Raw genomic sequence first — 115,343 nt, forward strand, 5'->3', positions numbered from 1 at the left:
GCGGCCCGCAGGGCCACCGCGTCCAGCGGGCCGTGGAGTTCCAGGGCGGACTGGATGGTGTAGACGTCGGGCGCGGACTCGTCGTAGACGGAGTGGAACAGCAGCCCCTGCTGGAGCGGGGAGAGCGGCAGGACGTCGGCGAGTCCGCCGTGCGCCGCCGCCAGCCGGTCGATCTCGTCCTGCCCGAGGGTCACCAGCGGCAGATCGGAGGGGGTGAGCCCGCCCGCGTCCGGCCGGTCGGCGCACGCGGCCAGGGCGCGCAGCGCGTCGAACCAGAGCCGGGCGACCTCGCCGACCTCCTCCTCGGTGAGCAGAGCGGCGGAGAAGGTCCAGGAGGCCACCAGCCGCTGGCCGTCGGGGTAGGCCAGGGCCGCGGCGTTGACCTCCAGGGTGTAGCCGAGCGGCATGGCGGGGTCGCCCGCGCCGGTGAGGTCGCGCACCGCCACGGTGTCGGCGGCGGCCGCGTCCTCGGCGTCGGCCTCGCCCATCCGGCCCAGGTAGTTGAAGCCGATCTGGGGTTCGGCGAAGGCGGCCAGCTCCGGGGCGGTCCCGGGGTTGAGGTGGCGCAGCAGTCCGTAGCCGATGCCCTTGTCGGGGATGGCGCGCAGCTGCTCCTTGACGGTCTTCAGCGCGGTGTCCAGCGCCCGGCCGTCGGACCACGGCTCCCCCTCCGGCGGTACGCCGGGGTCGAGCGCCACCGGGAAGAGGCTGGTGAACCAGCCGACGGTACGGGACAGATCGATACCCTCGGCGATCTCCTCGCGGCCGTGGCCCTCGAGACCGACCAGCACCGCCGGGCCCTCGCCCCGGCCGCGGGCGCGCCGCCAGCGGGCGACGGCCAGCGCGAGACCGGTGAGCAGCACCTCGTTGACGCCGGTGTGGTACGCGGCGGGCACCCGGCCCAGCAGCGGTTCGGCCACCTCGGCGGGGAGCGTCAGCGTCAACTGCCGTGCCGCGCCGACCACATCACGGGCCGGGTCCAGCGGGCGGTCGGTGAGTGCCGGGTCGTCGGTGGCGGCGATCGTGCGCCACAGCTCCAGTTCGGCGACCCGCTCCGGCGCGGTGGCGTTCTCGGCCAGCGTCTGTGTCCAGCGGCGGAACGAGGTGCCCACCGGCTCCAGTTCGGGGGCCTTGCCGTTGGTGAGGGCGTCGAACGCGGCCTCCAGATCGGGCAGCAGCACCCGCCAGGACACCCCGTCGACCACCAGATGGTGGGCGATCACGGTGAGCCGCCCGGGGGCGGCCCCGGCGTCGTACCAGACGGCCTGGAGCATCCGGCCGTCCTCGGGCGCCAGCCGCCCCATCGCGGCGCGCGGTTCCTCCTGGTCGTCCGGGTCCCCGGCGCGGCGGACACAGTCCTCGGCCCGTACGGAGCCCACCGGGGCCACGGTGAGCGCCCAGTCGGCGCCGGGGGCGCGGGTCAGCCGCAGCCGCAGCGCGTCATGCCGGTCCAGCAGTGCCTGGACGGCGGTGCGGACCTGCACCAGGTCCAGCCCGGCCGGCACCGGCAGCGTCATGGTCTGGTTGAACGCGTCGACCGGCCCGCCCTGCGCCTGCTGCCAGCGCATGATCGGGGTGGGCACGATGGCGCCCACGCCGTCGTCGGCGGTCACGGCGGGCTGCCGGGGGCCGTGGTCGAGGGCGGCCAGCCGGGCCACCGTACGGTGCTCGAAGATCTCCCGGAGGGTGATCTCGACACCCTCCTTGCGGGCGCGGTGGGCGAGCTGGATGGAGGAGATGCTGTCCCCGCCCAGCTCGAAGAAGCTGTCGTGGACCCCGACCGAGGCCACCCCCAGCACCTCGGTGAAGAGCGCGCACAGCGCCGTCTCCCGCTCGGTGCGCGGCGCGCCGCCGTCCGCCGCCGTCTCCCCGGACTCCGCGGTTTCCCCGGACTCCACGGCGGCGGGCCGGGCGGTCACCAGCCGGGCCCGGTCGTCGGCGGTGAAGGCGGGCAGCGATCCGGCGGTCCGGCCCGGGTCGGCGGCGAACGCGGCCAGCACCGCGAGAAAGCGGTCCAGGATCTCCCGTCCGGCGCCGTCCGCGAACAGATCCGGCCGGTGGTCCAGCCGGACGGTCATCCGCTCACCGCGGACCGTGCCCTCCAGGTTGAGGGTGTAGTGGGTGGCGTCCACCGTGGTGGCGGCCACCGCCCCGATGCCCTCGGCCGAGTTCTTCAGGGTGTCGGTGTCGATCGGGTAGTTGGCGAAGATGGTGATGGCGTCGAACAGCTCACCGCCGCCCACCAGTTGCTGGATCTCCGCAAGACCCAGGTGCTTGTACGCGATCAGCTCGCTCTGCCGGTCCTGGAGCCCGCGCGCCAGCTCGGCGAGCGGCCGCCCGGGGTCGATCCGCAGCCGCACCGGCAGGGTGTTGATGAACAGCCCGACCATGGACTCCACACCCGGCAGCTCCGGCGGCCGCCCGGAGACGGTCTCGCCGAACACCACGTCGTCCCGGCCGGTCAGCCCGGCCAGCACCAGCCCCCACGCGGTCTGCACCACGCTGTTGAGCGTCAGCCCGTGGGCGCGGGCACGGCGGGCCAGCGCGGCGGACAGCTCCGCGTCCACCTCCTCGATCAGCGTCGCGGGCAGCGCGGGGCCGCGTGCCGGGTCGGGCGGCGCCACCAGCGTCGGCCCGTCCAGACCGGCCAGCGCGCTCCGCCACGCCTCCTCCGCCTCGCCCCGGTCCTGCCGGGCCAGCCAGGCCAGATAGTCGCGGTACGGGGCGACCGGCGGCAGCGCCGCCACATCGCCGCCACTGGTGTACAGCGCCATCAACTCGCCCAGCACCAGCGGCATGGACCAGCCGTCCAGCAGGATGTGGTGGGCGGTGAAGACGAACCGGTACTCGGTGTCGGCCAGCCGCACCAGCGAGAACCGCAGCGGCGGCCGGGCCAGGTCGAACCGTCGGGCGCGGTCGTCCGCCAGCAGCCGGGCGAGCTCCGCCGCCCGCTCCGCCTCGCCGACGGTGCGCAGATCGTGCTCGGCCCAGTCGGGTTCGGCCTCGCGCAGGATGACCTGCACCGGCTCCCCGCTGGTGCGGTTGCGGAAGCTGGCCCGCAGATTGTCATGGCGCGCCAGCACCGTCCGCACGGCGTCGCGCAGCCGTCCGCCGTCCACGTCCCGGCGCAGGTCGAGAGCCATCTGAATGACGTAGACATCCGCGCTGCGCTCCTCGTAGAGGGCGTGGAACAGCATGCCCTTCTGGAGCGGGGACAGCGGCCACACATCCACGAAGCCCGGCTTCGTCACTTCGCTGTGTCCTCTCATCAGCTAAAGCCCACTCTCGAACGCGTCGATCTCGTCCTGCGAAAGCGACAGCAGGGAGAGGTCGGACGGGGTGAAGCCGCCCGCCTCGGGGCGTTCGGCGTGTGTGACCAGGGCGCGCAGACCCTCGAACCAGTAGTCCGCCACCCGGCGGACCTCGTCCTCCGCCAGCAGTTCGCCCGGCCAGGACCAGATGGCCACCAGCCGCACCCCGTCGGGGCGGTCCTGGGCGACGGCGCTCACGCCGAGGGCGTGGGCCAGGGGCAGGGCCGGGTCGCCTCCGGAGCCGAGGGTCTCGGTGGCCTCCGGCGGCGCCGCCCAGTCCTCCGCGCGCACCGCGCCGGGGTCCACCGCCGTGAACCGGCCCAGGTAGTTGAAGCCGATCTGCGGTGCGGCGAGCGCGGCCAGCTCCGGGCCGTGCTCCGGGTGGAGATGGCGCAGCAGCCCGTAGCCGAGCCCCTTGTCGGGCAGGGTGCGCAGCTGCTCCTTGACCGCCTTCAGCGCGGCGCCGAGCGCCGGTCCCCCGGTGCGCAGCTCCTCCTCGGGCACCGGTCCGGGGTCGACGGCGACCGGGTAGAGGCTGGTGAACCAGCCGACCGTGCGGGACAGATCGGTCCCGTCCACGATCTCCTCGCGGCCGTGCCCCTCAAGACCGACCAGCAGCGCCGAGCCGTCACCCCTGCCGCGGTCGCGCCGCCAGCGGGCGACGGCCAGGGCCAGACCGGTCAGCAGGACGTCGTCCACCCCGGCGTTGAAGGCCGCGGGCACCCGGCCGAGCAGTGGTCCGGCCACCTCGGCCGGCAGGGTCACGGTGAAGCTGCGGGCGCTGCCCACCACATCGCGGGCCGGGTCCAGCGGGCGGTCCGCGAGCGCCGGGTCGTCGGTGGCCAGCACCGAACGCCACAGCTCCAGCTCGGCGGTGCGCTCGCTGCCGGTGGCCTGCTCGGCCAGCAGCCGCGCCCAGCGGCGGAACGAGGTGCCCACCGGGGCGAGTCGCACGTCGGCACCGGTGGTGACCGCCTGCCAGGCGATCTTCAGATCCTCCTGGAGGACCCGCCAGGACACCCCGTCCACGGCCAGGTGGTGCACCACGAGCATCAGCCGGCCGGGGCGGTCACGTCCGGCGTCGAACCACACGGCCCGCACCAGCTCGCCGTCGTCCGGGGACAGTTCGCCCTGGACCCGGGTCTGTTCCGCGGCGACCCTTTCGATCAGCGCGGAGGGCGCCACCTCGGCGATGTCCACCCGGCTGATCAGCCGGGCCGCCTCCACCGCGCCCTTGGGCGCGATCTCCAGCCGTGGCCCGGCCCCGCCGCCCGCGGGCAGCAGCCTGGCCCGCAGTGTGTCGTGGTGGTCCAGGACGGCCTGGAGCGCGGCGGCGAGCAGACTCTCGGAGCAGTCCGCGGGCACCTGGACCAGATTGGCCTGGTGCACGGTGGCGGTGGGCCCGCCCCGTTCGTAGAGGTCCAGCATCACGGGGGTGAGCGGCAGTTCGCCGAGGGCGTCCTCGGGGGATTCGCCGGGGGCGGCGGCCGTCTCCTCGCGGGCTACCCGCGCCAGCGCCCGTACCGTCTTGTGCCGGAACACCTCCCGCAGACTGACCAGCAGCCCGGCCTGGCGGGCCTTGCTGGCGAGCTGGATGGAGACGATGCTGTCGCCGCCGAGTTCGAAGAAGTCGTCTTCGGGGCCGACCTCCGGCACGCCCAGCACCTCGCGGAAGAGCGCGGTCAGCAGCTCCTCGCGGGAACCACCGCCCGGATCCTCGGCCCCGGCGTCCGGCTCACCGGCCCCGGCGTCCGGCTCGCCGCCGCGGCGGGCGCGTGTCTCCAGCGCCGGGCGCACCGACGCCCACCACCGGGCCGGTGTGTCGTCGCCGAGCTGTCCGACGGGGGTTCCGGGGGCGGCGGCCATGGCTTCCAGGACCCCGCGCAGGGCGGCCATCAGCCCGGCGATCTCGGTGGCGGTGAACAGGTCGGGGCGGTAGCCGAGCCGGCAGTGCAGCCCGGTGCCGTCGAGACCGGCGTCCAGGGTGAGCGGGTAGTGGGTGGCGTCGTTCATCTCCAGGTCCACCGCGCGCACCCGGCCGTCGTCCTCGCCACCGAACCCGGCGCCGTCGGTGGGCACGTTCTGGAACACCAGCAGGGTGTCGAAGAGTTCACCGTGGCCGGTCTCGCGGCGCAGCTCCACCAGCCGGATGTGGTCATGCGCCATCAGCTCGGTCTGCCGCTCCCACAGTCCGCGCAGCAGCGCGTCCAGCGGTTCGGCCGGGTCGATCCGGACCCGTACCGGCACGGTGTTGATGAACAGCCCCACCATCCGCTCGATCCCCGGCACCTGGGGCGGCCGTCCGGCCACCGTGGTGCCGAAGACCACGTCGGCGGAGCCGGTGATCCGGCCGAGCAGCAGCCCCCACGCGGCCTGGACGACGGTGTTCATCGTCACCCCGTGCCGCTGGGCGGTGGCGGTGAGCGCGGCCACCAGGGCGCGCGGCATATGGGCGGAGACCTTCTCCGTCATCACCGGCGGCCGGTCCGGGTCGGCGGGCGCCAGCAGGGTGGGCCCGGCCAGACCGGCCAGCTCCCGTCGCCAGGCGGCCCGGGTGGCCTCCCGGTCCTGGCCGGTGAGCCAGCGCAGGTAGTCGCGGTACGGACGGGCCGGGGGCAGCCCCGAGCCGTCGCCCTCCGCCGCGTACAGCCGCATCAGCTCGTCCAGCAGTACCGGGGTGGACCAGCCGTCGAGCAGCAGATGGTGCCAGGTGAGCACCAGCCGGTGGCGGCCGGTGGCCAGCCGCACCAGGGTGCAGCGCAGCAGTGGCGGCCGGGCCGGGTCGAAGCGGTGGGCGCGGTCCTCGGCCATCACCCGGGCCAGTTCGGCGGCCCGCCGGTCCTCGGGGAGCTCGCTCAGGTCCCGTTCGGACCAGGGGAGTTCGCCCTCGGCGAGCACGATCTGCACCGGCTGGGCCAGTCCCTCGTGGGCGAATCCGGCACGCAGGTTCTCATGGCGGCGCAGCAGGCCCTTTACCGCCGCCCGCAGCGCCCCCGGAACGGGCTCGCCCTCCAGGTCCAGGCCGAACTGGACGGTGTAGACGTCGAGTTCGGTATCGCTGTAGAGCGAGTGGAAGAGCAGTCCTTCCTGGAGCGGGGCGAGTGGAGTGACGTCCACCAGGTCCGGGTGGGCGCGCTCCAGGGTGTCCACCTCGGCCTGGGTCAGCCGGACCAGCGGGAAGTCGGACGGGGTGCGGCCACCGGCGGTGGTGCCCGAGGCCAGCGCGGCGAGCGAGGTCCGCCAGCCGTCGGCCAACTCCCGGACGTCGTCCTCGGCCAGCAGCTCGCCCGCCCAGGTCCAGCGGGCGGTCAGCTCCCCGCCGGTGGCCGTCCACTCGATGTCGAGCGCGTACGGCAGCGGGGTGTCCGGGGCGCCGGGCGGGGTGGGCACGGCCGCGCCGGGGGTGACCCGGATCTGCGGTGCGGCGAACCCGGCGAAGACGGCGGCGGTCTGCGGGTTGAGGTGACGCAGCAGCCCGTAGCCGACGCCGTGGTCGGGCACCGCCGCCAGCCGCTCCTTGATCCGCTTCAGCGCGGCACCCGGCTCCCGGCCGCCGCCGGTGTCGAGGCGGACCGGGCGGGTGGCGGTGAACGGGCCCACGGTGCCGGACAGTTCCTCCGGCGCGCGGCCACGGCCGTCCGCCGCGAGGTCGAGCAGCAGCCCGGCCGGGGCGGGGCGGCCGTGGCGGTCGCGCCATCCGTCCACCGCCAGGGCCAGCGCGGTCAGCAGCACCGTGTCGATGTCGGTGGCGAACCGCGCGGGCACCTGGTTGAGCACCCGTGCCGCGTCCGCGGCGGGCAGGGTCACCTCCAGGGTGCGGGCGGTGGCGGTGAGGTCGCGGGAGCTGTCCAGGGCGCGGGTGCCCAGCGGGGTGTCCCCCGCGCCGAGCACATCGGTCCACACCGCCACTTCCTCGATCCGGGCCGGGTCGACGGCCTCGGCGGCCAGCCGCTCGGCCCAGGCGCGGAAGCTGGTGGCAACGGGGGTGAGCGCCGGGGCGCCGCCCTCGTCGGCGGCCCGCCATGCCTCGGCCAGGTCGGCCAGCAGCACCGGCCAGGAGCCGGGGTCGGCCGCGAGCTGGTGGACGACGAGCAGCAGCCGGTGGACGGCGCCGGGTCCGGCGTCGAACCACACCGCCTGGACCACCGTGCCGCTCTCCGGGGCGAGCCGGGCGCGTGCGGCCGCGGCCTGCTCCCGTACGGCGGCGTCCAGCGGTTCTCCGGTCAGCGCGCGGGCGTCGACGCGGGTGAGCAGCTCACCGGCGGATACGGCGCCGCGCGGCAGCGTCTCCAGGCTCCAGACGTGGTCGCCGACCCGGCGGGTGAGCCGCAGCCGCAGGGTGTCGTGATGGTCCAGCAGCGCCTGGAGCGCCGCCGCCGGTCCGTCCCCGCCCTCAGCCGTCGGCCCGTTCACCGTCCGCGTCACCAGACCGTCGCGGCCGAGGTGGTCGGCCGGACCGCCGGTGCGCAGACCGTGCAGGGCCGGGGTCAGCGGGAGCTCACCGACACCGGTGTCCGGTGCGGTGCGGTCCGCCTCCCCGACGGCCACCGCCGCCGCTGCCAGCTCCTCGACCGTGCGGTGGCGCAGCACATCGGCGGCGGTGAACTCCAGGCCCGCTTCCAGCGCCCGGCTGACGAGCTGGATGGAGACGATGCTGTCGCCGCCCAGCTCGAAGAACCCGTCGTCGATACCGACCCGCTCCACTCCCAGGAGTTCGCCGATCAGCGTGCACAGCAGCCGTTCCCTGGCGTCGCGCGGCTCCCGGCCGCCGCCCCCGCCGAGCTCCGGCTCGGGCAGCGCGGCACGGTCCACCTTGCCGTTGGCGGTCAGCGGCAGCCCGTCCAGCGTCATCAGCACGGCGGGCACCATGTACGCGGGCAGCCGCGCGGCCAGATGGGTGCGCAGCGCCTCCGGGCCCGGTGGCCTGCCGCCCTTGGCGACGGCGTAGCCGATGAGCCGGTCGCGGCCGTGCTCGTCGGGGCGTACGGCCACGGCGGCGCGGTCCACCTTGGGATGCGCGGCCAACGCGGCCTCGATCTCGCCCAGTTCGATCCGGAAGCCACGGACCTTGACCTGGTCATCGGCGCGGCCGAGGAACTCCAGCTGTCCGTCCGCGCGCCAGCGGACCACGTCCCCGGTGCGGTACAGCCGTTCGCCGGGCCCGCCGAACGGGTCGGCGACGAACCGCTCGGCGGTGAGCACCGGCCGGTTCAGATAGCCGCGGGCCAGTCCGGCCCCGGCGATGTACAGCTCACCGGCGACCCCGGCCGGGACCGGGGCCAGCCGGTCGTCCAGGACATAGACCCGGGTGTTCCACACCGGGCCGCCGATGGGCGCGCGTACCGCACCGGTCAGCGGACGGCTCAGGGTGGCCGCCACGGTGGTCTCGCTGGGCCCGTAGGCGTTGACCATCCGGCGTCCGGCGGACCAGCGCGCCACCTGGTCCGGGGCGCATGGCTCACCGCCGACGCCCACGGTGCGCAGCGAGGGGAGCTCGGTGTCGGGCACGGTGGCCAGGGCACCGGCGGTCAACTGGAAGTGGGTGACGGCCTGGTCGCGCAGGAGCGCGGCCAGCTCCGCCCCCACGGGCGCGCCATGGCCCTCGGGCAGTACCAGCGCGGCCCCGCTGAGCAGGGTCATCACCAGATCGGCCATGGAGACGTCGAAACTGGGCGACACCGCTTGCAGCACCCGGCTGTCGGCGTCGAGCGCGAAGCTCTCCCGGTGCGCACCGGCCATGGAGGCGATCCCGGTGTGGGTGACCACCACGCCCTTGGGGCGGCCGGTGGATCCGGAGGTGTAGATGACATACGCGGGGTGGGCCACGTCCAGCGGCCGCACCCGGTCCGCGTCGGTGGGGTCGGCCGTGGCCGCGGCGGCCAGTTCGGCGCGCACCTGCGCACCGTCGACCACCAGCGGCGGCACTCCGGTGGCCGCGCCGATCCGTCCGGCCTCGGCCGCGGTGGTGAGGACCAGCGCGGGCCGGGCGTCCCGGACGAGGAACGCGATCCGCTCGTCCGGATAGCCGGGGTCCACCGGCAGATACGCCGCCCCCGCCTTGAGCACACCGAGCGTGGCCGCGAGCCAGTCGAGCGACCGGGGCACGGCCACCGCGACCGGGTCCTCCGGGCCCGCGCCCCGGGCGATCAGCAGCCGCGCCCACCGGTTGGCGCGCACGTCGAGCTCGGCGTAGGTCAGCCTCTCGGCGCCCGCGACCACCGCGGTGCGGTCCGGGGTACGGGCGGTCTGCGCCGCGAACAGCTCCGGGAACGAGGCGGGTCCGGCCTCCCGGGCGGTGTCGTTCCACTCGACGAGCACCCGCCGCCGCTCCTCGCCGCGCAGCAGTTCCACCCCGCCCACGGGCTGCCGCGGATCCTCGGCGACGGCGGCCAGCACGGCGCCGAACCGCGCCGCCAGCGACTCCACGGTGGTGTGGTCGAACAGCTCGGTGCGGTAGGTGATCTGGCCGCGCAGCCCGGCGGGCGCGCCGTCCGCGTCGAACGTCTCGCCCAGCTCCACCCCGAGGTCCACCTTGGCCGAGGTCAGCTCGAAGGCGGCCGGGGAGGCGGTGAGTCCGGGCAGCTCGAGCCGGGGTGCCGCGTTGTTCTGGAACGCCAGGAACACCTGGAACAGCGGGCTGTGCGCGCCCGTCCGGTCCGTGCCGAGCGCGTCGACCAGCCGCTCGAACGGCACGTCCTGGTGGGCGTAGGCGGCCAGGTCCGCCGCCCGCACCCGGTCCAGCAGCTCCCCGAAGCCCGGGTCGCCGCCGAGGTCGGTGCGGAGCACCAGGGTGTTGACGAAGAACCCGACGAGGTCCTCCAGCGCCTCGTCCGCGCGTCCGGCCACGGCGGTGCCGATGGGGATGTCGTCGCCCGCGCCCAGCCGGTGCAGCAGGGTGGCGAGTCCGGCCTGCACCACCATGAACAGGCTGACCTGGTGTTCCCGGGCCAGCTCGGCCAGCCGGGCGTGCAGTGCGGCGTCGTAGGTGAACTCCACCACCCCGCCCTCGTGGCCGGGTTCGGCCGGCCGCGGCCGGTCGGTGGGCAGCGCCAGTTCGGCGGGGGCGCCGTCGAGCGCGTCCGCCCAGAACTCCAGCTGCCGGGAGAGCGGGCTCTCCGGGTCGTCCGGGTCGCCCAGCACGGCGGCCTGCCACAGGGTGTAGTCGGCGTACTGGACGGGCAGCGGGGCGAACTCCGGGGCGTGGCCGCGGACCCGGGCCGCGTAGGCGGTGGACAGATCGCGGGCGAGCGGTGCGTTGGACCAGCCGTCGCTCGCGATGTGGTGGACGGTCAGCAGCAGGACCCACTCGTCGTCGGAGACCGTGAACAGCCGGGCCCGCAGCGGGATGTCGGTGGCCAGGTCGAAACCGCGCGCCGCGGCCTCGCGCAGCGCCTCCGCCACACCGGTGGCGGGCACGTCGGCCGTCTCCAGCGGGACGGTGACCTCCTCCGGGGCCAGGATCCGCTGGCGCGGCCGCCCCCGGTGCTCGGGGAAGACGGTCCGCAGGGACTCATGGCGGGCGAGCACATCGCCGAGCGCGGCGCGCAGCGCGTCCGGGTCCAGGGTGCCGCGCAGCCGGATCGCGATCGGCACGTTGTAGGTACCGGTCGGGCCGTGCAGCCTGCCCAGGAACCACAGCCGCCGCTGGGCGGAGGAGAGCGGGATCTCCTCGGGCCGCTCCGCCGGGACCAGCGCCGGGCGGGCGCCGCCCGCGTCGGCCAGCCGCCGGGCGAGCAGCCGCGCGGTGGGCGCCTCGAAGACCGCCCGTACGTCCACCTCGGCGCCGAAGGCCGAGCGGACCCGGCTCAGCAGCCGTACCGCGCTGAGCGAGTTGCCACCGAGCGCGAAGAAGTCGTCGTCCACACCGGCTTCGGGGAGCTCCAGCACCCGCGCGAACAGCGCGCACAGGATCTCCTCCTGCGGGGTGCGCGGGGTCCGCGCGGCCACCGCCCCGGAGCGGAACTCCGGCTCCGGCAGCGCCGCCCGGTCCAGCTTGCCGTGCGCGGTCAGCGGCAGCGCGTCCAGCACCACCACCGCGTCCGGGACCATATACGCGGGCAGCGCGTCGGCCGTCCGGGCGCGCACCGCGGCGCCGTCCAGGGTCCGCCCCGGGCGGGCGGTGGCGTAGGCGACCAGCCGCCGGGTGCCGGGCCGGTCCTCGCGGACCACCACGGCCTGGGCGGCCACCTCCGGGTGGGCGGCGACGGCCGCGGCCACCTCGCCCAGTTCGATCCGGTGGCCGTACAGCTTCACCTGGTCATCGGCGCGCCCGGCGAACACCAGATTCCCGTCCGCCAGCCGTCGGGCCAGATCGCCGGTGCGGTACATCCGGGCCCCGGCAGGGCCGTACGGATCGGCGGTGAACCGCTCGGCGGTCAGCGCCGGGCGGCCCAGATAGCCACGGGCCAGCGCGGTCCCGGCGATATACAGCTCGCCCACCACGCCCGCGGGCACCGGCCGCAGCGCCGCGTCGAGGACGTACGCCCGCACATTGCCCTGCGGACGGCCCATCGGCACCGGCCCGCCGGGCAGTTCGTCCCCCGGCGCGATCCGGTACTCGGTGCAGTTCACGGTGGCCTCGGTGGGCCCGTAGACATTCCACACGGTGACCGCCGGATGGCGCGCCCGCCACTCCGCGAGCGCCTCCCCCATCAGCGCCTCACCGCCGAGCAGCAGCTCCCGCGCGGGCGAGAAGCCGTCGGGCAGCGCGCCCAGCAGCGGCAGATGGCTGGGGGTGGCCTTCAGGAACGTCACCGGGGTGTCCGCCAGCCGGGCCGCGACCGGGTCCTGCTCCGCCAGCGCCCCGACGAGCACCGTGCCGCCGGTCACCAGCGGGGTGAACAGGGCCGTGACGGTGAGGTCGAAGGAGACCGGCGAATGCAGCAGCGCCGCCCCGGCCGCGCCGGGGTAGGTCCGCGCGGTCCAGGCCAGGTAGTCGGCGACCGAACGGTGCGCCACCACCACGCCCTTGGGACGTCCGGTGGAGCCCGAGGTGTAGATGACATACGCGGCGTGGTCCGGGGTGAGCGGCGCGCGCCGGTCGCCGTCGCCCAGGCCGCCGGACGGCAGCGCGGCGAGCGCGGCACGCGTGGCGGGGTCGTCGACCACCACCCGCTCCACCTCGTCCCCGGGCAGCCCGGCGGCCAGCTCCGCGGTGGTCACCAGCAGCACCGGGGCGCTGTCGGCCAGCATGTAGCCGATCCGCTCCGCCGGGTACGCCGGGTCCACCGGGACATACGCGGCACCGGACTTCACCACCGCGAGCAGCGCGACGACCAGTTCGGCGGAGCGCTCCATCGCCACCGCCACCAGCCGCTCGGGCCCCGCGCCGCGCTCGGCCAGCAGCCGGGCGAGCCGGTTGGCGCGCGCGTCGACCTCGGCGTACGACAGCTCGGTGCCGCCGTGGACGAGGGCGGGCGCGTCCGGGGTGCGGGCCGCCTGCGCCGCGAACAGCTCCGGCAGTGTCCGCTCCGCCGGGGGGAGTTCGGGCCCGGCCCACTGGGACTCCAGCAGCGCCCGCTCCCGCGCGTCGAGCAGATCGAGGCGGCCGACGGGCAGTTCGGGGGTGGCGGCGATCGTCTCCAGCAGCCGCCGCATCCGCGCGGTGACGGCCGTGGCGGTGTCCGCGTCGATCAGATCGGGGCGGTGGTACCAGTGCAGCGCCATCCGCCGCTCGTCCGCCATCACCACCATGCCCAGCGGATAGTGGTTGTCGCCCTTGGTGTCGACCTCGGACAGGGTCAGCCCGTGCACCGGCCCCTCGGCGCCGTCGGAGGGGAAGTTCTCGAAGACCACGGCGGTGTCGAAGAGCGTGCCGAGGCCGGTCAGCCGCTGGAGGTCGGCCAGACCCAGGTAATGGTGGGCCAGCAGCCCGACCCGGCCCTCCTGGACCCGCAGAAGGGTGTCCAGCAGCGAGGCGGCGGGGTCGATCCGCACCCGCACCGGCACGGTGTTGCTGAACAGCCCCACCATGGACTCCACGCCCGGCAGCTCCGGCGGACGGCCCGAGACGGTCTCGCCGAACAGCACATCGTCCCGGCCGGTCAGCCCGCCGAGCAGCAGCCCCCACGCGCCCTGCACCACCGCGTTCATGGTCAGCCCATGGCGGCGGGCGAGCCCGCCCAGCGCGGCGGTCAGCTCCGCGGGCAGCTCATCGGTGATCCGCCCGGGCAGGACGGCCGCGCGGCCCGCGGCGTCCGGCGCCACCAGGGTCGGGGCGTCCACCCCGGCCAGCGCGGTACGCCAGGCGTCCTCGGCGGCGGCCCGGTCCTGCCGGGACAGCCAGACCAGATAGTCGCGGTACGGGACGACCGGCGGCAGCGCCGTATCGTCGCCCCCGCTGCCGTACAGCGCGAACAGCTCCCCCGCCAGCACCGGCGCGGACCAGCCGTCCAGCAGCAGATGGTGGGCGGCGAACAGCAGCCGGTGGGTGTCCTCGCCGAGCCGGATCAGGGTGAAGCGCAGCAGCGGCGGTGTCCGCGGGTCGAAGCGGTGGGCCCGCTCGGCGTGCAGCAGCCGGTCCAGTTCGGCGGTGCGCTCGGCCTCGCCGAGCCCACTGAGGTCGATCTCGTACCAGGGGAGGGCGGCCTCGTGCGGAATCAGCTGGAACGGCCGTCCGTCGGCGGTGCGGTGGAATCCGGCGCGCAGGGTGTCATGACGGCGCAGCAGCCCGCTCACGGCGGCGCGCAGCGCGGCGGTGTCCAGCCTGCCGGACACATCGACGGCGAGCCGGGTGATGTAGACGTCCTCGGCGTCCCGGTCGTACGCGGTGTGGAAGAGCAGCCCCTCCTGGAGCGGGGAGAGCGGCAGCACATCGGTGACCCCGGGCTGGGCGGCGGCGAGCCGGTCGATCTCCTCCTGCTCCAGCGCCACCAACGGCAGGTCGGACGGGCTGAGTCCGCCGCCACCCGGCCGTTCGGCGTGTGCCACCAGCGCCTCCAGCGCGGTGAACCACGCCCGCGCCACCTCCGCCACCTCGTCCTCGGTGAGCAGCTCGCCCGGCCAGGTCCAGGTGACCGAGAGACGGGGGCCCTCGGGGTGGGTCTCGGTGACGGCGTTGACGGTGAGCGTGTACGGCAGCGGGGTGGCCGCGTCGGCGCCACCGCCGAGACCGCCCCCGGACCCGTCCTCGCCGTCCGCGGTGCCGATCCGGCCCAGGTAGTTGAAGCCGATCTGCGGTTCGGGGTACTTGGCCAGGGTGACCGCGGTGCGCGGGTTGAGATGGCGCAGCAGTCCGTACCCGATCCCGTGGTCGGGGACGGCGCGCAGCTGTTCCTTGACCCGCTTCAGCGCCGCGGCCAGCTCGGGCCCGGCCTCGGCCACCTGCTCACGGGAGAGCGTGCCCGGGTCCACCCGTACCGGGTACAGACTGGTGAACCAGCCGACCGTACGGGACAGATCGGCGCCCGGCACGATCTCCTCGCGGCCGTGGCCCTCCAGTCCGATCAGCACCGAGGAGGTGTCACCGCGGCCGTGGCGGCGCCGCCAGTCGGCCACCGCCAGCGCCAGCGCGGTCAGCAGCACATCGTTGACCTCGGCGCGGAACGCGGCGGGCACCCGGCCCAGCAGCGGTTCGGTCACCTCGGCGGGCAGCCGCAGGGTCAGCTGACCGGCGGTGGCGAGGGTGTCCCGGGCCTGGTCCAGCGGACGCGCGGTCAGCGCCGGGTCACCGCCGCTCAACACCTCGCGCCACAACGGCAGTTCACGCATCCGCTCGGGTTCCGACGCGGCGGCCGTCAGCGCCCGCGCCCAGGCGCGGAACGAGGTGCCCACCGGCTCGGGGACAAAGCGGCGGCCTGCGGCGGCGGCCTCCAGGGCGGCGGTCAGCTCGGGCAGCAGAATGCGCCAGGAGACCCCGTCCACGGCCAGGTGGTGGATCACCAGCAGCAGCCGCCCAGGCCGGTCCGGGCCCGCGTCGCACCACACGGCCCGCACCATCCGGCCCTCGCCGGGCGCCAGCAGGGCCTGCGCCGCGCCGAACTCCTCGGCGGTCAGCGCCGCCAGGGCGGCGCCGTCCAGACCGGTGGTGTCCACCCGGCGCAGACAGTCCTCGGCGCGCACCGCGCCACGCGCCGCGACCTCGAGGGTCCACTCGCCGATGTCCTCGATCCGGTGCAGCCGCAGCCGCAGCGTGTCGTGGTGGTCCAGCAGCGTCTGGAGCACCTGGGTGACCCGCTCGGTGTCCAGACCGGCGGGCACCGGGACGGGCATGGCCTGGTTGAACTGGTCGACGGGGCCACCGTGTTCGCTGAACCAGTGGATGATCGGGGTCAGCGGCACCCCGCCGATCCCGTCCGAGGGCGCGGTGCGCCGCGCGGGCGCCTTGCCCTCGGTGGCGACCCGGGCCAGCGCCTCGACCGTCTTATGGGTGAAGACATCACGGGGGCTGAACCGCAGCCCGGCCTTGCGCGCCCGGCTGATCAGCTGGATCGAGCCGATGCTGTCGCCGCCCAGCTCGAAGAAGGACTGGTCGGCGCCGACCTTCTGCACCCCCAGCACCTCGGCGAAGAGCCCGCACAGCAGCTTCTCGCGGTCGGTGGCCGGTTCCCGGCCGGTGTCCTCGGAGCCGAAGTCGGGGGCGGGCAGCGCCTTGCGGTCCAGTTTGCCGTTGACCATGAGCGGCAGCGCGGCCAGCGGGATGAACAGCGCCGGGACCATATACGCGGGCAGCAGCCCGGCGACGTGGTCACGCAGCGCCTCGGCGCCCGGGGTACGGCCCGGGGCCGGTACGACGTACGCCACGAGCTGCCGTACGCCCGGCTGGGACTCATGGACGACCACGGCGGCGCCGTCAAGCTCGTCATGGCGGGCGAGTACCGCCTCGATCTCGCCGAGTTCGATCCGGAAGCCACGGATCTTGACCTGGTCATCGGCCCGGCCCACGAACTCCAGCTGACCGTCCGCACGCCAGCGCGCCACATCCCCGGTGCGATACATCCGCGAACCGGCCGGACCGAACGGATCGGCCGTGAACCGCTCCGCCGTCAACGCCGCCCGCCGCAGATAACCACGCGCCAACCCCGGACCCGCCACATACAACTCACCCGCCACCCCGGGCGGAGCCAACCGCAACGAACCATCCAGCACATACCCACGGGTACCGGGAACCGGACTGCCGATCGGGGGCGCACCGGCCCCGACGGTCAACGGCTCACTCATCGACACGGCCACGGTGGACTCGGTCGGCCCGTACGCGTTCACCATCCGACGACCGGGCGCCCAGCGCTCCACCAGCTCCGCCGGGCAGGCGTCACCGCCGACGATCAGACAGTGGAAGTCCGGCAGTTCGGCGGCGGGAACGCTCGCCAGCGCGGCGGGCGGGATCAGGGCATGGGTCACCCGACGACCGGAGATCACCTCGGCGAGCGGTTCACCCGCGAGCGGTCCGGGTGCCGGAACCACCAGCGTGGCACCGGACGTCAGCGTCATACACAGCTCCAGCACCGAAGCGTCGAAGCTCGGCGAGGAGAACTGCAACACCCGGCTCCCCGCCGACACCGCGAACCGCTCCCGCTCAGCCGCCGCGAAAGCCGCGATCCCACGGTGCGACACCACCACACCCTTGGGCATACCCGTCGAACCCGAGGTGTAGATGACATACGCGGGGCTGTCGAGCGGAACAGCGACGCCGGGCGCGTCCGACGAGGTGTCGTCGTCTCCCTCCAGGAGCAGCACCCTCCGGCCCCCGGGCACCACCTCCGCGTACGCCTCCGTGGTCAGCACCACCACCGGACGGGCGTCATCCAGCATGAACGCCACCCGCTCCACCGGATACTCCGGATCCACCGGCAGATACGCCGCCCCCACCCGCATCACCGCAAGCGAAGCCACCACCGACTCCACCGAACGCCCCAACACCAGGGCCACCACATCCTCCGACCCCACACCGGCAGCGACCAACCGCCGGGAAAGCACCTCAGCCCGCGCCGCCAACTCCCCATACGTCAACGCCACATCCGCCGACTCCACCGCCACCGCACCCGGCGTCCGCGCCACCTGCGCCGCGAACAACTCCGGGAACGTCGCCGGTTCGACGACGGGGCCGGTGGCGCGTCCGCCGCCCAGCTCCCGCCGCTCGTCGTCGGAGAGCAGCGCGATCCGACCGGCCGGACGGTCCGGCTCGTCGATCAGCGTGGTCAGGATGCGGACGAGACGCTCGCCCGCGATGGCCACCTCGGCCCGTGTGAAGAGGTCGGGCCGGTAGTTGAGTACCAGCCGCAGCCGTCCCTCGAAGACATGCGCCACCAGGCACAGCGGATAGTGGTTGGCGTCCAGGACGTCGAAGCCGTCGATCCGCAGCTCGCCCGCGAGCCCCCGCAGCGACTCCAGGTCGAACGGGAAGTTCTCGAACGCCACATAGGTGTCGAAGAGTTCGCTGTGCCCGGCCAGCCGGTGGATCTCGCTCATCCCCAGGTGCTGGAACGGCATCAGCTCCATGTGTTCGCGCTGGAGCCCGGCGAGGGCGTCGGCCAGTGGGGTGCCCGGGTCGATCCGCATCCGCACCGGCAGCGTGTTGATCATCATGCCGACCATGCGCTCGACCCCCGCGACCTCCGGCGGGCGGCCGGAGACGACGGTGCCGAAGGTGATGTCGTCCCGGCCGGTCAGCGCGGCGAGCAGCAGGGCCCAGGCGCCGTGTACGGCGGTGGAGAAGGTGAGGTCACGGCCGCGCAGCCGGGCCGAAAGCGCCTCGGTCCGCGCCTCCGTCAGCTCCAGCGCGAGCTGTTCGGGGTGGACGACCGCGCGCCCGGGGTCGGCCGGGGCGAGCCGGGTGGGCGCGTCGATGCCCTCCAGGGCCTGCTTCCACACCTTCTCGGCGCGGCTGTCGTCCTGTCCGGCCAGCCACGCCAGATGTTCGCGGAACGGGGTGACGGTGGGCAGCGCGGCGGTGTCGCCCCCGCCGCCGTACAGCTCGAACAGCTCGCCCAGCAGCACCGAGGTGGACCAGCCGTCCAGCAGGATGTGGTGGAAGGTGCACAGGAAACGGTGGGCGCCGTCGCCGAGCCGCACCAGCAGGAACCGCATCAGCGGCGGCCGGGACAGATCGAAGCGGTGGGCCTTCTCGGCGCTCTGCAACCGCTCCAGTTCCGCGGCGCGTGCGTCCGCCTCGAGCCCGCCGAGGTCGGCCTCCGCCCACGGCAGTTCCACCTCACGGGAGACCACCTGCACCGGGCGGCTCTGCTTGGGGTGCAGAAAGCCGACGCGCAGATTGGCGTGGCGGCGCAACAGGGCCGCGGCGCTCGCCCGCAGCGCCGCCACGTCCAGCGCCCCGCCCAGGTCCAGGACGACCTGCACGGTGTAGACGTCGTGGCCCTTCTCGTCGTACAGCGCGTGGAAGAGCAGCCCCTCCTGGAGGGGCGACAGGGGAAGGATGTCCTCGGGGCCCGACTTCGTCATTGCAGCGTCCTCCACTCGGCTTCCAGGCCGTCGATCTCGTCTTGGGATAGCTCCACCAGCGACAGGTCCGACGGCGCGTGGCCGCCGGCCTCCGGCCGCTCGGCGTGGTCGGCCAGTGCGCGCAGCGCGCGGAACCAGCCGTCGGCCAGCTCGCGCACATCGGCGTCGGACAGCAGTCGGCCGGGCCAGGTCCAGGAGGCCAGCAGCCGGTGGCCGTCGGGGTGCCGGTGGGCGACCGCGTTCAGCTCCACCACATGGGACAGGGGCTGGTGCGGATCGCCGTCGCCGAGCACGGCGTCGGACTCGGCGGCGGGGCTCCAGTCGCCCGCCGTACCGGATCCGGGCGCGTCGGCGCGGCCCAGGTAGTTGAAGAGCAGCTGAGGGGTGGCGAGCCCGGCGAGCCGGGTGCCGGTGGTGGGGTCGAGATGGCGCAGCGGCCCGTAGCCGGTGCCCTCGCCGGGCAGGGCGCGCAGCTGCTCCTTGACGGTGCGCAGCGCGGTCCCGGCCGCCGGGCCACCGGACCACAGTCCGGCCCAGTCGCCGTCGGCCACCTCCGGGTCGAGCCGGGCGGGGTGGATGCTGGTGAACCAGCCGACGGTACGGGACATATCGAGGCCGTCCCCGGTGTCCTGGCGGCCATGGCCCTCCAGGTCCACGAGCGCGCCGGGGCCGCCGGGTCGTCCGCGCCGGGTCCGCCAGTCGCTGACGGCCAGGGCGAAGGCGGTGACCAGCACCTCGTGCACGGTGGCGCGCAGGGCGGCCGGCGCGCTCGTCAGCAGCGGCTCGGTGCGGTCGGCGGGCAGGGTCATGGTGATCCGCCGGGCGGCTCCGGCGGTGTCGGTGGCCGGGTCCAGCGGGGTGTCCACCAGTCCGGGCGCGGGCCGCCGCAGGGTCCCGGCCCAGAAGGCGGCCTCGGTGGCATCGGTGGCCCGTGTGCGCAGGGCGGTGGCCCACTGGCGCAACGAGGTGGTGGCGGGCGGCAGTTCGGGGGCGCGGTCCTCGCCCGCCGCCTCCCAGGCGGTGCGCAGATCCTCGAGCAGGATCTGCCAGGACACCCCGTCCACCGCGAGGTGGTGGACGGCGAACAGCAGCCGTCCGGGGGCGTCCGGCCCGGCGTCGCACCAGACGAGCTGGGCCATCACCCCGGTCTCCGGGTCGAGCCGCCGCCAGGCCGCGTGCGCCTGTTCGGCCACGGTGGCGCGCAGCGCGTCCGCGTCCTGACCGGCCACCGCGACCCGCCGGACCAGGTCCCGCGCGGCCACGGCACCGCGTTCGGCGATCCGGTACGTCCAGCCGTCCCCGTCGCGCCGGGCACGCATCCGCAGGGCGTCATGGTGGTCCAGGACCGCCGCGAGGGCGGTGGTGAACCGGTCGCCGTCGCCCGCGCCGGGCGGCACCCGGGTCAGGGTGGTCTGGTGGAAGGAGGCGAACGGGCCGCCGGGGCCGCCCCGTTCCTCCAGCCAGCGCATCACCGGCGTGGCCGGGAGGTCGCCGACGGCGCTCATGACCGGCTGCGGCGCGGTGGCCGCGGCGGGTCCGTCGTCCGGCAGCGCGGCGGTGATCCGGGCCACCGTCTTGTGCTCGAAGACGTCCTTGGGGGCGAGGTCGAGCCCCATCCGGCGGGCGCGGGCGACCAGCTGGATGGAGACGATGCTGTCGCCGCCCAGCTCGAAGAACGAGTCGTCCAGGCCGACCCTCGCCACGCCCAGCACCTCGGCGAAGAGTCCGGCGAGCGCCGCCTCCCGAGGATCGCGCGGCGCCTCGGGCCCGGTGTGCGCACCGTCCGCGCCGGTGTCCGCGCCGGTGGTGTCCGCGCCGGTGTCCGGGGCGGGCAGCGCCCGGGTGTCCAGTTTGCCGTTGGGGGTGAGCGGCAGCTCCTCCAGCGCGAGGAGAGCGGTGGGGACCATGTAGTCGGGCAGCAGCCCGGCGGTGTGGGCGCGCAACTCCGCCCCGTCCACCGCCGCGCCCGGTTCGGCCACCGTGTAGCCGACGAGCCTGCGCAGCCCCGGCTGGTCCTCGCGGACCACCACCGCGGCCCGCGCCACCGCCGGATGGCGGCACAACACGGCCTCGATCTCGCCCGGTTCGATCCGGAAGCCACGCAGTTTCACCTGGTCGTCGACGCGGCCCAGATAGTCGAGCACCCCGTCCCGCCGCCAGCGGGCCAGATCGCCGGAGCGGTACATCCGGGCCCCGGGCGCGCCGTACGGGTCGGCGACGAACCGTTCCGCGGTCAGCCCCGGGCGGCGCAGATAGCCGCGGGCGAGCTGACCGCCCGCGATGTACAGCTCCCCGGGGACACCGGGCGGCACCGGCCGCAGCGAGCCGTCCAGCACATGGACGGCCGAGTTCGCCATCGGGCGGCCGATCGGCACCGGACCGGCCGGTATCTCCTCGTCCGGCCCGATGCGGTGGGCCACACAGCCGACGGTGGCCTCGGTGGGACCGTACTCGTTGACGACGGTGGCGCCGGGGTGCCGCTCCCGCCACCGCGCCACCACCTCGCCGAGCAGCGCCTCACCGCCGACGACCAGTTCACCGGTGGGCGAGAACTCCTCGGGGAGCAGCCCGAGCAGACCCAGATGGGACGGGGTGGCCTTGAGGAAACCGGGCCGGGGCGCGCCGTCGCCGGGCTCCTCCAGCGCGGTGATCCGTACCTGACCGCCGCTGATCAGGGGCGCGTAGAGCGCGGTGACGGTCAGGTCGAAGGAGACCGGTGAGTGCAGCAGCGCGCTCCGCGCGACCGACGGATAGCGCTGCCGGGCGTCGTCCAGGTACACCGCCACCGAGCGGTGGGCGACCACCACGCCCTTGGGGCGGCCGGTGGAGCCGGAGGTGTAGATGACATACGCCGGGTGGTCGGCGGCCAGCGGGGCGCGGCGGTCGGCGTCGGACGGATCCCGCTCCACGGTGCTCCCGGCGCGGGACACATCGAGCACCGGCAGCCCGTCGGGTACGGCGACGGCGGCGGACGGTGCGGTGAGCACCAGCGCCGGATCGGCGTCGGCGAGCATGAAGGCGATGCGCTCGGCGGGGTGGTCGGGGTCCACCGGCAGATACGCGGCGCCCGACTTGACCACCGCGAGCAGCGCCACCACCAGATCGGCGGAGCGCGGCAGCACCACGGCGACCACCCGCTCGGGCCCGGCGCCACGCGCGATCAGCTCATGGGCCAGCCGGTTGGCGCGTGTGTTCAGCTCGGCGTAGCGGTACGTCAGCGCGCCCTCGGCCAGCGCGGGCGCGTCCGGGGTGCGGGCGGCCTGGGTCTGGAACAGCTCGGGCAGCAGCGCACCGGGCGACGCCACGGTGGGCGCCTGGTTGAAGCCGTACAGCACTCGTTCGCGTTCGGCGGCGGTGAGCAGTCCGATACCGCTGAGCGGGCGGTCGGGTTCGGCGGTCACCGCGTCCAGCAGCCGGACGAACCGGTCGGCCAGCCGCTCGACGGTGTCCCGGTCGAACAGGTCGGTGGCGTACTCCAGCCGTCCGTCGATCCCGGTGACGGCGCCCCGCTCGGCGGCCCGCTCATCCAGGCCGAACAGCAGGTCGATCTTGGTGACTCCGGGGTCCACCTGCTGCGGGGTCGCGGTCAGCCCCGGGAGCTCCAGCGTGGACTCGGACGGAGTCTGCACATCCATCATCACCTGGAACAGGGGATTGCGGGACAGCGAGCGCTCCGGGTTGAGCGCCTCCACCAGCCGCTCGAACGGCACGTCCTGGTGGGCGTGGGCGGCGAGCGCCATCTCCCGGGCCCGGCCGAGGAGTTCGGCGAAGCTCGGGTCACCGGAGAGGTCGTTGCGGAACACCACGGTGTTCACGAAGCAGCCGATGAGTTCGTCCAGCGCCGGATCGGTGCGCCCGGCGACCGCGCTGCCCAGCGGGATATCGGTGCCCGCGCCCAGCTTGCCGAGCAGCACGGCCACCGCGCTCTGGAAGACCATGAACAGACTGGCGCCATGGGCGCGGGCCAGCCCTGTCAGCCGCTCATGCAGTCCGGCGCCGATGGCGAACCGCACGATGTCGCCGCGCTGGCTCAGGACCGGCGGCCGGGGCCGGTCGGTCGGCAGCGCCAGCTCCTCCGGCAGCCCCGCCAGGGCGCGCTTCCAGTAGGCGAGCTGGCGGCCGAGCGGGCTGTCCGCGTCCTCGTCACCACCGAGCACGGAGTGCTGCCACAGGGTGTAGTCGGCGTACTGGACGGCCAGCGGCGGGAGTTGGGGCGCGTCGCCCGCCGTCCGCGCGGTGTACGCCCGGCCCAGGTCGCGGGCGAGCGGGGCGAGCGAGAGCCCGTCGGCGACGATGTGGTGCAACACCACCAGCAGAACGTGTTCCCCGGGGCCGAGCGCCAGCAGCCGGGGCCGCACGGCCGGTCCGGCCGCCAGGTCGAACCCCTCGGCCACCACGGCGGCCACGGTGGCGTCGAGCGCGTCCTCGGTCACTTCGGTGACCGTCAGCACCACTCGGGCGTCCGCCTCGGCGGGGGTGAGGATGTGCTGCCGGGGGCGGCCGTCGGTGTCGGGGAAACAGGTGCGCAGGCTCTCGTGGCGGGCCAGCACATCGGACAGCGCCAGGCCGAGCGCCGCCCGGTCCAGATGTCCGGACAGCCGCAGCGCCAGCCCCATGTTGTAGGCACCGGTGGGGCCTTGGAGCCGGTTCATGAACCACAGCCGCTGCTGGGTGAGCGACAGCGGCAGCTCGGCGGGGCGCGCCATCGGCGCCAGGGTGGTACGGGCCCCGTCGGCACCCTCGATCCGGGTCGTCAGCAGGGCCACGGTCGGGGCCTCGAAGACGGTGCGCACCGACAGCTCGGCGCCCAGGGTCTCGCGGATCCGGCCGAGCAGCCGGATGGCGGAGAGCGAATGGCCGCCGCGCTCGAAGAAGTTGTCGTCCAGGCCGACGCGGTCGCTCTTCAGCACCTCGGCGACCAGGGCGCACAGGGCCTCCTCGCGCGGGGTGCGCGGGGCGCGGTAAGGAACCTGTTCCGTGGTCACGGCCGCGGGGACGGTCACCGGTGGCACCCAGCCCTCGGGCAGCGGCAGTTCGAGCGCGCCGACGGTGTCCCCGGGCGTGGCGTCGGCCAGGGTGGCCAGGAAGTCCACCAGCCGCTGCCGGTGGTCCGCGACCGTGTCCGTGTCGTACAGGTCGGCGTTGGCGTGGAAGTCGACGAGGAAGCCGTCGCCCGGCTCCCGGTTGTCCACCACCAGCGACAGGTCCTCCTCCGGGCCGATGGAGAAGCCGCGGACGGTGGAGGGGCGGCCCGCGAAGGTCAGCGGGGTGCCGTACATGATGAGGTTGATCTCCGGACCCCACAGCCGCTTGCGCTCCCCCACCCGGCGCAGATCGCGGTGCAGATCCTCGTAGCGGTAGCGCTGGTGGCGCAGCACCTCGTGGAGTTCACCGCTGACGGCGGCCAGCAGCGCGGCCACGGTGGTGTCCGGGCCGACCTCGATCCGCAGCGGCAGCGCGTTGGACACCATGCCGGGGGTCTTCCGGGCGGCCCGGTCGGGGCGGGCGGCCACGGCGAGACCCAGCACCACATCGGTGGCGCCGGTGAGCCGGTGCAGATAGGCGGCGATGGCGGCGACCGTCACGGCCGGCCAGCTCACCCCGGTCTCCCGGCCGAGCGCGCGCAGGCCGTCCGCGGTCTTGGCGGGCACCTCCCCGGCCAGTCGCACATGGTCGGTGGGCACCCGGTCCGGCCGCGGCGCCAGGCTGACCGGTTCGCCGAGACCGGCCAGCCGGGCGGTCCAGAACTCCCGGTCCCCGGCGAACCGTTCGGACTCCCGGTACTCCAGGTCCCGTGCCACCAGGTCGCGCACCGAGCCGAACGGGCCCGGCGACGGCTCCTCCCCGGCCACCAGCGCCGTGTACACCTCGGCGACCCGGGAGACGATCAGCGACCAGCTGAAGCCGTCCACGATGGTGTGGTGCACCCGGCTGAACCAGGTGTAGCGGTCCTCGGCCAGGGTGATCAGCCCGAACGTGAACAGCGGCCCCGTGGACAGGTCCACCGGGGCCGCCACCCGCGCGAGCATCCACTCCTCCGCCTCCGCGGAAGGGTCGGCCGCGCCACTGACGTCGAGCGTGTGCAACGGCCAGTCCACGGCCTCCTGGACGATCTGGCGCGGCCCCTCGGCACCGGGCACGAACCGCAGCCGCAGGGTGTCGGCCTCGTCCACGGTGCGCCGCAGCGCGGCCTCGAACAGCGCGGTGTCCACCGGACCGGAAATCTCGACGCATTCGGCGATGCTGTACATCGGGTTGTCCGGATTCACCTGCTGGGCGAGCCACATTCCGGACTGGGCGGCCGTCAGCGGCACATGGGGACCATTCTGATCGGCCATTGCCATTCACCTCGATTGGGTAGCCTCATCGATCGGGCCCAACCCTACGGAGCTTCGGGAACGGCCCCAGGGGCTCATGAAAAACTTGAAATCGCCGAGAAACGCATATCGAAGAATGCGTATCGCGCTGTACCGGCGGCCCGCCGGACGGCTACCGTCGACGGCTCCCTTGGCATATACGACCGCCCCGGCCACAAGCGCGGCCGGGGCGGTCGTACGGGATCTCGGGCGCGGGCTCAGCCGGTGGCCGGGGTCAGCGCCACCGGCAGACCGCTGTAGCCGTGCAGGAAGTTGGAGTGGATCGGCCGACCCGGTCCTGTCAGCTCCGCCTCGGCCACAAAAGAACGCAGCGCGGTGAGCATCGCATGGATTTCCGCCCGCCCCAGATAAGCGCCGAGACAGAAGTGCGGCCCATATCCGAACGACACATGCTTGTTGGGCGTGCGACCCAGATCGAATACCTCCGGATCGGCGAACACCTCCTCGTCGTAATTGGCCGAGGTGTTCCACAGGGTGACGATGTCGCCCGCCCCGATCCGCACTCCGCCGACCTCGGTGTCCACCACGGCCCGCCGTCCGAAGTGCATGGCCGGGGTGACCCAGCGCAGCACCTCCTCCACGGCGGTGTCCACGGTGACGTCCCCGTCGCGCAGCCGCTTCCACTGCACCGGGTGCTCGATCAGCTCCCGCATCCCGCAGATCATCGACAGCCGACTGGTCTCGTCGCCGCCGAGGATCAGGCTGTAGCAGTTGAAGACGATCTCTTCCTCGGTCAGCGGCTCACCGTCGATCGTCGCCGTGGCCAGGACGCTGATCACATCCCCGGTGGGCTCCTCGCGCCGGTCCTCGGCCAGTTCGGCGAAGTACAGCAGCAGTTCATTGCGGGCCACCAGCGAGTCCTGGACGCTCTGCCCGGCCTCCTCCGCGCTGAGCGCCTGTTTGGTGAGGCTGAGCAGATAGGACCGGTCGGACTCCGGGACACCGAGCAGATCGGCGATGGTGGCCATCGGGATGTGCTCGGCCACGTCCTGCGCGAAGTCGCAGCCGCCGCGCTCGACGGCGGTGCGCACCAGCCGTTCGGTGCGCCGCCGCACCCCGGCCACCACCCGCTCCAGCACCCGTGGCGCGAACGCCTTGAGCAGCAGATTGCGGATCTCGCGGTGGCGCACCCCGTCGGTGACGGCGAGCATCTTGCCGCTCGCCGAGTCGCCGCCCCGGAGCAGCGTGGTGAGGACGTTGCCCTTCTCCGAGGTGAAGGCGCGGTTGTCGCGGTAGACCGACATCACGTCCCGGTAGCGGGAGAGCACCCAGAAACCGGGCATCAGCCCCTCGGTGGGATGCCAGTGCACCGGGCTGTGCTCCCGGAACCGCCGCCACATGGGCGCCAGTTCACGGTCCAGGAAGGTCCGCGGATCGGTGAGGTCGACGGCGCCGGGATCCAGCTCGTCGAGGGTGGAGACCGCGTTATGCGGCTGACCTGACATCCCGCGCCTACCCCGCGCGCTGCGTCATCGACACCAGCACCTTGCGGTCCCCGGTGTACGGACGGCGCCCATGCGTGGTGAGGATGTTGTCGATCATGATCAGATCGCCGTCCTCCCACCCCTCGGCCAGCGTGGTGGTGGCGTACACACCCAGGATGGTGGCCAGTTCCCCCGGGGTGACCGGAGTGCCGTCACCGACGTACGCGTTCCGCGGCAGCCCGTCCTCACCGCAGATCTCCAGCAGCCCTTCGCGGACCGGCTCCGGCAGCGCGTGCACATGGAACAGATGGGCCTGGTTGAACCACACCCTGCGCCCGGTGACCGGGTGTTCCACCACCGCCGGACGGCGCTGCCGGGTGCGCAGCACCTCGCCGTCCCACTCCGCCTCGATGTCGTGCTCGGCGCAGTAGCGGTCCACCTCCGCCTTGTCGTCCGTCTGGAACCCCTCCTGCCAGGACAGCCCCATCCCGGTGCGGTACGTACGGGTGTAGAGCACCCCGTGCTCCTCGAACCGCGCCACCAGCTCCTCGGGCAGCCGGTCCAGCACCGCGCCGCTGTCGGCCACCGGGGTCTCCCCGCCGGTGGCCGCCGCCTTGGCGCAGTACAGGAAGAGGTTGTGCGGCCAGTTGTGGGAGTACGCGCTCTCGTTGTGCTGCGGAATGGACTGGTCGGCCGGGTACTCGGTGGAGGTGTAGACATTGCCCTTGACCCGGCTGCGCGGGGTGGAGCGCTCGTTGTACTCCAGCGTCCGGCCGCCGATCAGCTCGGCCAGGCCCGCCAGTTCGTCCTGTTCGCCCAGGCCCAGGTTCTTCACCATCACCGCGGCGTGGTCCAGCATCGCCGCCCGCAGCCCGTCCACATTGGCGGTGAGCCACCCCGGTCCGTCACCCCCGTGCCGCGGGGTGACCCGGACCAGTCGGGTGCCGTGGTGTTCCAGCAGGTCGACCGAAGCGTCCGCGAAATACTTCTCCGTCATTCCTTCTCCACCTCCAGGCTGAAGCCGTCGATGCTCACGTGGTTGACCGGGTCACCGGCCGCGTACTCGTAGCCGTTCAGGAACGGCCCACCGGACACCGGCTGGGTGAAGCGGCCGAGGGTGTTGTTGAGCAGCCGGGTGTCCAGCACCGTGGCGTACTGCGCCCCCGCGTGCTCGGTCCCGCGCTGGTACTGGCCGAGCCAGCCGTAGTCGTAGTCACCGGGCAGGTTGTCCGGGATGTGGTCGGGGTCGACCGCGCCGTCCGCGGTGAGCGGTTCGCCGTACGGGCCGTAGCGGTACACCCCGCCCCGCTGGTGTCCGTCGTCATCGGCCACGGCGAACACATCGCCGCGCACCGTCGGATAGCTCCAGCTGGTACGGGCCCCGGCCACGGCGCCCTCGCGCACCCGCACCACCCCGCCGGGCAGCGCCACCACCCTCGCCAGCACCCGCTTGTCGGCGCGGAGCACGAAGTCGATATCCGGGTCGGTCAGCGAGGTGTGGCCGTAGAGCCGGCCGGAGTCACCGGCGCCGGTGGAGGTGCGCTCGACCAGGTGGTCGGCGGTGTCGGAGGTGTAGCGCACATCGGCCGGGTCCTTCCCGGTGATCTTCGAGCCGAGATAGCGCTCGGCCGCGTCATGGCGCTGCACCACCGTGGCACCGCCCAGCCGGTAGCCGGTCATATGGCCGTTCCCGGCGTAGGTCACCCCGCTGACCGGAGTGTCACCGGTGGTGGCGAGCAGCCGGTCGGCGGCGTCGTAGCAGTAGCCGGTCGTGGTGGTGCCGTCCGCCGTACGGTCGGTCAGCCGCAGCCGGTTCCCGTTGTCCCCGGCGCCCGCCTCGGTGCCCTCGGGGCAGTCCGCGGGCGCGCCGGTGAAGCCGTAGCCGTAGTGGTGTCCGGTCACCCACGCGTCGACCAGCCGCCCCGCCGCGTCATAGCGGTAGTTGGGCCCGTCCTCGCGCGGATCCTCACCCGCGGTGGACTCGTCCGTCACCACCCCGGAGCGGGCCCGGGTGACCCGGCTCGGCAGCTCGCGGCCGTCGGCCAGGGTCCAGTCCTTGGCGGTGATCCGGCCCGCGGCGTCCCGCCGTACGGCCAGCTTCGCACCACCCGCGTACGCGACCTTCTCGAGCTGGCCGCCCTCGTCCAGCGCGACGGTGGCAAGTGTCCTGCCGTCCAGCGCGACACCGGTCTCCCGGCCCGCGTCGTCATATGTCACCGTCTTCACCTGCGCCCGGTCCCCGGGCGGGGTGGACGTCTCGCGCACCGCCCGCCCGGCCCGGTCGTAGCGGGTGTCGGTGCGGATGCCCTGGACATCGGTGAGCCGTACGGTCCGCCCGAGCAGATCGACCGTGTACACCAGGTCGCCACCGGGTTCGGACGCCTTGGTGGTCAGCGGATCCCCGCCGTACGCGGTGTCGTAGGTGATGGTGCGCGCCGGGGCGTCGGCATTGCCGGGCACGTGCATGGCCAGGATCTGGCCGCGCTCCCCGTAGTCCACACAGGCCCACTTCGGCCCGCCGAAGGTCACCGCGACCGGCAGCCCGCGGGTGTTGTAGACGAACCGCTCGGCCCGTGCGGAGCCCTTGGCCGGGGCCGCCGAGGTGACCGCCTTCGGCAGCCCCGCCTGCGGCAGCGGATCGTCCTTGTCGGTACAGGGGTTGTCGGCCTTCTCGTCGGCGCCGTAGTACGTGTACGTCTGGCGGGCGCCGCTGGGCATCACCTTGGCGGTGGGCCGGAACATCTCGTCATAGGTGTAACCGGTCGTGAGCTTGAGCCCCTTCGGGTCGGTGACCGTGGCCACCGGTACGCCCATCTCGTTGAGCCGGGTCTCCACCGTGCGGTCCGGGACCCCGTCGGAGCCCGCGGTCACCGTGGTCATGCCGGTGGCGCCGTATGCCGTGGTCTCCGACGGCACCTTGGCGCAGCCCTCGGGGGCCGGGGTCACCAGCCCGCCGTCGTCGGCGAAGCACTTCCGGGGGCCGGGTCCGAAGGTGCCGACGGGGCGGCCCGCCTCGTCGTGCACCGTGGTGGTCAGCCGTCCCGCGGCGTCGAGGACGGTCGCGGGCTGTCCGTCCGCGGTCCAGGTGGTGCGCACGGTCCGGCCGGTGGCGTCGGTGTCCGCACCGACCCGGCCCGCGGTGTCGTACGCCACGGTGCGGACCCCGCGCACCCCGGCCACCTCGACCCGGGTGGAGCCGGAGCCATAGCGGTAGGTGTGCTGGGGGCGGGCGGGCCCGCCGTCGGCGAAACCGGTGGGCTCGGGACCGGCCAGCAGGGTGGCCCGGCCTCCCCCGGGCGCCGTGTCCGCGTAGTCCACGCGGTAGTTGGCGGTGGAGTGGTCACGGCGGTCCGGGTCGACCGCGATCCAGTCCATCACCAGTGGGGTGCGGACATCGGTGAGCCGGTGGTCGGCGGTGTAGCCGAAGTCGGTGGTCTCCTCACCGGGGTTGACGATGCGGGCCAGCTTCCCGGCCGCGTAGTGCAGCTGGGTGGTGCCCACGCCCGGCACGGTGACGGCGCAGACGAAGCCCTGGGGGGCATGGTCGTCGGCGCAGACCGAGTCGCCCGCGTAGGCGAACGTCAGACCCGCGTCCTCGGCCCGCTCGGCCGCCTTACGTTGGGCGGAGTCGGCGGCGTGGTCGCCCTTGGTCTCGGGCCCGGGGGCGGCGAGCGGCGCGGGCCGCCCGGAGGCGGTGGCGCCGGACGTGGCATCCGTGGCGCCGGGGCTCAGCGGATGCGCCGCGCCGCCGTTGCCGGTTGTCCCGGTGGTCGCCGTCGGGCCGGTCGCCGTGGTCCCCGCGCCCGGCGCACCCTGGCCCGCGCTCTCCTGGAACGCACCGTCGCCCGTGCCCTCCTTGAGCGCACTGGCGCCCTTCGCGCCGGTGGCGGCCGGGGTCACGCTCCATCCGGGGGGCAGTACGGCGCCGTCGGGCGACAGCCATGACGCGGGCACCGGCAGCGCGCCCTTGCCGGACCGCTGGGCCCAGAGCGCCACCTGGCCGCCCTTCGCGGGCCGCTGGTACTCCATTCGGATCCGGTAGCTGTGCCCGGCCTTCAACTGGCGGACGGCCCCGAACCGGGGGGCCGGACCGCCCTTGCCGCCCTTCCAGTCGTCCACCACCGGTTTGCCGTCCAGCCAGATCCGCACCCCGCCGTCGTAGACACCGCCGAGGCGGTAGCCGCCCGCGTCCGGCACCCGCAACCGGCCGGTCCAGCGCGCCCGGAAGCGGTCGCCGGGCTTGGCGTCCGGCCACGGCGCGCGGTCGCCGCCCCAGCCGAACGAGGGCTGGGTGTCGGTCCGTACGGCCGCCGGGTCCTCCGTATCGCCGATACCGGTGCCGGAAGTCCCCGTGTAGTACGCGCCGGTGAGGCCGGCCTCGGCCGTGGCCAGCGAGTCGTAGGTGAAGGTGGCGCCCTGCGGACCGGCCGGGGTGGCGGCCTGCGGGGTGGCGACGGAGGCCGTGGTGTTGCCGTTCGCCAGGTTCACCGACACCGGGCCGAGGGTGTCGGCGGGCACCGGCCCCCCGGGGGCCTGCGCGCCGAGCCGCAAGTCCACCGCGAGGGAGCGGGCCGGGGCGTCGGCGGTCACCGCGGCGCCCGCGCGGTCCCTGGCCCGTACGGTCCAGCGGTACCGCTCCCCGTCCCTGAGCACCCCGTCCGGCACCGACCAGCGCGGGGTCCGCAGCCAGCCGGAGGAGACGGTCTGCCCGGTGCGCGGGGTGTCACCGGTGCCGATCACGAACTCGTACTCGGCACCGCCGTCGGTGCGCGCGGCGCTCAGCACCGGGCGGCGGACGGCCGTGGTCACCCCGTCGGCGGGGGCGGCGGGTTTCGGTGCCGCGGCGGCGCCCTTCCCGGCGCTCCCGGGCTTCCCCGCCTTCCCCGCCGGTGCGTCGGTGGTGTCGAAGTCCCCGGCGGGCCATGCGGGACGTACCGGTTCCCCGGCCTTCGCCGACAGCATGGCCACGTCCGAGGGGGCGCCGTGCGCGGCGCGGGCCAGCCAGTCCGGGGCCGCCGAGGCCAGGGTGCCACTCGCGATCATCGCCACGGAGGCGGTCACGGAGGCCGCACCCGCCACCGCCACTCTGAGTGTTCTGGTGCGAGCCATGCTCAGTCACCACTCCAACCTGAAGAGTCCGACCTGGAAAGCACCGCGCGCAGCCGCACGGCGTCGAGAGAGGGGGTCCAGGCCCGAATGCTCCCAACCGCCCCCACGCCCCCAAAGCCCTTAACGAAACTTTCGATACGGGCCCCGCGGCGGTCCCGCTGCGAAGCTGTGCTCTTCCGGCTACGGTGAGTGTCGTGACCACCCGTATCCTGCTGGCCGACGACCAGGACACCGTCCGGATCGGCTTCCGGCTGATCCTCGACTCACAACCGGACATGGAGGTCGTGGGCGAAGCCGGGGACGGCCTGGAGGCCGTCGAACTCGCCCGCACGTTACGGCCCGACGTGGTGCTCGCCGACATCCGGATGCCGCGGATGAACGGGCTCGAGGTCACCCGGCTGCTCACCGGCCCCGATATCGAGGACCCGGTGAAGGTGATCGTGGTGACCACCTTCGACCTCGACGAATATGTGCACACCGCGCTGCGCAACGGCGCCTGCGGCTTCCTCCTCAAGCGCTCCGGGCCCACCCTGCTGGTGGAGGCGATCCGCGCGGCGATGGCCGGGGACGCCATGATCAGCCCGTCGGTGACGGTCCGTCTGCTGCGGCAGTTCCAGGAGCCGGAGAAGCCGCGGGCCAAACAGCCGGTCGAGGCGCTCACCGAACGCGAGGTGGAGATCGCGGGGCTGGTCGCCCAGGGGATGACCAACGCCGAGATCGCGGGCGAGCTGTTCATCTCGGCGGGCACGGTCAAGACCCATATCGCCAACGTCCAGCGGAAGTTGGACGTCCGGAACCGGGTCGGCATCGCCGCCTGGGTCTGGGACAGCGACCGCGTCGGCTGAACGCCACCGACTTAACCGGTGGTTGGGTTCGCTGCACCTTCCTGCCATCCACACCCTGTGGACAACCGCGCCCGACCGGGCGTACAGGCGCCGGGCCCGGCCGCGGCCGCTCAACCCATGGACAAGAACCCGGCCGCAGGCGCCCGGCCTTGGACAAGGGCCCACCCATGGACAAGGGCCCGGCCCCCGTTGTGCGGGGGACACGGGCCCAAGGGCGTGCTGGAGAGCGTCAGGCGGCGGCGCAGACCCCTTTCATACTGTCGATGAGGGCCAGTACCGCACGGGCCGACGGGAGGATCATGCGCCCTTCACGGGTGAGCTGGGCGCCGGTGGAATCCCGAGTGAAGAGCTTTGTACCCAGCATTTGTTCCAGACACTTGATCTGATAGCTGATGGCCGGCTGTGAATAACCGAGGACCTTCGCCGCCTGATCCATACGCCCTATCTCCGCTATAGAGACGAAGGCGCGGAACTCCCGCTCGTGCATTTTGCCCCCTGTCCGATTCGGCTGCCTTCTGGGCTGCCGAGAACCGGTTCCACAGCACCGGTCATCCGATCCGTCGGACCCATATCAACGTAGCTGATCTCGAATGGCAACAGCCTGTGCAGGAAGCTGCAATGCGGTGCGCCGCACCCTGGGTAGGACCGCCCCGCGGTGCCTCGTCGGGGGATTTTTCGAGGCACCGCGGGAGTCTTTTCGGGTTTCCGCGACACGTTCCCGGCACGTTCCGGAAGAGCGGAAGTCACGGATGGCCGGCGAGCGGCTGGCGGGCGGGCATCACTCCTGGGTGACAGCCCTCAGTACATTCAGCCTGGCACCGCGCCGGGCAGGTCCCAGCGAGGCCACCATCCCGACCAGCGCCGCACCCACCAGATAGACCGCCATCAGCCCCCACGGCAGCGACAGCGTGCTCACGCCCTGGGACTTCATCGAGCGGGCCACCGCGAGTCCGAGCCCGGAGCCGACCACCACACCGAGTACCGCGCCGAAGAGCGAGATGACCACCGACTCCGTCATGATCATGCGGATGGTCTGGCCCCGGCCGAGCCCGATGGCGCGCAGCGCGCCCAGCTCCTTCGTCCGCTCCATCACCGACAGCGCCAGGGTGTTGACGATGCCGAGCACCGCGATGATCATCGCGACCGCGAGCAGTGCCTGTACGACGTTCAGCATCATGTCGAAGCCGTCGTTGAACTTCTGCGCGACCTCCTCCTTGGACTGCACCGTCACCTCGGGGCTGTCCCGCAGCGCCTTCTCCACCCGCGGCTGGACCGAGTCGGCCGAGGCGCCCGCCGCCAGCTTGATGTACGCCTGCGAGGGCTGGGCGTAGCGGAAGCCCTTCGTGGCGTCGGCCCAGGGCACCACCACGCTGTTGGCCAGCGCCATCTCCTCGAAGGTGCCCGCCAGCCGGTAGGTACGGCGCTCACCGCGCTGGAGCTGGAGGGTGACCTTGTCCCCGACCTTCACCCCGCGGTCCTTGGCGGTGTTCTTGTTCATCAGCACCGAACCGGGGGCGAGTTCATCGATCGCCCCGGTATCGGTCCGCAGGCTCAGCAACCCGCGCGCCGCCTTCCAGTCCTCCCACGAGGACACGGTCTGAGTGGCGCTGCCGACCTTCGCCGTGTCGAACGAGGCCGCCGCCACCGCGTCCACCCCGTCGATCCCGCGCACCGTGCGCAGCGCCGCCGGGTCGATGGAGGCCGACATGCCCTCGCCGGTGTCGCCCATGGCGACCAGTTCGGACTTCAGCTTGCCGGAGATCTCGTCGTTGACGCTGTCCTTCGCCGACGCGGCGACCGTACTGAGGGTGGTGACCAGCGCGACGCCGATCATCAGGGCCGAGGCGGTGATCGCCGTACGGCGCGGATTGCGGGCCGAGTTGCGCCGCCCCAGCTGGCCCGGCAGCGAACGGGAGAACATCCCGCCCAGCAGCCAGACGGCGGGCCGGCTGATCAGCGGAGTGAGCAGCGATACCCCGATGAAGGCGAGCAGCACCCCGGGCAGTACGGCGGAGACGGCCGCGTCACCCGAGCCCATGAGCCCCGTCAGCAGCAGCCCGGCGCCCAGCACCAGCAGGATCGAACCGGTCCAGGTCTGCTTGCGGTGCCTGCGGTCCGGAGCCGCGGCGGCGCGGATCACCGCGATCGGCGGGACCTTCGAGGCGCGCAGCGCCGGGAACAGCGCGGCCAGCATCGTCACCCCGACGCCCACCAGCAGCGACACGATCACGGCGCTCGCGGGCACCGCGAGATCGGCGACCTTCAGCCCGTCCATGGTGTCCGCGAGCAGCGAGGCCCCCAGCGCGCCGAGGCCGACCCCGAGGCCGAGCCCGACCAACGCCGCGACCAGCCCGATGACCAGCGACTCCAGCAGCACCGAACCGATCATCTGGCGGCGGCTGGCACCCAGCGCCCGCAGCAGCGCCAACTCCCGCATCCGCTGGGCGATGATGATGGAGAAGGTGTTGATGATCAGGAAGACACCCACCAGCACCGCGACCGCGGCGAAGCCCAGCAGCACCTGGGTGACCAGGTCCAGTACGTCCCGCGAGCCGTCGGCCGACTTCTTCGACAGCTCCTCACCGGTGCGCACCTCGAACCCGTTGCCCAGTTCCTTGCGCAGCGCGGCCTGCACCGAGGCGGCCTTGGCGCCGGAGGCGAGGGTCACGGTGACCGCCGAGTACTCGCCGGTCTTCCCCAGCATCAGCTCCTGCGCCACAGGTTCGGTGAACGCGACCGTCTGCTCACCGCCGATGGAGTCCCGGTCACCGGAGTACCCGAAGACACCGGCGACGGTGAAGGTCCGCTTCGGCTCCCCGGTCAGCACCCCGATGGTGTCGCCGACCTTGAAGTGGCCCTTCTCCGCGAGCCCGGCGTTGATCGCCACCTCGCCCGGTTTGCCGGGGGCGCGCCCCTCGCGCAGCTTCAGCAGCGAGGTCTCACCGGTCCAGCTCTTGCCGTAGCGGGGGCCGCCGGTGGACGGGACCACCTTGCCGTCCCGGCCGAGCGCCCGTGCGCCCTCGACCCGTACCTCCCCGGCGGCCTCGTCGACCCCGGAGACGCCCGCGACCTCGCGTACCGTCTTCGCGCCCAGCCCCACCGGCGCGCTGGCCGCGTCGCCGACCCCGGCGTCGACCCGCGGCTTCGCTGCCACCTGGAGGTCGATGTCGTCGTACGCGCCCGCGAACTGGGCGTCGAACGACCGGCCCAGAGTGTCCTGGAGGACGAAGGCGCCGGAGACGAAGGTGACGCCCAGCACCACCGCGAGCCCCGACAGCAGCAGTCTGAGCTTGCGCGAGAGCACGCTCTTGAGAGTCGCCTTGAACATCAGGCCACCTTCTCCAGCGTGTCGATCTTCTTCATCATGTCGAGCACGGCCTCGGCGGTCGGCTCGGTGATCTCGGCCACCACCTGGCCGTCGGCGAAGAAGACCACCCGGTCCGCGTAGGAGGCGGCGTTGGGGTCATGGGTGACCATCACGATCGTCTGGCCCAGCGTCCGCACCGAGTCGCGCAGGAACTTCAGCACCTCGGCACCGGCCCGTGAGTCCAGATTGCCGGTCGGCTCATCGGCGAAGATCACCTCGGGCTGGGACACCAGCGCCCGCGCGCACGCCACCCGCTGCTGCTGCCCGCCGGACAGCTCCGACGGCCGGTGGCCCAGCCGCTCGCTGAGCCCCACCGTGTCGATCACCTGTTGGAGCCACTCCGGCGACGGCTTCCGTTTCGCGATGGCGAGCGGCAACAGGATGTTCTCCTCCGCGGTCAGCATCGGCAGCAAATTGAATTGCTGGAAAATAAATCCGATGCGCTCTCTGCGGAGACGGGTCAACTCCTTGTCGCTCATTCCGTTGACCTTCATATCGGCCACGTACACATCGCCCTCGCTCACCGAGTCCAGACCGGCGAGACAGTGCATCAGGGTCGACTTACCGGAACCCGAGGGCCCCATGATCGCGGTGAATTGGCCGCGGCGCAGTTCCACGTCCACCCCCCGCAGGGCGGCGACTTGGGCGTCACCCACACCATAGATCTTGTGGACGTTCACCGCTCGGGCGGCCAGTTCCGTCTCCGTCGAAATCGTCGCGCTCACGCGGCTCACTCTCCCTGTACCGGGCGGTGCTTACGCTGACGAGCCGAGACTAGGACCGGCCCCGGGGCTTCCACCTCTGCCGAATGGCAGAGATCGGGGCGGAAACCGGGCCCGCTTCGAAGTCTTTGCATCACCTCGGTGGTGGGCCGGGGCCGGGCCTAGGGTCGCGGGGACAGAGGCACCTCCCGGCGCATCTGCCGAGCACCTGACGGACAGCGCCCACCGGACAGTCGAGGGGGACGGCATGGCCACCACACGGACACTCTCCAAGTACTGGATGCTCACCAATGAGTTCACCCAGAACCCGTATCCGGTGCTGGAGCACGTCCGCGAGGAACGCCCGGTGTGCGAGATCGCGCTTCCCGACGGCGGTCGTGCCTGGGTGGTGACCCGCTACGACGACGCCAGGGCCGCGCTCGCCGACCCCCGCTTCAGCCGGGACATCCATATTCACTACCAGTTGATGTCCCGCCGCTCGGGACGCACTCTGACCCCTCCCCCCGAGGAAGCCAACCATCTGGCCAACCTCGAACCCCCGCGCCACACCCCGCTGCGCAAGGCCATCAGCTTCGCCTTCACCCCGCGCCGCGCTGAGGCGCTGCGACCGCGGATCGAGGAGATCGCCGACGAACTGCTCGACCGGCTGGCCACCCGGACCCGCCCCGATCTGATCGCGGGCTACGCCGACCCGCTGCCCGTCATCGTCATCGCCGAGCTGATGGGCGTCCCCGCGGACGCCTGGCCGGACTTCCTGCGCTGGTCACAGGCGCTGCGGACGTTCTCCCCGACCGACACCTCGGGGGTCCTGGACCGCAACATCCAGGACCTGTCCACGTATATGTCCTCGCTCATCGCGGCCAAGGAGCGGACACCGGGTGAGGATCTGCTGTCCTCCCTCATCCACGCCGACGCCGAACGGCGGCTGACCCCCACCGAGATCCTCTCCACCGGCTTCGCCCTGATGACCGGCGGCAACGACACCACCGCCAGCCTCGTCGGCGGCGTCCTCGCCGCCCTGCTGACCCACCCGGAGGAGCGGCGGCGGCTGCTCGCCGAACCGGGCCGCTGGGGCGCCGCGATGGACGAGCTGATCCGCTACGTCAGCCCGATCAGCAACGCCCTCCAACGCGTCACCACCGAACCGGTGGAGATCGGCGGGGTCACCATCCCGGCCGACGAAGTCGTCATCATCTCGGTGATGTCCACCAACCGCGACCGGGGCCAGTTCCCCGACCACCCCGAGGACCTGGACCTCGACCGCGCCAAACCGGCCCATCTGAGCTTCGGCTTCGGCATCCACTACTGCTCGGGGGCCCATCTCGCGAAGATCATCACGGAGATCGGGGCGAGGCGGCTCTTCGAACGCTTCCCCGGGGTCCGGCTGGCGGTCGATCCGTCGGAGCTGCGGTACCAGCAGAACGTGGTGGTACGCCCGCTGGAGGCGCTGCCGGTCAGCTGGTGAACGGGCAAGGGAGGCTGCACCGCCGTCACTTGGACTTGGGCACCGTGGAGGCCACGTCATCGAGCACGGCGTCGGTCAGCAGACCGGTGTCCTCCAGGACCTCCATATGGTCGTTCACCGTGTTGTTGGCCTGCGTGGCCAGCCGCCGGATCAGGGGGATCTTGGTGGTGGCGCGGACCTCGGCGATGGTGATGAAGATCTTGCCGTGCGAGGCGCGCAGCAGATCCACGAAGGTCTGGTCGAACTCCCGCCCCTTCGCGGCCTTCAACTGATCCACCCAGCCCTGCTGTTCGGCGCTGGCCTCGTCGGGGAGCGGGACGTTGAGGGCCTTGGCGTCCTCGCGGGTGAGCTGGTCCAGCTTGCTGTGGCCGTCCAGCAGATGCATCCCGGCCCGCTTGATCGCCTCGCTCGAGGCCTGACTCTGGGCCATCCGCCCGGCCGGTATCTCCCACAGCCCGGCCTGCCGCACCTTGACCAGGAACGTCTTGTCCAACTCGGTCAGCCCACCGGCCCCGGCCCCCGCCGCGCCCCCATTGCCCGCGGCCGGCAGATTCCCCGCCACCGTCTGGCCCTCCTCATCGCCACCGCGAGACATCCAGATGGACACCCCGGCGACAATCGCCGCCAGAGCGACCACCGCGGCGAGCACACGACTCATCGGAAAGGCACCGCCGCTGTTCCGCGCGTACCTGGCGTTCCGGGCGTGAGATTTCATCATGCCTCCTGAGGGCACGAACGGCCCGTCACAGGAGCCGTGGCCGTGCTGCGGGGATCGGCTGGACGACAGAGGTACGGGACGCACCGATCTTTGCACTCAGCAAAAGTCCATCTTCGTCACATGCGCGCAAACCGAGCGCGAGGGCGGCGCGCCTGCCCTACAATCCCGCGCCGCGCGGCCGCGCTACCGCGGCGGCCCGGGGCGTCCGCCCGCTCACCAACCGGCGACCCCTCGCCGTCCGCCCCGCTCCCCCGGCCCTTCCGACGGCTGACCCGAGGGTTCGCCGCCGGCCTCGGTGAAGGCCCGCAACGCCTCGATCAGGCCGCGCCGCTGCCCCGGGGGCATGGCCTCCACGATCCCCGTGAGCTCACCCTTCCGCCGCTCGGTGACCTCCTCCACCGTCCGGCGCCCGGCATCGGTCAACGAGATCACACTCGCCCGGCGGTCCACGTCCGAGGCGCCACGCGCCACCACCCCGGCCGCCGCCAGCCGGTCGATCATCCGCATCGCCGTGGACGGCTGCACCCCCAACTCCTCGGCCAGCCGCGACAGACTGAGCGGCCCCCGGTTCTCCAGTGCCACCAGCATCCGGAACTGCGGCAGCGTCAGCGTCTCCTCCACCGCCGCCAACGACCGCGCGGAGACCGCCACCAGCAGTCGGGAGGCGATCAACAAGGCGTCCACCATGGCCTCGACATCGGACTCAGGAACGGGCGAACTCGTCGGCATAGGGCCCTTTCTACCTCGGACCCGCAGCAAATGCGGTGGCTCACCGGACCGAGCCGTGCCACCCTGCGCGTATGACTCGCCCGCCCTGTGCCCCGCCCCGGCCCGGGAGCCATGCCGCGTAAGCCACCGGCAGCGGTAGGGGCCGCCCTCCCTCGCCACCCGCACCGCCAGGAGCGCTTCTCGGCCATCGACGGTGTATCGGCGGCGACGCCGGACGAGATCCACCGCCTGGAACGAGCGCGCGGCCGACCCCGACCGCAGACTGCTCACCCGGCCGGTGCGAGCGCCGCGTCCGACCTCGCTCGGCACCCGTAACGGCGAGGTGCTCCACCCCTGAGATGACGCGAATGAGATAACGCGAATTCCCCGCCAAGAACCCCGAAAGGCCCGCCCATGCCCGCTCTCACCGCACCCGACGGCACCGAACTCGCCTATGACGTCCTCGGAGACGGCGCCCCGCTGATCGTCCTCCCCGGCGGCCCGATGCAGGACCCGGCCTACCTTGGCGACCTCGGCGGCCTCTCCGCCCACCACCGCCTGATCAAACCGCACCTCCGCGGAACGGGCCGTTCGGCCACCCCGCGCGACCCCGCCACCTACCGCTGCGACCGCCTCGTCCCCGACGTCGAAGCCCTCCGCACCCACCTCGGCCTCGACCGCGTCGATCTGCTCGCCCACTCCGCCGGCACCAACCTGGCCCTCCGCTACGCGGAACACCACCCGGACCGCATCCGCAAACTGGCCCTGATCACCCCCAGCCCGATGGCCCCCGGCATCACCATCACCCCCGACCTCCGCCGCGAAACGGCACTCCTCCGCCAGGACGAACCCTGGTTCCCCACGGCCTTCGCCGCCCTGGAGGCGATCACCTCCGGCAACGCCACGCCCGACACCTTCCAGGCCATCGCCCCCTTCCGCTACGGCCACTGGGACGCCGCCACCCAGGCCCACCAGGCCGCCGAGGCCACCCAGCGGAACAACGAGGCCGCCGCCGTCTACGCCTCCGAGGGCGCCTTCACCCCCGACACCACCCGCGCCGCCCTCGCCGACTTCCACCAGCCGGTGCTGCTCCTCGCCGGAGAGTTCGACCTCAACTCCCCACCCCCCTCGGTGGCCGCCCTGGCCGAGCTCCTCCCCACCCCCCGCTTCACGATCCAGCCCGCCGCGTCCCACTTCCCCTGGCTGGACGCCCCGGCCGACTTCGTCTCGACCACCACGGCCTTCCTGACGCCCTGACGCCCTTCACCTGGCAGCCAGCCGTAGCGGGCTCAGTCGTACGCCCTCAGACACAGCAGCGTCGCGTCGTCGTCCACCTTCGTGGACCAGTACGTGTTGGTGTCGTACTGCCCGTTGCGGCAGACCTCGCCGCCGGCGCCCCCCGTCGCCCGGTAGGTGGCCGTGACGACGAGGATCTCGTTGTACGCGGCGGGAACCCTCTGGTCCGTGCAGTTCGGGGACGACAGCATCGCGATGCTGCTGAGGGTGTTGCCCTCGTGCTTGGCGAGCAGGCAGTCACCCTGGTGGTACTGGCCGGTGAGGCAGAGCGCGGTCCGCTCGCCGCTGCTGGTGGAGTAGTACGACCAGGTGGCCTTGCCCACGCCGGACGCGCAGTCGCCGGTGGTGCCGGTGACTTTCACACGTGTCCCGTAGCCGCAGGACGTCGTATTCGGCTCGTCCTCGCTCCAGTCGAACTTGGTGAGGCCGCCGTAACCGGTGTCGACGACGTCCAGACAGTCCCCGTACGACACGGCCTTGAAGGCGTCTTCGGTGGGGTCGGGTTCGGGGGTGGTGGTCGTCGGTTCGGGCTCGGGCTCGGATGCGGGCGCGGGCGCGGTGTCATCGGAGCCGCCGCTCGACGAGCCGTAGCTGTCGGTGCCGCTGTCGCCCTGGTCGCTGGTGCCGCTGCCGCTGGAGAAAGTGGCACGTGGGGTGGAGCTGCCCGTCGGGGTGTCGTCGTCCTTTTTGTCCCAGGGCTGCCAGATCAGGGCTCCGATGATGAGCGCGGCCACGAGCAGGCCCGTCCAGCCTTCCTTGGCGGCTCCGGACTTCGGCGGGCCCTTGCTCTCGCTCTTGGTGGAGGTCGCGGCCTTGTCGCGAGCCAACCGCTCACGTTCCTTGCGCTGCCTCTCCTTGCGCTCGCGTTCCTTGCGCTCACGCTCCTTCCGCTCACGTTCTTTCCCCTCGCGCTCCTTGCGCGCCTTCTCCTGCTCCTGGCGCGCGAGCTCCCGCGCCTCGGCCCGCGCCGCCGCCCGCGCCTCCGCCTCCGCCTGCTCCTCGGCCTGCGCCCGCACCAAGGCGTCCCGCTGCTTGCGCAGGGCCTCCAGTTGCTCGCGCATCTCGCTGATCGCCCCGTCCGCACCCTCCGAGGCGCCCTCGGGCTTCATCCGAGTCGGGGCTTCGGCGGCGTCGAAGTCCAGTGCCCCGTCGAGCAGTTGACGTCCCTGCTCCGCGTACTCCTCGATCTGCGCGTTCCACGCCCGCGGCAGCCACCGCTCGGCGCCCCGGTCCGTCGTCACCCGGTCGAGGTCGGCGAGGACGTCCCGTAAGACGTCCGACGGCGCGGGACGGCTCGCGGGGTCGGCCTCCAGCAAGGGCAGGATCAGCGGTTCCAGTTCCGGCGGCAGCCCGCTTGTGTCGGTCTCGCCGCGCTGGACGAGGGCGAGCACCCCGATGGAGTGGTCGGTCTGCTCGTACGGCGGGCGGCCGACCGCGAGGAAGAAGAGCGTGGCACCCAGGGAGTACATGTCGGACGCCACGGTGGATTTCCTGCCGGACGCCTGCTCCGGCGAGGTGAACGCGAAGGTTCCGATGGTCGTCGTCGAGCTGGTGTGGTCGTGGGCGTGCGAGATGCCGAAGTCGATGAGGCGAGGGCCGTCGGCGGGCAGCAGGATGTTCAGGGGTTTGATGTCCCGGTGGACGACCCCCAGGGCATGCATCTCGACCAGCGCCCGCGCGGCCCCGGCCGCCACCCAGCGCACGGCGTCCACGGGCAACGTCCCGGCACCGACCACGAGTTCGCCCAGGCTGGGCGCCCAGATGAACTCGATGGCGAGCCATGGGCGCTCCGCGTTCTCGTCGGCGTCGAGCACCCTGGCGGTGTACATGCTGTTGACCCGCCCCGCCAGCTCCACTTCGCGGGCGAACCGCTCCCGGTCCGGCCTGCTGACGATCCCCTCGGCGAGGAGGGTCTTGACCGCGACGAGCCCGTGGTTCACCACGGTCCCCGTAGGCCCCGCGGCGCTGGCGGGGGTCCCGGGGGCGTCCTGCCGGGCGAGATAGATCCGGCCCATACCGCCGGTGGCGATCCGCCGCAGCACCCGGTAGGGGCCGAGCTGCCGCGGATCATTGGATTCAAGCGAGTAGAGCTTCATTCCGGCCATGCGCCGCCACTCCCCATATGCGTCCCCCCGTCCGTGCCGCGATCCGCACGCACCCCGTCGAACCGCCCGCGCCCGCGCGGTCCACGAACCAAACCGTGCCACGCGCAAGGGAGTTGGGGAAGTCGTCCGACCCTGGCGACAGCCCCATCCCGACCAGTCGCCAGCGCCACCCGCAACACTCAGCAGGTAGCACGACTTCGACACCTCGACGCCGCACGCCTACGACGGTGGGGCTCACCGCAACCATGGGAGTCAGCGACGGCACCCCAGGCTGCCCCAGGGTCGGACATCCCGCCCCGGTCGACGAAAGCGGCCGAGGGATGCTCATCGTCGACGCGCTCGCCGAAGAATGGGGCACCAGCCAGGACGGCACCAGATCGTGGTGCACGCTCACCCAGTACCCCGTCCCCGGACAGAAAGCCTGGCCCTCGCCACCAGTGGGCACAGGCACCCGGCCGTCGGGCGCCGCAGACGGAAGAAGCCCCGGACGAATGATCGTCCGGGGCTTCTTCCCTGCTCGGGCACAGAGCCGACTGTCGGGTTCGAACCGACGACCTTCGCTTAACAAGTTCGATCACGGGCCGCGCCGTCCCAGCCTGGACTGGTCCTGGCTGGCGGGTGAGCGGTGGCCTCAGTGCACCGGCTATCGCCGACATCCGCTGCCATTGATGTCAATTGGTGGTGTCAGAACGTCAGTCGAGCAGTTACTGGATGCCGGCTCGTCTGCGATCGATGCGCCGGCGCGGTCGCCGGTGCCCGGCAGGTCCTTGGCGAGCCGGCCTGCGAGTGCGCTCACCGGGCATCGACCGGGTGAGGACGCCGAGTGTGAGCAGAGCGAGCGCCGGCAGCACGGCGACGATGATTCCCATCGGCAAGGCGTCGGTGGCGCCACCTGCGCCGGCCAGCGGAGCAAGTGCCCCGCCGATCATGAACTGGCTGAAGCCGAGCAGCGCGGCGGCCGACCCGGCGTGTCCGCCGTGGTCGGCCAGGGCCTGGGCCGCGGCGTTCGGCATGACGAGGCCCACGCTGGAGACCAGGACGAACAGGCCGATCAGGAGCGCGGGCAGGGGTGCCCGTGTCAGCACCGCGGCCAGAACCGTGGTGCCACCGGCTGTCGCGCCCAGCAGACCGGCGAGCAGCAGCACGCGGGCGCCGGCCCGGGCCACCAGCCGGCCGCTGATCTGGGCGGCCGCAATGAGTCCGGCGGCGTTGACGGCGAACACGGCGCTGTACTGCTGCGGTGACAGGCCGTGGATTTCCTGCAGGACGAACGGCGAGCCGGAGATGTAGGCGAACATCGCCGCGAAGACCAGGCCGTTGGCCAGGATGTACCCGGTGAAGACCCGGTCGCTGAGCAGCTGCCCGACGACAGCCAGCAGCGGCTGGCGTGACGCGGAGGACCGGGTCTCCGGCAGTCCCGCGGCGGAGGCCGCCAGCATCACGGCGCCGAGTACGGCCAGGGCCACGAAGATTCCAGGCCAGGCCGTGACGCGCAGTAGCTGGCCGCCGAGGACCGGCGCGAACACCGGCGCCAGGCCGGTGATCAAGGTCAGTGTGGAGAAGAGACGTGCGGTGCGGGTTCCGGAGGTGCGGTCGCGGACCATGGCGTTGGCGATGACGATGCCGAACGCCCCGCCGATGCCCTGGACCAGGCGCAGGCCGACGAAGGTCCGGACGTCGGGCGCCACCGCGCAGAGCGCGCTGGCGATCGTGTAGAGGGCGAGGCCCGCCAGCAACGGACGCCGCCGGCCGTAGGTGTCGCTCAGCGGCCCGGCGATCAGCTGCCCGATGGCCAGCCCGGCCAGGCAGGCGGTGATGGTGAGCTGGGTGGCCGCGGCGCTGGCGCGCAGGTCGCCGGCGAGGTCCGGCAGTCCGGGCAGGTAGCCGTCGATGGACAGTGGTCCCAGGGCCACGAGCGCTGCGAGCAGGGCGATGAATCGGGTGTGCCGGCCGGCGGCGTCGTTGCTCATGGCTCAGTACGCCACGGTGATGCGGCGGCGGATCGCGGTGCCGCTCTCGATCGTGTCGGCCAAGGCGATCGCGTAGTCGGCGTACGAGATGCGGCTGTTGCCGTCGTCGTCGGTGAGCAGGGTGTCCCCGGCGCTGCGGTAGGCCCCGGTCCGCTCGCCCGCTCCGATGACCGCGGCGGGCGACACGTACGTCCAGTCGAGGTCGTGCACGCCGCGGTAGAGGTCGAGCGCTTCGGACTGGGCCTCGGCGTTGGCCTTCCACAGCGCGGGGAAGTCCGGGTCGTCCATGACCCGGGCGCCGGTCGGCGTGCGTAGGCTACCGGCACCGCCGATGGTGACCAGGCGGGTGACGCCGGCTCGGCGGAGTCCGTCGATCAGCGCACGGGCGGCACCGACGATCGTGGCGCGGTCGTTCTCCTGGCCGATCCGGGGGCCGACGGCCGAGAGCACGGCGTCGTGGGAGGCGGCGAGGCCGGCGACCGCCGCGGGGTCGGTGACGTCACCGGTGGTCACGGTCAGGGCCTTGTGCTCGAGGCCGTCGATGTGGCCGGTTCGGGTGACCGCGGTGACGGTGTGGCCGCGACGCAGTAGTTCCTCGGTGGTGGGCCGGCCGATGTTGCCGCTGGCACCGAACAGGACGATCTTCATGTGTTGCTCCTTGTTTCTGATGGTCAGAGGACGGGCTGGCCGTCGGCGATGATGGCCGCGGTGATGCCGCGCTCGTCGGCGGCGTGCTGGAAGCGCTGCTCGATGTCGGGTTGTTCGGTGTAGAACGGCGGGTTGTGGAACAGGCCGTAGTGCATGGCGCAGACGGTGCCGGCGCCGAGTGCGACGGCGGCCTCGACGCCCTGCTCGGGGGTCATGGTCGCCGGGACGTTGGCCGCGTAGCCCTCGAAGTGGGCGATGACGCCGTTGACCGGGACGAACGCGACGTCGAACGGGCCGTGGTCGCGGGCGATCTGCCACCAGCTGCCGTGCCACTGGGTGTCGCCGCAGTGGATGACCCGCCGACCGGCGCCTTCGACGACCCAGGCGACCTGGTCACAGTCGTTGCCGCGCCAGTCCAGCGAGGTCACCGGGGTGACGGACAGCTCTCCGATGCGGCGTGACTGACCCAGGTCCTGGGCGACGGGGGTGATGCCCGCCTCGCGCAGCGCCGCCGCACTCGGGGTGTGGCAGCCGATCGTGCCGGTGGCCGCGATCCGGGCGATCAGGTCGTGGTCGTAGTGGTCGGGGTGCAGGTGGGTGATGAGGGCGTGGGTGCCGGGCGGGGTATCGACCGGGTCGACCGGCCGGTGCGGCGGTCCCATCACCGGCGCCAGCGGAGCGACGTTCTCGAGCGGATCGATCAGCAGGCGGGTGTCGCCGAGACGGATCTCGACGCCGGCCCAGGCCAGCCGACGCACGGAAAGGGTGGGGGTCATGGGCAGCGACGCTAGACCGACGTTGTTGAGAAAGTCAACAAGAGAGTTTTGAATCTCAACACCACGATGTAAGGTGGTGGCATGCGCACCTACGGGCAGTACTGCGGCATCGCGAAAGCACTGGACACCATCGGCGACCGATGGACCCTGCTGATCGTCCGTGAACTGCTCGCCCTGGGTCCTTGCCGGCACACCGACCTGCGCAACGGGCTGCCCGGGATCGCCAGCAACCTGCTGGTCGACCGGCTCCGCGAACTCGAGGAAGCCGGCCTGATCCACCGCGAGGCCGCCCCGCCGCCGGTGGCCACCACCCTGTTCTCCCTCACCGAGCGTGGCCGCGCGCTCGAGCCGGTGCTGCAGGAGCTGAGCCGCTGGGGCGTGCCGCTGCTGCGTGAGCCGGGCGGCAACGACACCTTCCGCACCCACTGGCTGGACATGCCCGCCCGGGCACTGACCGACCACCGCCCCGACCAGCCGGCAATCGCCCTGCAACTGCACGCCGACGGCAGCGAGGACCTGGTCATCGAAGTCAAGGACGGCTCGGTGCACACACACGCCGGCCGGGTCGACCACCCCACCGCGTCACTGACCGGACCGCCGCACCTGCTGGCCGCCACCCTGCTCGGCGACCTCGATCTGAGCGCCGCAGTACAGCAAGGCCTGCGGCTCAGCGGCGAACACGAGGCAGTAACGCGCATCCTGCCCCGCTGAACGACCGGCCGCTCGCGAGACTGCGACCTCAAGCTCTACCGAGTCTGCGCCGGTATGAACGTCCAGGTCATCGCGGACGCTGCGGGACGTCTCGTCTGGGCCTCGGCCGCGCTGCCGGGCTCGACACACGACCTGACCGCCGCCCGGACCCGTGGCATCATCGACGCGCTGACCAGCGCGACGGTGATGACCTTTGCGGACAAGGCCTATCAAGGCGCCGGCGGCGCCGTGCGTACACCGTTCAAGCGGCACCGCCACCGGCCGAAACGGTCAGCCCGGCAGAAGGCCGTGAACAAGGCCCACGCCCGCATCCGCGCCCGTTACGAACGTGCCGTCGCCACCTCGCAAACGTGGAAGCTGCTGACCAAGCTGCGCCGCAGCCCATCCCGGACGACCACGATCGTGCAGGCCATCCTCGCCTTGCACCACGTTGAGAACCCGACCTACCGAGGTTGAAAAACGCTCAGTACTCTGCAAGCGGCCTTGCGTCGGTCGGTGTGAACTCTTCCCCACAGCACCGACCCGTTGTGGAGGGGACCAGCCCGTTCGAGCCGGGCCAGGGAGGGGAGTTCCATCAGCTGCCGCACCTTGTGCGGCCTGCGGCAGGTTCCCAACATGCTTCCCAAGTCTGTTGGCGGGCTTCCGAAGGCCGTCCACCGTCGTTCACCTGCGTACACCATCTCCACGGCGAAGCTGCTGGGTTCGTACGGCTCCGTCATGGATGCCTGCGGGCTGACCGTCCCGCCGTCCCGGCTGCGGGCCTGGGCGACACACGCGCTCACCCACCGGGAAGTGCGACCCGTCCCGCCCCGGCGCGGGCTCATCCGCCCGGCCTCGACCGGACTGCGCGTCCGGCTGCGGCTGGCACCCGGGCAGGAACCGGCCGACGTCGCGGCATCGGCCGAACGGCTACGCCACGCCTGGGGAGTTCACGGCGCGTACGTGGAGGTGGTGAAGCCTGGCGTCGTCGAGCTGCGGTTGATCGGCTTCGACGTACTCAGGAAGGTACGGATGCCACGCAAGATCGGCGGCGGCTTCCTCAAGGTGCCGGTGGCGCTGAAGGAGGACGCGACACCGTTCCTGCGCGACTACCGCACCATCCCGCACCAACTGACCTTGGGCGCCACGCTGTCCGGGAAGTCGATGTTCCTGCGGCACCTGATAGCCGGGCTGGCCCGGCAGCCGGTCGCGCTGGTCGGGATCGACTGCAAGCGGGGAGTGGAGCTGGCGCCGTTCACTCCCCGGTTGTCGGCGCTGGGAACCGACCCCGTACAGGCGGCCGACCTGCTTCCCACCCTCGTTGAACTGATGGAGAACCGATACGACTTGATCAAAGCCCGCAGGGCATCCCGCCCAGCACACCGGATGAAGAGATCACCTCTGCCATCTGGGGCCTGTCGGAAGACGAGCGACCGGTGCCGGTGGTGCTGGTCGTCGACGAGGTTGCCGAGCTGTTTCTCGTCGCCTCCCGCAAGGACGGGGAACGGCGGGACGAGATGGTCACCCAGCTCATCCGACTCGCCCAACTCGGCCGCGCGGCAGGCATCTACCTGGAGATCTGCGACCAGCGCTTCGGCGCCGAACTGGGCAAGGGCGCCACGATGCTCCGAGCGGCCTTCGTGCTCGCCATCGCGATGGGGCTGCGGCGCGGGGAGGTGCTGGGGTTGCGGTGGTCGGACGTGGACCTGGACAAGCGCGTGATCCGTATCGGCAACCAGGTACAGCGCATCGGCGGTGAGCTGTACCAAGACACCACCAAGACGGGGAAGATCCGGCCGGTGCCGCTCCCCCTCATCTGCCTGGCCGCGCTGCGCTGGCACCGGCTCCGTCTGGTCGGCGCTCCCGCGTCCAACGCACTCGTCTTCACCACCCGTACCGGCCGTCCGATCGAACCGCGCAACCTCAACCGCTCCTTCTCCCGGCTCACCGCGGCCGCCGGTCTCCGCCCGATCCGGCTCCACGACGCCCGACACGGCTGCGCCACGCTGCTCACGGCTGCCGGAGTGGCTCCCCGCGTACTGGTGGAGATCCTGGGCCACAGCCAGATCAGCATGACCATGGACGTGTACACGCACGTCGCGCAGGACACCCAGCGTGAAGCCATCAGCCACATGGACCGGCTGTTGAAACGGCGGCTCAGCCAGGACTGACCTGGAGCGGCCACCCGCGTTGATGTCACCTGTAGATGTCAGAAGCCCCGGACGAAAGATCGTCCGGGGCTTCTTCCCTGCTCGGGCACAGAGCCGACTGTCGGGTTCGAACCGACGACCTTCGCTTTACAAGAGCGGTGCTCTACCAGCTGAGCTAAGTCGGCGTCCCCAGCAGTGTACCCACCCCACAGGGGTGATCCATTCGAAAATTCTCACGCTTCGGCTAGAGACAGATCACCCCTCCTCGGGATAGCGTCACGCCAATCCACGTGTGTGGAACAACCCACCTTTACTCGGATCGTCCGGCACGTTCCTGCCGGTGAAGGGATCAGATCGCCATGGCTACGGTCACGTACGACAAGGCCACCCGGGTGTACCCGGGGACCGAGAAGCCCGCCGTCGACCAGCTCGACATCTCCATCGAGGACGGTGAATTCCTCGTCCTGGTCGGCCCCTCCGGCTGTGGGAAGTCCACCTCGCTGCGGATGCTCGCCGGGCTCGAGGACGTCAACGGGGGCGCGATCCGGATCGGTGACCGGGATGTCACCCACCTGCCGCCGAAGGACCGGGACATCGCCATGGTGTTCCAGAACTACGCGCTGTACCCGCACATGACCGTCGCGCAGAACATGGGCTTCGCGCTCAAGATCGCGGGCGTCAACAAGACCGAGATCCGGCAGAAGGTCGAGGACGCGGCCAAGATCCTCGACCTCACCGAGTACCTGGAGCGCAAGCCCAAGGCGCTCTCCGGTGGTCAGCGGCAGCGGGTGGCGATGGGCCGCGCGATCGTGCGGGAGCCGCAGGTGTTCCTCATGGACGAGCCGCTGTCCAACCTGGACGCCAAGCTGCGCGTGCAGACCCGTACGCAGATCGCCAGCCTCCAGCGGCGCCTGGGCATCACCACCGTCTACGTCACCCACGACCAGGTCGAGGCCATGACGATGGGCGACCGGGTGGCCGTGCTGAAGGACGGGCTGCTCCAGCAGGTCGACTCGCCGCGCAGCATGTACGACCGCCCATCCAACCTCTTCGTCGCGGGCTTCATCGGCTCCCCGGCCATGAACCTGATCGAGGTGCCGATCACCGACGGTGGTGTGAAGTTCGGCAACAGCGTGGTCCCGGTCAGCCGTGAGGCGCTCAGCGCCGCGGCCGACAAGGGCGACCGCACGGTCACCGTGGGTGTCCGGCCCGAGCACTTCGACGTGGTCGAGCAGAACGGCGCCGCCGCCAAGTCGCTGACCAAGGAGTCCGAGGACGCCCCGGCCGGGCTCGCCGTCACGGTCAACGTCGTCGAGGAGCTCGGCGCCGACGGTTACGTCTACGGCACCGCCGAGGTCGGCGGCGACGTCAGGGACCTGGTCGTGCGTGTCAACGGCCGCCAGGTGCCGGAGAAGGGCGCCCAGCTGCACGTCGTGCCGCGGCCGGGTGAGATCCACGTCTTCTCGACCTCGACCGGGGAGCGGCTCAGCGACTGAGCCCGTCCCCGAGGGAGCCGAGGCAGCCGAGGCAGCCGAGGGAGTTTCACGGCGCCGTCCGTCCGCTCGCGCGGAGGGGCGGCGCCGTCGCCGTTGCGGCGGCGCCACGGCGGCAGTGCCGCGGCGACGGTGCCACGGCGGCATGGCCACGGAGACCCCACGTCGCATTGTCGATAAGTTCCCTGGCAATTGCGGCATTTTGGACATGGCGTCAACACTCCAACCCGGAATAGCGGGATTCCATCACCCACGTCAGTGACTGAATGTCGCCAAATCGTCGCTCCTCGCTACGATCACCGCGTACCGCAGTCCCGATCGACCCGCGAGGAACGCCCCCGTGAACACCGCAGCCCGCCGCATCGGCAGAACTCTCGCCCTCGTCCTCCCCGTCGTCCTCGTCCTCTCCGGGACGCTCGCGGTCACCCGCGTCCCATGGGCCTCACCCAGCGCCGAGTCGCAAATCCTCACCGCCTCCGCCGACCGCGCGTCCACCCAGGCGACCCATCGCGCCGCGCACGAGGTGCTGCGCGACCGGCTGCTCACCGAGCTCCAGCAGAAGGACCCGGCGGTGGCCCTCACCCATCTCCAGGTGGCCACCGACGAGCGGCCCTCGCTCGCCAAGCACTGCGCGTCCATCGCCCGTGCGCTCGGCCGCGCCGCGGTGGCCAAGTACGGCGGCACCGCCCGTGCCCAGGCGTACGCCCGCCCCGTGTGCGACACCTCGTTCGCCTCCGGTATCACCCAGGCGTACCGCTGACCGCGCTCCCTTCCCCAGCTCCGCCTGCGGCGGTCCCGGCACCGCATATGGTGCCGTCCATGACCGATGACGACGACCGCAGGCACGGGCACCACCCGCCGGCCGCGCGCCCCACCCAAGCCGTCGTCCTGGCCGGAGGCCAGGGCTCGCGGCTGCGCCCGTACACCGACGACCGTCCCAAGCCGATGGTCGAGATCCCGGGCACCGGGACCCCGATCATCGGCCACCAGCTCGCCTGGCTGGCCGCCGAGGGCGTCACCGACGCCGTCGTCTCCTGCGGCCATCTCGCCGCCGTCCTCCAGGACTGGCTGGAGTCGGCGGAGCTGCCGCTGCGGGTGACGACCGTCGTCGAGAAGGAGCCGCTGGGCCGTGGCGGCGGTCTGAAGTTCGCCGCCGCCTCACTGCCCCACCCCGACCGCCCCTGGTACGCGACCAACGGCGACATCTGGACCCGTTTCTCGCTCCAGGACATGGCGGACTTCCACCATGAGCGCGGCGCGGTCGCCACCCTCGCGCTGGCGCGGCCGCGGATTCCGTGGGGCGTGGTGGAGACGGACGAGTTCGGCCATGTCCTCGACTTCATCGAGGCGCCGCCGTCCCCGTACCTCATCAACGCCGGTGTGTACGTCTTCTCGGCCGAGTTCACCTCGCTGCTGCCGAACCGCGGCGACCATGAGCGCACCACCTTCCCCCGCCTCGCGCGCGAACGCCGCCTGGCGGGTTTCCCGCTTCCCCACGGGGCGTACTGGCGGGCGATCGACACCGCGAAGGACCTCACGGAGGCGGCCAAGGAACTGGCCGCGGGCCCGGCCCCGCACGGCCACGGGCCACTGAGCTCCTCGCCGCCCGTCCCCCACACCTGACGCCCCGGTCCTCCTCCGGGGCCCGGAGGCGAAGGCGAGCGGCCGGTCGCGGCTGGGCGCGGGACCCAGCCGCATCGCCGCGTGTTCCTCAACGGCCTTTGCCTGTACGGATGCTGACTAGCCGTCCGCCACCGCTTCGCCCCGCGGCAACGCGCCGTTACGTTCCAGCGTGGTGAGCCACTGGGTGACCACGGCGTCGATGAACTCGTCGGTGACCCGGCCGCGGTCGAAGAAGAGCTGGGCCAGGACCGGCCCGTAGAGCAGGGTGTACTCGTCGTCGCCGAGCTGGACGCCGGACGGCTCCAGAAGCCCGTTGAGCGCGGCGCGACGGTCCTGGCCGATACGGACGAGAGCCTGGGCGCTGTCGGGGTCGTGGTCGGCCTGGGCGGTGACGGCCAGCACCGCGGCGCGGGTGGCCGGATCGCTGATGCCGTCGCGCAGGCTGGTCAGCCAGCCGGTGGCCACGGTGCGCACATCGCTGCCCGGCTCGGGGTAACCGCCGACGTCCGGGCCCTCCAGGATCAGCTCGCAGAGGAGCGCGTACCCGCCCAAGGGCCCGTACCGACGCCGTACCCGCCCAAGAGCCCGTACCGACGCCGTACACGCCAAGGGCCCGCACCGAACGGGGTGCGGGCCCTGGAGCGGCGTCCGATCCGGACGCCCGGCGGGTCGTCAGCCGAGGAGGCCGCCCAGCCCGGACTGCTCGCCACCGCCCTCGCTGTAGCCGCCGTCGCCGCTGTCCTCCTCCGGGGCGCCCTCCGGTTCGCCGCCGGTCACGCCGCCTCCGGCGCCGCCGCCGAGGGACGGCGGGTTCATCGTCGTCCTCGGCGCGACGGGAGCCCGGCGCGGGGAGTGCGGGGTGGTACCGAGGCCGGGGTGCGACTGGCTCGGGCTGCCCGAGTCGTCTATCGACCCCGTCGCGCTCGTCTCGCCCGGGGCGGAGGGCGACGCCGAGCCGGACTGGCTCGGGCTCGTCCGCAGGCCCTCGCTCGGGGACGGTGAACCGCTGGTGCCCACGGAGCCGCGCATCCCGCCCCGCGGGCTCTCCATGGACTTCCGCGGCAGCGGCGAACCGGGGACGCTGTTCGTCGGCACGTCCCTCGGCTCCGGCGCGCGCACCGTCTCCGAGGACCGTACGGCGCCGCCCAGCGACGAGCCGATCAGCAGGGTCAGCCCGGCGATGACCAGAGCCATTACGGAGCCCCGGCGCAGCACCCGGCGCCGCAGATCCCACAGCTCGGCGCGCGGGCCCAGCCGCCGCCACGCCTCGCCCGCGAGACGCGCGTCGGCCGAATACACCGGGGCGCCCGCGATGACCAGCGGGCTCCAGGCGGCGAGGTAGATGATGTCGGGGGCGTCGTAGACGGGGACCGTACGCCAGCTCACGGTCAGGATCAGCGCGGCCGACAGCAGCGCGCCGAAGCCCGCGGCCAGCCGCTGCCACAGCCCCAGGATGGTGAGCACACCCACCACGATCTGGAGGAACGCGACCGTCAGCCCGGCGCCCACCGGGTGCTCGAGCGCGAGGTCGCGCAGCGGTTCGGCGATCGGCCAGGGGTGCAGCGAACGCAGCCAGGTCACCATCGAGCCGCGCTCGCCGCCGTCGAAGTAGACGGGGTCGGAGAGCTTGCCCATGCCCGCGTAGACGGAGATGAAGCCGAGGAAGATGCGGAGCGGGAGGAGGACGATGCCCAGGTTCATCCGCCGCCCGGGGTAATAGGCGTGGCGTACGGAGTCGGCGTGGCGGCGCGGGCGCGGAGCGGCGGCCTGCGCGCCCTGCTCCTCGTACCGCTCCCGGGCCCGGGCGGGGTTCCGGTCCGGGTCGGACAACTCCCCCGCCCGCGGCGGACGTTGTCCGGGCCCGCCGCCGGCCCCTGACCGCGGGACCGTCTCCGTACGCGGGCTGCGCGGCCCGATGACGGTGGGCGGGCCCTCGTCGATCGCGATCCGCGGCAGCACCTGGGTGGTGCCCATCTCCTCGGGCGCGCCCTCCTCGGAATACCGCACGGCTTGGAGGAGTCGGGTCGCCGCCGTGTCACCGCCGGGCCGGGTGCGGCCGCTCCACACCACGGGCGGGCGGCGCCGGGCCGGAGCCGGAGCCGGAGCCGGGACGCGGGTGAACCGGGCCGTGTCCGCCAGCGCGCGGCTCACGACCGGGGCCCTGAGCCGCACGCGGAAGCTCGGGGCGTTGACGGCGACCTGCGCCGGATCGCATGGCACCTTGGCCATGGTCAGCTGCGGCTCGTCGTCGAATGCCGGTGCGCTTCCCGCCAGAGGCCTGCGGGCTTTTCTGGTCTCCACACTCAACTAACCGAGTGACTGACGGGAAAGACACTGGCCGTGACCGTCTTGTGCTGTCCGAGGCCCGTCAAGTCAAGATCGTCAAGCCGAAGCCCCCGCCGGTCCACGCCCCGGCCAGCACCTCCGCCCCGCGCGCCGCGCACTCCGCACACCGCCCGCGCCCCACCACACGCCCCAGCGCGCCCCGGCGACAACGCACCGTACGCACCCCGTCGTATCGCCGGGTGCGCCCAGCCCCGGCGCGCCACGGCAGCGGACGGACACCCGCGACACCCGGGCATCGCCACGGCCCGGCCCGCGGTCACACCGCGCACTCCGCAGGCACGCGCCCCGTCGCGCCATCCCGCGCCCCGCACCGACACACCGACGCACCGCGGCAGCGGACGGAGACGGCACAACACCCCGCAGCGGCGCCCACGGACCGCCCGCCGTCACGCCCCGCGCCCCGCGCCCACCGCGCCCGCGCGCCGTCGTGCCCTCGCGCCCACCACGCCCGCGCAACAGCGCAGGCGCGCAGACGCGCAGACGCGCTATCCCCGGCGCTGGCGCGCGACCTCGTACAGCACGACGCCCGCCGCGACACCCGCGTTCAGCGACTCCGCGCCGCCCGGCATCGGGATGCGGACGCGCAGGTCACAGGTGTCTCCGACCAGGCGGGAGAGGCCCTTGCCCTCGCTGCCCACGACGATCACGACCGGGCCGTCCAGCACCTCCAGGTCCTGGAGCTCGACGTCGCCGTCGGCGGCCAGGCCGATGACCGTGAGGCCGGCCTTCTGGTATGCCTCCAGGGCGCGGGTCAGGTTGGTGGCGCGGGCGACCGGGGTGCGGGCGGCGGTGCCCGCGGAGGTCTTCCAGGCGCCCGCGGTCATTCCGGCCGCGCGCCGCTCCGGCACGACCACACCGTGGCCGCCGAAGGCGGACACCGAACGCACCACCGCGCCCAGGTTCCGCGGGTCGGTGACCCCGTCCAGCGCGACGATCAGCGGGTCCTCGCCGTCGTCGAAGGCGGCGGCGCTCAGGTCCTCGGGGTGGGCGTACTCGTACGGCGGGACCTGGAGCACCAGGCCCTGGTGGTTCAGCCCGTTGGTCATCCGGTCCAGCTCGGGGCGCGGGGCCTCCATGAGGTGGATACCGCCGCGGTCGCCGGCCAGCTTCAGCGCCTCGCGCACCCGGTCGTCGCTGTCGATGAACTGCTGAACGTAGAGCGTGGTCGCCGGAACGCCCTCGCGCAGCGCCTCGACCACCGGATTACGGCCCACCACCAGCTCGTTGCTGCCCTTACCGGCGCCCCGGCGCGGGGTCGGGCGCGTGGTGGCATTGCGGGCGCGCGCGTTGGCCACGCGCTGCTTGGCATGCCCCTTGCGCATCTCGGCGGGCGGGGTGGGGCCCTTCCCCTCCAGCCCCCGGCGCCGCTTGCCGCCGCTGCCGACCATCGCGCCCTTCTTGTTCGAAGTACGTCGGTTCCTGCGCTGGCTGTTGCCGGCCATGAATGTCACCTATCTCTTCACTGCTCAGCGCTGCGCGGCAAGCGGGAAACGTATGGGGAAACGAGTGTGGGGAAACGTATGTACGGTCATCAGTGTGCCGCCCGGCGCACCGGGCGGCACAAAGTGGGAGGTCAGGGAGGAGCCGGTGAGCGGCCGGAGCCACCGCCTCAGCGGGTGCCCAGCTCCCACCGCGGCCCCGACGGGGTGTCCTCGATCACCAGTCCCGACTGCTGGAGCTGATCGCGGATCGCGTCCGCCGTCGCGTAGTCCTTGCGGGTCCGCGCCGCCTGCCGCTGCTCCAGGACCAGCCGGACCAGCGAGTCGACCACGCCGTGCAGATCCTCGCCGCGGTCCGAACCGCCGGACCAGTGCTCGTCGAGCGGGTCCAGACCCAGCACGCCCAGCATGGCCCGCACCTCGGCCAGCCGTGCGACGGCCGACTCCTTGTCGTCGGCGGTCAGGGCGGAGTTGCCCTGCCGGACGGTGGTGTGGACGACCGCGAGCGCCTGCGGTACCCCGAGGTCGTCGTCCATCGCCTCGGCGAACGCGGGCGGCACCTCGGCCGCGGGCTCGACCGTTCCCGCCTTCTCCACCACCCGCTGGATGAAGCCCTCGATCCGGGCGAACGCGGACTCCGCCTCGCGCAGGGCCTCCTCGCTGTACTCGATCATGGACCGGTAGTGCGGGGTGCCCAGGTAGTAGCGGAGCACGATGGGGCGCCAGCGCTTGACCATGTCGGAGACCAGCACCGAGTTGTCGAGCGACTTGCTCATCTTCTCGCCGCTCATGGTCACCCACGCGTTATGCGCCCAGTACGCGGCGAAGTCATCGCCGAACGCCCTGGCCTGTGCGATCTCGTTCTCATGGTGCGGGAAGATCAGGTCGATACCGCCGCCGTGGATGTCGAAGGCCCGGCCGAGGTACTTGTGCGCCATCGCCGAGCACTCCAGGTGCCAGCCGGGACGGCCGCGGCCCCAGGGGGTCTCCCAGCTGGGCTCCCCGGGTTTGGCCGCCTTCCACATGGCGAAGTCGCGGTGGTCGCGCTTACCGGTCTCGCCCTCGCCGGACGGCTGGCGCAGCCCGTCGAGCTCCTGGTTGGAGAGCCCGAGGTACTCCGGGAACGAGCGCACGTCGAAATAGACATTGCCCTCGGCGACATAGGCATGACCCCGGTCGATCAGGGTCCGCATCATCTCGATCATCTCGGGCACATGGCCCGTGGCCCGCGGCTCATACGTGGCGGGCAGGCAGCCGAGGACGTCGTACGCGCTGTTGAAGGCGCGCTCGTTCTCATAGCCGATCGCCCACCACGGACGGCCCTGCTCGGCCGACTTGGTGATGATCTTGTCGTCGATGTCCGTGACATTGCGGATGAACGTCACGTCATAGCCGCGGTGCAGGAACCAGCGGCGCATGATGTCGAAGTTCAGATTGGACCGGACGTGTCCGATGTGCGGAGCGGCCTGCACGGTCGCGCCACACAGGTAGATCGAGACGCAGCCCGGTGTGAGCGGGGTGAAGTCACGGATCTGCCGGGCGCTGGTGTCGTACAGGCGAATAGTCACGCATCAAGGGTAGTGGGAAGGCGGCAGTGCCCTGCGACCGATCGGCCCCGGGGACACAGAAGCGTGACACTTGGGGCGCTCCGGCCGATCTCCCCGCGCCGTCCGCCCCGTCTCGGCCGTCCGCCCCGTCTCAGAGGCTGCCGACGACCTTCTTCGGGGTGATCCGCACCACGATCCGCTCGCTGTCCTGCCCGGACGCCGGGTTGAACTCGGCGTACCGCTTGCCCGTGTACTTCATCGAGAGCTCGTTGATCAGCTCGTTGCCGCCCTGGGTGGTGTACGAGGCGGTGCCGCGGATCTCGGCGTAGGTGTACGGCGAGTCGGCGGGCTGGACCAGCACCGACACCCGCGGATCCCGGTCGATGTTCTTCTGCTTCCGCCGCCCCATCGTGGTGGAGAACAGCAGCTCGTCCCCCTCACGCTTCACCCAGACCGGTGACAGCTGAGAGCTGCCGTCGGGCTGGACGGTGCCGACGATGATGAAGACGGGGCTGTCGAGGAGCTGCTTGAGGTTCTCGGAGAGTGCGGTGGCCACGGCGGATCCTTCCCTCACAACGGGCGCAACGGGCACAACGGGTCGTTCACGGTGCACTGGGCTGGCGGAGCGGACACAAGCGGGTCGCGAGTACCCGATCCGTACGTACCCGAAGCACCGTCAGAGGTCAGCACCCTCGCGGGGAACAGCCCCCGTACGGACCACCAGCGCCGTGGCGACCGCCGCGAGCCCCTCGGCCCGGCCGGTCAGCCCGAGGCCGTCCGTCGTGGTGCCGGACACCGAGACGGGCGCGCCGGCCGCGGCCGACAGCGCCTTGACCGCCTCGTCCCGGCGCTTGCCGATCTTGGGGCGGACGCCGATCACCTGGATCGCCACATTGCCGATCTCGAACCCCGCGGCCCGTACGATCCGGGCCGCCTCGGCGAGCAGGGTGACCCCGGCGGCGCCGGACCACTCGGGGCGGGAGGTGCCGAAATGGGCGCCGAGGTCGCCGAGCCCGGCGGCGGAGAAGAGCGCGTCACAGGCGGCGTGGGCGGCCACATCGCCGTCGGAGTGCCCGGCCAGGCCGTAGCCGCCGTACTCCTCGGCGTCCCACAGCAGACCCGCGCACCACAGCTCGCGGCCCTGCTCGAAGGCGTGCACATCGGTGCCGATGCCCACCAGGGGCAGCCCCGTGAGGGCGGGCCGGGAGGTCTCAGAAGCCATCGTTGGCCCTCCTGCGGGCGAGAACCGCCTCCGCGAGCACCAGGTCCAGCGGCCGGGTCACCTTGAACGCCTCCTCATGGCCGGGAACGACCACGACCTCGACACCGAGCCGCTCGACCATCCCCGCGTCGTCCGTCGCCCCGTCGCCCTCCAGGACGATCTTCTCGTGGGCCTCGGCCAGCGTGGCACGGTCGAAGCCCTGCGGGGTCTGGACGGCGCGCAGCCGGGCGCGCTCGGGGGTGCCGACGACCGGTTCGGGCTCACCGGCCCGCTCCCCGGTGCGCGGCTCGACCTGTTTGACGGTGTCGGCCAGCGGCAGCGCGGGGACGACGGCGGGCGCCCCGTCCCGTACGGCGGCGACGACGGCGTCCACGGTGTCCACCGGGACCAGCGGCCGCGCGGCGTCGTGCACCAACACGGTGGAGACGTCCTCGGGTACGGCGGCCAGGCCCAGCCGTACCGACTCCTGACGGGTCTCCCCGCCGGGGACGACCACCACATCGGCGCCGCGACCGGTCAGCGGATAGGCGTCCAGCAGCCGCTGGACCTCGTCGGCGCCGTCCGGCGGGGCGACCACGACCACGAGGGAGACGGAGCGGGATCCGGCCATCGCCCGGACGGCGTGAACCAGCATCGGCGTACCGCTCAGCGGGCGCAGCGCCTTGGGCGCGCCGGGACCAAGCCGCACGCCACGGCCCGCGGCCGGGATCACCACCGCGGTACGGGCGGGGCGCTCGGGCGCGCCGGAGCCGCCGGGACTCATGGATACGGACATTGAGTTGGCGTTCAGGTTTGCTTCCTCGACCGAAATGGGTATGGCCACAGCGTGCCGGGCGCGATGCGCCGACCAGCCCCTTCCGTGACGACTGGTCGAGCCAGTGCCCAGGGCCCGGCACACCTTTGCACCATCCGCACCGCAGACCGCGGCACCTCTGCACCGCAACGAGACACACGAGACACAACAGCACAGCGGGACAAGAGGCGGGACAAGAGCACACCGGCACACGATGCAATGGACCGGGACCCCGGGGTCCCGTATGCGCACATGCCGCAGCGCCCGGCGACAGACGGCTTAGAACATCAAGTCTGAGTCACTCGGGCACCGCGGCATTGATATGTCAGGACGCGAGAACCTCATCAAGCAGGGCCTCGGCCTTGTCCTCATTGGTGCTCTCGGCGAGGGCCAGCTCGCTCACCAGGATCTGACGGGCCTTCGCGAGCATGCGCTTCTCACCGGCGGAGAGGCCGCGCTCACGCTCTCGGCGCCACAGGTCGCGCACAACCTCGGCGACCTTGATCACGTCGCCGGACGCGAGCTTCTCGAGATTTGCCTTGTAACGACGGGACCAGTTCGTCGGTTCTTCCGCATAGGGTGCCCGCAGCACCTCAAAGACCCGATCCAGCCCGTCCTGGCCGACCACATCACGCACACCGACGAACTCCGCATTGTCCGCCGGCACACGAACCGTCAGGTCACCCTGGGCGACCTTCAGCACCAAGTAGGTCTTGTCCACGCCTTTGATCTGGCGAGTTTCGATGGCCTCGATCAGCGCGGCCCCGTGATGGGGATAGACCACGGTGTCGCCAACCTTGAACGTCATGTGACAGGTACCCCTTCCGTGGCTATCCAGGGTAACACGGGAACGCCCTGTTCTGAATGGCGTTTTCGCAGGTCAGGGCATATCTCGGGGCTTGACAACAGAGACCGGAACGTGCTGCGAGAGGGAGGCGGAACCGGGTATTCGCAGGTGGGAGCCGCTGTACGGGTGGGCCGAAACCCATGTGTTACCTGTCCCGAGAAGGTGCCCCGAGCGGCCGTACGTCCCGTTTTGCCGGAGTCCAGTCGATGGACTTCCGCTACTCCGTTCGGGCCAGCAACCATCAGATCAGGCCCCGATTCACAAATTGATCACCAGTGGACCGGATCACTCCTGTGATCAATTCCAGGACATCCACGGATTCCTTACCGATAATCTTCGAGCCGGGTCACCGAACCGATATTCAGGGCGGCTCCGGAAGGGCTCCGCGGACCGGCGTCGCGCCCGGGAGGCGGGTCGGGTGCGGGCCCGTGAGGGCCGGTCGGTAACCTGAGCCCGCTGATCCAACCTTTACCTCGTCCTAGGAGATGCCGCCGCCGTGAGCAGCAGCCTTCGACGCGGCGTCCTCGCCGCCGCCGCCATCGTGGTCTCGGTCGCCCCGCTCTCCGGCTGCGCGGCCGGGAGCGACGCGCAGACCCAGGAGATCAAGCCCGACAACGCCGCCACGTCCGTCGGCACCATCAAGGTCCAGAACGTCAATGTGGTGACCCAGCCGGACCGTAAGGCCAAGGGCCCGGCCGTCATCACCGGCAAGATCTTCAACGAAGGCGCACGGAGCGAGACCCTCAAGGCCATCGCCCTCCCGGGCACCGGGGCGCGCGTGAAGCTCTCCCCGGCGAAGAAGGGCTCCGGCCCGATCGTGGTGCCCGCCGGTGGCTCGGTGATCCTCGGCGGCAAGGGCAACCCCTCCGCGGTCATCGCCAACGGGCGGGAGGCCGCCCAGGACGGCAACGCGCAGCGGGTGGTCTTCGACCTCAACCGCACCGGCGACGTCCCGATCACCGCCTTCGTCGTCCCGGCGAGCGGCTACTTCGAGGGCTGGGGCCCGACCGAGCTGCCGACCGCCACCCCGGGCACGCCGTCCGGCAAGCCGACGTCCAGCCCGTCCGGCTCGCCCTCCACCAAGCCCGGTGACCGGCCGTCCGGTACGCCCTCCACAAAGCCGGGCGGCACCACCGAGCCCGGCGGCGACAACATCGCCCCGGGCGAGCCGGCGCCGAACGACGACTGAGCTCACGGCCCTCACCGAGCCCATCGCTCGCGGAGTCAACAGCGGAGTCAACGGCGAGGGCCCCGGAAGCGACTGCTTCCGGGGCCCTTCGCGTACCGCCCTCGCCGTACCCGCTCCGGTTTACGGCTCGAACTTGTAGCCCAGACCGCGCACGGTGACCAGGTACCGCGGGGTGCCCGGGTCCGGCTCGATCTTGGCGCGCAGCCGCTTCACATGGACGTCCAGCGTCTTGGTGTCGCCCACGTAGTCCGCGCCCCAGACACGGTCGATCAGCTGCATCCGGGTGAGCACCCGGCCCGCGTTCCGCAGCAACATCTCCAGCAGGTCGAACTCCTTCAGCGGGAGGTCCACCTTGTCGCCGTCGACCGTGACCACATGCCGGTCCACGTCCATCCGGACCGGTCCGGCCTCCAGGGCCGCCGGGGTGACCTCCTCGGGCTCGCCGCGGCGGCGCAGCACGGCTCTGATCCGGGCCACCAGCTCGCGCGAGGAGAAAGGCTTGGTCACATAGTCGTCCGCGCCTATCTCCAGCCCGACGACCTTGTCGATCTCGCTGTCCTTGGCGGTCACCATGATCACCGGGACGTTGGAGCGGCCGCGCAGCTGACGGCACACCTCCGTACCGGGCAGCCCCGGCAGCATCAGGTCGAGCAGCACCAGATCGGCGCCGTTCCGCTCGAACTCATCGAGCCCCTCGGGGCCCGTAGCCGCGATCGCGACCTCGAATCCCTCCTTGCGGAGCATGTAGGACAGTGCGTCGCTGAACGATTCCTCGTCCTCGACGACCAGAACTCGGGTCACGGAAGGACCTCCGGGGCTGAAAGTGGTTCGTTGGTGAAGGTCTCGTACGGCCGGTCCTGGTCCGCTTCCTCGCCATCGAGGTCGGCCCCGGTCTCGTACGACTCGCTCGACGAGCGGTCCCGGTCCCGCGCCGCACCGGCTTCCGGGAGTCTCAGGGTGAAGGTGGAGCCCTGTCCCTCAGCGCTCCATACGGTGACTTCCCCGCCGTGCGAGGCCGCCACGTGCTTGACGATGGCGAGGCCGAGGCCGGTGCCGCCGGTCTGCCGCGAGCGGGCGGGGTCGACGCGGTAGAACCGCTCGAAGATCCGCTCGCGGTCCTTCTCGGATATGCCGATCCCCTGGTCGGTGACGGCGAGCTCGATCAGATCGCCCCCGGTGACGGGGATCCGGCGGGCGGCGATGCCGACGCGGGTCCGGGCCGGGCTGTAGTTCACCGCGTTCTCGACGAGGTTGCCCAGCGCGGCGGCCAGCTGGCCGCGGTTGCCCCAGACGTGCAGTTCGGCGGTGCCGCCGGTGGCCATGGTGATCTGCTTGGTGCCCGCCTGGTGGCGGCAGCGGTCGATTGCCTCGGCGACCAGCTCGTCGATCCGCACCGGCTCGGCGTCCTCCAGCGGGTCGTCGTTCTGCACCCGCGAGAGATCGATCAGCTCCTGGACCAGACTGGTCAGCCGGGTCGCCTCGACCTGCATCCGCCCGGCGAAGCGGGTGACCGCCTCGGGGTCGTCGGACGCGTCCATCACGGCCTCGGACAGCAGCGACAGCGCGCCGACCGGGGTCTTGAGCTCATGGCTGACATTCGCCACGAAGTCACGCCGGACCGCCTCGATCCGCCGGGCCTCGGTGAGGTCCTCCACCAGCAGCAGCACCAGCCGGGAGCCGAGCGGGGCCACTCTGGCCGATACGGCGAGGGCGTCACCGCCGCGGCCGGTGCCGCGCCGCGCCAGGTCCAGCTCGATCTGCCGGATCTCGCCGTCCCGCCGGGTGTCGCGGGCCATCGCCAGCATCGGTTCGATGGCCAGCTTGCCGCCGCGCACCAGGCCCAGCGCGTACGCGGCCGAGCTGGCCTTCACGACGGCGTCCGCCTCGTCGAGGACGACCGCCGAGGACCGCAGGACCGACAGCACGGTGTCCACGCCGGGCGGCAGCACGGCATCCGTATGCAGCGAGGACCGCGTAGGCTTCGCCTGTTCACGCTCGCTCCAGCGGAACGCCAGCATGGCGATCACACCGGTGCACAGCCCGGCGAGCGCCGCCACTGCGGCGATCGCCGCGTTCACGTTCATGCATCCAGGTTATGCGGGGCGCCGGACTCCTCCACAGCCCCGCGGGGACCCCCTCGAACAGACGTTGCCGAGAGTTCACCGCGGGGTCGGCACCGGTTCACCCCGGACCGTCCGCCGAGGGGGGTGGGCACGGTGACGCGAGGGGCATGTTGCCGAGAGTTCACCGAGGGGTCGGATGTGGTTCACCCCGGAGGCCGGAGGACGACGCGTTTTGGCCGGACCGTGGGAGTGTGGGGGCGCGGGCGCAAGTCCACCCCGACCGGCCGGGGACCGGTCGGAGATCGATCAGATCTCCGCGAGAACCGATCCAACGTGATCTCCAGAGAGATCCGTCAGTCGAGCAGTCAGTGAGAGAAGGTCAGTGATGCGGGACGCTTACCACGAGGAGCTGGATTCGATCGGAGAGGGCCTGGTCGACATGGCCCGGCTGGTCGGTTCGGCCATCGGCCGTGCCACCACCGCCATTCTGGACGCGGATCTCAAGCTCGCGGAGAGCGTCATCGCGGCCGACGAGAAGGTCGACGATCTCCAGCGCGAACTCGAGAGCCGTGCGATAGCCCTGCTGGCCCGGCAGCAGCCGGTCGCCACCGACCTGCGGATCGTCGTCACCAGCCTGCGGATGAGCGCCGACCTCGAGCGCTCCGGCGACCTCGCCCAGCACGTCGCCAAGCTGGCCCGGCTGCGCTTCCCGGTCAGCGCCGTCCCCCGCGACCTGCACGCCACCATCCTGGAGATGGGCCAGCTCGCCCAGCGGCTGATGGCCAAGGCGGGCGAGGTCATCATCACCAAGGACGTCGACCTCGCGCTCCAGCTGGAGCAGGACGACGACGCGATGGACCTGCTCCACCGCACCCTCTTCCAGCACCTGATGGACGACCGCTGGAAGCACGGCATCGAGACCGCCGTCGATGTGACCCTGCTCGGCCGCTACTACGAGCGGTTCGCCGACCACGCCGTATCGGTCGCCAAGCGCGTGGTCTACCTGGTCACGGGTGAGCACGCGGACGAGATCATGCAGCAGCAGGACACCGTCGAAGGGGCGTGACACCGCCCCCTCGGCATGCCTCCGCGCGCCGTCCGTGCGCCCCTGCGCGCGGGCGGCGGATCGGCACCATGAGCAGCAGGTGACCCTTTCGAGGAGGCGACACATGGCGGACCTCGCCAAGCACAGCCCCACGACCACCCCAGCCCTCACCGGCCCATCGGTATCGGCCGACCGGCGCCCTGCGCACCCCCCGCTTGCCGCCTGCGGTTGCAGCTCGGGCTGCGGCTGTGGCTGCCAGTCCGGTGGCCCCTGCCAGTGCGGTGGCTGCTGCGGCTGACACGTACGCGGGAGGGGCCCGGGACTGCGTCCCGGGCCCCTTCTTCTCTCGGCTTTCCTGGCCCTCTCGGCCGTATCGCCTTACGCGACCTCGATGCCGTACTCCTGGACCAGCTCCTCCAGACCGCCCTGATAGCCCTTGCCACCGATGACGAAGTCCCAGTCACCGCTGGATCGGCGGCGGAAGGAGCCGAGCACCAGGGCGGTTTCACCGGGGCGGCCCTCGGAGACCTCCAACCTGCCGAGTTCGGCCCTCGCCGGGTCCAGCAGCCGGACGCACGCCTCGGTGAACCCGGACAGGTCCGCCGTGGGGTCGACGTCCGGATCGACCGCGGCGACGATCACGAGCCGGTCGGCTCCCGTCGGCAGGGCGTCGAAGGAGACCCGGATGGCGGCCTTGTCCGGTGCGGCGGCGGGGAGCGCGCGCACCGTACCGTCCGGTGTCCGGGGGTTGTTGAAGAAGACGAAGTGGTCGTCGCTCAGCACCCGGTCGCCGTGGCAGACCAGGGCGCACACATCCACGGCGACCCGGCCCGCCCAGGTCATGCCCAGCACGTTGTGGTCATCCGAGTCGGCCGCGGAGTCCGGCTGCGGGTCCGGCTCCGTCCGCCGGGCAGGCGTCGTACGGCCACCGCCGCCATCGCCGCCGCCGAGCCTTCCGCGTAGTCCGTGGCGCTGGAGCAGATCGACCAACTCCCCGCCCGACACCAGCTCCAGGGGCTTGCCGTGCGCGAAGGCGTGCGAACCGGGGCCGAATCGGGACGTGGTGACCAGGACGCCCTTGTTGGCACCGGCGTCCTGGACGGTGCCGTACAGGTCCCGGACGGCGGTCGGCGGCACGGTGCTGCGGTAGCGCTTCACCTGCACGACGATCTTGCCGCCCCTGATCGGGGCCGGATCCAGCGCGTCGACATCCACCCCGCCGTCGTTCGACCGCCGGGTCGTGACGGCCTGCATCCCCATGGCCCGGAACAGCTCCGCGACCAGCGACTCGAAGGCGAGCGGATCCATGGCGTACAGATCCGGCTCCTCTCCCCCGCCGTGCGTGACGACGCCGTGGCCGACATCGCCGGGCACCCTCACCGGCCGTACCGCCGCGCGCTGTTCGGGACGTGCCGACAGCTGCCCGCGGAGCCCGTCCACCAGGCAGTCGACCGGGTTGACCTGTTCCAGGTGCAGCTCGGCGAAGGCGGCGCGCGACGCCATGACGGTGGCCAGGACGATACGTTCGCGTCGGCCCGTCACGGGGTCGTGGTCGTCCACGAACCCGTTCAGCGCGACCGACTCCAGCGCGCCGAACTCATCCGCCGCGAAGAGGTCGCGCAGCACCAGCAGGACGCACTGGGCGAGCACATCCCGGTACAGCGCGCGGCGCTGGGCCGCCGGACGGGCCGTCTCCTTGTCCTGGTCCGCGGTGGGCATGTACCGCACCGACTTCATCTCCGGGACGACGTCGTACGTGGGCAGTTCCCAGTTCAGCACCAGCTGACGGGCGCCCGGGTCATACCCGGCGGACAGCTGGCGCGGCAGGCCCTCCGGCCACGCGGCGGACGCGTAGAGCGCGGCCGAGAAGTACTCCACCGCGGCGCCGGAGTCGCCGTTGCGCAGCCCCGCCGTCATCTCGGTGATGCCGCTGTTGTGCCTGCGTATCGTGCGTATCTGGGCGTCGGCCCACTGCTCGTACTGCTGCCGGTACGCCGCCAACTGCGCCTGCCGCTGCGCCTCCGCGGCCTGTGCCGCCTGCCAGTCGCGCTCGAACCGGGAGCGCGCTTCCGCCTGCGCCTGCGCCCGCCGACCGGCCCCGAGCGGCCAACCGCCCTGGGGCTGGCACTGGTAGTGGTTCGCGTCCGGCATCGGGACCGGCGAGGCGAGGGCGCCCGGTGCGAACGCCGCGACCTGTTCGGGACGGGTCAGGTCGGCGGCCCGGAACGCGGGCGCCCGGCACCCGGCGACCAACAGCCCCCGCAGCGCCTCGACCCGCGCCTCCAACTCCTCCGTCCGCCGTCTGGCCTCGGCCTCCCGCTGCTGCCGATACGCCGCCTTCTGCTCACGCTGGCTACGTGCTAACTCCCTCTGCCGGGCGCGCTCCTGCCGCTCCCGCTCCCGCTGCTGCCTGGCCCGCGCCTCCAGCTGACGCTGCTGCTGCCGCTGCGCCTCGGCCCAGATTCCGACCAACCCATCAGAGCGACGACTCATGCTCCCCAGGCCCTCCCCCCAGAGTCCCGGTGCCCCCGCACCGAACCCCTGACCCCAAGTTCCTCACCAATGAGACAACTTTAGTGCTCAACCACTGATTCGCCCATGCACGGGTGTGCACGGGCTGATAACAACCTGGATGCCCCGGGGAGGGCGACACCAAGCGGGAAGCCCGCTACAACGGAGAGGGCGGTTGTCCGGGCGGGCGGTCAGGAAGGCACGCTTGCGAGCCAGACGGCCACGCCACCGTGATGCGAGCAGGTACCCCGCGGGTGGGCGGAATAGCTGTACGTACCGTCGTCACACCGGGCGGTGGCACCGGTGGGCGCCTGCTGCGAACCGCCCGACGAGTCGGAGCCGCCAGCCGATGAGCCGGAGTCGCCGCTCGCGGAGTCGTCGCTGTAGTCGTCGCCGCTGTCGGACCCCGTGAGGTCGTCACAGCTCTCGCCCTCACTGGACTTGACGGTGTCGAACGTGAGCGTGTCATCGGCGCCCATCGTCTCGCCGGCGGGGCCAGTGACGCCAACCGCCTCAGCCTGTACAGCCGTTCGCTTGCGTCGACTTCACCACGAACCACACGGTTTTCCCGACCACGTGGTCGATGTTCCCCCAGGCGTCGGCGAGTTCGCTCACGAGCAGCAGACCGCGGCCGTGCTCATCACCTGGTCGGGGCGCCTGGACGACGGGTTGACCGGGGCCGGAGTCGCGGATCTCGACGCGCACCTTCTCCCCATCCGCCTCGACGCGAACAGCGAAGAGGCGGCCGGGTGGTGCGCCGTGGAGGAGGGCATTGGTGGCGATCTCCGAGACACATAACTGGATGTCATCCAGACGATCGGCGTGCCCCCACTCGGTGAGGGTGTGGGACACGAACAGGCGAGCCGCGCGGATGGATGGCTTGCGCCGGGCGAACAACTGATGCCGCATAAAGAGCACGGTGGGTCACCACTTCAGGGCTGACAGTAAGTTTCGGCTCACCTTATTGCCTTTCACAAAAAGCAGCAAGGTAGTCTCTGTCGAGTGGTGGTCACCCCTTCGCTTACTGTGTAAAGCGGCAAGGTCAGTGGAGGCCGATCAGGCACCAGGGAGGGCCCAGTGGCCAGCGACGCGTGGATCAGTACCTCGATGCCATATCTGCAAGTGGCGGGGCAAAGTGATGTGTGGCGGGAGGAGGCCGCGGCGCGTGGCCGACGCGGCACTCAGCGGATCGTGCGCGCGGGGGAGGTCCCGGCCCCGGCCGTCGTGGCCCGGCTGCTCGGCGTGGGGCAGGAGGACATGGTCGTCGTACGGCGGCGGATCATGTATCTCGACGACCGGCCCCGCGAGTTGACGGACTCCTACTATCCGGCCCGTATCGCCGCGGGCACCGCCCTCGCGGGCACGGCGAAGATCCGTGGTGGAGCGGTGACACTGCTCGCCGAACTCGGGCACGTGGGGCGGCGCGTGCAGGAGGATGTGACCGCGCGGATCGCGGACGAGTCGGAACGGGAGCTTCTGCGGACCGCGGAGCACGCCCCCGTCCTCTGCCTGGAGCGGGTCGTCCTCGACGAGAACGAGCAGCCGATCCAGGTTGATCTGATCACCATGCCCGCCGACCTGCAACGTCTGCGCTACGAACTCAGGATGGGATGACCGTGCCGAAGGCCGAACAGGACGCACCCGACCGTCGGTCGCTGCATGAGCGGATCGCCGCCGACCTGCGCGACGAGATCATGTCCGGCGACCTGCCTCCCGGCGCCAACCTTCCCTCGACCGCCCAGCTCAAGCACCGCTTCACCGCGTCGAACGCCACGGTGCAGAAGGCCCTGCAACTGCTGAAGGACGAGGGCCTCGCGATCGGCCGCGCCGGAGCCGCCGTCACCGTACGCGAGCACCGCCAGCGCACCATGCGGCCCGCCTCGTACATGGCTCCGGCGGCGTCCGGCGAGCCGTACCGCTGGATCAGCGAGGCCGCCGACCACCAGGCGCGCGGCAGCAGTCGTCTGCTCGACGTCGCCGAGATCCGCCCACCCGCGGATGTCGCCGAAGCCCTACGGCTCCCGGACGACGACACGGCGCTGATGCGGTCCCAGGTGCTGCTCATGGACGACGAACCGGTGGAACTGGTGAAGTCCTACTACCCGCTGGACCTGGCCCGCGGGACGGCCATGATGAACCGGCGCAAGATCAAGGGCGGCACCCCGGCCCTGCTCGCGGAGCTGGGCCACCCACCACGTCTCAGCGTCGACAAGGTCTCCGCCCGCGTCCCCACCCAGGAGCAGTACACGGTGCTCGGCCTCCCCGGGAACCTGCCGGTGCTACGGACCCTGCGCGTGGTCTACAGCGACGACGAACGCCCCATCGAAGCCACGGTGATGGCCAAGGCAGGCCACCTCTACGAGCTCCAGTACGAGTTCACTCCGTCCTGAAAGGAATGGCCCCGGCCACGGTCGACGCGTGGACGGCGGGAGCCGTGATCTAGTCGGATCGACGGCTTCCGGTAGCGATCGAGAAGGGTGGTCCGTGCCGTGTCAACCAATGGTGCCCGGCGGATCCGACGCGCCGCACCCGACGAGGCCGGCGAGCTTGAAGAGCTCCAGAATCGGTCGTCGACTCACTGGGGGTACCCACCGGGCTACTTCGACTGGGCGGGGGAGGCTCGGGCGATTCCGGATGCCTATGTCCGGAACAACCCGGTCTTCGTCCTGGAGGAGGACGGCAAGATTCTTGGCTTCTACGGTTTCACCGAGGAGGACGGTGATCTGCTCCTGGACAAGCTCTTCGTCGACGCCGATGAGATCGGTAAGGGCTACGGCAAGCTTCTCTGGCAGCATGCGATCCGGACTGCGCGCGAGCTCGGGCGATCGGAGTTCATCGTCGGCTCGGATCCGAACGCCGCTCCGTTCTACGCGGCCATGGGGGCAGTGCGGTACGCGACGAAGCCGACCGCCGAGCCGTCCTGGACCCTGCACATGTTCCGTTATCCCCTTTCAAGCTAGCCAGGAGCCGTGAAAACGCCCCCGGTCCGCGCGACAGGCGCGGATCGGGGGCGTGATCGTGAAGGCTACTTCTTCTTGCCCTGGTTCTTGACCGCCTCGATGGCGGCCTTCGCGGCCTCCGGGTCGAGGTAGGTGCCGCCCGGGGTGAGGGGGCGGAAGTCGGCGTCGAGCTCGTAGGAGAGCGGGATGCCGGTGGGGATGTTCAGGCCGGCGATGTCGGCGTCGGAGATGCCGTCGAGGTGCTTGACCAGGGCGCGCAGCGAGTTGCCGTGGGCGGCGACCAGGACGGTGCGGCCGGTGAGCAGGTCCGGGACGATGGCGTCGAACCAGTACGGGAGCATGCGGACGACGACGTCCTTCAGGCACTCCGTGCGCGGGCGCAGCTCCGGGGGGAGGGTGGCGTAGCGCGGGTCGGAGAACTGGGAGTACTCGGCGTCGACGGGCAGCGGGGGCGGCGGGGTGTCGTAGGAGCGGCGCCAGAGCATGAACTGCTCCTCACCGAACTCGGCCAGGGTCTGGGCCTTGTCCTTGCCCTGGAGGGCGCCGTAGTGGCGCTCGTTGAGCCGCCAGCTGCGGTGGACCGGGATCCAGAGGCGGTCGGACGCCTCCAGGGCGAGCTGCGCGGTGCGGATGGCGCGCTTCTGGAGGGACGTGTGGACCACGTCGGGGAGCAGGCCGGCGTCCTTCAGCAGCTCACCGCCGCGGACTGCCTCCTTCTCGCCCTTCTCGTTGAGGTTGACGTCCACCCAGCCGGTGAACAGGTTCTTCGCGTTCCACTCGCTCTCGCCGTGGCGGAGGAGGATCAGCTTGTACGGTGCGTCGGCCATGCGCTCGAGCCTACTGGACCTCTCGGAGGGGGCCGGGGGCCGTACCAGTGGGCGGACTCCGGTATTCCGGTAGCGGCCCGGCGGCGGGGTCTGTAAGGTGCGCGAACTAGAGAAGCTACTTACATCCGTGTGGTGGCACACACCGGGATCCGCGGGGGGCCGCCGATGTCGCCGAAGTCCGTCGTCCGGCTGCGACAGGCAGCGAAGAAGACCGTCGCGGGGCTGCCCCGGGCCTTCTGGTGGCTGTGGGCCTCCACGCTGGTGAACCGGCTGGGGGGTTTCGTCGCCACCTTCCTTGCCATGTACCTGACCGCCGAGCGCGGCTACTCGGCCACCTTCGCCGGTCTGGTCGGAGCGCTGTACGGACTGGGCGGGGTGGTGTCGGCCGTGGGCGCCGGGGTGCTGACCGACCGGCTGGGGCGGCGGCCCACGCTGCTGGTGGCACAGGTCTCGACGGCGCTCACGGTCGCCGTGCTCGGCCTCGTCCAGAGCCCGGCCGCCATCGCGGTCGTGGCCTGTCTGGTGGGGATGACGAGCAACGCGTCCCGGCCCGCGGTGCAGGCGATGATGGCCGACATCGTGGCGCCCGAGGACCGGGTCCGCGCCTTCGCGCTCAACTACTGGGCCATCAACCTCGGCTTCGCCTTCTCGGCGATGGCCGCCGGGCTGATCGCCAAGCACGGCTATCTGACGCTGTTCCTGAGCGACGCGGCGATGACCCTGCTCTGCGCCGTCATCGTCTTCGTCAAACTGCCGGAGTCCCGGCCGGAGCGGAACGCCGACGGGCCCGCCGCGGACGAGCCGGAGACCGGGCTCGGCACGGTCCTGCGCGACCGGCCGTTCATGGCCGTGGTCGCGCTGTCCTACCTGCTGGCGAGCCTCTTCCTCCAGGGCTTCGTGGCCCTGCCGGTGGCGATGGGCGCGGACGGGCTGTCCAGCTCCGACTTCGGACTGGCCATCGCGACCAACGGCGTGCTGATCGTGGCCGTGCAGATCCCCGTGACGCGGTTCATCGAGCACCGCGATCCGGCGCCACTGCTCGTCATGTCCGCGCTGCTCACCGGGTGCGGTTTCGGGCTCACCGCCTTCGCCGGATCGGTGGGCCTCTACGCCCTGACCGTCGCCGTCTGGACGCTCGGCGAGATCATCAACTCCCCCACCCAGATGGGGCTGGTGGCCCGGCTCTCCCCCACCCATGGCCGCGGGCGCTACCAGGGGATGTACGTACTGTCCTGGTCCCTCGCCTCGCTGACCGGCCCCCTGGTGGGCGGCGCGGTCATCGACCACTTCGGCGCGGACACGCTGTGGGCGGCGAGTGCGGTGGTCGGCGCCGTCGCGGCCGCCGGGTACGCGGCGCTGGGCCGCAAGCTGCGGGCCCGCCCGGTGGGCACCGTGGAGGAGGCGGAGGACAGGGCGGCCGCGGCACCGGTCGTACGGGATGCCGACCCCGTCGGCTGACGGTCCGCGTCCACGACGCGTCGCCGTCTACGGCGTGTGGCGCGGCAGGAGTGATCCGATGTCGATGCTCGGCACCGGCGGCGACAGCGACGGCAGCGGGCGGAGGGTGACCGGCGGGTGGATCCCCGTCGTGGCGCCGGGCCAGCCCGGGCCGGTCGGCAGGCCAGTGGGGAGCCCCGTCGGCAGCCCGGTGGGAAGTCCCGTCGGCAGCCCGTAGGTCGGCACCGCGTCCGACCCGTACGGCCCGCCCGGCGGCCGGGTCCAACCGGTCACCGGCGGCCGTGGATACGTCGGTTCGCCCCGGCCGCTCCACACCATGTACGTCACCGCCGTCAGCCCCAGCAGCACCGTGAGCGCCACCGCCCGTACCGCGCCGATGCGCCGACGCGCGGGCTCGGCCACCTCGGGCGCGATGCTGACGTTCCGCACCTCGTCCCGGGGCGCCCCGGCGGCCGCCCTGACCTCGGTCCGGTCCAGCAGCGGGGCGCGTTCGTCCACGCCGAGGGCGGCCAGGTGCAGCCCCAACCGCTGGGTCCGGCCGGGCAGTTGTACGGCCGTATCGGCCCAGGAGCGGATCGTCTCGGGTGCGATGCCATCGGGCGGGACGAGGGTGCCCGGCCCGGTCCAGTGCATCGCCCAGTACGCCGTGCCGCCCGCCACCACCTGCGCCTCGATCAGCGCGGACAGCGCGGCGGCCAGCGGTTCCAGCGGCTCCCGCCCCGCCAGGTCCGCCGGTGGCAGCCGTGAGTTGAGCGCGCGGGCGAGCGGCATCCGGCGGCCGCTGTCCACCAGCCGCAGCACCCGGTGGATCGTCAGGGGGCCGGGCCGCTCCCCGCCCGCCTCCTCCCGCTCGACCGTACGCACCGCCTCCGCCAGCGGTGTCAGGATCCGGGTCGCGCGCTGGGCGGCCAGCAACGCGAGCCAGTCGCGCCACGGGACCGTCTCCCGGACCCCGGAGAACAGCGAACGGCCCGACTCGGCCGCGTAGCGGGCGGGGACGGCCACGGCCTCCGGGCCCTCGGCGGACGGTCCGGCCTCGGCTCCCGCGTCCTCCGCGGACCGCTCGACCTCGGCCCCCGCCGCCACGGGCAGACGCTTCAACCGGCTGAGGCGAGTGGCCAGATCCGGGTGGGGATCGTCGGGGTCGGCGGGCCGCCGCATCGCCTCGCTCAGCACCTCGGCCCGTACGTCCCGCAGTTCGGGGGCCTCGGCCATCAGCGCGAAGATCCGGAACGGATCGTCCGGGACACAGCCGCGCGCCCGGCGCATCGGCGTCAGGAACTCCGCGATGAACTCGGGCCACAGCCGCTCCAGTACGGCCGTGGAGCACAGCGCTTCGGCCACCGCGTCCGCCCCGGCCACCCGGGCGGCCTCGCGGTCCGCCTCCAGCTCCTGCCGCCGCCGGACCGGCCGGGTGAGCCAGCGGAAGACGCGGGCGTAGAGCCCGACCAGGGCCCGTGGGCCGCCCGCGTACATCCGCACCAGGTCATTGGCGCTCGACGCGTCCAGGATGGCCTGCCGGGCGGCCTCGAGTCCGGCCGAACCGCGGTGGGCGAGGGCGCCGAAGCGGTTGTGGCGGCGGGAGTAGTGGCCCAGCTCATGGGCGAGGACGGCGCGGAGCTCCGCGGGCGCCAGCCCGGCCAGCAGGGGGAGCCCCAGATAGAGGGTGCGGGAGCCGGGCAGCAGGCCCAGGAACGAGGCGTCCTCGGTGACGGAGGCGTTGACCTCGGTGGTCAGCCGGATGTGATCCGGCCGCCGGGTGCCCACCGCGCGGGCCAGCCGCTCGACCTCGGCCCATAACTCCGGGGCGGCGCGCCTGCCGACCCACACCGTGCCCGGGGGCGGTCCGGCGGGCCGGGCGGTGCGGATCACCGACCACACCATCCCGGCGATCACCGGGGCGAACGCGGCGCACAGCAGGATGACGTTGGTCGGCGGGTTGCTGGCGGTCGGCTGTCCGGACCCCCATAACGCCACCGCCAGGAAGGCCACCCACAGCAGCACCATCACCGCGACCAGTGCGTAGAACCCCGCGAGCAGCGCCACGGCCAGCAGGGCGCGTAAGGCGGCGATCATCGGTCCCCCCGGCCGGACGCGCCCCGGGGGCGCCGCGCGCGCTCCCGCTCCTCCGCGCGCAAGCCGTCCAGCAGCCAGGCGGCGGCGGCCGACAGCGCCGCGTACAGCGGGTCGCGCGGGCTGAGGCTCAGCAGCCGCTCGCCCTCGCGATCGGTGCCGGGCGGGATGCTCAGCAGCAGGGTGAGCCGGTTGCGGGCCTTGTTGAGGTTGCTGCCCACGCCCCGCTGGGTGATCCCGAGTTCGGTGGAGATCTCCTGGTAGGTCATGCCCGAGGTGGCCATGACGATCACCTCGCGCTGCCGCGGCGGCAGGGTGGTGATAGCGCGCAGGGTGGCCAGCGCCTCGGAAGTCTCCTCCACGGTGGCGGTGGGCGAGGCCGGGACGACCAGCTCGACCGGCTTCCAGCGGTTCCGCCAGCGCTTGCCGTCCCGCGCGAGCCGGCGCCGCATGGTGGTGAGGATCCAGCCCTCCGGAGAGGGGCAGGTCCGCACCGTGGGCCAGCACTCCATCGCCTTGATGTACGCCTCCTGGAGGGCGTCCTCGACACCCTGCCGGTCCTGGCCGAACCGCATCAGCGCGTAGGTCAGCAGGGTGCGGTTGGTGCGGGCGCAGAACGCGTCGAACTCCTCGTCGGACGTGGGCTCCTCGGCCCTCTCGCGCACGCTCATGCCCGGCCCCCGCCCCGCACGTCCGCACCACCGCGGCCGCTCTGCGCCTCGGTGCGGCGCACGGTCAGCGCCGCACCGTCCGCCCGGTGGTCGGTGAGCACCGTGCCCGGCCCCGACCCGCGTACCAGCTCCACCAGCATCCGCGCCCGGATCCGTTCACCCGAGCGCGCCGCCAGCCAGCGAATGACGTCCCCCATCAGCCGTAGCACCCCCACCGTCACGACCGTTGCCACCGTGAGCCACGGATTGTCCATGAGCACCGCTGCCTCTCCCCTTCATGGTTCCCGGCTGAAGCCGGTTCACCATGAAGAGCCCCCGGAGAACGGTTTTCTTCACCGCGACTTCCGGGGAATTCCGCGGCGGGTGGCGGTGACGAAGGCGCGGAGGGTGAAGGGGTGGGGCGGTCAGCCCGCCACGTCGCGCGTCAGATGAGTGAACGCCTCGAGGTTCCGGGTGGACTCACCGCGCGCCGTACGCCACGCGTACTCCTTGCGGATCGCGGAGGCGAAGCCCATCTCCAGCAGGGTGTTGAAGCTCCCGTCCGCGTTCTCCAGGACGGTGCCGAGCAGCCGGTCCAGCTCGTCCGGGGTGACGGCGGCCAGCGGCAGCCGCCCGGCCAGATAGATGTCGCCCAGCGGGTCGATCGCGTAACTCACCCCGTACAGCCGGGTGTTGCGCTCCAGCAGCCAGCGGTGGACGGTGTCGTGGTTCTCGTCCGGGTGCCGGATGACGAAGGCGTTGATCGAGAGGGAGTGCCTGCCGACACGGAGCGAGCAGGTGGTCGACAGCTTGCGGGTGCCCGGGAGCGTGACGACGTACGTCCCCTCGGACGGGCTCTCCCACTCCAGCTCGGCGTCGCGCAGCGTCTGCTCGATCACGGTCCTGGCGGTGGCGGTGTCGGCTCCGTTACCGGCCCCGGCGGCGTTGCTGTTGGCGTCACCCATGGGCCGATCGTAGGCGACGCCGCTCCCGCATCGCCTCCATATAGACCTCCGCCGTGGCCGCGGCGGCCGTGCCCCAGCCGAAGGAGCGCGCGTGCCGGGCAGCCGCCGCGCCCATCCGGTCCACCCGCCCCGCCTCGTCGGCGAAGGGCCGCAGCGCGCGGGCGTAGTCGGCCGGGTCATGGCCGTCGACCAGCGTGCCGCTGACGCCGTCGCGCACCGCCACCGGCAGACCGCCCACCGAGGCCGCCACCACCGGGGTGCCGCAGGCCTGCGCCTCCACCGCCACCAGTCCGAACGACTCGCTGTACGACGGCATGACCAGCACCGACGCCGCCCGGTACCAGTCGGCCAGCTCGTCCTGGGCGACCGGCGGCCGGAACCGCACCACATCGCAGATCCCCAGCCGCGCCGCCAGCTTGTGCAGCCGCTCCGGTTTGGCGAGCCCGCTGCCGCTCGGCCCGCCGACCACAGGCACCACCATCCGCTCGCGCAGCGACGGGTCCGCCTCCAGCAGGTGGGCCACCGCGCGCAGCAGGATGTCGGGGGCCTTGAGCGGCTGTATGCGCCCCGCGAAGAGCGGTATCAGCGCGTCGGCGGGCAGCCCGAGCCGGGCGCGGGCCGCGGCCCGGCCGTCGGCCGGACGGAACCGTTCCAGGTTCACCCCCGGGTGGACGACGGCCAGCCGGTCACGCGCCGCCTCGTAGTGGCGCACCAGCTCCTCGGCCTCCTCGGCGGTGTTGGCGATCAGCCGGTCCGCGGCGCTGACGATCTGCTGCTCGCCGATGACGCGGGCGGCGGGCTCGGGAGCGTCACCGGCCGCGAGCGCGGCGTTCTTGACCTTGGCCATGGTGTGCATGGCGTGTACCAGCGGTACGCCCCAGCGCTCGGCGGCCAGCCAGCCGACATGGCCGGAGAGCCAGTAGTGGGAGTGGACCAGGTCGTAGTAGCCGGGGCGGTGATCCGCCCACTGCTGCATCACCCCATGGGTGAACGCGCACAGCTGCGCCGGGAGGTCCTCCTTGGCCAGCCCCTCGTACGGGCCCGCGGCCACATGCCGCACCAGCACCCCGGGCGCCAGCTCGACGGAGGGCGGGACCCCGCCGGTGGTCGCCCGGGTGAAGATCTCCACCTCGATGTCGAGCTCGGCCAGTCGCCGGGCCAGCTCGACGATGTAGACGTTCATCCCGCCCGCGTCGCCCGTACCGGGCTGGTGCAGGGGGGAGGTGTGCACGCTGAGCATCGCGATCCGCCGTGGCCGCCGCAGCACCCGCCGGAAGCGCGCGTGGGGATGGCCGCCGAACGGCACAGGGGATCGGCCTCGCAGACCGCCGAGGCGGGACGCGTACTGGCTCACCGCGCGATACCTCCTACTCGGGGGCGAACTGCCCCTCCGAACCGTCAACACCGGAATGCCTCGTTCCCATTTCCGCTTTGCCAAAGCGTGACGTTCGGGGAGTGGGATGGTCGCGGTGGGTGACGGTCGAACCGGACGGCCGCGCCTCCCGGGTCACCCCATAAGCTCTGGCCATGCCCGCCCGTGTACCGCCGCCGACCCGCCCGATCGGCTCGGCGACCCGCGGGACCACCAACCCCAACCGGCTGCGCCGGATGGACCGCTGGATCGCCGCCGCCCATGGCCCCGCCCTGCGCCGGGCCGAGGCCCCCATCGCGGTCGACCTCGGCTACGGGGCCGCGCCCTGGACCGCCGTCGAGCTGCTGACCAGGCTGCGGACGGTGCGGCCCGGCGCCCGGGTGGTCGGGGTGGAGATCGACCCGGTCCGGGTCGCCGCCGCGCGGCCCTACGAACGCGAGGGGCTCGCCTTCGCCCACGGCGGTTTCGAGGTGCCGCTGCCGGACGGCGCCCGGCCCACGCTCATCCGGGCCGCCAATGTGCTGCGGCAGTACGAGGAGGCCGAGGTCACCGAGGTGTGGCGGCGGCTGTGCGCACGGCTCGCCCCGGGCGGACTGCTGGTGGAGGGCACCTGCGACGAGATCGGACGGCGGCATGTGTGGGTCGCGCTCACCCCGGACGGCCCCCGCGCGGTGACCTTCGCGGCCCGGCTCGGCTCCCTGGAGCGCCCCTCCGACCTGGCCGAACGGCTGCCCAAGGCGCTGATCCACCGCAATGTGCCGGGCGAGCCGGTGCACACCTTCCTGCGCGACTTCGACCGCGCCTGGGCGGCGGCCGCCCCGTACGCGGCGCTCAGCGCCCGGCAGCGCTGGATACGCAGCGCCCAAACGCTCCGCGCCGCGGGGTGGCCGCTGGTGGACGGGCCCCGGCGCTGGCGGCAGGGCGAGCTCACGGTCCGCTGGGACGCGCTGGCGCCCCGGGCCTGAGGCCGGGCCTGGCGCACGGGGCGGCGCTCCTACGGGCTCCCTACGGCTGGGGCACCGCGTCCAGCAGCGCGTCGATCAGCCCGCGGTCGTGCTCGTAGGTCAGCCGCATCCTGGCCGCCGTGGGCGGCAGCCAGAGCAGCCGGTCCACCTCGCGGTTGGGGACGAAGGGCTCGTCGTGGACGGCCTGCGCCGCCCAGTAGCGGACCTCCTTGGGGCGGCCCTTGGCCACATAGCGGAGGGTGGCCAGCGGGGGGCCGGGGGCGCAGCCCATCCCGGTCTCCTCCGCGACCTCCCGCACCGCACCGTGCAGCGCGTCCTCACCGCGCTTGAGCTTGCCCTTGGGATGCGACCAGTCGTCGTAACGGGGCCTGTGGACCAGCGCGACCTCCAACCGCCCGCTGTCGGGCGCGCGCCGCCAGAGCACACAGCCCGCCGCGAGGACGGTGGCGCCGGACGGCCCCGCGCCGCCGTCGGCCGAGCCTTGGGAATTCCACCGTGCCATCAATCGTCCCGCCTCCCCGATCGCCGCTGGTCCTGCCCTCTCGTAGCCGCTTGTGCCCCGCTCGTCCGTGGTCCTCAGGTCGTACCGGTCGCCCTGGCCGCTTTGGTCGCCCTGGTCGCCGTCTGCCGCCAGATCCGGCCGAACGCGAACCGCGCCGCCTCCACCTCATGGCGCTGATCGGCGTGCAGCACCCCGAGCGCGTACGCCGTGGCCGGGGCGATCCGCGGGGTGCGGGCCGCGGCCGCGGCGGCGGCGGCCGCCTCGGACGCGTCGCGGTGGCGCTCCAGCGCCTGTGCGGCGGCCAGCAGCCGTACCGACGGCGGGAGCTCCGCCGGACCGTTCACCACCCCGGAAACCCCGGGGGCCCCGGAAGCCCCGCCAGCCCCGGGCTTCTCGGTGGCCACCTCGGCCAGCCGCGGTGTCTCCGCCATCTCCAGCACCTCCAGCGCGTAACGGCGCATCCGCAGCAGCTGGCGCGCCTGGTGCCAGGGCGCGTCCTGCTGTTCGCTGGCGGGCGGGGCGTCGGCGGCGGAGGTCGCGGCGAGCCCGTGGACCAGTGCCTCGGCGTTGTACGGATGTCCGGCGCGGCCCAGCGGCAGTGCCTCGACCGCCTCGGCCAGCCGCCGGTGCGCCATCTCGGCGAGCGGGGGCAGCACCTGCTCGGCGGGGCGCCGGGCGGCGGACTCCTCGAGCGGCACCTCGGAGGCGAGCAGCGCCACGGTGTCGGCGACCGCGTGGAAGCGGGAGGAGCCGAGCGCCTGGAGGGCGGCGGTGTGGGCCCGGGTCCGGGCCAGCGTGAGCTGGCGCTCCAGCAGGGCCCCGGCGCGGGCTGCCCCCACGGTCAGCCCGGCGCCCCGGCCCCCGTCCGCGCCACCCGCCGCCCGCCGCGGGCCGCCGGCCGGTTGCCCCGTGGCCTCCGGTTTGTCGGGCGCCCGGTCGCCGGTGGCCGGTGCGGTGTCCTCGGCCGCCTCCGCCGGGGCCGCGCCCTCGACGGAGCCCCTGCGCGGGGCGGTCGGTGCCGGATCCGGGGCGTCGAGGGCGAGGGAGACGCTTCGGCGGGTGGCCCGTGCGGGCCGGACCCCGGTGGCCGTGGTCCCGGCCGATGCCGTACCCCCGGCCGCCGCCGTCTGCTCTCCGGCCACCGCCCCCACGGCCGCCGTCTCCTCCGCCGGGGGCCGGTCCGGCGGGCCGCCGGTGCCGGAGAGGCGGTGGAGGGCGCCGCGCAGCCGGGACAGCCGCTCGGTGTACGCGTGCTCCAGGGCCAGCGTGCCGGACAGCCAGGTGAGCTCGGCGCGGAGCTCATCGGACCAGGCGGTGTCGGTGAGCGGGCGGTAGACGGACAGCGCGCCGCTGATCCGGCGGGCGGCCCGGCGCAGCAGCCGGGCGGCCTCCGCGGCCTCCTCGACATCGGAACCGCTCTCGCGGTGCAGCCGCAGACTCCGCAGGAAGGCTCCGGCCTGCGCGTTCAGATAGGACGCGAGCACGTCCCCGGCCATGGGCGGGGGTCCGGCCGGGCCGGGGGCCGGGTCCGCGATGCGTACCACCGCCGCCGCTTCGTACCCCCCGGGCCCCCCGGGACCTCCGGCGCCGTCGCGGCCGCCCGGACCGGTGCCATGGGGCGGGATGCCGGGCGGCTGACCGGCCCCCGTCATCCCGACCAGCGGCAGGTCATGTCGTTGAACCACGCCGTCGCCTCCGGGCGTCTATGAGCATTTCCTGTACGTTCCGCAGCGGCTGGCCGTCCGCGTCCACGGCATGCCGTGTCCACTCGCCGTCCGGGCCCAGATGCCAGGAGGCGGTGGTGTCGGACATCCCGCTCTCCAGCAGACGGCTGAGCGACGCCCGGTGGGCGGGGTCGGCGACCCGCACCAGCGCCTCTATCCGGCGGTCCAGATTCCGGTGCATCATGTCGGCGCTGCCGAGCCATACCTCGGGCTCACCGCCGTTCCCGAACGCGAAGACGCGCGAATGCTCCAGAAAGCGCCCCAGGACGGAGCGGACCCGGATGTTCTCCGAGAGCCCCGGCACACCGGGCCGCAGCGCGCAGATCCCGCGCACCCAGACATCGACCGGCACCCCGGCCTGCGCCGCCCGGTACAGGGCGTCGATCACGGCCTCGTCGACCATCGAGTTGACCTTGATCCGCACCGAGGCGGGGCGGCCCGCCCGGTGGTGGGTGACCTCCTTGTTGATACGGGTGACCAGCCCGTCGCGCAGCGACTTGGGGGCGACCAGCAGCCGCCGGTAGGTCTCCCGGCGGGAGTAGCCGCTCAACCGGTTGAACAGGTCCGACAGATCCGCGCCCACCTTGGGGTCGGCCGTGAGCAGCCCCAGGTCCTCGTAGAGCCGCGCCGTCTTGGGGTGGTAGTTGCCGGTGCCGACGTGGGAGTAGCGGCGCAGGGTCTCGCCCTCCTGGCGGACCACCAGCGACAGCTTGCAGTGGGTCTTCAGCCCCACCAGGCCGTAGACCACGTGGCAGCCCGCCTCCTCGAGCTTGCGGGCCCACTTGATGTTGGCCTGCTCGTCGAACCGGGCCTTGATCTCGACCAGCACCAGCACCTGCTTGCCGGATTCGGCGGCGTCGATGAGCGCGTCCACGATCGGCGACTTGCCGGAGGTGCGGTAGAGCGTCTGCTTGATCGCGAGGACGTCCGGATCGGCCGCGGCCTGCTCCAGGAACGCCTGGACGGAGGTGGAGAAGGAGTCGTACGGGTGGTGCAGCAGCACGTCCCGCTCGCGCAGCGCGGCGAAGATATCGGGTGCCGAGGCGGACTCCACCTCCGCCAGATCGCGGTGGGTGCCCGCCACGAACTTGGGGTACTTCAGCTCCGGCCGGTCCAGCGCGGCTATCCCGAACAGCCCGGTGAGGTCGAGCGGGCCGGGCAGCGGATAGACCTCCGCGTCGGACACCTTCAGCTCGCGCACCAGCAGGTCCATCACATACGGGTCGATGGACTCCTCGACCTCCAGCCGCACCGGGGGCCCGAAGCGTCGGCGCAGCAGCTCCTTCTCCAGGGCCTGGAGCAGGTTCTCCGCGTCGTCCTCCTCGACCTCCAGGTCCTCGTTGCGGGTCACCCGGAACATATGGTGCGCGAGCACCTCCATCCCCGGGAACAGCTCTTCCAGATGCGCCGCTATGACGTCCTCCAGCGGCACATAGCGCTGCGGCGACACCTCCAGGAAGCGGGAGAGCAGCGGTGGAACCTTCACACGTGCGAAGTGATCGTGGCCGCTCACCGGGTTGCGCACCACGACGGCCAGATTGAGCGAAAGCCCCGAGATATACGGGAAGGGGTGCGCGGGGTCCACGGCCAGCGGGGTCAGCACGGGGAAGATCTGCTGGCGGAAGAGGGTGAAGAGGCGGGACTGCTCCTTCTCCGTGAGGTCCGGCCAGCGGATCACATGGATGCCCTCCTCGGCCAGCGCCGGGGCCACATCGTGCTGGGCGCAGGCGGCGTGCCGGGCCATGAGCTCCCGGGACCGGGTCCAAATGTGATCCAGCACCTCGCGGGGCTGGAGTCCGGAGGCGGAGCGGGTGGCCACTCCGGTGGCGATGCGCCGCTTCAGCCCCGCGACCCGGACCATGAAGAACTCGTCGAGGTTGCTGGCGAAGATCGCGAGGAAGTTGACCCGCTCCAGCAGCGGGGTCGCGGGGTCCTCGGCGAGCTCGAGCACCCGCTCGTTGAACGCCAGCCAGCTGCGCTCGCGGTCCAGGAACCGGCCCTGGGGCAGCTCGCTGTTCTCCGCGTCCGGGCCGGAGCCCTCCTCGTAGGTGTCCGGGTCGGCGTCGATGTCGGGGTCGAGCGACCGCACCGGCGGAACGACGACGGCGTGCGGCCGGTGGGCCGCGATCGAACCGACCGAGGGCTGGGGCTGCGGGACCGGTGCCTGACCGCTGGAGTGGCTCATGAACTCATTGTTCCGCGCCGGGGCGGAAGACGGCGTGACGGAGGCTTCTGCGACGGTGGCACGGAGCCTCCGATTCGACGAATGCGGCACAGCGGACTGCATTCAGTGATGCTCGCAACCGAGATTGAATCGTCGGTAACGAAGACATGGCGCGCAGGAAATCGCGATCCGACCCGCAGGCGTCCGGCCCCCTGATCCCGGGGCCCCGATCCCGCCCCCTGATCCCGGGCCCGGCCCGGCCCCCGCCCCCGCCCCCGCCCCCGGGCCGACCGAGCCCGGCCGCCGGGGCTCAGGTCTCGGTGCGGTACATCAGGTCCGTCTCGTGCGTGACGAACCCCATCCGGTCGTAGACGGAGACGGCCGCGCCGTTGTCCGCGTCCACGTACAGCATCGCGGTGGGCAGCCCCTCCGCGGCGAGGTGGCGCAGTCCGATCGCGGTCAGCGCCCGGCCGAGGCCGCCGCCCTGGGCGTCCGGCCGCACGCCCACCACATACACCTCGCCCAGCCCCTCCTCACCGTGCACCTTGGTCCAGTGGAAGCCGACGATCTCGCCCGCGCGCTCGGCGAGGAAGAACCCCCGCGGGTCGAACCACACCTCCGCCATGCGGTCGTCCAGATCACGCTGGGTGAGTGCGCCCTGCTCGGGGTGGTGGGCGAAGGCCGCGGCGTTGGCCGCCAGCCAGGCGGTGTCGTCCTCGCCGGGGCGGAAGGTCCGCACGGTGATCCCGTCGGGCAGCGTCGGCTCGTCGATGCCCAGCTCCGCGGGCGCCCCCAGGGGCCGCCGCATCTGCCGCAGCTCGCGGAACAGGGTCAGCCCCAGCACCTGGGCGAGATGACGGGCGGAGGCGTGGCCGCCGTGCGCCCACACCCGCAGCCGCTTACCGGACTCCTTCAGCAGGGTCACGCCCAGCGCCCGGCCGTGCCCCTGGCCGCGGCGGCCCGGGTGGACGACCAGTTCGGCGGCCGGGGCCTCCACCGGGTCGGTGTCCTCCAGCTGCGCGTAGCCGACCAGCTCACCGCTGGGCTCACGCAGCACCAGATGCCGAACCCCCGGCCGCCGCCCCCGCAGTTGCAGCCGCCCCTGCTCGGACACGGCCTGCTGACCGTCGGTGCGCGCGGCTTCCGCGATCAGGCGCAGCACATCCTGGACCACAGCGGGCGTGAGCTCCTCGAGGACCTCGATGCGCCGGGCGCCGGCCGTCTCGTTCACCACGTCATTCATGGTGCCGAGCCTACGACTCGGCCGCTGCGCACCGACGTTCCCCGGCAGAAGACATTTCGCCCCAATGGGCGAACCGCCGGGTAACGCTCTTCCGTACGCAACCAGCTCGTAACCTCATCCCCCTGCCCCGCTACGCGCGTTGACCGTATGCTTCGGCCCACCGACCACCACGGGCACATCTGCGCGAACGCCCGCCACCACGGGTCAGACCACGACGGGTAAAAGGGGACGACATGCCAGCGAGACCTCAACGGCGCGGGACGGCCCGCCGGTTGGCCACGGGAGTCGCGGTCCTCGCGGCCACGGCGGGCGTCCTGTCCGCCGCGAACCCGGCGGGCGCGGACACCACCGCCGCGTCGGGCCACCGGCAGGACCGCACCGTCGATGTGCAGCTGCTGTCCTTCAACGATCTGCACGGCAACCTGGAGCCGCCGCAGGGCTCCTCGGGCACCGTCGCCGAGACCCAGCCGGACGGCACCACCAAGGCCGTCCCGGCGGGCGGCGCCGAATACCTCGCCAGCTCGCTGCGCAAGGCCCGCGCGGGCCACCCGTACTCGGTCACCGCGGCCGGTGGCGACATGATCGGCGCCAGCCCGCTGATGTCCGGCCTCTTCCACGACGAGCCGACCATCGAGGCGCTCAACAAGCTGGACCTGGACGTCACCTCGGTCGGCAACCACGAGTTCGACGAGGGCCGCGCCGAGCTGACCCGGATGCAGAAGGGCGGCTGCCACCCCAAGGACGGCTGCTACGAGAAGGGCAAGAAGTTCAAGGGCGCCGACTTCCCGTACCTGGCGGCCAACGTCACCGACGAGAAGACCGGCAAGCCGCTGCTGAAGCCCTACACGGTCTGGAAGCACAAGGGCGTCAAGATCGGCTTCATCGGGGTCACGCTGGAGGGCACCCCGGACATCGTCACCGCCGAGGGCGTCAAGGGACTGAAGTTCCACGACGAGGTCAAGACGGTCAACAAGTACGCCAAGGAGCTGTACCGCAAGGGCGTGAAGTCGATCGTCGCGCTCATCCACGAGGGCGGGATGCCCGCCTCGTCCTCGTACAACTACAACTGCGACAGCCCCGGTGCGGGCGACGGCGTCTCCGGCCCGATCGTGGACATCGCCAAGAACCTCAGCCCGAAGGTGGACGCGCTGGTCACCGGCCACACCCACCAGGCGTACGCGTGCACCGTCCCGGACCCGTCCGGCACCCCGCGCACGGTGACCTCGGCCGCCTCCTTCGGCCGGCTCTACACCGACACCACGCTCACCTACGACCGGCGCACCGGCGACATCATCCGGACGTCCGTGAAGGGCGCCGGCTCGGCCAACCACGTGGTCGACCGTGAGCAGCCCAAGGCCCCGGACATGACCTCGCTGATCGGTCGCTGGAACAAACTGGCCGCGCCGATCGCCAACAAGCCGGTCGGCTATGTCTCCGCGGAGATCCCCGGACGCGGTTCGACCGCGTACGAGACCCCGCTCGGCGACGTCATCACCGACGCCCAGCTGGAGGCGCTCACCCCGGCCGACAAGGGCGGTGCGCAGCTCGCGCTGATGAACCCGGGCGGAATCCGCTCCGACCTGGCGTACAAGGCGTCGGGCAGTGAGGGGGACGGGGTCGTCACCTATGGCGAGGCGTTCACCGTGCAGCCCTTCACCAACATGATGAATGTGCTCGACCTGACCGGCGCCCAACTGATCAGCGGGCTCCAGCAGCAGGTCAGCGGCGCCAACGAGAGCAGCCCGAAGATCCTCCAGGTGTCCAAGGGGTTCACCTACACCCTGGACCTCACCAAGTCCGGCAAGGACCGCGTCGTCACCGACTCGGTGAAGCTGAACGGTGAGCCGATCGACCCGGCCAAGACCTACCGGGTGGCGATGAACGAGTTCCTCGCGGGCGGCGGCGACGGCTTCGCGGCCTTCAAGGACGGCAAGAACAAGCTGGTCGGCGCCTCCGACCTGGACGCGTTCACCTCCTACCTGGGCGCCCACTCCTCGGCGTCCGCCCCGCTGGCCCCGCCGGCCGCGGACCGTATCACCGTCAAGAAGTAGTCCCGGCGCGACGGCCCGGCCCCGGAGAGCGGGGCCGGGCCGTCGTCGTCTGTCGTCACGCCGCTAGATTCGCCGTATGGAGCAGATGCGCAGGACGCTGCGGTCCGACGACATCGAGGCGAGGATCCGCGCGGACATCGACGCGGGGACGTACCGGCCGGGCGACCGGCTGCCCGCCCCCGAGGAGCTCGCCGCCGAACTGCGCAAGCTCACCAGGGCGGTGGAAGCCGCCTACCGGCGGCTCGTCGAGGACGGGGTGCTGCTGGAGGGGCTGCTCGAACCCGGCCACTTCGTGGCCGACCCCGCCGCCGACCCCACCGTGCGCACCCTCCTCCAGGCGGTGCGCGACACCCAACTCCGGCTGGACCGGCTCGAACAGCGGCTCGGTGAGCTGACCGGACGGGTGGCCTCCGTCGAGCGCGGGCTGCGGGCGGCCCGCCGTGAAGGCGGGGGCCACGACCCGCAGTTCTGACCGTGCCCGTACGGGGGTTCCACCCCTCGCGCCCTCGGTGAAACCCCGTACAGGCGCACAGATCCGGCCGCCCATGCCTCCGCCCGCCCTGTGAACCCCCGGCGCCGGACCCCCGCCCCGGCCTACTCTGGAGGCTTGAAACGGCCGACACCGCCACGGGGGGACCGGGGCCCTATGGATCCCGCAGCCAACAGCGTCCGGCTCGCGCCGGACGTCGTCGTACCACTGATCACGCGGCTCTTCGCCGCCGAGGGCCCCGGTGCGCCGCCGGTCGACCGGCCGGTCCGGATATCCGCCCTGGTCTCCTTCCAGGGCGACCGGCGGACGTTGACCGAGCGCGATCTCACCCGGATCGCCGCCGCGCTGGTCGCCGAGGCGCTCCGGGACACCGTCCCCGCCGAGGAGCGGAAGAGCGGCGGCGGGGCGGAAAGCGCCCTCACCGACGCGCTCGCCCGCAGTCTGCACGCGCTCGGCACCCTCGATATGGACGACGTACGAGCGGTGCGGCTGGGACCCGAGGCGTTCGCCCGACATCTGGCGGTCGCCGCCCCGGACGCCGACCGCGAACTGCCGCCCGCCGCCGCCCGGCTGCACACCGCCGTTCTGCGCGCCGTCTGCGACCGGATCCTGCGCTTCCTGCTCCAGCGCTCGGCGTTTGTCGCCCGCGGTCCGGCCGACCGGGCGACCGACGCGGACACCGCGTTCGAGGAGGTCTACGCCCGCGCGATCGTCGCGAGCCACGACCACCTCACCATCTACGGCATCGACCTGGCCCACTCCCCCGACACCTGGCCGCTGGACGCCGCCTATCTCAGCCTGGAGACCGAGACCGACGCGGGCCCCACCGCCCTCGCGGAACAAGCGCTCGCCGCACACGACCGGGTGCTGATGTGGGGGGTGGCGGGCTCGGGCAAGACCACCCTGGTGCAGTGGCTCGCGGTCTCGGTGGCCCGCGGACGGCTGCCCGGCCAGCTGTCCCGGCTGCGCGGCCGGGTGCCGTTCGTCCTGCCGGTACGGCGGTTCCGGCAGGGCGGCTTCCCGCCGCCCGACCGCTTCCTGTCCGCCGTCCGCCACCCCCAGTCCGACGCCCAGCCCGCGGGCTGGGCCGAGCGGGTGCTCGCCGCGGGCCGCGGGCTGCTGCTGGTGGACGGGATCGACGAGGCGCCCGAGGGCGACCGCGAGCAACTGCGGCAGGCACTGCACGAGCTTCCGGCCCGCTATCCGGGAAATGTCTGGCTGGTCACCTCCCGCCCCTCGGCCGTCCGCGAGAACTGGCTGGCTTCCGAGCGCTTCACGGAGCTGAAACTGGCCCCGCTCAGCCGGGAGGGAGTGACCGCTTTCATCCAGCGCTGGCACGCCGCGGCGCGTGAGGACGGCACCGATCTGGACCGGCTGGGCTCCTATGAGGAATCGCTGCTGGACGCGGTGCGGATATCGCGTGAACTGGGGCGGCTGGCCACAAATCCGCTGATGTGCGGATTGATCTGCGCCCTGCACCGGGATCGCCGCGGCTATCTGCCGCGCGGCCGTAAGGCCCTCTATGACGCGGCCCTGTCCATGCTGCTGGAACGCCGTGACCGGGAGCGCGCCATGGTGCCGCCCGATGGAATCGACCTCCCGCAGGAACCGAAGATCCGGTTCCTCCAGAAGCTGGCCCACTGGATGCTGGTCAACGGGCGGTCCGAAATGGACCGGGCCGTCGCCCTCGACACCTTCGCCCAGCATCTACCCGCCATTCCCCATGCCTCGCGGCAGGGCGGACCGGAGGAGATCTACCGGCATCTGCTCCACCGCACCGGACTATTGCGTGAGCCCACCCCGGGATCGGTGGATTTCGTCCATCGCACCTTCCAGGACTATCTGAGTGCGCGAGCGGTGGTGGAACGACACGATTTCGACTTCCTCATCGACCACGCCCACCTGGACGACTGGGAAGAGGTGATCAGAATGTCGGTCGCTCTCGCCCGCCCCGATGAATGCGCTTACCTCCTGGAAGGACTGCTGGCCGCCCGAAAGGGCACCCGCCCGGTCCATGCCCGCCATCGCAAACTGCTGGCGGCCGCTTGTCTGGAACATGCGACGGAGCTGGATCCCACGGTGCGTTCCCGGGTGCACCGCTATACCCGGGACCTGGTCCGTCCGACCTCTCTGGAGGCGGCCCGGGCACTGGGCTGGATCGGGCCTATCGCACTGGAAATGCTGCCCGATCCCACGGGTCTATCCGATGAGGAAGCCCATCGGCTGGCCGTCACCGCCACCTCGATAGCCGACGACCGCGCCATCGACTATCTGACCCGGCTGCGGGACCGGACGTCCTGGGCGGTGCGCTCACAGCTCGCACGGGCCTGGCGGCGCTATGACACCGACCGCTACGCGGAGGAAATCCTCGCCCATCTCGATGAGCGCGAACTCGACTTTCCGGTGTCCGATGTGGCCGAGCTGAGCGCGCTGGGCAGACTCGGCGGGCGTCCCTGTGTCCAGATCGCCGGGGCCTTCACCCCGGAGCAGTTGATCCGGGGCCTGGTCGCCGAGCGGCTGACCGAGCTGTGGCTCTCCTACGACCTGGGGGACGATCTGGACCTGAGCTGGCTGGCGGCCTTCCCGGCACTGCACACCCTGCGGCTGAGCCCCCGGAACGCGGGGGCCACCGGGGTGCCCGAGGGCGTCCAGATCATCGTGACGGGCGCCTGAGGGCCCGGACGGGCCCGGGGCCGCCCCTGCTGCCCGTACGGCGGCGTGCCCGCAAGAGTGCCCCTGAGGGCAGCGAAACGGGCGGAGACGAGCGGAGACGGGCGAAGGGGCCGTGGTGCCGTCCTCGGACGGTGCCACGGCCCCTTCGCGGCCCTGGATCAGGGCCTTGAGGTGCCCGGAGGGCTTACGCCTCCTTGCTCAGGTTCGGGCCCGCGCCACCGGCGGCGGACTCGATCGGCGGGGTGTCGGGCAGCGCCGACTTCTCCTCGCCGCGGAAGGTGAACTTCTTCTCCTCACCCTCACCCTCGGTGTCCACGACCACGATGTGGCCCGGACGCAGCTCGCCGAAGAGGATCTTCTCCGACAGCACGTCCTCGATCTCGCGCTGGATCGTCCGGCGCAGCGGCCGGGCGCCCAGCACGGGGTCGTAGCCCCGCTTGGCCAGCAGCTTCTTGGCCTCGCCACTGAGCTCGATGCCCATGTCGCGGTCCTTGAGCCGCTCGTCCACCTTGGTGGTCATGAGGTCGACGATCTGGATGATGTCTTCCTCGGTGAGCTGGTGGAAGACCACGGTGTCATCGACACGGTTGAGGAACTCGGGCCGGAAGTGCTGCTTGAGCTCCTCGTTGACCTTGTTCTTCATCCGCTCGTAGCCGGTCTTCACATCGCCCTGGGCGGCGAAGCCCAGGTTGAAGCCCTTGGAGATATCCCGGGTGCCGAGGTTGGTGGTCATGATGATCACCGTGTTCTTGAAGTCCACGACCCGGCCCTGGGAGTCGGTCAGCCGACCGTCCTCCAGGATCTGGAGCAGCGAGTTGAAGATGTCCGGGTGGGCCTTCTCGACCTCGTCGAAGAGGACCACGGAGAACGGCTTGCGGCGCACCTTCTCGGTGAGCTGGCCGCCCTCCTCGTAGCCCACGTAGCCGGGCGGGGAGCCGAAGAGCCGCGAGACGGTGTGCTTCTCGCTGAACTCCGACATGTCGAGCGAGATCATCGCGTCCTCGTCGCCGAAGAGGAACTCGGCGAGAGTCTTGCTGAGCTCGGTCTTACCGACACCGGACGGGCCCGCGAAGATGAACGAGCCGCCGGGGCGCTTGGGGTCCTTGAGGCCCGCACGCGTACGCCGGATGGCCTGGGAGAGCGCCTTGATGGCGTCCTTCTGGCCGATGACGCGCTTGTGGAGCTCGTCCTCCATGCGCAGCAGCCGGGAGGACTCCTCCTCGGTGAGCTTGAAGACCGGGATGCCCGTCGCCGTGGCGAGGACCTCGGCGATCAGCTCCTCGTCGACCTCGGCGACGACGTCCATGTCGCCGGCCTTCCACTCCTTCTCCCGCTTCGCCTTGGCGGCCAGGAGCTGCTTCTCCTTGTCGCGCAGGCCCGCGGCCATCTCGAAGTCCTGCGAGTCGATCGCGGACTCCTTCTCCCGGCGCACATCGGCGATCTTCTCGTCGAATTCGCGCAGGTCCGGCGGTGCGGTCATCCGGCGGATCCGCATCCGGGAACCGGCCTCGTCGATCAGGTCGATCGCCTTGTCCGGCAGGAAGCGGTCCGAGATGTAGCGGTCGGCCAGGGTGGCGGCGGCGACCAGGGCCGAGTCCGTGATCGAGACGCGGTGGTGCGCCTCGTAGCGGTCCCGCAGCCCCTTGAGGATCTCGATGGTGTGCGGCAGCGACGGCTCGGCGACCTGGATGGGCTGGAAGCGCCGCTCCAGGGCGGCGTCCTTCTCCAGGTACTTGCGGTACTCGTCGAGCGTGGTCGCGCCGATGGTCTGGAGCTCACCGCGGGCCAGCATCGGCTTGAGGATGCTGGCGGCGTCGATCGCGCCCTCGGCGGCACCCGCACCCACCAGGGTGTGGAGCTCGTCGATGAACAGGATGATGTCGCCGCGGGTGCGGATCTCCTTGAGCACCTTCTTCAGGCGCTCCTCGAAGTCACCGCGGTAGCGGGAGCCGGCGACCAGGGCACCCAGGTCGAGGGTGTAGAGGTGCTTGTCCTTGAGGGTCTCGGGCACCTCGCCCTTGACGATGGCCTGCGCCAGGCCCTCGACGACCGCCGTCTTACCGACACCGGGCTCGCCGATGAGGACCGGGTTGTTCTTGGTGCGGCGCGAGAGCACCTGCATGACCCGCTCGATCTCCTTCTCGCGCCCGATGACCGGGTCGAGCTTGGATTCGCGGGCGGCCTGGGTCAGATTGCGACCGAACTGGTCCAGGACGAGCGAGGTGGAGGGCGTGCCCTCCGCCGGGCCGCCGGCGGTGGCGGCCTCCTTGCCCTGGTAGCCGGAGAGCAGCTGGATGACCTGCTGCCGCACCCGGTTCAGATCGGCGCCCAGCTTCACGAGGACCTGGGCGGCGACGCCCTCGCCCTCGCGGATCAGGCCGAGCAGGATGTGCTCCGTACCGATGTAGTTGTGGCCGAGCTGAAGGGCCTCGCGGAGCGAAAGCTCCAGGACCTTCTTGGCACGGGGAGTGAAGGGGATGTGACCGGACGGGGCCTGCTGGCCCTGACCGATGATCTCCTCCACTTGCTGGCGGACCGCCTCGAGCGAAATCCCGAGGCTCTCCAGGGCCTTAGCGGCGACACCCTCACCCTCGTGGATCAGGCCCAGGAGGATGTGTTCGGTGCCGATGTAGTTGTGGTTGAGCATCCGGGCTTCTTCCTGAGCCAGGACGACAACCCGCCGCGCGCGGTCGGTGAACCTCTCGAACATCGTTAATCGCTCCTCAGAGCGGTCAGAAAGATCGGGGACGATCCCCTCCCTGTCCTTCCGCATGCTAGTCCCGCAACCCGGGACAGCTCATTCCAACTGCCGACAACCGTCCGGATCACCCCCGCTCGCGCGGGGCGAACAGCGACTGGCCTCCTGCCCGAACAGCCGACAACTGCTCCAACCCGATGGTGCGAGACGATGTTCCCGCAGGCCAAGCGTCTACGCTCACCGCCAGTACGCCGATGGCGAACGCCGCTCCCGCCCGACACGCGGACCGCCCCTCCCACTAGGGATGTCTTACCCGCAAGGACTCACACTCCATGCCGCGCGGGCCGGTTCCATCCGCTACGGGCGAACAACCTTGCGCCCCTTCACCGCCCCCACACCCCCCGGATCGCGCACACAGCGCATTCGACCGCTCACGGCACGTAACCTTCGCGGAGGGAGGCAGTTGCTCTGGGCATGATCTCCACCGCCAGGACCCCAGGGGGCCCGTCCGCCGCACCGGCCGCCGCCGCGGCAGGCCGTCCGGCCGACCGGTCACGGTGGTACGAGCGCGAGCTGGGCTGGCCGACGACCGGCAGCGATCCCGTCGAACTGCTCACGGGGGTGGCGTTCGACGTGCTGGAGCTACCGGTCGCGGCCGGTCTCGCGACGCTGCGACGGGTACCGCGGACCGGTCCGGTCGCGGTGGCGGGCCCCTGGATGCGCCTGCTGGTGGCCGCGGGCAGCGCCGACGAGCTGCCGGGGCTGCTCGACTGGCTGGAGTGGGGCGGGGTGCCGCTGGACCTGACCGCGCTGGGCGCGGGTGACCGGATCACCGCTCCATGCCCCACCTCTTCCTGGCCGCCGCCCGCGGCGGCGGGAGAGCGGCGCCCGCAGGAGGCCGCCGTATGGCTGCGGCCTCCCGAGCCGGGGGGCGAGGTGGAGCCGACCCTGCCGAGGACAGGCTTCGGGGGCGATGGGGGCGCCCCCGATCTCGTGCGGCTCGTGGCCGCGGCGGCTACGGAGTGCCACCATGCCCGGTTGCTGCGCGCCCGGCCGCTGCCCAGACAGCGGCGAGCCGGGGAAGGGTGACGCGCTCAGCCGTTGGCCTTCTCGTACGCCTCACGCACGGTCGCCGGAACGCGGCCGCGGTCGTTGACCTCGTAGCCGTTCTCCTTCGCCCACGCGCGGATCTTCGCGGTGTCCTGGCTGCCACCGGACGCCGCACGCGCCTTGCCACGCCCACCGGAGGCCCGGCCACCCGTGCGACGGCCGCTCTTGGTGTAGGGCTCCAGGGCGTCCCGGAGCCGGTCGGCGTTCGAGGTGGTGAGGTCGATCTCGTAGCTCTTGCCGTCCAGCGCGAACGTCACGGTCTCGTCCGCCTCGCCGCCGTCGAGATCGTCGACAAGAAGGACCTGAACCTTCTGTGCCATGAGGTTCCTTTCAGGGAAAACGGGGGTCGGGCGCGGCGTTAGCCGCTGATGTCTCACCCCCAGGTAATTACACTACGGGGGAATAGCAAACCGCCTTTCCCGAAAAAACACAAACCCCCCGGGAAGGTTCGACCCATCCCACTAGCGGGAAGCCTGTGGGAACCTGATGTTGCGGAGCTATGTGATAGGGGAGCGATTCGGACATAGGGCCCGCGATCACAGTTGCAGAAGCATCCGGCTGTTGCCAAGGGTGTTCGGCTTCACCCGTTCGAGACCCAGGAACTCGGCGACGCCCTCGTCATAGGAACGGAGGAGCTCGCTGTAGACATCCCCGTCCACCGGCGTCTCGCCGATCTCCACGAAGCCGTGCTTGGTGAAGAAGTCGACTTCGAAGGTGAGGCAGAAAATGCGCCGCACCCCGAGCCAGCGGGCCGTCTGCAACAGCTTGTCGAGCACCAGGTGGCCTACACCACTGCCCTTGAGAGCGGGATGCACGGCGAGAGTACGAACCTCCGCCAGGTCTTCCCACATGACGTGGAGTGCGCCGCAGCCAATGACCTCCGCGTCCTCGTCCCGCTCCGCGACCCAGAACTCCTGGATGTCCTCGTAAAGCGTCACGGTCGCTTTGTCGAGCAGGATGCGATCGTCCACGTAGGAGTCGATGAGGCGGCGCACCGCCCGCACATCGCTGGTCCGGGCTCGGCGGACGGTGACTACTTTTGATAGTGCGGAGGACATGCCCGGACGCTATCGCCCCGTGTCATCGCCCTGACTCACCGGGGCTCTCCCCGGTCTCCCCCAGTTGTGCGACGCGCATGGCATCGCGCAGCGCATCTCGCTGCTCTTCGGACATCATCCCGAAGAACGCGACGAGGGCGGCGGCCGGGTTGTCACTGGCCGACCACGCCTCGTTCATCAGTGCGGCCGAGTAGGCGGCCCGGGTGGAGACGGCGGCATATCGATAGGCGCGGCCTTGAACCTCCCTGCGGAGCCAGCCCTTCTGATGGAGGTTGTCCATTACGGTCATGACCGTCGTGTAGGCGATGGAGCGTTCCCGCTGAAGGTCTTCCAGGACTTCCCGCACGGTGACCGGGCGGTTCCACTTCCACACCCGCGTCATGACCGCGTCTTCGAGCTCTCCCAATGGCCGGGGCACACCGTGAATAATAGTGGTAGATGTCCAGGATGTCGGGAGATGCGCGCAGCAAAAGCCGCACGTCCCGGGTTGGAGTGCGTCCCGGGACGTGCAGGTGAGGCGTGGTGTGCGGGATCTGCCGGACGAGGGTCCGTCAGGGCGCCTCGGACCCCGCGGTCCGGCGGTCCGCCTCGGCGCGGGCCAGCGCCGCGTCCACCGCGGCGTCTTCCTTGGCCTTGTTGGCGCCGCCCTGGCTCTTCACTATCGTCACGATCAACGCGATGAAGGCCACGGCCATCACCACGGACGGGACCAGCGCGGAGATGTAATCCATGGCTCCCGGCCTCCTTCTGCTCGAGACCCCCAGATTACGCGGCGCGCCGCGGCCGCCCCGAGCCGGGGGCGGTCGCGGCGGGGCCACGGACGGGGTGGTTCAGGCCGAGCGCGCGGCGGACGCGGCTGCGCCCTCCGCTTCCGCGCTCGCGGTGAGCCGCGAGTCCTGCTCGGGTGGCGGTGAGGGGCGGCGCCGCTTGGGCGGGAAGACCTCCGCGGGCGTCGGCACCGGGCGGCCGGGACGCGGGGTGCCACGCCCCGGCTCCTCCCGTTTGGGCCCCTCGCGGTCGCCGCGGTCCGGCGCCGAGGGCTTCTTGCGCGGTTCCTGCTTGGGCTCTTCGGCGCTCTCGGCCGCCCCGCCCGGCAGGGCGCGCAGCCTGGCCGCCACAGGGCGGGGACGGGGCCGCAGCACGGTGACCGAACGCTCCGCGAGCCGGGCCCGCACACCCCGTTCGGCGACCCGTTCGCAGTGGCCGAGCAGCGCCCGGCGGCGTGCGGCCTCACCGTCTCCGGCGGCCGCTCCGCACAGTGCGCGGAGTGCGGCCAGGTCCTCCGGGAGCGGCTCGTAACCGGCCGCCAGGGCGCCCTGGAGCTGCTCCAGGTAGCCGGCGGCGGCACCGGGGAGGGCGGCGCGGTAGCGGGCGAGCTCGTCGAGCAGGAACGCTCGAAGCCGCCCGCCCTCGCGGACCGCTTCGTCCACGGCCTCGGCGAGGCGGAGGCAGTCCTGGACCTCCTCCGCCCGTTCCGGGCCGAGGGGTCCGGGAGAGGGGGTGACGGGATGGGGTTGAAGGGCGGTGGCGAGGGCGCGTCGGAGCACACGCAGCTCATCCGCGCTGAACGCCATTCCGCCGCGGGATCCGTATGGCGTGGGCATGGGGCGACTTTAAGTGCTAAGCGGACAAATTTCGCGAAGCATAGGCACGTGCGGCGCGTTGCGGATCGCCCATCCGCCCCGGGCGGACGGCGCCGCAGGTGGGAGCGGGTGCGCGGAAGCCGCGCGCGGCGGGGCCGGATGCGGACCCGCCGGATGCCGGCGGGCCGGGACCGGGCCGGGGAACGGGGCCTTGACCGGGCCGGGAAGCGGATGGCCGAGGGGTGCGGGAGGCGCGCCGAGCCCGTCCCGCGGGGCCTTCCACAGGTTCCGCTTGTCAATACGGAATTCGAAGAGTTGTGTTTCCGGCGATCGTCGCCCGGCGGATGGCCGAGAGCCGTCGAAGCCCGCTGAATTCGCCGGAGGGGCGCCGAACGGGGCCTGAATTCGGAATGACTCCGAGTTCGCAGGTGACGACGGTGACGCCCTATTCCGCCGGACGCCGCTCCCGGACCGGAGCCGGGGAGCGACGCCCGTTTACCGCTCAGCTCCGGGAGACGTTGCGCTCGTAGACCAGCCGGAGGCCGATCAGAGTCAGCCAGGGCTCATGCTCGTCGATCACCGACGATTCACCGAGCACCATGGGTGCCAGCCCGCCGGTGGCGATGACCGTCACCTCCTCCGGGTCCTCGGACAGTTCCCGCGCCATCCGCCGGACGATCCCGTCGACCTGGCCCGCGAAGCCGTAGAGAATGCCGGACTGCATCGCCTCGACCGTGTTCTTCCCGATCACGCTGCGCGGCCGGGCAAGCTCGATCTTCCGCAGCTGGGCGCCGCGTACGCCCAGCGCCTCGACCGAGATCTCGATGCCCGGGGCGATCACGCCACCCACGTACTCACCGCGCGAGCTGACCGCGTCGAAGGTGGTCGCGGTGCCGAAGTCGACCACCACACAGGGACCTTCGTACAGCTCGACGGCGGCCAGCGCGTTGATGATCCGGTCGGCGCCGACCTCCTTGGGGTTGTCCATCAGGATCGGCACACCGGTTTTCACCCCCGGCTCGACCAGGACGGACGGCACATCGCCGTAGTAACGGCGGGTGACCTCGCGCAGTTCGTGCAGGACCGAGGGGACGGTGGAGCAGATCGAGATCCCCTCGATACCGTCGCCCAGCTCCTCGCCGAGCAGCGGATGCATCCCCATCAGGCCCTGGAGGAGCACGGCCAGTTCATCGGCGGTGCGGCGGGCGTCGGTGGAGATCCGCCAGTGCTCGACGATCTCGTCACCGTCGAACAGGCCCAGCACGGTGTGGGTGTTTCCGACGTCGATGGTCAGCAGCATGGGTCAGTTCGCCTCGGGCTCGCGCAGGTCCAGTCCGATGTCCAGGATCGGGGACGAGTGGGTGAGCGCGCCGACCGCCAGATAGTCGACACCGGTCTCGGCGTACGTACGGGCGTTGGCGAGGGTCAGCCGCCCGGAGGACTCCAGGGCGGCGCGGCCCGCGACCAGCTCGACGGCACGACGGGTCTGCTCCGGGGTGAAGTTGTCGAGCAGGATCAGATCCGCGCCCGCCTCGAGGACCGGCGGGATCTGGTCGAGGGTGTCGACCTCCACCTCGATGGGCAGCTCCGGGAACCGGGTGCGCACCGCGGTGAACGCCTGCGCCACACCGCCCGCCGCGACCACGTGGTTGTCCTTGACCAGCGCCGCGTCCGACAACGACATCCGGTGGTTGACGCCACCGCCGCAGCGCACCGCGTACTTCTCCAGCGCCCGTAGCCCCGGTGTGGTCTTACGGGTGTCGCGCACCTTCGCCGCCGTGCCCTCCAGGGCGTCCGCCCAGGCGCGGGTCGCGGTGGCGACACCGGACAGCCGGCACAGCAGGTTGAGCGCGCTGCGCTCGCCGGTGAGCAGGTCGCGGGTACGGGTGCGGACGCTCAGCAGCTTCTGTCCGGCCTCCACCCGGTCGCCGTCCTCGACATACCGCTCGACCTCGAACGCCTCGGTGCAGACGACCGAGAGGATCGCCTCGGCGATCCGCAGCCCGGCGATGGTGCCCGCCTCCCGGGCGGTGAAGTCTGCGGTGGCGACGGCGTCCTCGGGGATGGTGGCCACGGTCGTCACGTCCACGCCCTGGTCGAGGTCCTCCTCGATCGCCATATGCGCGATGTCCTCGATCTGGACCGGGTCCAGCCCGGCGAGGGTCAGCAGCGCGGCGAGATCGGGGTCGAGACCGCACTCCATCGGGTCCGGCGCGTAGGAGCCGTCGCTCTCGGCGGTGGCGGTGTCGCAGCCGCACGCGTCACCGCAGCCGCCGCCCGCCCCCTCGTCGGCTAGGCCGGTCGGGAGCAGCGGGATGGCCAGCGGCTGTCGGCGGTCGTCGGAGGTGCTGCTCACGGATGGGACTCCGTCTCGGTTCGAGGGGTGGGTGGGGCGACCGCGGGGCGGACGGGCGGAGGGAACGACGCGGAGTCCGTCGTACGGACGTCGAGGGAACCGCCGGGCCGCAAGGTGACCAGGAGGTGGCGGCGCCAGGCCGCGTCGTCCCGCTCGGGGCGGTCCTCGCGCCAGTGGCAGCCGCGGGTCTCCTCCCGGCGCAGGGCGGCGGCGACCAGCACCCGGGCGACGAGCAGGAGGTTGGTGGCCTCCCAGGTCTCGACGCCGGGCTCGGCCGTCTTGCCGTCGCGCCGCAGCTCGTCCACGGCGTCGTCCCGGACCTGGTCGAGCCGCTCCGCGGCGCGGGTCAGGCTCTCGGCGGAACGGAGCACCCCGGCTCCGGTGGTCATGATCCGCTGGATCGCGTACCGGGCCTCGGAGGCCAGCAGCGGCGAGGCGGTGTCCGCGGCGGCGGGCCGCGGAGCGGTGTGCGTCTCCGCCACCGGCGGCTCGGGCGGCGCGGCCAGTACGGCGGTGATGTCCGCCGCGATGCGCTCGGCGAAGACCAGGCCCTCCAGCAGGGAGTTGGAGGCCAGCCGGTTGGCGCCGTGCACTCCGGTGCAGGCCACCTCACCACACGCGTAGAGCCCCGCGACCGAGGTGCGCCCGCGCAGATCGGTGCGGACGCCACCGCTCGCGTGATGCGCGGCGGGGGCGACCGGGATGGGCTCGGTCACCGGGTCGATGCCATGGGCGCGGCAGGCGGCGAGGATGGTCGGGAAGCGCCGCTCCCACATCGGCGCCCCGAAGTGCCGGGCGTCCAGGTACATATGCTCGGCGCCCTGTTCCAGCATGCGCCGCGTGATGCCCTTGGCCACGATGTCGCGCGGGGCCAGCTCGGCCAGTTCGTGCTGACCGCGCATGAAGCGCACCCCGTCGGCGTCGACGAGATACGCGCCCTCGCCCCGCACCGCCTCCGAGACCAGCGGCTGCTGGCCCTCGGCCTCCGGGCCCAGCCACAGCACCGTGGGGTGGAACTGCACGAACTCCAGGTCGGAGATCTCCGCCCCGGCCCGCAGCGCGAGCGCGACACCGTCACCGGTGGAGACCGCGGGGTTGGTGGTCGCGGAGAAGACCTGGCCCATACCGCCGGTCGCGAGGACGACCGCGGGCGCGCGCACCGCGCCCACGCCGTCCCGCTGGCCCTCGCCCATGACGTGCAGGGTGACACCCGAGGCACGGCCGTACGCGTCCTTCAGCAGGTCCAGCACCAGCGCGTTCTCGACGGTGTCGATCCCGGCCGCGCGCACCGCGTCGACCAGGGCGCGGGAGACCTCCGCGCCCGTCGCGTCACCGCCGGCGTGGACGATCCGGCGGCGGTGGTGGCCGCCCTCGCGGGTCAGCAGGATCTCGCCGGTGGTCTCGTCGGCGTCGAAGCGGGCTCCGACGGCGATGAGCCGCCGCACCGCGTCCGGGCCCTCGGTGACCAGCGCCCGGACCGCCCGCTCATCGCAGAGCCCGGCGCCCGCGACAAGGGTGTCGTCGAGATGCTGCTCGGGGGTGTCGCCCTCGCCGAGCGCGGCGGCTATACCGCCCTGGGCCCAGCGGGTGGAGCCGTCGTCCAGCCGGGCCTTGGTGACCACGGTGACCTTCGCCCCGGCGGCGGCGCAGCGCAGCGCCACGGTCAGCCCCGCGATCCCGGAGCCGACCACGACCACATCGGCCTCGGCGGCCCAGCCGGGGGCGGGGGCGCGCAGCGCGGCGACGGGCCCGGGAGCCGGGGCGGGGTCGCCGGGGTGCCGCGGCTCGTCGTGTCGTATGGCGTCGGCCGTCATCGGATGCTCCATGGGGCCGCGAGGGCTCCGCTCGGGCATGCGCCGGGCGGAGGGGACGTCGGGCACTTCATCAGACTTGCCTCGCAGGGTCGCTTCGGTACGCATCCCCCGGGCCGCCACCTCATCGGGGGGCTCCGAACCACAGGCGGATGTTGTCAATCAGACGGGTGGCGCCGACCTTGGCGGCGACGGCGAGGACCGCCTCGCCGGTGTGGTCCTCGGGGGCCTCGGAGAAGTCCGCCGGGTCGATGAGCCCTACGTAGTCGAGCGCGAGGGGCGGTTCGAAACGGCTCGCCTCGTCGAGCACCGCGCGCGCCGCGGCCCACACCGCGGCGGGCGAGGCGACCGCTATGAGCCCGTCCGGCACGCCCGCGGGGGCACCGGGCCGCCCTGCCCCCCACGGTCCGCGCGGCCGCCCCGGAGCGTCCGGTGACACCGGAGCCCGCGGACCGTCCTGCGCCGCCGGGGTCGCTTCTGCGGCCGAGGCCGGTGGAGCCTCGGCCAGCGCATCGGTCGGCGCGTCGGTCAGCGCTTCGGCGCCCGCGCCGCGCCCCGCCGCGAGCAGACCCGCGTCCCGCCCGGCGAACAGCGCCCGGGACAGCGCGAGCGCGGTGCGGCGCTCATCCGCCGAGAGGTAACGGTTGCGGCTGGAGAGGGCGAGGCCGTCGCCCTCGCGGACGGTCGGCACGCCGACCACCTCGACCGGGAAGTTGAGATCGGCCACCATCCGCCGGATCAGCGCGAGTTGCTGTGCGTCCTTCTCTCCGAAGAACGCCACGTCGGGGCGGGTGAGATGGAGCAGCTTGGCGACGACGGTCAGCATGCCGTCGAAATGGCCGGGGCGGGAGGCGCCCTCGTACCGCTCGCCCAGCGGCCCCGCGGCGAGCCGGATCAGCGGCTCCCCGCCCGGATACACCTCGTCCAGCCGCGGGGCGAAGACGATGTCGGCGCCCGCGGCGGCCGCGACCTCCAGATCGGCGTCGAGGGTGCGCGGATAGCGGTCCAGGTCCTCACCCGCACCGAACTGGAGCGGGTTCACGAAGACGGTGACGGTCACCAGGCCCTTGGCGCCGACCCGGGCGCGGGCGGCACGGATCAGCGAGGCGTGCCCCTCGTGCAGCGCGCCCATGGTCATCACCACGGCGGCCCGCCCCGGAACGGCGAAGTGGGCGAACGCCACGTCGAAGTCGGCACGGCGGGTGTACAGCTCGACATCCGGCTCACCCGGTACGGCCCTGGTCCACAGCTTCGGGCTCATGATTCCGTCCCTCCCCGGCCCTTCCCCGGTACGTCCGAGACATCCGACAGCACACCCAGCAGGTCCTCCGCCAGCTCCGCCTTGAGCAGCCCGTGGGCGAGCGCGCGGTCCGCCGTCGTACGGGCCATCGCCAGGTATCCGGCGACCGCCTGCGGGGCGTGCCGCCGCAACTCGGCGACATGGGCCGCGACCGTGCCCGCGTCCCCGCGCGCGACCGGGCCGGTGAGCGCGGCGTCCCCGCTGCGCAGGGTGTTGTCCAGGGCGGCGCCGAGCAGCGGGCCGAGCATCCGGTCCGGGGCGCCCACCCCCGCCTCCCGCAGCAGCTCCATGGCCTGGGCGACCAGCGTGGTGAGGTGGTTGGCGCCGATGGCCAGCGCCGCGTGGTAGAGCGGGCGGGCCTCCTCCTCGATCCACTCGGGCTCACCGCCCATCTCGATCACCAGCGCCTCGGCCGCGAGACGCAGCTCCTCGGGCGCGGTGACGCCGAAGGAGCAGCCCGCGAGCCGCTGGACGTCCACCGAGGTGCCGGTGAAGGTCATCACCGGGTGCAGCGCGAGGGGCAGCGCACCGGCCCGCAGCGCGGGGTCCAGCACCCCGACGCCGTACCGCCCCGAGGTGTGCACCAGCAGCTGGCCGGGGCGGATCGCGCCGGTCTCGGCCAGCCCGGCGACCAGCTCGGGCAGGGCGTCGTCGGGGACGGTGAGCAGCACCAGCTCGGCCCGTGCCAGCACCTCGGCTGGCGGCACGACGGGGACTCCGGGAAGCAGCTCGGCGGCCCGGCGCACGGAGGCGTCGGAGACCCCGGAGGCGGCCACCGGACGGTGCCCGGCCAGGCGCAGCGAGGCGGCGAGGGCCGGGCCGACACGGCCCGCGCCGACGACCCCTACGGTGAGCCGGGCGGGGCGGTCCCGCGGCTCGGGAAGTGGTTGTGCGTTCACGCGACAGCGGCCTTCCGTTCCAGTCCTCAGGGGGTACCGGACGTTTCCCCGCCATGCTACGCGAGTGTCCCGGAGCGGCCCGGGGCGCGTCCCCAGCCCTGTGGAAAACCGTGTGGTCCGGCGGTCCCCGGTACGCCATGATCGGGCCCATGGCGGAGAACGGCGGCACGGGCGGCGGCAGCGACCGCGATACGGGTAACGGCGCGGACGGCGCGATCCGCGCGGAGCACGAACGGCGGGCGGCGCGGGACCGCAGACTCGCCGCCTGGCGCGCCTCCGAGCGGACGCTCGCGCGCGGTCCCGCGGAGAGCCGGATCGGCGAGCGGCTGGCCCGGCTCGCGGCCGAGCCGCCCACCGGCCACGACCTGGACACCTGGGTGGACCTCTACGGCGACGGCATCGTGGAGGAGCTGGAGCGGCGGGTCGCCGGACTGCTCGGCATGGAATCCGCGGCGTTCTTCCCCACCGGCACCATGGCCCAGCAGATCGCCCTGCGCTGCTGGGCGGGGCGCACCGGCAACGCCCTGGTGGCGGTGCATCCGCTGGCCCACCTGGAGGTCCACGAACGGGACGCGTATCTGACGGTGAGCGGACTGCGCGCGGTGCGCCCGACGACCGAGCCGCGGCCGCCCACCGCGGAGGAGATCCGCGACCTCGACGAGCCCTTCGGCACCCTGGCCCTCGAACTGCCGCTGCGCGACGCGGGCTTCGTCCTGCCCCGGTGGGACGAGCTGGTGGACGTCGTGGACGCCGCGCGGGAGCGGGACGCGGTGGTCCACTTCGACGGGGCCCGGCTGTGGGAGTCCACCGTCCACTTCGGCCGCGCGCTGCCGGAGATCGCGGCCCTCGCGGACACCGTGTACGTGTCGTTCTACAAGTCCCTCGACGGCCTCTCGGGGGCCGCGCTGGCCGGTCCCGAAAGCCTGATCGCGGAGGCGAAGGCATGGCGGCACCGGTACGGCGGAACGCTGTTCCAGCAGTGGCCCGCCGTGCTCAGCGCGCTGGCCGGGCTGGAGCGCGAACTGCCGCGGCTGCCGTCGTATGTGGCTCACGCGCGGGCCGTGGCCGGGGCGCTGCGCGAGGCGTTCGCGGCGGCGGGGGTGGCGTGGTCGCGGATCCACCCCGAGGTGCCGCACACCCACCAGTTCCAGGTGTGGCTGCCGTATCCGGCGCGGACGCTGGACGAGGCGGGGGTGCGGCTGGCGGAGGAGACCCGGACCACGCTCTTCCACCGCTGGCACGAGCCGGGGCCGCCCGGGCTCGCCGTGACGGAGGTGACGGTGGCCTCACCCGCACTGGACTGGACGGCCGAGGACGTCACAGCCGCCGCGGACGCCTTCCTGACCCGGGTCCGGGAGATCGCCGCGGCGGACGGCTGAGCCACCGCGGCGCACCATCCGGGCCAGCCGCGCCCGCAGCGCCCCGGGCCGGGCACGGGTCCGGTCGGCGCGGTACTCGCGCAGCTCCCGCACGGTGCGCCAGTCGTCGCGGCCCGGGGCGGGCGGGGCGGGTTCGCCGCGCCGGGCGGCCCGGTAGAGGTCGAGTGCGTACTGCTGGGTGAGGGTCATGACCGGCAGACTCCGCCCGGCCGCCGCGCCCGGTCACGTCGTTTGACGATCGCCGTCAAACGACGGTCCCGAGCGGCCGGACGCCCCGCACCATAGGACCATGGCCAACGTCATCGACATCGCCGGACTGCCGCCCGAGCGCGTTGTCTTCAGCCCGTCCCCGCTCGCCGAGCTGGGCGCCGCCCTCCATGTGCTCTCCGAGCCCGGCCACCACCCGGGGCTGCACGGCTGGGCCACCGCCACGGCGTCGGGGCTGAAGCCGGACCTCGCGGACCGGCTCCACGAGGCCGACTTCCTATGGCGTTCGGCCCGCTGCGACCTGCTGCTCCCGGCCCGCCCCGGGGCCACGCTCACCGAGGAGCTGGACGCGCTGGACCGGCTCGACGACGAGACGTATCTGACGGCGGCCTTCGAGATCAGCTGCTCGATCTCGTACACCCGGTGCAGGCCCTCACCGCTGGTCGACGCAGGAGCCCGGGCCCGGGTCCGGGAGATGGCGGCGGCCCGCGGCCCCCGTCAGGCGGCCTTCGTCGACCGGATGCTGAAGGACCCGGACGAGCTGCGGGTGTGGCTGCGACGGCTGCTGGAAGACTGCCAGCAGGCGTTCTTCGCCGACACCTGGCAGCGGGTGCGGCTCCAACTGGCCGCCGACGCCCGTCACAAGGCCGAGCTGCTCCAGCGCAAGGGGTTGGCCGAGGCCCTGACGGCGGCGTCGGCCGCGCTGTCACTGTCCGAGGACGGCGACCAGGTCGTGGCCGACAAACTGGTCGCCGGCCGGACGACGGCCGCGGGCGAGGGCCTCACCCTCATCCCGACCGCCTTCGGCTGGCCCCATCTGCTCGTCGTACAGGCGCCCGGCTGGCGGCCGGTGATCCAGTACCCGGTCGGCTCCCCCGAACTCCCCGCCCCCGCGGCCCTGGAGCTCGTCCAGCTCCGTCTTGAGGCCCTGGCCCACCCGATGCGGATGCGGCTGTGCCGCACCCTGGCCCGCGGCCCGCACACCACCGGCGAACTGTCCGAGGCCCACGGCATCACACCCCCGGAGGTCTCCCGCCACATCGCCGTCCTCAACAAGGCCGGTCTCCTCACCACCCGCCGCCGCGGCCGCTACGTCCTCCACCAACTGGACCTCACGTCGGTGGCCCGCCTGGGCACGGACTTCCTGGAAACCGTCCTCCGCTGACGCACGCCCGGCGAGGCTCGGGGCGGCATCGCCCGGCCCCGGGGTCAGGCGGCCGCGACGTGGAGCAGGAGCTTGCCCGTGGTGGTGCGGGTTTCGATGAGGCGGTGTGCCTCGGACGCCTCGGCCAGGGGGAATTCGGCGGTGATGGGCAGCTCGACCTTGCCCTCCGCGACCGGGCGGAAGGCGCGCTCCGCGAGGGGGCGCAGGGCGCTGGGGTGCGCGGCCGCGAGGTTGATGATGGAGAAGCCGGAGACCGTACGGGCACCCGTGTACAGCTCGCCCGGACCGGCCTGCCAGGGCGCCTCGCCGCTCGCGTTGCCGAACGAGACGAGGCGGCCGAAGACGGCGAGGGCGTCCAGGGTGCGGCGGAGGGTGTCGCCCCCGACCGGGTCGAGCGCGAGGTCCACCCCGCGTCCGCCGGTGGCCGCGCGGACCTCCTCGGGGAAGCCGTCGCCGACGAACACCTCGTCGTAGCCGTACTTCAGCGCCTCCCCGGCCTTCTCCGCGCTGGAGACGACGCCGTAGACCTTCCCGGCCCCGGCCAGCCGCGCCATCTGCCCGGCCACCGTGCCGACGCCGCCCGCCGCGCCCTGGACGAGAACGGACTCGCCCTCGCGGAGCCGTCCCAGCTCATGCAGCAGAGCCTGGACGGTGGGCAGTACGGTCGGCAGGGTGGCGGCGGTGCGCAGTGAGACACCGTCGGGAACGGGGAGGACGGTCTCGGCGGGTACGGCCACGACCTCCGCGTACGCCCCCGACGTCATGAACGCGGTGACCTCCTGGCCGACCCTCAGCCCCGTGACGCCGTCCCCGACCGCGCGGATCCGGCCGGACGCCTCCAGGCCGGGGGTGAACGGGAAGCCGCCGACCTGGTACCCGACGGAGCGGGCCTTGAGGTCCGCGAAGTTGACGCCCGCGTAGGCGACGTCGATGGTCACCTCACCGGGCCCGGGCGACGGCTCCGCCACCTCGGCGAGGCGCAGCACCTCCGGCCCACCCAGCTCTTCCAGAACGACCGCACGCATGCCGGACTCCTCCGCCTAGACTGTTCAAGCAACAGCGAACAGCCGTGAGTGTACGCATCTCATCGAACACTCGGCAAGGGCGGCAGAACGGCGGAGGAGAGCGATGAGCCAGCGGAGCCACCGGGCCGCGCCCGAGCACACCCACCCCGACGACGTCCCCGTGCAGACCGCCCTCGCGGCGCTCGCCGATCCGGTGCGGATCCAGCTGGTCCGCGAGCTGGCCGGGGCGGCCGACTGGGAGCGCGCCTGCGGGACCTTCGATGTGCCCGTGGGCAAGGCCGCGCTCAGCCACCACTTCTCGGTGCTGCGCGCGGCCGGGCTGATCGAGCAGCGCGACGCGGGCCCCAAGCGGGTCAACCGGCTGCGGCGGCCGGAGTTCGACGAGCGCTTCCCCGGCCTGCTCGACCTGATCCTGCGCGACCACCGGCCCGGCGTCTGACCGGCGGGACGGACCCGTGAGGCCCGAGGCGGGCCGACCGGCGCGAAAGGGCTCGGCCGAAGGGCCGTCAGGCGCGCGGGCCGCCCGCCCGGATCAGCCCCGACTCGTACGCCATCACCACCACCTGCACCCGGTCGCGCAGCTCCAGCTTGGTCAGGATGCGGCCCACATGGGTCTTCACCGTGGCCTCCGAGAGCACCAGCCGCGCCGCGATCTCCCCGTTCGACAGCCCCTGCGCCACCAGCATCATCACCTCGCGCTCCCGCTCGGTCAGCCGCCCCAGCTCCGGCCGGGCCGCACCGCCCGTCCCGGCGGTACCGGCGCCGCCTCCCGCGCCCGGCAGCATCGGCGCGAAGCGGTCCAGCAGCCGCCGGGTGGTGCTGGGCGCCACCACGGCGTCCCCGCTGTGCACCGCGCGGATGGCCGCGAGCAGTTCGCCCGGCGGCACATCCTTGAGCATGAAGCCCCCGGCCCCCGCCTTGAGCGCCGAGAAGGCGTACTCGTCGAGGTCGAAAGTGGTCAGGATGAGCACCTTCGGGGCGCCCTCGCGCTCACATATGCGCCGGGTCGCCTCCACCCCGTCCAGCTTCGGCATCCGGACGTCCATGAGGACCACGTCCACCTCGGTGGCGCGCAGCGCCTCCAGGGCCTCCACCCCGTCCCCCGCCTCGGCGACGACCTCCATATCGGGCTGGGCGGCGAGCACCATCCGGAAGCCGGTGCGCAGCAGCACTTGGTCATCGACGAGCATGACGCGGATCGACATCCGGTCGGTCCTTCCCTCGGGCCTGTGGCACGGCACCAACTGGTCCCGCACGGGCGAATCTATGCCGATGTGTGGTGGGTGTGCGCCTGCTCCGGCGCTCACCCCGTCCGCCGAAGCGCTCAGCCGGTCCGGCGAAGCGCTCAGCCGTTGGGCCGCAGCGGCAGCAGGGCGCTGACCCGGAAGCCGCCCCCCGGCCGCGGACCCGCGTCGAGCGTGCCGCCCACCATGCCGACCCGCTCCCGCATCCCGATCAGTCCGTGCCCCTGGCCGTCGGCCCCGCCGTCCTCGTACATCTCGCGGCGCGAACCCCGTCCGTCGTCCTCGACCAGCAGTCCGAGCCCGTCGTCGAAGTAGGTGAGGCGCACACTCGCGCCGACGTCCGGACCGCCGTGCTTACGGGTGTTGGTCAGGGCCTCCTGCACGATGCGGTACGCGGTCAGCTCCACCCCGCTGGGGAGCTGGCGCGGACTGCCCACGACCTTGAAGTCCACCGGCAGCCCCGCCCCGCGCACCTGCTCGACCAGGTCGTCGATCTGCTCGACATCCGGCTGCGGCACATAGTCGCTCTCCTCGCCCGGCTCCCCGGTGCGCAGCACCCCCAGCAGCCGCCGCATCTCGGCGAGCGCCTGGCGGCCGGTGCCCGAGATCGTCTCCAGCGCCTGCCGGGCCTGCTCGGGCGAGGAGTCGAGGACGTACGCGGCACCGTCCGCCTGGACCACCATCACCGACACGTTGTGCGCGACGACATCGTGCAGCTCCCGGGCGATCCGGGCCCGCTCACCGGCCACCGCCACCTTCGCCTGCGCCTCCCGCTCCTTCTCCAGCCGGGCGGCACGCTCCTCCAGCTGTGCCCAGTAGGCACGGCGGGTACGCATCGAGTCGCCGAGCACCCAGGCCAGCACGAACGGAATGGTGACGAAGATCGTCGAGACCAGGGACTGCCATCCGGTCTGCTGCTCATCGGGCCACCGCAGGGTCGCCAGGGCCGTCGCGCTGAGCGCTCCGGCGAGGGCGAAGCGGGAGTAGCCGCGTGACGCGTTGGCCGCGGCGGTGTAGACGATCAGCAGCAGGGCGAGATCGGCCGGGTTCGGCTCGAGGTTCAGCAGGAGCTGGACGACCCCGCAGACGGTGGCCAGCACCAGCATCTTCTCGGGGGCGCGGCGGCGCAGCGCCACGGTCGTACACAGGGCCAGGATCACCGGCACCACGACGATCCGGGACTCGGCCCCCAGAGAAGCCTCCACGTACCAGAGCATGCCGACGCCGAACAGGAGGACGGCCCAGAAGGTGTCCACCCCTGTCGGGTGACGGCGGAGAAAATCGTAGAGGCGCTGCACGTCACCCAGCGTAGGCACGGTGGATACCCTGATGGGTCAGACCGAGGGGCGATCCGTGCCGCCGCCTCCTACTCCGGAAGGTGGACACGGCTCCGTTTCGGACCCCGCCCGGCGTGACGTCTAGCGTGGCGGTGTGGCGAACGAGATGCGCGACGCATGGCGGGGGTGGCGCACCGCGGCCGAAGAGGCGCTCTACGGGCCGGAAGGCTTCTTCCGGCGTGCGGAAGGACCCGCCGGGCACTTCCGCACCTCGGTCCATGCCTCGCCCCTCTACGCACGGGCCGTCGCGGAGCTGCTGGCCCGGGTCGACGAGGCCCTGGGGCGGCCGGCCGAGCTGACCCTGGTGGACATGGGCGCGGGCCGCGGTGAGCTGCTGACCGCGGTACTGGCCCTGGCGCCCGGGATGCCGCACGGGCGGGCGGCGCGGCTGCGGCTGTGCGCGGTGGAGCGGGCGGCGCGCCCCGCCGGGATCGACGCCCGGATCGAGTGGCACGGCGCCCCGCCGGACGGGGTGACGGGGCTGCTCTTCGCCAACGAGTGGCTGGACAACGTCCCGGTGGACGTCGCCGAGACCGACGCCGACGGGGTGGTGCGCCGGGTCGAGGTCACCGCGGTGGACGGCACCGAACGGCTCGGCCCGCCGGTGGACGGCGCCGACGCCGACTGGCTGGCCCGCTGGTGGCCGCTGGACGGCGCCGAACCGGGCTGCCGCGCCGAGATCGGCCGCCCGCGCGACGCGGCGTGGGCGGGGGCCGTGGCCTCCGTACGGGCGGGGCTCGCGGTCGCCGTCGACTACGCGCACGAACGCGCCGCCCGGCCGCCCTTCGGCACGCTCACCGGCTTCCGGGACGGCCGTGAGGTACGGCCCGTCCCCGACGGCTCCTGCGATCTCACGGCGCATGTGGCGCTGGACGCGTGCGCCGCTGCCGCGGGCGGGGAGCGGCCCCCGCGGCTGCTGTCCCAGCGGGAGGCGCTGCGCGCCCTGGGCGTCGAGGGCGGCCGTCCGCCGCTCGCCCTGGCCTCGCGGGACCCGGCGGCCTACGTCCGGGCGCTGAGCGCGGCGGGCGAGGCGGCGGAGCTGACCGATCCGGCGGGGCTGGGCGGCTTCGGCTGGCTGCTCCAGCCCGTGGGCCCGGCCTGCGCGGGCCCCGGCGGCCCGCTGGGGCCATGAGGGCCCACGAGGCGCCGGAGCCCTGACGGGCCGCTCGGGGCGAGCTGACAGACTGGTCCCATGACGGAGACGACAGTCGGCATCGGCGGCGCCGCGGAGAGCACCGACATGGTGCTCAACATCGGCCCTCAGCACCCCTCCACCCATGGAGTGCTACGGCTGCGGCTCGTCCTGGACGGGGAGCGGATCGAGCATGCCGAGCCGGTGATCGGCTATATGCACCGCGGCGCCGAGAAGCTCTTCGAGGCGCGCGACTACCGCCAGATCATCATGCTCGCCAACCGCCATGACTGGCTCTCCGCCTTCTCCAACGAACTGGGCGTCGTCCTCGCCGTGGAGCGGATGCTCGGCATGGAGGTCCCCGAGCGCGCGGTGTGGACGCGCACCCTGCTCGCCGAGTTGAACCGGATACTCAACCACCTGATGTTCCTCGGCTCCTACCCCCTGGAGCTGGGCGGCATCACGCCGATCTTCCACGCGTTCCGGGAGCGCGAGGACCTCCAGCACGTCATGGAGGAGGTCTCCGGCGGCCGGATGCACTACATGTTCAACCGGGTCGGCGGCCTCAAGGAGGACCTCCCGGCGGGCTGGCTCGGCCGGGCCCGGCAGGCCGTGGCCGAGGTGCGTTCGCGGATGGACGTCTACGACCGGCTGGTGATCGGAAACGAGATCTTCCGTGGCCGCACCCGCGGTATCGGCACCCTGTCCCGGGAGGCGGTCCACGCCTACGGGGTCAGCGGGCCGATCGCACGCGGCTCGGGCGTCGACTTCGACCTGCGGCGCGACGAGCCGTACCTGGCCTACGGGGAGCTCCAGGACACCCTGAAGGTCGTGGTGCGCGAGGAGGGCGACTGCCTCGCCCGCTTCGAATGTCTGCTGGAGCAGACCCACAACTCGCTGGAGCTGGCCGCCGTCTGTCTGGACCGGCTGGCCGAACTGCCGCCCGGGCCGATCAACCAGCGGCTGCCCAAGGTGCTCAAGGCCCCCGAGGGCCACACCTACGCCTGGACCGAGAACCCGCTCGGCATCAACGGCTACTACCTCGTCTCCAAGGGCGAGAAGACGCCGTACCGGCTGAAGCTCCGCTCGGCCTCGTACAACAACATCCAGGCCCTCACCGAGCTCCTGCCGGGCACGCTGGTGGCCGACATGGTGGCGATCCTGGGCTCGATGTTCTTCGTCGTCGGCGACATCGACAAGTAGACGGGCGGACGGAAGCGGCGCGGCCGCCGCTCCCACGGTCACGAGATCGCGCTGCGCAGCTCCGCGATCTCGATCTGCTCGGTCTCGTCGTGTGCCGTCAGGTCGATGACCTCACCCGCCGCGGACTTCTCGGACTCGGCCATCGTCTCCGCGCCGATCACATCGGCGAGGTCCTCCTCGGCCGCCGTGTCGGCGGCGGACGCGGCGGCCTCGGTCGCGGCGTCCTGGGGCCGCTGCCTCTTCGGCTGCTTCTTCTGGGTACCGAAATAGTCGAAGCCGGACTCGGTGCGGGCCGCGGCCCGGCGGGCGGTGGCGTAGGGCACCACTGCCGAGGCGACCGTACGGGCATGGCTGCGCGGCTCCGGCGGGCCGTCGCGCTCGTCGGCCGCCGGGGACTTCCCCGGTGCGGCGGCACCGTCCTTGTCGTGGTCCTCGCCCCGGTCGTCCCGGCGGCCCCCGGCCGCGTCGGGCTCCGCGGTGTCCTGCCCGGCGGCCGTCTGCCGCCGCTCGCGGTCCTCCCGCTGGCGACGCGCGTTGGGCACCAGCCTGCTCAGCGCCCCGTCGGCCTTGGCGTACGCCTCGGCGGTGGGCGCGGCGACGGCGGGCTCGGAAGTGGCGGGCTCGGAAGTGGCGGGCTCGGAGACGTCGGACGTCGCGGCGGCCTCCGCCGGTTCGGCGTCGGCGGACCCGGCGGTACCGGATTCCCCGGGCCCGGCAGCGGACGGTCCCGCCTCCAGCCCGCGCGGCGGAACCGCGGCCTCCAGAGCGAGCCGACGGCGGCCCTCCAGGGCGCTGGCGCGCTCGGTCTCCGCCGTGGCGTACCGGCGCAGCAGTTCGGCGTGCTCGTTGCGCAGCCGGGCCAGCTCGGCCCGCTTGGCCCGCAGCTTGACGTTGAGCGCGGAGCGGAGCTCGGCCGACTTCTCGGCGTCCGCCTCGAGGTCCGCGATCCGCTCCTCGTACTTCAGCTCCTGGCGCGCGGTCTCGCTCGCGGCCTCCGCGACCCGGCGGCCGGCCGCGCGGTCCCAGCGGCGCATCAGCACCGCTCCGACGACCGCCGCGGCCGCCGCCGTCGCGACGAGCCCACGGATCACGACCGTATCGCCGACCAGCCAGGCACCACCGGCGCAGGCTATTGACGCACCGGCGACCGACAGCGGAGTGAGGAGCCTGTGCAGCGGTGGGGATTGGCGGTGGCGTCCACGTGGCATGGCCCGAAACTTACCTTGCAGAGGGGTCGCTTGGGTGCCCGCCGGGCCAGATCTGTTGTCAATCCGTTGACAAAAACCGCCGGGCCGCCGGGCCGTGCCCGCTTCCGGGCAGCGACACCCGGGCGATGGCCCCTACTTCACCAGCCCCTTGTCCTTGAGGTAGTCGGCGGCGACCTCGGCCGGCTTGAGCCGCTCGGCATCAACCTTCTTGTTGAGCTCGGTGAGATCGGCCGTCGTCAGTACACCGCTCAACTTGTTCAGCGTGTCGGCGACCTTCTTCGATCCCGCGGACTTCGCATTCACCACCGGAAGCACGTTGTCGGCGTTCTGGAGATTCTTGTCGTCGTCCAGCAGGACCAGCCCGAACTGGTCGAGGGTGGCGTCCGTGGTGGTGGTCAGGAGCATCTGGTCCTTGCCGTCCTTGACCGCCTGCTTGGCCTGAACACTGCCGATGTCCAGCGGGTCGATCCCGGCGACATCGATACCGTAGGTCTTCTCCAGACCCGGCTGGCAGAACGGCCGCTTCGGGCATTCGTCACCCGCCGCCAGCGTCACCTTCTGCTTGGACTTCCCCAGGTCGGACAGGGTCTTCAGATGGTGCTTCCGGGCGAAGTCCGCTCTGACCGCGAACGCGTTCTGGTCCACCGCCTTGCCGGGCTTGAGCACCTTCAGCCCGCGCGGCCCGGCCAGCTTCTCCAGCGCCGCGACCGTCTCGCCGACGTCCGAGGAGGCCACCGGCTTCGCATTCGGCCCGTTCTTCTTCTGGTTGAGGAATTCGGCGAGCGTCGCCGCGTACTCCGGCACCACATCCATCTGGCCCTTCTCCAGGGCCGGTTCATACAGCTCCCGGGTGTCGACCGTCTTGATACTGGTGGAATACCCCGCGTCCTCCAGAAGGCCCGCGTACAACTCGGCGAGGACCTTCGATTCGGCGAACGAGGCGGTGCCGATCACCAGTGAGCCCTTGCCCGGCTTCCCGGAGCTGTCACCGCCTCCGGACTTCTCCAGGCTGTCGCCGCCACATGCGGTCAGACCGGCCGCCAGCGCGACAACACCCGCCGTGGCCGCCACCCGATAGATCTTGCTCATGGGTTCCCCATCCATAGATTTCCGGACGTTCTCCGTCGTGGGACGCCGTTGGCCCACCACTGCTGCTATAGCGACCCGGCCGACCTCAGTGCGTCTTGAGCACCGGTGACTTCGGCGCCTGGTCGGCGGGCGGGCGGTAGGCGGCCGGAGACCGCCGCCCCGTCCTGCGCCGCATCGGGTCGAGCGCCAGCCCCAGCAGCACGAACACCCCCTCGACCAGCAGGGCGAGGGCCGCGACCAGCACCGCCCCGGCCACCACCTGAGGGGTGTCGGTGAGCCGGAATCCGGCCGTGATGATCCGGCCGAGACCGCCGCCGCCCGGCAGCGCCGCCAGTGTCGCGGTCGCCACGACCTGCACCGCCGCGGTCCGTACGCCCGTCATGATCAGCGGGAAGGCGAGCGGCAGCTCGACCCTGCGGATCAGCTGGCCGCCCGTCATCCCCATCCCCCGGGCGGCCTCGACGACCTCCCGGTCCGCCTCGCTCACCCCGACATAGGCGTTGGTGAGCACCGGCGGGATCGCGAACAGCACCAGCGCGATGATCGTGGGCCACTGGCCGTGCGACCCCAGCGGGCTGAGCAACAGCAGCACCAGCACCGCGAAGGTGGGCACAGCGCGGCCCGCGTTGGAGATATTGACCGCGATGGCCCCGCCCTTGCCGAGGTGCCCGAGCAGCACGGCGATCGGCAGCGCGACGGCGCAGGCGATCGCCAGACAGACGAACGTCAGATACAGGTGCTGGCCCAGCCGGTGCCACACCCCGTCGGTGCCCGCCCAGTGCGACCCGGTGGCAAGCCAGGTCCACGCCTCGCCCACGACGCCCATCAGGCGGCCCTCCTCCTCTTACGGGCCCACGGCGTCAGCAGCCGCTGCACGCCGAGCAGGGCCACGTCCGCCACCACCGCCAGCGCCACGCACAGCACCGAGGCGGTGAGCACCTGCGCCTTGAAGAAGCTGCGCATCCCCTCGTAGATGAGGTTGCCGAGCCCGCCGTAGCCGATGATCGCGCCGACCGTGGTCAGCGAGACCGTGGAGACGGTGGTGATCCTCAGCCCCGCCATCACGGCGGGCAGCGCGAGCGGCAGCTCGACGCCGAACAGCAGCCGCAGCGGTCCGTACCCCATACCGCGGGCCGCCTCCCGTGCCTCCTCGGGCACCGAGGCGAGTCCGGCCATGATGTTGCGCACCAGGATGGTCAGTGAGTAGAGCACCAGACCGGTGATCACCACCGCGACGGACACCCCGAACACGGGCAGCAGCAGGGAGAACATCGCCAGCGACGGCACCGTGTAGAGGATCGTGGTCATGCCCAGCACCGGACCCGCCACCACCCGCCAGCGGCGGGCCAGCAGCGCGAGCGGAAAGGCGACCAGCAGTCCGATCGCTACCGACGCGAGGGTGATCCAGACGTGCTGGAGCGTCGCGTCCGTCAGCTCCTGGCTGCGTGTGCGCACATACTCGCCGCATATCCACTCGTTGCTGATCAGACAGTTCCGGTCCGCCATACGCTCACCTCCCCCATCAGGCCGCAGCCACCTGGTCGTCACAATTCCTGGTGACCCTAACCCCGAGAGATGACAATCTCGTCCGATCGCCACACAACAGCAACAATGTCTGCCACGAATGCGGCAACAATGGGGAGCCATGATCCGTTTCGAGCATGTCACCAAACGCTACGCCGACGGCACGACGGCCGTGGACGACCTGTCCTTCGAGGTCGCGGAGGGCGAGCTGGTCACGCTCGTCGGGCCGTCGGGCTGCGGTAAGACCACCACCATGAAGATGGTCAACCGGCTGATCGAACCGACCTCGGGCCGGATCCTGGTGGAGGACGGGGACATCGCCGAGGCGGATCCGGTCCAGCTCCGTCGCCGTATCGGCTATGTCATTCAGCAGGTCGGTCTGTTTCCGCACAAGACCGTACTGGAGAACACCGCAACCGTTCCCCATCTGCTGGGCTGGCAGCGCAGAAGGGGCCGGGACCGCGCCGCCGAACTGCTCGACCTGGTCGGGCTCGACCCCTCGGTCTACGGCGACCGCTACCCCGACCAGCTCTCCGGCGGCCAGCGACAGCGGGTCGGGGTGGCCAGGGCGCTGGCCGCCGATCCGCCGGTGCTGCTGATGGACGAACCGTTCGGCGCCGTCGACCCGGTCGTCCGCGAACATCTCCAGACCGAGTTCCTGCGGCTTCAGTCACAGGTGCGCAAGACCGTGCTCTTCGTGACC

At 72.3% G+C, this 115,343-nt stretch carries 82 protein-coding genes, 1 tRNA gene and 2 pseudogenes (2 of these 85 only partly in view); 27 read left to right on the forward strand and 58 right to left on the reverse strand.

What is annotated here, in order from left to right; genetic code table 11:
* The 6 genes from AB0C66_RS12055 to AB0C66_RS12080 all read right to left on the reverse strand — a co-directional run.
* Positions 1–3,251 carry the beginning of an amino acid adenylation domain-containing protein gene (locus AB0C66_RS12055; RefSeq protein ID WP_362436183.1) on the reverse strand. The gene continues 11,632 nt to the left of window position 1, outside the view, so only the first 3,251 of its 14,883 coding nucleotides appear in the window; the start codon lies at positions 3,249–3,251; its stop codon lies beyond the left edge, outside the window.
* A gap of 21 nt (positions 3,252–3,272) precedes the next feature.
* Positions 3,273–18,707 carry an amino acid adenylation domain-containing protein gene (locus tag AB0C66_RS12060; RefSeq protein ID WP_362436185.1) on the reverse strand — a complete coding sequence of 5,145 codons (15,435 nt, stop codon included), beginning with the start codon at positions 18,705–18,707 and terminating at the stop codon, positions 3,273–3,275.
* Positions 18,704–25,045 (reverse strand): amino acid adenylation domain-containing protein, encoded by a 6,342-nt coding sequence (locus AB0C66_RS12065; RefSeq protein WP_362436187.1) that lies wholly within the window; start codon positions 25,043–25,045, stop codon positions 18,704–18,706. The genes AB0C66_RS12060 and AB0C66_RS12065 overlap by 4 nt, the downstream gene beginning before the upstream one ends.
* 236 nt (positions 25,046–25,281) lie before the next feature.
* Positions 25,282–26,529 carry a cytochrome P450 gene (locus AB0C66_RS12070; protein ID WP_362436189.1) on the reverse strand — a complete coding sequence of 416 codons (1,248 nt, stop codon included), beginning with the start codon at positions 26,527–26,529 and terminating at the stop codon, positions 25,282–25,284.
* 7 nt (positions 26,530–26,536) lie between these two features.
* Complete coding sequence (locus AB0C66_RS12075; RefSeq protein WP_362436191.1) at positions 26,537–27,505, reverse strand: TauD/TfdA family dioxygenase; 969 nt, start codon at positions 27,503–27,505, stop codon at positions 26,537–26,539.
* The gene (locus AB0C66_RS12080; protein WP_362436193.1) at positions 27,502–31,617 is read right to left on the reverse strand and encodes a PA14 domain-containing protein; all 4,116 of its coding nucleotides are present in this window, start codon (positions 31,615–31,617) and stop codon (positions 27,502–27,504) included. The genes AB0C66_RS12075 and AB0C66_RS12080 overlap by 4 nt, the downstream gene beginning before the upstream one ends.
* A gap of 194 nt (positions 31,618–31,811) precedes the next feature.
* Between AB0C66_RS12080 and AB0C66_RS12085 the strand changes: the two genes are divergently transcribed.
* Entirely contained in the window at positions 31,812–32,462 is a 651-nt protein-coding gene (locus tag AB0C66_RS12085; protein WP_362436195.1) for a response regulator transcription factor, read from the forward strand.
* Between the two features lie 229 nt (positions 32,463–32,691).
* Here the strand turns inward: AB0C66_RS12085 and AB0C66_RS12090 are convergent, their stop codons facing one another.
* The 3 genes from AB0C66_RS12090 to AB0C66_RS12100 form a co-directional block, all read right to left on the reverse strand.
* Positions 32,692–32,949, reverse strand: coding sequence for a LysR family transcriptional regulator (locus tag AB0C66_RS12090; protein ID WP_046084493.1), 258 nt, complete (start codon positions 32,947–32,949; stop codon positions 32,692–32,694).
* Between the two features lie 291 nt (positions 32,950–33,240).
* Entirely contained in the window at positions 33,241–35,790 is a 2,550-nt protein-coding gene (locus AB0C66_RS12095) for an FtsX-like permease family protein (RefSeq protein WP_362436197.1), read from the reverse strand.
* On the reverse strand, positions 35,790–36,554 hold the full coding sequence (locus tag AB0C66_RS12100; protein WP_362436199.1) for an ABC transporter ATP-binding protein: 765 nt from the start codon (positions 36,552–36,554) through the stop codon (positions 35,790–35,792). Before AB0C66_RS12100 ends, AB0C66_RS12095 begins: the two co-directional genes overlap by 1 nt.
* 244 nt (positions 36,555–36,798) lie before the next feature.
* On the opposite strand from AB0C66_RS12100, the gene AB0C66_RS12105 reads away from it, so the two are divergent.
* The gene (locus tag AB0C66_RS12105; protein WP_362436201.1) at positions 36,799–38,016 is read left to right on the forward strand and encodes a cytochrome P450; all 1,218 of its coding nucleotides are present in this window, start codon (positions 36,799–36,801) and stop codon (positions 38,014–38,016) included.
* A gap of 25 nt (positions 38,017–38,041) precedes the next feature.
* On the opposite strand, the gene AB0C66_RS12110 is transcribed toward AB0C66_RS12105, so the two are convergent.
* The gene (locus AB0C66_RS12110; RefSeq protein WP_362436203.1) at positions 38,042–38,734 is read right to left on the reverse strand and encodes a DUF4142 domain-containing protein; all 693 of its coding nucleotides are present in this window, start codon (positions 38,732–38,734) and stop codon (positions 38,042–38,044) included.
* A gap of 213 nt (positions 38,735–38,947) precedes the next feature.
* Positions 38,948–39,463, reverse strand: a complete 516-nt coding sequence (locus AB0C66_RS12115) for a MarR family transcriptional regulator (RefSeq protein ID WP_362436205.1) — start codon at positions 39,461–39,463, stop codon at positions 38,948–38,950.
* A gap of 393 nt (positions 39,464–39,856) precedes the next feature.
* Here AB0C66_RS12115 and AB0C66_RS12120 point away from each other — a divergent pair, with 393 nt between their 5' ends.
* Positions 39,857–40,699 carry an alpha/beta hydrolase gene (locus AB0C66_RS12120; protein ID WP_362436207.1) on the forward strand — a complete coding sequence of 281 codons (843 nt, stop codon included), beginning with the start codon at positions 39,857–39,859 and terminating at the stop codon, positions 40,697–40,699.
* Between the two features lie 32 nt (positions 40,700–40,731).
* Here AB0C66_RS12120 and AB0C66_RS12125 read toward each other — a convergent pair whose 3' ends face one another.
* The 4 genes from AB0C66_RS12125 to AB0C66_RS12140 form a co-directional block, all read right to left on the reverse strand.
* Complete coding sequence (locus tag AB0C66_RS12125) at positions 40,732–42,843, reverse strand: serine/threonine-protein kinase (RefSeq protein WP_362436209.1); 2,112 nt, start codon at positions 42,841–42,843, stop codon at positions 40,732–40,734.
* A 704-nt stretch (positions 42,844–43,547) separates the two neighbouring features.
* Positions 43,548–44,813, reverse strand: a complete 1,266-nt coding sequence (locus tag AB0C66_RS12130; protein ID WP_362436211.1) for a multidrug effflux MFS transporter — start codon at positions 44,811–44,813, stop codon at positions 43,548–43,550.
* Between the two features lie 3 nt (positions 44,814–44,816).
* On the reverse strand, positions 44,817–45,461 hold the full coding sequence (locus AB0C66_RS12135; RefSeq protein WP_362436213.1) for an NAD(P)H-binding protein: 645 nt from the start codon (positions 45,459–45,461) through the stop codon (positions 44,817–44,819).
* A gap of 23 nt (positions 45,462–45,484) precedes the next feature.
* A complete protein-coding gene (locus AB0C66_RS12140; RefSeq protein WP_362436215.1) occupies positions 45,485–46,237 on the reverse strand; it encodes an MBL fold metallo-hydrolase in 753 nt (250 codons plus the stop codon).
* 81 nt (positions 46,238–46,318) lie between these two features.
* Between AB0C66_RS12140 and AB0C66_RS12145 the strand changes: the two genes are divergently transcribed.
* The 4 genes and pseudogenes from AB0C66_RS12145 (at position 46,319) to AB0C66_RS12160 (ending at position 49,098) form a co-directional block, all read left to right on the forward strand.
* The gene (locus AB0C66_RS12145) at positions 46,319–46,948 is read left to right on the forward strand and encodes a helix-turn-helix domain-containing protein (RefSeq protein WP_362436217.1); all 630 of its coding nucleotides are present in this window, start codon (positions 46,319–46,321) and stop codon (positions 46,946–46,948) included.
* Between the two features lie 33 nt (positions 46,949–46,981).
* A pseudogene (locus AB0C66_RS12150) lies at positions 46,982–47,404 on the forward strand (transposase family protein); the annotation flags it as partial.
* 555 nt (positions 47,405–47,959) lie between these two features.
* Positions 47,960–48,235: pseudogene (locus AB0C66_RS12155) on the forward strand (FtsK/SpoIIIE domain-containing protein); the annotation flags it as partial.
* A gap of 137 nt (positions 48,236–48,372) precedes the next feature.
* Entirely contained in the window at positions 48,373–49,098 is a 726-nt protein-coding gene (locus AB0C66_RS12160; protein ID WP_362436219.1) for a tyrosine-type recombinase/integrase, read from the forward strand.
* Positions 49,099–49,189: 91 nt separating this feature from the next.
* Here AB0C66_RS12160 and AB0C66_RS12165 read toward each other — a convergent pair.
* Positions 49,190–49,262 (reverse strand) — tRNA-Thr (locus tag AB0C66_RS12165).
* Between the two features lie 174 nt (positions 49,263–49,436).
* On the opposite strand from AB0C66_RS12165, the gene ugpC reads away from it, so the two are divergent.
* From ugpC to AB0C66_RS12180, 3 genes are all read left to right on the forward strand, one after another.
* Entirely contained in the window at positions 49,437–50,573 is a 1,137-nt protein-coding gene (gene ugpC, locus AB0C66_RS12170) for a sn-glycerol-3-phosphate ABC transporter ATP-binding protein UgpC (protein ID WP_362436221.1), read from the forward strand.
* Positions 50,574–50,910: 337 nt separating this feature from the next.
* The gene (locus tag AB0C66_RS12175) at positions 50,911–51,330 is read left to right on the forward strand and encodes a hypothetical protein (protein ID WP_362436223.1); all 420 of its coding nucleotides are present in this window, start codon (positions 50,911–50,913) and stop codon (positions 51,328–51,330) included.
* 59 nt (positions 51,331–51,389) lie between these two features.
* The gene (locus AB0C66_RS12180) at positions 51,390–52,193 is read left to right on the forward strand and encodes a nucleotidyltransferase family protein (RefSeq protein WP_362436225.1); all 804 of its coding nucleotides are present in this window, start codon (positions 51,390–51,392) and stop codon (positions 52,191–52,193) included.
* Positions 52,194–52,310: 117 nt separating this feature from the next.
* Here AB0C66_RS12180 and AB0C66_RS12185 read toward each other — a convergent pair whose 3' ends face one another.
* From AB0C66_RS12185 to AB0C66_RS12220, 8 genes are all read right to left on the reverse strand, one after another.
* Positions 52,311–52,745, reverse strand: a complete 435-nt coding sequence (locus tag AB0C66_RS12185; protein WP_362436227.1) for a TetR-like C-terminal domain-containing protein — start codon at positions 52,743–52,745, stop codon at positions 52,311–52,313.
* 120 nt (positions 52,746–52,865) lie between these two features.
* A complete protein-coding gene (locus AB0C66_RS12190) occupies positions 52,866–54,422 on the reverse strand; it encodes a DoxX family membrane protein (protein ID WP_362436229.1) in 1,557 nt (518 codons plus the stop codon).
* A gap of 602 nt (positions 54,423–55,024) precedes the next feature.
* Positions 55,025–55,981, reverse strand: coding sequence for a 23S rRNA (guanosine(2251)-2'-O)-methyltransferase RlmB (gene rlmB, locus AB0C66_RS12195; RefSeq protein ID WP_362436231.1), 957 nt, complete (start codon positions 55,979–55,981; stop codon positions 55,025–55,027).
* Positions 55,982–56,148: 167 nt separating this feature from the next.
* Entirely contained in the window at positions 56,149–57,546 is a 1,398-nt protein-coding gene (cysS, locus tag AB0C66_RS12200) for a cysteine--tRNA ligase (RefSeq protein ID WP_362436233.1), read from the reverse strand.
* Positions 57,547–57,676: 130 nt separating this feature from the next.
* On the reverse strand, positions 57,677–58,081 hold the full coding sequence (locus AB0C66_RS12205; protein WP_362436235.1) for a PPOX class F420-dependent oxidoreductase: 405 nt from the start codon (positions 58,079–58,081) through the stop codon (positions 57,677–57,679).
* A 120-nt stretch (positions 58,082–58,201) separates the two neighbouring features.
* Positions 58,202–58,747 carry a 2-C-methyl-D-erythritol 2,4-cyclodiphosphate synthase gene (gene ispF, locus AB0C66_RS12210; protein WP_362436237.1) on the reverse strand — a complete coding sequence of 182 codons (546 nt, stop codon included), beginning with the start codon at positions 58,745–58,747 and terminating at the stop codon, positions 58,202–58,204.
* Positions 58,737–59,522 carry a 2-C-methyl-D-erythritol 4-phosphate cytidylyltransferase gene (ispD, locus tag AB0C66_RS12215; RefSeq protein ID WP_362436239.1) on the reverse strand — a complete coding sequence of 262 codons (786 nt, stop codon included), beginning with the start codon at positions 59,520–59,522 and terminating at the stop codon, positions 58,737–58,739. The genes ispF and ispD overlap by 11 nt, the downstream gene beginning before the upstream one ends.
* A 343-nt stretch (positions 59,523–59,865) precedes the next feature.
* Positions 59,866–60,348 (reverse strand): CarD family transcriptional regulator, encoded by a 483-nt coding sequence (locus AB0C66_RS12220; RefSeq protein WP_009716930.1) that lies wholly within the window; start codon positions 60,346–60,348, stop codon positions 59,866–59,868.
* Positions 60,349–60,883: 535 nt separating this feature from the next.
* Here AB0C66_RS12220 and AB0C66_RS12225 point away from each other — a divergent pair.
* On the forward strand, positions 60,884–61,576 hold the full coding sequence (locus AB0C66_RS12225) for a DUF461 domain-containing protein (protein WP_362436241.1): 693 nt from the start codon (positions 60,884–60,886) through the stop codon (positions 61,574–61,576).
* Positions 61,577–61,696: 120 nt separating this feature from the next.
* Here AB0C66_RS12225 and AB0C66_RS12230 read toward each other — a convergent pair whose 3' ends face one another.
* Together AB0C66_RS12230 and AB0C66_RS12235 are read right to left on the reverse strand one after the other, a co-directional pair.
* Positions 61,697–62,377 (reverse strand): response regulator transcription factor, encoded by a 681-nt coding sequence (locus tag AB0C66_RS12230; protein ID WP_362436243.1) that lies wholly within the window; start codon positions 62,375–62,377, stop codon positions 61,697–61,699.
* A complete protein-coding gene (locus AB0C66_RS12235; RefSeq protein ID WP_362436245.1) occupies positions 62,374–63,660 on the reverse strand; it encodes an ATP-binding protein in 1,287 nt (428 codons plus the stop codon). The genes AB0C66_RS12230 and AB0C66_RS12235 overlap by 4 nt, the downstream gene beginning before the upstream one ends.
* 364 nt (positions 63,661–64,024) lie before the next feature.
* On the opposite strand from AB0C66_RS12235, the gene phoU reads away from it, so the two are divergent.
* A complete protein-coding gene (gene phoU / locus AB0C66_RS12240) occupies positions 64,025–64,705 on the forward strand; it encodes a phosphate signaling complex protein PhoU (RefSeq protein WP_362436247.1) in 681 nt (226 codons plus the stop codon).
* 357 nt (positions 64,706–65,062) lie between these two features.
* On the opposite strand, the gene AB0C66_RS12245 is transcribed toward phoU, so the two are convergent.
* The 3 genes from AB0C66_RS12245 to AB0C66_RS12255 form a co-directional block, all read right to left on the reverse strand.
* Positions 65,063–67,177 carry a restriction endonuclease gene (locus AB0C66_RS12245; RefSeq protein WP_362436248.1) on the reverse strand — a complete coding sequence of 705 codons (2,115 nt, stop codon included), beginning with the start codon at positions 67,175–67,177 and terminating at the stop codon, positions 65,063–65,065.
* A gap of 209 nt (positions 67,178–67,386) precedes the next feature.
* Entirely contained in the window at positions 67,387–67,674 is a 288-nt protein-coding gene (locus AB0C66_RS12250; RefSeq protein ID WP_362436250.1) for a DUF3761 domain-containing protein, read from the reverse strand.
* A 34-nt stretch (positions 67,675–67,708) separates the two neighbouring features.
* The gene (locus AB0C66_RS12255; protein WP_362436252.1) at positions 67,709–68,104 is read right to left on the reverse strand and encodes an ATP-binding protein; all 396 of its coding nucleotides are present in this window, start codon (positions 68,102–68,104) and stop codon (positions 67,709–67,711) included.
* A 168-nt stretch (positions 68,105–68,272) separates the two neighbouring features.
* Here AB0C66_RS12255 and AB0C66_RS12260 point away from each other — a divergent pair, with 168 nt between their 5' ends.
* The 3 genes from AB0C66_RS12260 (at position 68,273) to AB0C66_RS12270 (ending at position 70,155) form a co-directional block, all read left to right on the forward strand.
* Positions 68,273–68,809, forward strand: coding sequence for a UTRA domain-containing protein (locus AB0C66_RS12260; RefSeq protein WP_362436254.1), 537 nt, complete (start codon positions 68,273–68,275; stop codon positions 68,807–68,809).
* Complete coding sequence (locus tag AB0C66_RS12265; protein WP_362436256.1) at positions 68,806–69,585, forward strand: GntR family transcriptional regulator; 780 nt, start codon at positions 68,806–68,808, stop codon at positions 69,583–69,585. Before AB0C66_RS12260 ends, AB0C66_RS12265 begins: the two co-directional genes overlap by 4 nt.
* A 99-nt stretch (positions 69,586–69,684) precedes the next feature.
* The gene (locus tag AB0C66_RS12270) at positions 69,685–70,155 is read left to right on the forward strand and encodes a GNAT family N-acetyltransferase (protein WP_362436258.1); all 471 of its coding nucleotides are present in this window, start codon (positions 69,685–69,687) and stop codon (positions 70,153–70,155) included.
* Positions 70,156–70,220: 65 nt separating this feature from the next.
* Here the strand turns inward: AB0C66_RS12270 and AB0C66_RS12275 are convergent, their stop codons facing one another.
* Positions 70,221–70,982 (reverse strand): phosphoglyceromutase, encoded by a 762-nt coding sequence (locus AB0C66_RS12275; protein ID WP_362436260.1) that lies wholly within the window; start codon positions 70,980–70,982, stop codon positions 70,221–70,223.
* A 165-nt stretch (positions 70,983–71,147) separates the two neighbouring features.
* On the opposite strand from AB0C66_RS12275, the gene AB0C66_RS12280 reads away from it, so the two are divergent.
* On the forward strand, positions 71,148–72,440 hold the full coding sequence (locus AB0C66_RS12280) for an MFS transporter (protein ID WP_362436262.1): 1,293 nt from the start codon (positions 71,148–71,150) through the stop codon (positions 72,438–72,440).
* A 27-nt stretch (positions 72,441–72,467) separates the two neighbouring features.
* On the opposite strand, the gene AB0C66_RS12285 is transcribed toward AB0C66_RS12280, so the two are convergent.
* From AB0C66_RS12285 to mshA, 5 genes are all read right to left on the reverse strand, one after another.
* Positions 72,468–74,516: a M48 family metallopeptidase gene (locus tag AB0C66_RS12285; RefSeq protein ID WP_362436264.1), complete on the reverse strand. Its 2,049-nt coding sequence runs from the start codon at positions 74,514–74,516 to the stop codon at positions 72,468–72,470.
* Positions 74,513–75,184, reverse strand: a complete 672-nt coding sequence (locus AB0C66_RS12290; protein WP_362436266.1) for a sigma-70 family RNA polymerase sigma factor — start codon at positions 75,182–75,184, stop codon at positions 74,513–74,515. The genes AB0C66_RS12285 and AB0C66_RS12290 overlap by 4 nt, the downstream gene beginning before the upstream one ends.
* Positions 75,181–75,444 (reverse strand): hypothetical protein, encoded by a 264-nt coding sequence (locus AB0C66_RS12295; protein ID WP_362436268.1) that lies wholly within the window; start codon positions 75,442–75,444, stop codon positions 75,181–75,183. The genes AB0C66_RS12290 and AB0C66_RS12295 overlap by 4 nt, the downstream gene beginning before the upstream one ends.
* A gap of 144 nt (positions 75,445–75,588) precedes the next feature.
* Positions 75,589–76,128 carry a YbjN domain-containing protein gene (locus tag AB0C66_RS12300; RefSeq protein ID WP_362436270.1) on the reverse strand — a complete coding sequence of 180 codons (540 nt, stop codon included), beginning with the start codon at positions 76,126–76,128 and terminating at the stop codon, positions 75,589–75,591.
* Positions 76,121–77,482, reverse strand: coding sequence for a D-inositol-3-phosphate glycosyltransferase (mshA, locus tag AB0C66_RS12305; protein WP_362436272.1), 1,362 nt, complete (start codon positions 77,480–77,482; stop codon positions 76,121–76,123). Before mshA ends, AB0C66_RS12300 begins: the two co-directional genes overlap by 8 nt.
* A gap of 173 nt (positions 77,483–77,655) precedes the next feature.
* On the opposite strand from mshA, the gene AB0C66_RS12310 reads away from it, so the two are divergent.
* Entirely contained in the window at positions 77,656–78,465 is an 810-nt protein-coding gene (locus tag AB0C66_RS12310; RefSeq protein ID WP_362436274.1) for a class I SAM-dependent methyltransferase, read from the forward strand.
* Between the two features lie 40 nt (positions 78,466–78,505).
* On the opposite strand, the gene AB0C66_RS12315 is transcribed toward AB0C66_RS12310, so the two are convergent.
* The 4 genes from AB0C66_RS12315 to mshD all read right to left on the reverse strand — a co-directional run bounded on the left by AB0C66_RS12315 (position 78,506) and on the right by mshD (position 84,098).
* Positions 78,506–78,967, reverse strand: coding sequence for an NUDIX hydrolase (locus AB0C66_RS12315; RefSeq protein WP_362436276.1), 462 nt, complete (start codon positions 78,965–78,967; stop codon positions 78,506–78,508).
* 74 nt (positions 78,968–79,041) lie between these two features.
* A complete protein-coding gene (locus AB0C66_RS12320) occupies positions 79,042–80,463 on the reverse strand; it encodes a CHAD domain-containing protein (RefSeq protein ID WP_362436669.1) in 1,422 nt (473 codons plus the stop codon).
* Positions 80,464–80,635: 172 nt separating this feature from the next.
* Positions 80,636–82,876 (reverse strand): RNA degradosome polyphosphate kinase, encoded by a 2,241-nt coding sequence (locus AB0C66_RS12325; protein WP_362436278.1) that lies wholly within the window; start codon positions 82,874–82,876, stop codon positions 80,636–80,638.
* A 289-nt stretch (positions 82,877–83,165) separates the two neighbouring features.
* Entirely contained in the window at positions 83,166–84,098 is a 933-nt protein-coding gene (mshD, locus tag AB0C66_RS12330) for a mycothiol synthase (RefSeq protein ID WP_362436280.1), read from the reverse strand.
* A gap of 233 nt (positions 84,099–84,331) precedes the next feature.
* Between mshD and AB0C66_RS12335 the strand changes: the two genes are divergently transcribed.
* The 3 genes from AB0C66_RS12335 to AB0C66_RS12345 all read left to right on the forward strand — a co-directional run bounded on the left by AB0C66_RS12335 (position 84,332) and on the right by AB0C66_RS12345 (position 89,312).
* Positions 84,332–86,149, forward strand: coding sequence for a bifunctional metallophosphatase/5'-nucleotidase (locus AB0C66_RS12335; protein ID WP_362436282.1), 1,818 nt, complete (start codon positions 84,332–84,334; stop codon positions 86,147–86,149).
* A 76-nt stretch (positions 86,150–86,225) separates the two neighbouring features.
* The gene (locus AB0C66_RS12340; protein ID WP_362436284.1) at positions 86,226–86,621 is read left to right on the forward strand and encodes a GntR family transcriptional regulator; all 396 of its coding nucleotides are present in this window, start codon (positions 86,226–86,228) and stop codon (positions 86,619–86,621) included.
* A 174-nt stretch (positions 86,622–86,795) separates the two neighbouring features.
* On the forward strand, positions 86,796–89,312 hold the full coding sequence (locus tag AB0C66_RS12345) for an NACHT domain-containing protein (RefSeq protein ID WP_362436286.1): 2,517 nt from the start codon (positions 86,796–86,798) through the stop codon (positions 89,310–89,312).
* A 184-nt stretch (positions 89,313–89,496) separates the two neighbouring features.
* Here the strand turns inward: AB0C66_RS12345 and AB0C66_RS12350 are convergent, their stop codons facing one another.
* Positions 89,497–92,022: an ATP-dependent Clp protease ATP-binding subunit gene (locus AB0C66_RS12350; protein ID WP_362436288.1), complete on the reverse strand. Its 2,526-nt coding sequence runs from the start codon at positions 92,020–92,022 to the stop codon at positions 89,497–89,499.
* A gap of 462 nt (positions 92,023–92,484) precedes the next feature.
* Between AB0C66_RS12350 and AB0C66_RS12355 the strand changes: the two genes are divergently transcribed.
* Positions 92,485–93,099, forward strand: a complete 615-nt coding sequence (locus AB0C66_RS12355; RefSeq protein ID WP_362436290.1) for an SCO3374 family protein — start codon at positions 92,485–92,487, stop codon at positions 93,097–93,099.
* Between the two features lie 5 nt (positions 93,100–93,104).
* On the opposite strand, the gene AB0C66_RS12360 is transcribed toward AB0C66_RS12355, so the two are convergent.
* The 10 genes from AB0C66_RS12360 to AB0C66_RS12405 all read right to left on the reverse strand — a co-directional run bounded on the left by AB0C66_RS12360 (position 93,105) and on the right by AB0C66_RS12405 (position 102,127).
* A complete protein-coding gene (locus AB0C66_RS12360) occupies positions 93,105–93,440 on the reverse strand; it encodes an Lsr2 family protein (protein WP_362436292.1) in 336 nt (111 codons plus the stop codon).
* 216 nt (positions 93,441–93,656) lie between these two features.
* Positions 93,657–94,178 carry an amino-acid N-acetyltransferase gene (locus tag AB0C66_RS12365; RefSeq protein ID WP_362436294.1) on the reverse strand — a complete coding sequence of 174 codons (522 nt, stop codon included), beginning with the start codon at positions 94,176–94,178 and terminating at the stop codon, positions 93,657–93,659.
* Positions 94,179–94,200: 22 nt separating this feature from the next.
* Positions 94,201–94,596 (reverse strand): BlaI/MecI/CopY family transcriptional regulator, encoded by a 396-nt coding sequence (locus AB0C66_RS12370; protein ID WP_362436296.1) that lies wholly within the window; start codon positions 94,594–94,596, stop codon positions 94,201–94,203.
* Positions 94,597–94,729: 133 nt separating this feature from the next.
* Positions 94,730–94,909, reverse strand: coding sequence for a hypothetical protein (locus AB0C66_RS12375; RefSeq protein WP_362436298.1), 180 nt, complete (start codon positions 94,907–94,909; stop codon positions 94,730–94,732).
* 99 nt (positions 94,910–95,008) lie between these two features.
* Complete coding sequence (locus AB0C66_RS12380; RefSeq protein WP_362436300.1) at positions 95,009–95,782, reverse strand: hypothetical protein; 774 nt, start codon at positions 95,780–95,782, stop codon at positions 95,009–95,011.
* Between the two features lie 481 nt (positions 95,783–96,263).
* Positions 96,264–97,061: a type III pantothenate kinase gene (locus tag AB0C66_RS12385; protein WP_362436302.1), complete on the reverse strand. Its 798-nt coding sequence runs from the start codon at positions 97,059–97,061 to the stop codon at positions 96,264–96,266.
* 3 nt (positions 97,062–97,064) lie between these two features.
* The gene (nadC, locus tag AB0C66_RS12390) at positions 97,065–98,084 is read right to left on the reverse strand and encodes a carboxylating nicotinate-nucleotide diphosphorylase (RefSeq protein ID WP_362436671.1); all 1,020 of its coding nucleotides are present in this window, start codon (positions 98,082–98,084) and stop codon (positions 97,065–97,067) included.
* Positions 98,085–98,113: 29 nt separating this feature from the next.
* On the reverse strand, positions 98,114–99,931 hold the full coding sequence (locus tag AB0C66_RS12395; RefSeq protein ID WP_362436304.1) for an L-aspartate oxidase: 1,818 nt from the start codon (positions 99,929–99,931) through the stop codon (positions 98,114–98,116).
* A gap of 121 nt (positions 99,932–100,052) precedes the next feature.
* Positions 100,053–101,189, reverse strand: coding sequence for a pantoate--beta-alanine ligase (gene panC / locus AB0C66_RS12400; protein ID WP_362436306.1), 1,137 nt, complete (start codon positions 101,187–101,189; stop codon positions 100,053–100,055).
* Positions 101,186–102,127 carry a DUF2520 domain-containing protein gene (locus AB0C66_RS12405; RefSeq protein WP_362436308.1) on the reverse strand — a complete coding sequence of 314 codons (942 nt, stop codon included), beginning with the start codon at positions 102,125–102,127 and terminating at the stop codon, positions 101,186–101,188. The genes panC and AB0C66_RS12405 overlap by 4 nt, the downstream gene beginning before the upstream one ends.
* A 149-nt stretch (positions 102,128–102,276) precedes the next feature.
* Here AB0C66_RS12405 and AB0C66_RS12410 point away from each other — a divergent pair, with 149 nt between their 5' ends.
* Positions 102,277–103,506 carry a beta-eliminating lyase-related protein gene (locus tag AB0C66_RS12410; protein WP_362436310.1) on the forward strand — a complete coding sequence of 410 codons (1,230 nt, stop codon included), beginning with the start codon at positions 102,277–102,279 and terminating at the stop codon, positions 103,504–103,506.
* Here AB0C66_RS12410 and AB0C66_RS12415 read toward each other — a convergent pair.
* Positions 103,414–103,695 (reverse strand): hypothetical protein, encoded by a 282-nt coding sequence (locus AB0C66_RS12415; protein WP_362436312.1) that lies wholly within the window; start codon positions 103,693–103,695, stop codon positions 103,414–103,416. The genes AB0C66_RS12410 and AB0C66_RS12415 overlap by 93 nt on opposite strands.
* Positions 103,696–103,795: 100 nt before the next feature.
* Between AB0C66_RS12415 and AB0C66_RS12420 the strand changes: the two genes are divergently transcribed.
* Entirely contained in the window at positions 103,796–104,878 is a 1,083-nt protein-coding gene (locus tag AB0C66_RS12420; protein ID WP_362436314.1) for a DUF5937 family protein, read from the forward strand.
* A 44-nt stretch (positions 104,879–104,922) separates the two neighbouring features.
* Here the strand turns inward: AB0C66_RS12420 and AB0C66_RS12425 are convergent, their stop codons facing one another.
* A complete protein-coding gene (locus AB0C66_RS12425) occupies positions 104,923–105,903 on the reverse strand; it encodes a zinc-binding dehydrogenase (protein WP_362436316.1) in 981 nt (326 codons plus the stop codon).
* 103 nt (positions 105,904–106,006) lie between these two features.
* Here AB0C66_RS12425 and AB0C66_RS12430 point away from each other — a divergent pair, with 103 nt between their 5' ends.
* Positions 106,007–106,342, forward strand: a complete 336-nt coding sequence (locus AB0C66_RS12430; RefSeq protein WP_362436318.1) for a transcriptional regulator — start codon at positions 106,007–106,009, stop codon at positions 106,340–106,342.
* Positions 106,343–106,409: 67 nt separating this feature from the next.
* Here AB0C66_RS12430 and AB0C66_RS12435 read toward each other — a convergent pair whose 3' ends face one another.
* Positions 106,410–107,108: a response regulator transcription factor gene (locus AB0C66_RS12435; RefSeq protein WP_362436320.1), complete on the reverse strand. Its 699-nt coding sequence runs from the start codon at positions 107,106–107,108 to the stop codon at positions 106,410–106,412.
* A gap of 140 nt (positions 107,109–107,248) precedes the next feature.
* A complete protein-coding gene (locus AB0C66_RS12440; RefSeq protein WP_362436322.1) occupies positions 107,249–108,445 on the reverse strand; it encodes a sensor histidine kinase in 1,197 nt (398 codons plus the stop codon).
* Positions 108,446–108,590: 145 nt separating this feature from the next.
* Here AB0C66_RS12440 and AB0C66_RS12445 point away from each other — a divergent pair, with 145 nt between their 5' ends.
* Both AB0C66_RS12445 and AB0C66_RS12450 read left to right on the forward strand, forming a co-directional pair.
* A complete protein-coding gene (locus AB0C66_RS12445; protein ID WP_362436673.1) occupies positions 108,591–109,616 on the forward strand; it encodes an SAM-dependent methyltransferase in 1,026 nt (341 codons plus the stop codon).
* 60 nt (positions 109,617–109,676) lie between these two features.
* On the forward strand, positions 109,677–110,819 hold the full coding sequence (locus AB0C66_RS12450; RefSeq protein WP_362436324.1) for an NADH-quinone oxidoreductase subunit D: 1,143 nt from the start codon (positions 109,677–109,679) through the stop codon (positions 110,817–110,819).
* A gap of 38 nt (positions 110,820–110,857) precedes the next feature.
* On the opposite strand, the gene AB0C66_RS12455 is transcribed toward AB0C66_RS12450, so the two are convergent.
* The 4 genes from AB0C66_RS12455 to AB0C66_RS12470 form a co-directional block, all read right to left on the reverse strand.
* Positions 110,858–112,027 (reverse strand): hypothetical protein, encoded by a 1,170-nt coding sequence (locus AB0C66_RS12455; protein ID WP_362436326.1) that lies wholly within the window; start codon positions 112,025–112,027, stop codon positions 110,858–110,860.
* Between the two features lie 132 nt (positions 112,028–112,159).
* Positions 112,160–113,116, reverse strand: coding sequence for an ABC transporter substrate-binding protein (locus tag AB0C66_RS12460; protein WP_362436328.1), 957 nt, complete (start codon positions 113,114–113,116; stop codon positions 112,160–112,162).
* Between the two features lie 85 nt (positions 113,117–113,201).
* Positions 113,202–113,942: an ABC transporter permease gene (locus AB0C66_RS12465; RefSeq protein WP_362436330.1), complete on the reverse strand. Its 741-nt coding sequence runs from the start codon at positions 113,940–113,942 to the stop codon at positions 113,202–113,204.
* Entirely contained in the window at positions 113,942–114,622 is a 681-nt protein-coding gene (locus AB0C66_RS12470; protein WP_362436332.1) for an ABC transporter permease, read from the reverse strand. Before AB0C66_RS12470 ends, AB0C66_RS12465 begins: the two co-directional genes overlap by 1 nt.
* A gap of 139 nt (positions 114,623–114,761) precedes the next feature.
* Between AB0C66_RS12470 and AB0C66_RS12475 the strand changes: the two genes are divergently transcribed.
* Positions 114,762–115,343 carry the 5' portion of a betaine/proline/choline family ABC transporter ATP-binding protein gene (locus AB0C66_RS12475; protein WP_362436334.1) on the forward strand. Its footprint extends 576 nt past the window's final position, so the window shows 582 of its 1,158 coding nt (coding positions 1–582); its start codon is at positions 114,762–114,764; the stop codon falls past the right edge of the window.

Origin of the sequence: Streptomyces sp. NPDC048636 (assembly GCF_040650655.1) — a bacterium.
Taxonomy (GTDB): domain Bacteria; phylum Actinomycetota; class Actinomycetes; order Streptomycetales; family Streptomycetaceae; genus Streptomyces.

Excerpts from the sequence above, each read along its gene's own strand:
- AB0C66_RS12130 (WP_362436211.1), bottom strand. The coding sequence starts at position 44,813 with ATGAGCAACGACGCCGCCGGCCGGCACACCCGATTCATCGCCCTGCTC.
- AB0C66_RS12125 (WP_362436209.1), bottom strand. The coding sequence starts at position 42,843 with ATGGCCGGAATGAAGCTCTACTCGCTTGAATCCAATGATCCGCGGCAG.
- AB0C66_RS12415 (WP_362436312.1), bottom strand. The coding sequence starts at position 103,695 with ATGACCCTCACCCAGCAGTACGCACTCGACCTCTACCGGGCCGCCCGG.
- ispF (WP_362436237.1), bottom strand. The coding sequence starts at position 58,747 with ATGGCTTCTGAGACCTCCCGGCCCGCCCTCACGGGGCTGCCCCTGGTG.
- ugpC (WP_362436221.1), top strand. The coding sequence starts at position 49,437 with ATGGCTACGGTCACGTACGACAAGGCCACCCGGGTGTACCCGGGGACC.
- AB0C66_RS12410 (WP_362436310.1), top strand. The coding sequence starts at position 102,277 with ATGGCGGAGAACGGCGGCACGGGCGGCGGCAGCGACCGCGATACGGGT.
- AB0C66_RS12290 (WP_362436266.1), bottom strand. The coding sequence starts at position 75,184 with ATGAGCGTGCGCGAGAGGGCCGAGGAGCCCACGTCCGACGAGGAGTTC.
- AB0C66_RS12375 (WP_362436298.1), bottom strand. The coding sequence starts at position 94,909 with ATGGATTACATCTCCGCGCTGGTCCCGTCCGTGGTGATGGCCGTGGCC.
- AB0C66_RS12345 (WP_362436286.1), top strand. The coding sequence starts at position 86,796 with ATGGATCCCGCAGCCAACAGCGTCCGGCTCGCGCCGGACGTCGTCGTA.
- AB0C66_RS12060 (WP_362436185.1), bottom strand. The coding sequence starts at position 18,707 with ATGACGAAGTCGGGCCCCGAGGACATCCTTCCCCTGTCGCCCCTCCAG.
- AB0C66_RS12075 (WP_362436191.1), bottom strand. The coding sequence starts at position 27,505 with ATGACGGAGAAGTATTTCGCGGACGCTTCGGTCGACCTGCTGGAACAC.
- AB0C66_RS12430 (WP_362436318.1), top strand. The coding sequence starts at position 106,007 with ATGAGCCAGCGGAGCCACCGGGCCGCGCCCGAGCACACCCACCCCGAC.
- AB0C66_RS12220 (WP_009716930.1), bottom strand. The coding sequence starts at position 60,348 with ATGACGTTCAAGGTTGGCGACACCGTGGTCTATCCCCATCACGGGGCC.
- AB0C66_RS12450 (WP_362436324.1), top strand. The coding sequence starts at position 109,677 with ATGACGGAGACGACAGTCGGCATCGGCGGCGCCGCGGAGAGCACCGAC.
- AB0C66_RS12280 (WP_362436262.1), top strand. The coding sequence starts at position 71,148 with ATGTCGCCGAAGTCCGTCGTCCGGCTGCGACAGGCAGCGAAGAAGACC.
- AB0C66_RS12325 (WP_362436278.1), bottom strand. The coding sequence starts at position 82,876 with ATGAGCCACTCCAGCGGTCAGGCACCGGTCCCGCAGCCCCAGCCCTCG.
- AB0C66_RS12335 (WP_362436282.1), top strand. The coding sequence starts at position 84,332 with ATGCCAGCGAGACCTCAACGGCGCGGGACGGCCCGCCGGTTGGCCACG.
- AB0C66_RS12235 (WP_362436245.1), bottom strand. The coding sequence starts at position 63,660 with ATGAACGTGAACGCGGCGATCGCCGCAGTGGCGGCGCTCGCCGGGCTG.
- AB0C66_RS12360 (WP_362436292.1), bottom strand. The coding sequence starts at position 93,440 with ATGGCACAGAAGGTTCAGGTCCTTCTTGTCGACGATCTCGACGGCGGC.
- AB0C66_RS12320 (WP_362436669.1), bottom strand. The coding sequence starts at position 80,463 with ATGGCCGGGGACGTGCTCGCGTCCTATCTGAACGCGCAGGCCGGAGCC.
- AB0C66_RS12145 (WP_362436217.1), top strand. The coding sequence starts at position 46,319 with ATGCGCACCTACGGGCAGTACTGCGGCATCGCGAAAGCACTGGACACC.
- AB0C66_RS12105 (WP_362436201.1), top strand. The coding sequence starts at position 36,799 with ATGGCCACCACACGGACACTCTCCAAGTACTGGATGCTCACCAATGAG.
- AB0C66_RS12110 (WP_362436203.1), bottom strand. The coding sequence starts at position 38,734 with ATGATGAAATCTCACGCCCGGAACGCCAGGTACGCGCGGAACAGCGGC.
- AB0C66_RS12120 (WP_362436207.1), top strand. The coding sequence starts at position 39,857 with ATGCCCGCTCTCACCGCACCCGACGGCACCGAACTCGCCTATGACGTC.
- AB0C66_RS12460 (WP_362436328.1), bottom strand. The coding sequence starts at position 113,116 with ATGAGCAAGATCTATCGGGTGGCGGCCACGGCGGGTGTTGTCGCGCTG.
- AB0C66_RS12470 (WP_362436332.1), bottom strand. The coding sequence starts at position 114,622 with ATGGCGGACCGGAACTGTCTGATCAGCAACGAGTGGATATGCGGCGAG.
- AB0C66_RS12255 (WP_362436252.1), bottom strand. The coding sequence starts at position 68,104 with ATGCGGCATCAGTTGTTCGCCCGGCGCAAGCCATCCATCCGCGCGGCT.
- AB0C66_RS12465 (WP_362436330.1), bottom strand. The coding sequence starts at position 113,942 with ATGGGCGTCGTGGGCGAGGCGTGGACCTGGCTTGCCACCGGGTCGCAC.
- AB0C66_RS12095 (WP_362436197.1), bottom strand. The coding sequence starts at position 35,790 with ATGTTCAAGGCGACTCTCAAGAGCGTGCTCTCGCGCAAGCTCAGACTG.
- AB0C66_RS12265 (WP_362436256.1), top strand. The coding sequence starts at position 68,806 with ATGACCGTGCCGAAGGCCGAACAGGACGCACCCGACCGTCGGTCGCTG.
- AB0C66_RS12115 (WP_362436205.1), bottom strand. The coding sequence starts at position 39,463 with ATGCCGACGAGTTCGCCCGTTCCTGAGTCCGATGTCGAGGCCATGGTG.
- mshD (WP_362436280.1), bottom strand. The coding sequence starts at position 84,098 with ATGAATGACGTGGTGAACGAGACGGCCGGCGCCCGGCGCATCGAGGTC.
- AB0C66_RS12315 (WP_362436276.1), bottom strand. The coding sequence starts at position 78,967 with ATGGCACGGTGGAATTCCCAAGGCTCGGCCGACGGCGGCGCGGGGCCG.
- AB0C66_RS12300 (WP_362436270.1), bottom strand. The coding sequence starts at position 76,128 with ATGGGTGACGCCAACAGCAACGCCGCCGGGGCCGGTAACGGAGCCGAC.
- AB0C66_RS12245 (WP_362436248.1), bottom strand. The coding sequence starts at position 67,177 with ATGAGTCGTCGCTCTGATGGGTTGGTCGGAATCTGGGCCGAGGCGCAG.
- AB0C66_RS12445 (WP_362436673.1), top strand. The coding sequence starts at position 108,591 with ATGCGCGACGCATGGCGGGGGTGGCGCACCGCGGCCGAAGAGGCGCTC.
- AB0C66_RS12080 (WP_362436193.1), bottom strand. The coding sequence starts at position 31,617 with ATGGCTCGCACCAGAACACTCAGAGTGGCGGTGGCGGGTGCGGCCTCC.
- AB0C66_RS12190 (WP_362436229.1), bottom strand. The coding sequence starts at position 54,422 with ATGGCCAAGGTGCCATGCGATCCGGCGCAGGTCGCCGTCAACGCCCCG.
- ispD (WP_362436239.1), bottom strand. The coding sequence starts at position 59,522 with ATGTCCGTATCCATGAGTCCCGGCGGCTCCGGCGCGCCCGAGCGCCCC.
- AB0C66_RS12070 (WP_362436189.1), bottom strand. The coding sequence starts at position 26,529 with ATGTCAGGTCAGCCGCATAACGCGGTCTCCACCCTCGACGAGCTGGAT.
- AB0C66_RS12140 (WP_362436215.1), bottom strand. The coding sequence starts at position 46,237 with ATGACCCCCACCCTTTCCGTGCGTCGGCTGGCCTGGGCCGGCGTCGAG.
- rlmB (WP_362436231.1), bottom strand. The coding sequence starts at position 55,981 with ATGGCCGGCAACAGCCAGCGCAGGAACCGACGTACTTCGAACAAGAAG.
- AB0C66_RS12425 (WP_362436316.1), bottom strand. The coding sequence starts at position 105,903 with ATGCGTGCGGTCGTTCTGGAAGAGCTGGGTGGGCCGGAGGTGCTGCGC.
- AB0C66_RS12420 (WP_362436314.1), top strand. The coding sequence starts at position 103,796 with ATGGCCAACGTCATCGACATCGCCGGACTGCCGCCCGAGCGCGTTGTC.
- AB0C66_RS12340 (WP_362436284.1), top strand. The coding sequence starts at position 86,226 with ATGGAGCAGATGCGCAGGACGCTGCGGTCCGACGACATCGAGGCGAGG.
- AB0C66_RS12310 (WP_362436274.1), top strand. The coding sequence starts at position 77,656 with ATGCCCGCCCGTGTACCGCCGCCGACCCGCCCGATCGGCTCGGCGACC.
- AB0C66_RS12285 (WP_362436264.1), bottom strand. The coding sequence starts at position 74,516 with ATGATCGCCGCCTTACGCGCCCTGCTGGCCGTGGCGCTGCTCGCGGGG.
- AB0C66_RS12385 (WP_362436302.1), bottom strand. The coding sequence starts at position 97,061 with ATGCTGCTGACCATCGACGTCGGAAACACCCACACCGTGCTGGGCCTG.
- panC (WP_362436306.1), bottom strand. The coding sequence starts at position 101,189 with ATGAGCCCGAAGCTGTGGACCAGGGCCGTACCGGGTGAGCCGGATGTC.
- AB0C66_RS12250 (WP_362436250.1), bottom strand. The coding sequence starts at position 67,674 with ATGGGCGCCGATGACACGCTCACGTTCGACACCGTCAAGTCCAGTGAG.
- AB0C66_RS12355 (WP_362436290.1), top strand. The coding sequence starts at position 92,485 with ATGATCTCCACCGCCAGGACCCCAGGGGGCCCGTCCGCCGCACCGGCC.
- AB0C66_RS12365 (WP_362436294.1), bottom strand. The coding sequence starts at position 94,178 with ATGTCCTCCGCACTATCAAAAGTAGTCACCGTCCGCCGAGCCCGGACC.
- AB0C66_RS12435 (WP_362436320.1), bottom strand. The coding sequence starts at position 107,108 with ATGTCGATCCGCGTCATGCTCGTCGATGACCAAGTGCTGCTGCGCACC.
- AB0C66_RS12135 (WP_362436213.1), bottom strand. The coding sequence starts at position 45,461 with ATGAAGATCGTCCTGTTCGGTGCCAGCGGCAACATCGGCCGGCCCACC.
- AB0C66_RS12275 (WP_362436260.1), bottom strand. The coding sequence starts at position 70,982 with ATGGCCGACGCACCGTACAAGCTGATCCTCCTCCGCCACGGCGAGAGC.
- AB0C66_RS12180 (WP_362436225.1), top strand. The coding sequence starts at position 51,390 with ATGACCGATGACGACGACCGCAGGCACGGGCACCACCCGCCGGCCGCG.
- AB0C66_RS12395 (WP_362436304.1), bottom strand. The coding sequence starts at position 99,931 with ATGACGGCCGACGCCATACGACACGACGAGCCGCGGCACCCCGGCGAC.
- AB0C66_RS12090 (WP_046084493.1), bottom strand. The coding sequence starts at position 32,949 with ATGCACGAGCGGGAGTTCCGCGCCTTCGTCTCTATAGCGGAGATAGGG.
- phoU (WP_362436247.1), top strand. The coding sequence starts at position 64,025 with ATGCGGGACGCTTACCACGAGGAGCTGGATTCGATCGGAGAGGGCCTG.
- AB0C66_RS12380 (WP_362436300.1), bottom strand. The coding sequence starts at position 95,782 with ATGCCCACGCCATACGGATCCCGCGGCGGAATGGCGTTCAGCGCGGAT.
- AB0C66_RS12350 (WP_362436288.1), bottom strand. The coding sequence starts at position 92,022 with ATGTTCGAGAGGTTCACCGACCGCGCGCGGCGGGTTGTCGTCCTGGCT.
- AB0C66_RS12065 (WP_362436187.1), bottom strand. The coding sequence starts at position 25,045 with ATGGCCGATCAGAATGGTCCCCATGTGCCGCTGACGGCCGCCCAGTCC.
- AB0C66_RS12455 (WP_362436326.1), bottom strand. The coding sequence starts at position 112,027 with ATGCCACGTGGACGCCACCGCCAATCCCCACCGCTGCACAGGCTCCTC.